Annotated in this window: 89 protein-coding genes; 48 read left to right on the forward strand and 41 right to left on the reverse strand. The window is 62.1% G+C overall.

The genetic code is table 11. The features are described 5' to 3' along the window. The first annotated feature begins 206 nt into the window (after window positions 1-206). Together ACX80Q_RS08840 and ACX80Q_RS08845 are read left to right on the forward strand one after the other, a co-directional pair. Entirely contained in the window at window positions 207-1,358 is a 1,152-nt protein-coding gene (locus ACX80Q_RS08840; protein WP_459330162.1) for a DEAD/DEAH box helicase, read from the forward strand. Between the two features lie 845 nt (window positions 1,359-2,203). Continuing rightward, window positions 2,204-3,301: a pyridoxal-phosphate-dependent aminotransferase family protein gene (locus ACX80Q_RS08845; RefSeq protein ID WP_459330163.1), complete on the forward strand. Its 1,098-nt coding sequence runs from the start codon at window positions 2,204-2,206 to the stop codon at window positions 3,299-3,301. 406 nt (window positions 3,302-3,707) lie between these two features. Here the strand turns inward: ACX80Q_RS08845 and ACX80Q_RS08850 are convergent, their stop codons facing one another. The 14 genes from ACX80Q_RS08850 to ACX80Q_RS08915 form a co-directional block, all read right to left on the reverse strand. Next, window positions 3,708-4,535 carry an amino acid ABC transporter ATP-binding protein gene (locus ACX80Q_RS08850; RefSeq protein WP_459330245.1) on the reverse strand — a complete coding sequence of 276 codons (828 nt, stop codon included), beginning with the start codon at window positions 4,533-4,535 and terminating at the stop codon, window positions 3,708-3,710. 5 nt (window positions 4,536-4,540) lie between these two features. Beyond that, on the reverse strand, window positions 4,541-5,389 hold the full coding sequence (locus ACX80Q_RS08855) for an amino acid ABC transporter permease (RefSeq protein WP_459330164.1): 849 nt from the start codon (window positions 5,387-5,389) through the stop codon (window positions 4,541-4,543). 90 nt (window positions 5,390-5,479) lie between these two features. Further along, window positions 5,480-6,301, reverse strand: coding sequence for an ABC transporter substrate-binding protein (locus ACX80Q_RS08860; protein WP_459330165.1), 822 nt, complete (start codon window positions 6,299-6,301; stop codon window positions 5,480-5,482). Window positions 6,302-6,396: 95 nt separating this feature from the next. Continuing rightward, window positions 6,397-7,527, reverse strand: a complete 1,131-nt coding sequence (locus tag ACX80Q_RS08865; RefSeq protein WP_459330166.1) for a cystathionine gamma-synthase — start codon at window positions 7,525-7,527, stop codon at window positions 6,397-6,399. Window positions 7,528-7,609: 82 nt separating this feature from the next. Continuing rightward, on the reverse strand, window positions 7,610-8,089 hold the full coding sequence (locus ACX80Q_RS08870) for a RidA family protein (protein WP_459330167.1): 480 nt from the start codon (window positions 8,087-8,089) through the stop codon (window positions 7,610-7,612). A gap of 81 nt (window positions 8,090-8,170) precedes the next feature. Continuing rightward, window positions 8,171-9,304, reverse strand: coding sequence for a PLP-dependent cysteine synthase family protein (locus ACX80Q_RS08875; protein WP_459330168.1), 1,134 nt, complete (start codon window positions 9,302-9,304; stop codon window positions 8,171-8,173). Next, entirely contained in the window at window positions 9,301-10,005 is a 705-nt protein-coding gene (locus ACX80Q_RS08880; RefSeq protein ID WP_459330169.1) for a helix-turn-helix transcriptional regulator, read from the reverse strand. The genes ACX80Q_RS08875 and ACX80Q_RS08880 overlap by 4 nt, the downstream gene beginning before the upstream one ends. 486 nt (window positions 10,006-10,491) lie before the next feature. Further along, on the reverse strand, window positions 10,492-11,574 hold the full coding sequence (locus tag ACX80Q_RS08885; protein WP_459330170.1) for a sulfate/molybdate ABC transporter ATP-binding protein: 1,083 nt from the start codon (window positions 11,572-11,574) through the stop codon (window positions 10,492-10,494). Beyond that, complete coding sequence (locus tag ACX80Q_RS08890) at window positions 11,571-12,428, reverse strand: ABC transporter permease (protein WP_459330171.1); 858 nt, start codon at window positions 12,426-12,428, stop codon at window positions 11,571-11,573. The genes ACX80Q_RS08885 and ACX80Q_RS08890 overlap by 4 nt, the downstream gene beginning before the upstream one ends. Further along, a complete protein-coding gene (gene modA, locus ACX80Q_RS08895) occupies window positions 12,406-13,260 on the reverse strand; it encodes a molybdate ABC transporter substrate-binding protein (protein WP_459330172.1) in 855 nt (284 codons plus the stop codon). Before modA ends, ACX80Q_RS08890 begins: the two co-directional genes overlap by 23 nt. Beyond that, entirely contained in the window at window positions 13,257-13,667 is a 411-nt protein-coding gene (locus ACX80Q_RS08900) for a TOBE domain-containing protein (RefSeq protein ID WP_459330173.1), read from the reverse strand. Before ACX80Q_RS08900 ends, modA begins: the two co-directional genes overlap by 4 nt. 149 nt (window positions 13,668-13,816) lie before the next feature. Beyond that, a complete protein-coding gene (locus ACX80Q_RS08905) occupies window positions 13,817-14,692 on the reverse strand; it encodes a helix-turn-helix transcriptional regulator (protein WP_459330174.1) in 876 nt (291 codons plus the stop codon). A 193-nt stretch (window positions 14,693-14,885) separates the two neighbouring features. Beyond that, a complete protein-coding gene (locus tag ACX80Q_RS08910; protein ID WP_459330175.1) occupies window positions 14,886-15,662 on the reverse strand; it encodes a PspA/IM30 family protein in 777 nt (258 codons plus the stop codon). A 215-nt stretch (window positions 15,663-15,877) separates the two neighbouring features. After that, window positions 15,878-17,890, reverse strand: a complete 2,013-nt coding sequence (locus ACX80Q_RS08915) for a TPM domain-containing protein (RefSeq protein WP_459330176.1) — start codon at window positions 17,888-17,890, stop codon at window positions 15,878-15,880. 257 nt (window positions 17,891-18,147) lie between these two features. Here ACX80Q_RS08915 and ACX80Q_RS08920 point away from each other — a divergent pair, with 257 nt between their 5' ends. The 3 genes from ACX80Q_RS08920 (at window position 18,148) to ACX80Q_RS08930 (ending at window position 22,004) form a co-directional block, all read left to right on the forward strand. Beyond that, a complete protein-coding gene (locus tag ACX80Q_RS08920) occupies window positions 18,148-19,920 on the forward strand; it encodes a S1C family serine protease (protein WP_459330177.1) in 1,773 nt (590 codons plus the stop codon). 280 nt (window positions 19,921-20,200) lie between these two features. Beyond that, on the forward strand, window positions 20,201-21,025 hold the full coding sequence (locus ACX80Q_RS08925; protein WP_459330178.1) for an electron transfer flavoprotein subunit beta/FixA family protein: 825 nt from the start codon (window positions 20,201-20,203) through the stop codon (window positions 21,023-21,025). Between the two features lie 10 nt (window positions 21,026-21,035). Then, complete coding sequence (locus ACX80Q_RS08930) at window positions 21,036-22,004, forward strand: electron transfer flavoprotein subunit alpha/FixB family protein (protein ID WP_459330179.1); 969 nt, start codon at window positions 21,036-21,038, stop codon at window positions 22,002-22,004. Between the two features lie 117 nt (window positions 22,005-22,121). Here the strand turns inward: ACX80Q_RS08930 and ACX80Q_RS08935 are convergent, their stop codons facing one another. From ACX80Q_RS08935 to ACX80Q_RS08945, 3 genes are all read right to left on the reverse strand, one after another. After that, window positions 22,122-22,925, reverse strand: a complete 804-nt coding sequence (locus tag ACX80Q_RS08935; RefSeq protein WP_459330180.1) for a class I SAM-dependent methyltransferase — start codon at window positions 22,923-22,925, stop codon at window positions 22,122-22,124. A gap of 50 nt (window positions 22,926-22,975) precedes the next feature. After that, window positions 22,976-23,449, reverse strand: coding sequence for a tRNA (cytidine(34)-2'-O)-methyltransferase (locus ACX80Q_RS08940; protein ID WP_459330181.1), 474 nt, complete (start codon window positions 23,447-23,449; stop codon window positions 22,976-22,978). 161 nt (window positions 23,450-23,610) lie between these two features. Then, a complete protein-coding gene (locus tag ACX80Q_RS08945) occupies window positions 23,611-24,582 on the reverse strand; it encodes a J domain-containing protein (RefSeq protein WP_459330182.1) in 972 nt (323 codons plus the stop codon). Window positions 24,583-24,686: 104 nt separating this feature from the next. Between ACX80Q_RS08945 and ACX80Q_RS08950 the strand changes: the two genes are divergently transcribed. Both ACX80Q_RS08950 and ACX80Q_RS08955 read left to right on the forward strand, forming a co-directional pair. After that, the gene (locus ACX80Q_RS08950; protein ID WP_459330183.1) at window positions 24,687-25,637 is read left to right on the forward strand and encodes a diacylglycerol kinase family protein; all 951 of its coding nucleotides are present in this window, start codon (window positions 24,687-24,689) and stop codon (window positions 25,635-25,637) included. A gap of 57 nt (window positions 25,638-25,694) precedes the next feature. Beyond that, complete coding sequence (locus tag ACX80Q_RS08955) at window positions 25,695-26,393, forward strand: hypothetical protein (protein ID WP_459330184.1); 699 nt, start codon at window positions 25,695-25,697, stop codon at window positions 26,391-26,393. Here ACX80Q_RS08955 and ACX80Q_RS08960 read toward each other — a convergent pair. The 4 genes from ACX80Q_RS08960 to folE are packed head-to-tail and all read right to left on the reverse strand — an operon-like array spanning window position 26,390 to window position 30,032. Beyond that, window positions 26,390-27,142 carry a pyrimidine reductase family protein gene (locus ACX80Q_RS08960; protein ID WP_459330185.1) on the reverse strand — a complete coding sequence of 251 codons (753 nt, stop codon included), beginning with the start codon at window positions 27,140-27,142 and terminating at the stop codon, window positions 26,390-26,392. The genes ACX80Q_RS08955 and ACX80Q_RS08960 overlap by 4 nt on opposite strands. Before the next feature lie 27 nt (window positions 27,143-27,169). Further along, window positions 27,170-28,135: a dihydropteroate synthase gene (folP, locus tag ACX80Q_RS08965; RefSeq protein ID WP_459330186.1), complete on the reverse strand. Its 966-nt coding sequence runs from the start codon at window positions 28,133-28,135 to the stop codon at window positions 27,170-27,172. Window positions 28,136-28,137: 2 nt separating this feature from the next. Continuing rightward, window positions 28,138-29,391: an NAD(P)/FAD-dependent oxidoreductase gene (locus ACX80Q_RS08970; protein WP_459330187.1), complete on the reverse strand. Its 1,254-nt coding sequence runs from the start codon at window positions 29,389-29,391 to the stop codon at window positions 28,138-28,140. Between the two features lie 29 nt (window positions 29,392-29,420). Continuing rightward, window positions 29,421-30,032: a GTP cyclohydrolase I gene (gene folE / locus ACX80Q_RS08975; RefSeq protein WP_459330188.1), complete on the reverse strand. Its 612-nt coding sequence runs from the start codon at window positions 30,030-30,032 to the stop codon at window positions 29,421-29,423. A 110-nt stretch (window positions 30,033-30,142) separates the two neighbouring features. Between folE and ACX80Q_RS08980 the strand changes: the two genes are divergently transcribed. Both ACX80Q_RS08980 and ACX80Q_RS08985 read left to right on the forward strand, forming a co-directional pair. Beyond that, entirely contained in the window at window positions 30,143-30,838 is a 696-nt protein-coding gene (locus tag ACX80Q_RS08980) for a helix-turn-helix transcriptional regulator (RefSeq protein WP_459330189.1), read from the forward strand. 82 nt (window positions 30,839-30,920) lie between these two features. Continuing rightward, window positions 30,921-31,673: a hypothetical protein gene (locus tag ACX80Q_RS08985; RefSeq protein WP_459330190.1), complete on the forward strand. Its 753-nt coding sequence runs from the start codon at window positions 30,921-30,923 to the stop codon at window positions 31,671-31,673. Between the two features lie 63 nt (window positions 31,674-31,736). On the opposite strand, the gene ACX80Q_RS08990 is transcribed toward ACX80Q_RS08985, so the two are convergent. Further along, window positions 31,737-33,236, reverse strand: a complete 1,500-nt coding sequence (locus tag ACX80Q_RS08990) for a S8 family serine peptidase (protein ID WP_459330191.1) — start codon at window positions 33,234-33,236, stop codon at window positions 31,737-31,739. A gap of 230 nt (window positions 33,237-33,466) precedes the next feature. Between ACX80Q_RS08990 and ACX80Q_RS08995 the strand changes: the two genes are divergently transcribed. The 7 genes from ACX80Q_RS08995 (at window position 33,467) to ACX80Q_RS09025 (ending at window position 41,245) form a co-directional block, all read left to right on the forward strand. Continuing rightward, entirely contained in the window at window positions 33,467-34,687 is a 1,221-nt protein-coding gene (locus tag ACX80Q_RS08995; RefSeq protein WP_459330192.1) for a cysteine desulfurase family protein, read from the forward strand. Window positions 34,688-34,856: 169 nt separating this feature from the next. Then, window positions 34,857-35,996, forward strand: coding sequence for a tRNA 2-thiouridine(34) synthase MnmA (gene mnmA, locus ACX80Q_RS09000; protein WP_459330193.1), 1,140 nt, complete (start codon window positions 34,857-34,859; stop codon window positions 35,994-35,996). A gap of 169 nt (window positions 35,997-36,165) precedes the next feature. Next, the gene (locus ACX80Q_RS09005; protein ID WP_459330194.1) at window positions 36,166-36,783 is read left to right on the forward strand and encodes a TIGR03086 family metal-binding protein; all 618 of its coding nucleotides are present in this window, start codon (window positions 36,166-36,168) and stop codon (window positions 36,781-36,783) included. A gap of 48 nt (window positions 36,784-36,831) precedes the next feature. Beyond that, a complete protein-coding gene (locus tag ACX80Q_RS09010) occupies window positions 36,832-38,466 on the forward strand; it encodes an ABC transporter substrate-binding protein (RefSeq protein WP_459330195.1) in 1,635 nt (544 codons plus the stop codon). Window positions 38,467-38,655: 189 nt separating this feature from the next. Continuing rightward, on the forward strand, window positions 38,656-39,138 hold the full coding sequence (locus tag ACX80Q_RS09015) for a chorismate mutase (RefSeq protein ID WP_459330196.1): 483 nt from the start codon (window positions 38,656-38,658) through the stop codon (window positions 39,136-39,138). Next, window positions 39,135-40,268 carry a uroporphyrinogen decarboxylase/cobalamine-independent methonine synthase family protein gene (locus ACX80Q_RS09020; protein ID WP_459330197.1) on the forward strand — a complete coding sequence of 378 codons (1,134 nt, stop codon included), beginning with the start codon at window positions 39,135-39,137 and terminating at the stop codon, window positions 40,266-40,268. Before ACX80Q_RS09015 ends, ACX80Q_RS09020 begins: the two co-directional genes overlap by 4 nt. Window positions 40,269-40,327: 59 nt before the next feature. After that, window positions 40,328-41,245 (forward strand): SGNH/GDSL hydrolase family protein, encoded by a 918-nt coding sequence (locus ACX80Q_RS09025; protein WP_459330198.1) that lies wholly within the window; start codon window positions 40,328-40,330, stop codon window positions 41,243-41,245. A 22-nt stretch (window positions 41,246-41,267) separates the two neighbouring features. Here ACX80Q_RS09025 and ACX80Q_RS09030 read toward each other — a convergent pair whose 3' ends face one another. The 5 genes from ACX80Q_RS09030 to ACX80Q_RS09050 form a co-directional block, all read right to left on the reverse strand. Next, window positions 41,268-42,560 (reverse strand): DUF58 domain-containing protein, encoded by a 1,293-nt coding sequence (locus ACX80Q_RS09030; RefSeq protein ID WP_459330199.1) that lies wholly within the window; start codon window positions 42,558-42,560, stop codon window positions 41,268-41,270. Between the two features lie 15 nt (window positions 42,561-42,575). Further along, window positions 42,576-43,526, reverse strand: coding sequence for an AAA family ATPase (locus ACX80Q_RS09035; RefSeq protein WP_459330246.1), 951 nt, complete (start codon window positions 43,524-43,526; stop codon window positions 42,576-42,578). Between the two features lie 155 nt (window positions 43,527-43,681). Then, window positions 43,682-44,902 carry a DUF4350 domain-containing protein gene (locus ACX80Q_RS09040; protein ID WP_459330200.1) on the reverse strand — a complete coding sequence of 407 codons (1,221 nt, stop codon included), beginning with the start codon at window positions 44,900-44,902 and terminating at the stop codon, window positions 43,682-43,684. Further along, window positions 44,899-45,552, reverse strand: a complete 654-nt coding sequence (locus ACX80Q_RS09045) for a DUF4129 domain-containing protein (RefSeq protein ID WP_459330247.1) — start codon at window positions 45,550-45,552, stop codon at window positions 44,899-44,901. The genes ACX80Q_RS09040 and ACX80Q_RS09045 overlap by 4 nt, the downstream gene beginning before the upstream one ends. A 14-nt stretch (window positions 45,553-45,566) precedes the next feature. Then, complete coding sequence (locus ACX80Q_RS09050) at window positions 45,567-46,637, reverse strand: DUF7847 domain-containing protein (protein ID WP_459330201.1); 1,071 nt, start codon at window positions 46,635-46,637, stop codon at window positions 45,567-45,569. A 42-nt stretch (window positions 46,638-46,679) separates the two neighbouring features. On the opposite strand from ACX80Q_RS09050, the gene ACX80Q_RS09055 reads away from it, so the two are divergent. The 8 genes from ACX80Q_RS09055 (at window position 46,680) to secA (ending at window position 57,594) form a co-directional block, all read left to right on the forward strand. Beyond that, on the forward strand, window positions 46,680-47,039 hold the full coding sequence (locus ACX80Q_RS09055) for a hypothetical protein (RefSeq protein ID WP_459330202.1): 360 nt from the start codon (window positions 46,680-46,682) through the stop codon (window positions 47,037-47,039). Between the two features lie 193 nt (window positions 47,040-47,232). After that, complete coding sequence (mtrA, locus tag ACX80Q_RS09060; protein WP_103464681.1) at window positions 47,233-47,907, forward strand: MtrAB system response regulator MtrA; 675 nt, start codon at window positions 47,233-47,235, stop codon at window positions 47,905-47,907. A 34-nt stretch (window positions 47,908-47,941) separates the two neighbouring features. Further along, the gene (gene mtrB / locus ACX80Q_RS09065) at window positions 47,942-49,852 is read left to right on the forward strand and encodes an MtrAB system histidine kinase MtrB (RefSeq protein WP_459330203.1); all 1,911 of its coding nucleotides are present in this window, start codon (window positions 47,942-47,944) and stop codon (window positions 49,850-49,852) included. Beyond that, on the forward strand, window positions 49,849-51,603 hold the full coding sequence (locus tag ACX80Q_RS09070) for an LpqB family beta-propeller domain-containing protein (protein ID WP_459330204.1): 1,755 nt from the start codon (window positions 49,849-49,851) through the stop codon (window positions 51,601-51,603). Before mtrB ends, ACX80Q_RS09070 begins: the two co-directional genes overlap by 4 nt. 134 nt (window positions 51,604-51,737) lie before the next feature. Next, complete coding sequence (locus ACX80Q_RS09075; RefSeq protein WP_459330205.1) at window positions 51,738-52,604, forward strand: ComF family protein; 867 nt, start codon at window positions 51,738-51,740, stop codon at window positions 52,602-52,604. Between the two features lie 154 nt (window positions 52,605-52,758). Beyond that, window positions 52,759-53,454, forward strand: a complete 696-nt coding sequence (gene hpf / locus ACX80Q_RS09080; protein WP_459330206.1) for a ribosome hibernation-promoting factor, HPF/YfiA family — start codon at window positions 52,759-52,761, stop codon at window positions 53,452-53,454. Window positions 53,455-53,517: 63 nt separating this feature from the next. Further along, window positions 53,518-54,744: a winged helix-turn-helix domain-containing protein gene (locus ACX80Q_RS09085; RefSeq protein ID WP_459330207.1), complete on the forward strand. Its 1,227-nt coding sequence runs from the start codon at window positions 53,518-53,520 to the stop codon at window positions 54,742-54,744. A 75-nt stretch (window positions 54,745-54,819) separates the two neighbouring features. Beyond that, window positions 54,820-57,594, forward strand: coding sequence for a preprotein translocase subunit SecA (gene secA, locus ACX80Q_RS09090; RefSeq protein WP_459330208.1), 2,775 nt, complete (start codon window positions 54,820-54,822; stop codon window positions 57,592-57,594). Between the two features lie 90 nt (window positions 57,595-57,684). On the opposite strand, the gene ACX80Q_RS09095 is transcribed toward secA, so the two are convergent. Together ACX80Q_RS09095 and ACX80Q_RS09100 are read right to left on the reverse strand one after the other, a co-directional pair. Beyond that, window positions 57,685-58,260, reverse strand: a complete 576-nt coding sequence (locus tag ACX80Q_RS09095; protein WP_459330209.1) for an Rv3235 family protein — start codon at window positions 58,258-58,260, stop codon at window positions 57,685-57,687. A 70-nt stretch (window positions 58,261-58,330) separates the two neighbouring features. Beyond that, the gene (locus ACX80Q_RS09100; protein ID WP_459330210.1) at window positions 58,331-59,110 is read right to left on the reverse strand and encodes a LysM peptidoglycan-binding domain-containing protein; all 780 of its coding nucleotides are present in this window, start codon (window positions 59,108-59,110) and stop codon (window positions 58,331-58,333) included. A 170-nt stretch (window positions 59,111-59,280) separates the two neighbouring features. Here ACX80Q_RS09100 and ACX80Q_RS09105 point away from each other — a divergent pair, with 170 nt between their 5' ends. Continuing rightward, on the forward strand, window positions 59,281-59,841 hold the full coding sequence (locus ACX80Q_RS09105) for a hypothetical protein (RefSeq protein WP_459330211.1): 561 nt from the start codon (window positions 59,281-59,283) through the stop codon (window positions 59,839-59,841). Between the two features lie 30 nt (window positions 59,842-59,871). Here ACX80Q_RS09105 and ACX80Q_RS09110 read toward each other — a convergent pair whose 3' ends face one another. Then, window positions 59,872-60,093 carry a helix-turn-helix domain-containing protein gene (locus ACX80Q_RS09110; protein ID WP_459330212.1) on the reverse strand — a complete coding sequence of 74 codons (222 nt, stop codon included), beginning with the start codon at window positions 60,091-60,093 and terminating at the stop codon, window positions 59,872-59,874. Window positions 60,094-60,357: 264 nt separating this feature from the next. On the opposite strand from ACX80Q_RS09110, the gene ACX80Q_RS09115 reads away from it, so the two are divergent. The 4 genes from ACX80Q_RS09115 (at window position 60,358) to ACX80Q_RS09130 (ending at window position 69,142) form a co-directional block, all read left to right on the forward strand. After that, on the forward strand, window positions 60,358-60,999 hold the full coding sequence (locus ACX80Q_RS09115; protein WP_459330213.1) for a CpaB family protein: 642 nt from the start codon (window positions 60,358-60,360) through the stop codon (window positions 60,997-60,999). After that, on the forward strand, window positions 60,996-62,654 hold the full coding sequence (locus ACX80Q_RS09120; RefSeq protein WP_459330214.1) for an AAA family ATPase: 1,659 nt from the start codon (window positions 60,996-60,998) through the stop codon (window positions 62,652-62,654). Before ACX80Q_RS09115 ends, ACX80Q_RS09120 begins: the two co-directional genes overlap by 4 nt. A gap of 57 nt (window positions 62,655-62,711) precedes the next feature. Next, window positions 62,712-67,586 carry an NAD-glutamate dehydrogenase gene (locus ACX80Q_RS09125; RefSeq protein WP_459330215.1) on the forward strand — a complete coding sequence of 1,625 codons (4,875 nt, stop codon included), beginning with the start codon at window positions 62,712-62,714 and terminating at the stop codon, window positions 67,584-67,586. A gap of 80 nt (window positions 67,587-67,666) precedes the next feature. Next, window positions 67,667-69,142 carry a sensor histidine kinase gene (locus ACX80Q_RS09130; RefSeq protein ID WP_459330216.1) on the forward strand — a complete coding sequence of 492 codons (1,476 nt, stop codon included), beginning with the start codon at window positions 67,667-67,669 and terminating at the stop codon, window positions 69,140-69,142. A gap of 84 nt (window positions 69,143-69,226) precedes the next feature. On the opposite strand, the gene ACX80Q_RS09135 is transcribed toward ACX80Q_RS09130, so the two are convergent. Next, window positions 69,227-69,475 carry a WhiB family transcriptional regulator gene (locus ACX80Q_RS09135; protein WP_103464761.1) on the reverse strand — a complete coding sequence of 83 codons (249 nt, stop codon included), beginning with the start codon at window positions 69,473-69,475 and terminating at the stop codon, window positions 69,227-69,229. Between the two features lie 231 nt (window positions 69,476-69,706). On the opposite strand from ACX80Q_RS09135, the gene ACX80Q_RS09140 reads away from it, so the two are divergent. Beyond that, window positions 69,707-70,186: a hypothetical protein gene (locus ACX80Q_RS09140; RefSeq protein WP_459330217.1), complete on the forward strand. Its 480-nt coding sequence runs from the start codon at window positions 69,707-69,709 to the stop codon at window positions 70,184-70,186. Window positions 70,187-70,217: 31 nt separating this feature from the next. Here the strand turns inward: ACX80Q_RS09140 and ACX80Q_RS09145 are convergent, their stop codons facing one another. Next, entirely contained in the window at window positions 70,218-74,465 is a 4,248-nt protein-coding gene (locus tag ACX80Q_RS09145; RefSeq protein WP_459330218.1) for an FtsK/SpoIIIE domain-containing protein, read from the reverse strand. Between the two features lie 268 nt (window positions 74,466-74,733). Between ACX80Q_RS09145 and glf the strand changes: the two genes are divergently transcribed. The 5 genes from glf to ACX80Q_RS09170 all read left to right on the forward strand — a co-directional run bounded on the left by glf (window position 74,734) and on the right by ACX80Q_RS09170 (window position 81,606). Beyond that, a complete protein-coding gene (gene glf, locus ACX80Q_RS09150) occupies window positions 74,734-75,918 on the forward strand; it encodes a UDP-galactopyranose mutase (protein WP_459330219.1) in 1,185 nt (394 codons plus the stop codon). Next, on the forward strand, window positions 75,915-77,906 hold the full coding sequence (locus ACX80Q_RS09155; RefSeq protein ID WP_459330220.1) for a glycosyltransferase: 1,992 nt from the start codon (window positions 75,915-75,917) through the stop codon (window positions 77,904-77,906). Before glf ends, ACX80Q_RS09155 begins: the two co-directional genes overlap by 4 nt. Further along, entirely contained in the window at window positions 77,907-78,776 is an 870-nt protein-coding gene (locus ACX80Q_RS09160) for an ABC transporter permease (RefSeq protein ID WP_459330221.1), read from the forward strand. 1 nt (window position 78,777) lies between these two features. Further along, the gene (locus tag ACX80Q_RS09165) at window positions 78,778-79,542 is read left to right on the forward strand and encodes an ABC transporter ATP-binding protein (RefSeq protein WP_459330222.1); all 765 of its coding nucleotides are present in this window, start codon (window positions 78,778-78,780) and stop codon (window positions 79,540-79,542) included. Window positions 79,543-79,683: 141 nt separating this feature from the next. Beyond that, the gene (locus ACX80Q_RS09170) at window positions 79,684-81,606 is read left to right on the forward strand and encodes a DUF6541 family protein (RefSeq protein WP_459330223.1); all 1,923 of its coding nucleotides are present in this window, start codon (window positions 79,684-79,686) and stop codon (window positions 81,604-81,606) included. Window positions 81,607-81,705: 99 nt separating this feature from the next. Here ACX80Q_RS09170 and rfbA read toward each other — a convergent pair whose 3' ends face one another. Beyond that, on the reverse strand, window positions 81,706-82,569 hold the full coding sequence (rfbA, locus tag ACX80Q_RS09175; protein WP_459330224.1) for a glucose-1-phosphate thymidylyltransferase RfbA: 864 nt from the start codon (window positions 82,567-82,569) through the stop codon (window positions 81,706-81,708). A 143-nt stretch (window positions 82,570-82,712) separates the two neighbouring features. On the opposite strand from rfbA, the gene ACX80Q_RS09180 reads away from it, so the two are divergent. Then, complete coding sequence (locus ACX80Q_RS09180; protein WP_459330225.1) at window positions 82,713-83,888, forward strand: acyltransferase family protein; 1,176 nt, start codon at window positions 82,713-82,715, stop codon at window positions 83,886-83,888. Between the two features lie 82 nt (window positions 83,889-83,970). Further along, window positions 83,971-85,866, forward strand: a complete 1,896-nt coding sequence (locus ACX80Q_RS09185; RefSeq protein WP_459330226.1) for a hypothetical protein — start codon at window positions 83,971-83,973, stop codon at window positions 85,864-85,866. 98 nt (window positions 85,867-85,964) lie between these two features. Here ACX80Q_RS09185 and ACX80Q_RS09190 read toward each other — a convergent pair whose 3' ends face one another. From ACX80Q_RS09190 to ACX80Q_RS09225, 8 genes are all read right to left on the reverse strand, one after another. Next, on the reverse strand, window positions 85,965-87,053 hold the full coding sequence (locus ACX80Q_RS09190; protein WP_459330227.1) for an NAD-dependent epimerase/dehydratase family protein: 1,089 nt from the start codon (window positions 87,051-87,053) through the stop codon (window positions 85,965-85,967). Between the two features lie 54 nt (window positions 87,054-87,107). Next, entirely contained in the window at window positions 87,108-87,995 is an 888-nt protein-coding gene (locus ACX80Q_RS09195; RefSeq protein ID WP_459330228.1) for a glycosyltransferase, read from the reverse strand. A 39-nt stretch (window positions 87,996-88,034) separates the two neighbouring features. Next, window positions 88,035-88,448 carry a DUF2304 family protein gene (locus ACX80Q_RS09200; RefSeq protein ID WP_459330229.1) on the reverse strand — a complete coding sequence of 138 codons (414 nt, stop codon included), beginning with the start codon at window positions 88,446-88,448 and terminating at the stop codon, window positions 88,035-88,037. An 8-nt stretch (window positions 88,449-88,456) separates the two neighbouring features. Next, the gene (locus ACX80Q_RS09205) at window positions 88,457-89,200 is read right to left on the reverse strand and encodes a glycosyltransferase family 2 protein (RefSeq protein ID WP_459330230.1); all 744 of its coding nucleotides are present in this window, start codon (window positions 89,198-89,200) and stop codon (window positions 88,457-88,459) included. Between the two features lie 67 nt (window positions 89,201-89,267). Then, a complete protein-coding gene (locus tag ACX80Q_RS09210) occupies window positions 89,268-90,263 on the reverse strand; it encodes a glycosyltransferase family 2 protein (protein ID WP_459330231.1) in 996 nt (331 codons plus the stop codon). After that, entirely contained in the window at window positions 90,253-91,347 is a 1,095-nt protein-coding gene (locus ACX80Q_RS09215) for a hypothetical protein (protein WP_459330232.1), read from the reverse strand. The genes ACX80Q_RS09210 and ACX80Q_RS09215 overlap by 11 nt, the downstream gene beginning before the upstream one ends. A gap of 185 nt (window positions 91,348-91,532) precedes the next feature. After that, window positions 91,533-92,024 (reverse strand): hypothetical protein, encoded by a 492-nt coding sequence (locus ACX80Q_RS09220; RefSeq protein ID WP_459330233.1) that lies wholly within the window; start codon window positions 92,022-92,024, stop codon window positions 91,533-91,535. Window positions 92,025-92,152: 128 nt separating this feature from the next. Then, window positions 92,153-93,919 carry a GH25 family lysozyme gene (locus tag ACX80Q_RS09225; RefSeq protein WP_459330234.1) on the reverse strand — a complete coding sequence of 589 codons (1,767 nt, stop codon included), beginning with the start codon at window positions 93,917-93,919 and terminating at the stop codon, window positions 92,153-92,155. A 211-nt stretch (window positions 93,920-94,130) separates the two neighbouring features. Here ACX80Q_RS09225 and rfbB point away from each other — a divergent pair, with 211 nt between their 5' ends. The 11 genes from rfbB to ACX80Q_RS09280 form a co-directional block, all read left to right on the forward strand. Continuing rightward, window positions 94,131-95,129, forward strand: a complete 999-nt coding sequence (gene rfbB / locus ACX80Q_RS09230) for a dTDP-glucose 4,6-dehydratase (RefSeq protein WP_459330235.1) — start codon at window positions 94,131-94,133, stop codon at window positions 95,127-95,129. 2 nt (window positions 95,130-95,131) lie between these two features. After that, a complete protein-coding gene (locus ACX80Q_RS09235; RefSeq protein WP_459330236.1) occupies window positions 95,132-96,541 on the forward strand; it encodes a sugar nucleotide-binding protein in 1,410 nt (469 codons plus the stop codon). A gap of 11 nt (window positions 96,542-96,552) precedes the next feature. Then, window positions 96,553-97,569 carry a UDP-glucose 4-epimerase GalE gene (gene galE / locus ACX80Q_RS09240; RefSeq protein ID WP_459330248.1) on the forward strand — a complete coding sequence of 339 codons (1,017 nt, stop codon included), beginning with the start codon at window positions 96,553-96,555 and terminating at the stop codon, window positions 97,567-97,569. Between the two features lie 96 nt (window positions 97,570-97,665). Further along, entirely contained in the window at window positions 97,666-98,955 is a 1,290-nt protein-coding gene (locus ACX80Q_RS09245; RefSeq protein ID WP_459330237.1) for a nucleotide sugar dehydrogenase, read from the forward strand. Between the two features lie 8 nt (window positions 98,956-98,963). After that, the gene (locus ACX80Q_RS09250) at window positions 98,964-100,067 is read left to right on the forward strand and encodes a glycosyltransferase (protein WP_459330238.1); all 1,104 of its coding nucleotides are present in this window, start codon (window positions 98,964-98,966) and stop codon (window positions 100,065-100,067) included. 63 nt (window positions 100,068-100,130) lie between these two features. After that, window positions 100,131-100,727 (forward strand): acyltransferase, encoded by a 597-nt coding sequence (locus ACX80Q_RS09255; protein WP_459330239.1) that lies wholly within the window; start codon window positions 100,131-100,133, stop codon window positions 100,725-100,727. After that, a complete protein-coding gene (locus tag ACX80Q_RS09260; protein ID WP_459330240.1) occupies window positions 100,724-101,815 on the forward strand; it encodes a DegT/DnrJ/EryC1/StrS family aminotransferase in 1,092 nt (363 codons plus the stop codon). Before ACX80Q_RS09255 ends, ACX80Q_RS09260 begins: the two co-directional genes overlap by 4 nt. A gap of 2 nt (window positions 101,816-101,817) precedes the next feature. Then, window positions 101,818-102,810, forward strand: a complete 993-nt coding sequence (locus tag ACX80Q_RS09265) for a Gfo/Idh/MocA family protein (protein ID WP_459330241.1) — start codon at window positions 101,818-101,820, stop codon at window positions 102,808-102,810. Further along, the gene (locus tag ACX80Q_RS09270) at window positions 102,810-103,979 is read left to right on the forward strand and encodes a glycosyltransferase family 4 protein (RefSeq protein ID WP_459330242.1); all 1,170 of its coding nucleotides are present in this window, start codon (window positions 102,810-102,812) and stop codon (window positions 103,977-103,979) included. The genes ACX80Q_RS09265 and ACX80Q_RS09270 overlap by 1 nt, the downstream gene beginning before the upstream one ends. Beyond that, window positions 103,976-105,280 carry a lipopolysaccharide biosynthesis protein gene (locus ACX80Q_RS09275; protein WP_459330243.1) on the forward strand — a complete coding sequence of 435 codons (1,305 nt, stop codon included), beginning with the start codon at window positions 103,976-103,978 and terminating at the stop codon, window positions 105,278-105,280. Before ACX80Q_RS09270 ends, ACX80Q_RS09275 begins: the two co-directional genes overlap by 4 nt. A gap of 68 nt (window positions 105,281-105,348) precedes the next feature. Then, window positions 105,349-105,935, forward strand: a 587-nt coding sequence (locus ACX80Q_RS09280; RefSeq protein WP_459330244.1) for a hypothetical protein, incomplete at its 3' end; no start/stop codon positions are given.

Below are 105,935 nucleotides of genomic sequence, written 5' to 3' on the forward strand. Positions count from 1 at the left end.
GATCTAGACAATCCGATTCTCTCCCAAGGCCCTCACCTTGTTTCGGACCAACTCAACGAACTTCAGCTCACCATGCCGCGGAGCCCACTACACCCTCAATCCGGAAGAGCCATGTAAGCGCCACGCCAGCTCGTGCAGATGGCCGCCTTATGTCCGGTGAGATTATATACAGTTATCCAATTTCAGAGGCCGTGAAGAACGGATTCGTGAAGCGTGTCAATGGCCACCGATTGAGTCCTCAGACGTTGAAGTATGTTCGATTCGAAGGCGACACGGAAGTGGAGGTTTCGCTTGACGAGGTTCGACGACTGGGCGAGACAGATGCGAAATTCCGGCGCAGCATCGTTAGCTCAGACGAGACGTTGACGACGATCGTTGACGCGTCCTTGCAGAAACTGTCCGAGATGCGCGAGGAAACTGGTGAAAAGCGACTCAAGATTATTGCTTCAGCCCTCAACATGGCCCACTGCAAGCAGATCGTTGCCAAATACAGGGAACGTAACTACCGTGCTGACTTTGTCCACAGCAAACAAGACAGCAATGCGAACCAAAAAGTGCACGCCAAACTCGAGAATGATGAGTTGGATGTAATTGTCCAAGTTCGGAAACTGGGCGAGGGGTTCGACCACCCATACCTGTCGGTTGCGGCCGTCTTTAGTATTTTCAGCAACCTTGGTCCATTCATGCAGTTCGTCGGGCGCATCATGCGAGTAATCCCGGGCGTTGATCCATTCGACAAGGTTAACGACGGAGTAGTCGTGTTCCACGTTGGCGGTAACATTACTGGCGTCTGGGACGACTTCACTGATTTTGCCGATGCGGATCAGGAATATTTTGCCAACCTTGTGGATGTAGATTTCGTTGAACCGATCCTTACAGGTGAGGGTGCCAGGCCGAGACAGGTCGATGAGACTCCTTTGCCGACCATTACTTCTCAGACGGGAGTACGCCTCGAAAATATTGAACTGCTTGGGAACGACAGAGTGATGCAGGCGATCAAAGTTCTCACGGAACTTGGTGTAACGACAGAACAGTTCGAAGAGCTTCAACGATTGACTCCAACGAAGCAGGCGAGCCGGCAGGCAAAACGGTCGCAGTTAGATGACCTAGTTAAGACTGCTGTCGGCCAGGTCCTAGCGTTTCGGAAACTTGCATACCCTGGGCACGATCTCGACAAGGCAAAGCGTGGCAGGACAAACTTTGAAGTTCTCAAGGGGGCGATCGACAAGAAGATCAAAGGAGCGGCTCCTAGCGGTGTAACAAAACGAGCAGAGCTTTCGGGCCAAGACCTAGATTCATTGATCGCTGGTTTGAGCGGCCTAGTGAAGCAAGTGGAGGCCGAGTTTTTCGATGACTAGGCAAAAATCACTCCTGAAGACTATGTCGGTGCGCGAGTCGGGAAAACAGCATCCCTGTAGGAGTAACAGGAAGCATCCGCTAGCTAAGGGCGAAGTCATGCTCGTGATAAAGGAAGGGCAAGACGAGCGCCACTATTGTCGTGAATGTGGTGCTAAATTCATGGCCACCGCCCACGAAAAGCTCCACGAATTAGCTCTCCTGCTTAAACTCTCAGGAGAGGATGACGCGCCCGTCAGCCCAGTCAACGCCTAGATTGCTTCTTTGCTCCGCCTTTGGTTCGCATGGTCACACCAGCCTGAATGAGTTGTCGTCGAATGCTTTCACGGGGGAGTGATAATTTGGTGGAGACATCAGCCAACGACAGTCCGCTGGAGTACAGGGCAGTTGCACGTTCAACCTCGGCCTGCGTCAGCGGCTCTCGCCCCACTCGGCCACCGGCGCGTCGCACCGCGCGGCTGACGGTCAGCCGATGGATTCCGAATTGTGCCGCTACATCTTTGGCGGTGCAACCATCCAGGTACGAGGATACGACCTGTGCTTCCTCATCTGGGCTCAGTAGATGCTGCCGGGGTGACACTGCAGCCCCATCTTCCGCTAGATCTAGGGGTAGATCGCCAGTCGCCATTTCACAGAGGTCAGCCGACAGGCGTTGCATAGTTTTTAAGTCAGCACTCAAAAGGGCAACCAGATGAGGAAAACCCTCGGCCCAACGGCCGGGGGTTTTTCGTTTTCCTGCCGCAAAGAATGTCTGTAAACAGCAGCACCCCGGACACGCGGAGCCCGCCCGCGGCCGCCACGGACGTACCCTTGGAGTGTGTGATCCGCCACCTCCCGAGGAGTTGCCATGTCCCGCCCGCTGACTTTCCGCTACCTGTTCGGCCCCGGCCCCAGCAATTGCTACCCGGAGGCCATTGAGGCCCTAGGGCACCCCGTGCTGGGGCACTTGGATCCTCTGTTCCTTGAGGTGTTGGACAACACCTGCGCCGGGCTGCGCCACGTGTGGGGCACGAGCAACGCCCGCACCCTGCCGCTGAGCGGGACAGGTTCGGCCGGCATGGAGGCTGCGTTCGTGAACACCGTGGGTGCCGGGGATGTGGCCGTGGTGGCTGTCAACGGACTCTTTGGCGAGCGCATGTGTGAGGTGGCGCGCCGCACCGGTGCCGAGGTGGTGCGTGTGGACCACGAATGGGGCCAGCCCATCGACCCCGAACGCGTGGCCGCCGCACACCCAAACCCCAAGGTCATTGCCGCCGTCCATGCCGAGACATCAACGGGCGTGCGCTCCGATATTGCCGCGCTGGGCCGGCTCAAGGGCAGCGCCCTACTCGTCACCGACGCCGTCACCTCCATTGGCGGTCTGGAACTGCTCGCCGACGACTGGGGCATCGACGTAGGCTACGCCGGCACGCAAAAGTGCCTGGGCGTGGCCCCGGGCCTGTCGCCGTTCACCATTTCCGACGCCGCGTTTGAGCGCCGCATCAAGGACCCCCAGTCCTGGTACCTAGACCTGGGCCTGCTTGGCGGCTACGTCGGTGCGGCCGGGGGCAGCAAGCGGACCTACCACCACACGGCCCCGGTGCCCATGATCGCCAGCCTTGAGGCCGGCCTGAACAGGGTGCTGGGGGAGGGTCTCAACGCCGTCCAGGCCCGCCACGCCGCCGCAGGCCTGGCTCTCCAGGACGGGCTTCAGGAGATGGGTCTGGAACTGTTCGCCGCGGAGGGCTTCCGGCTGCCGTCGCTGACCACTGTCCGCGTGCCCGAGGGCGTCGATTCAGCCGCCGTGCGCGCCTACCTCCTAGAGAACTTCAGCATGGAAATTGGTGCCGGCGTGGGCCAGTTCGCCTCCTCCGTGTGGCGCATCGGCATGATGGGCCCCAACGCCAACAACGCCTCAGTGGTGTTCGTCCTGGCGGCGCTCAAGGAGGCCATCGCGAAGGCGTAGGTGCTAGGCCGGGTACAACGCCAGCCCGGTGGTCTGATCAAAAGAAGGGCACCCCGCAAGAGCGTCAGTCACACTTATTGTGACGCAATTACCCCGCACACGACTCTGACAATGCAGCAGGGGGAAAAGAGGCCGTGCTTGTGCGTCCCTTGAGGCTCTCGTACCTCCGCTGTCCGGGGGCAACCAGATGAGGACAACCCTCGGCCTAGAACGGCGAGTGTTTCAGCGATTACTTATTAGTGATGCCGCAAGCTAGAACCATGGAACTGCCGTTGCTGATCTTGACAGTAGGTTCATCTTGACTGTGGGGGAATCAACGGAAAATGCATGGGGCCGTGGCCCCATGCATTTTCCGCAGGTGAAGTATGCCCTTACTCAGGCCGATGGCTTGTTGGCAGGGGAGGCATCACAATGACGCGGCACCAGTCTGGTCATCGGATACTTCAGCCGGGGTGATGACCATCGGATCGAGCACACGGTGCAAGAAAGATTTTGTCCGTTCCTCCTGAGGGTCACCGATGACATCGCGGGCAGGCCCTTGTTCAACAACGTAACCTCCGTCCATGAAAATGACGCGATTTGCCACTTCCCGGGCAAAGGCCATTTCGTGGGTGACGATTATCATCGTCATACCCTCGGCTGCGAGCGACTTCATGACGGCCAGAACTTCACCGACGAGCTCAGGGTCCAGCGCCGACGTCGGCTCATCGAACAGCATTAGTTGCGGGTCCATTGAGAGCGACCGCGCTATGGCCACCCGCTGCTGTTGTCCGCCGGAGAGTTGCGCCGGGTACGCGTGTTCCCGGTGGGACAGACCAACCCGGTGAAGGTTTTTGCGGGCAACTTCCTGGGCCTCCTTCTTGGGGCGTTTGAGGACACCCCGTTGCGCAATGGTGAGGTTTTCCAACACAGTCAAGTGTGGAAAGAGGTTGAAGGATTGGAACACCATGCCAATACGCTGGCGGATGCCATCCAAGTAGGCGTCTGGGTGGGTAATTTCCTCCGACCCGACACAGATGGTGCCTGAGGTGGGTACCTCCAGCAGGTTCACACAGCGCAGCAGCGTGGACTTTCCCGATCCCGAAGGGCCAATGATGCAAACCACCTCACCCGGTTCGACATCGAGGGAAATATCCTTCAACACTTCGATGGGTCCGAAGCTTTTTTTCAAGTTGCGGATTGAGATCGCGTGAGAGGCAGGGGCGCTCTGTGTCGCCATCGTTGGTGTGGTCATCGTCATCAGCGGGCTTTCGCGTAGCGGCGTTCGAGCTTGCGCACGAGCATGGACAGGGGGAGAGTGATCGCGAGGTAGCACAGTGCGCAGACGATCAGTGGGGTGGCGTTCACGGAACGATTGAGGAAGTCCTGGGCGAACTTCGTGAGTTCATACTGTCCTGCGGTGACGCCCACAACATAGACCAGTGAGGAGTCCTTGACGAGCAGAATCAGTTCGTTTGTCAGTGGCGGAATCACGATGCGGAATGCTTGTGGAATGACAACCGTTGCCAGGGTGCGGGTGTGGCTCATGCCCAAGCTGCGGGCGGCCTCAATTTGCCCCTTGGGTACGGCTTGAATGCCGGCGCGGAAGGTTTCTGCCATGTAGGCGGCAGCTGTGACACCCAGACCCACCATAATCATGCCGTATTTGTCCCCTGGAAATTGGAATCCGGGAAACGCGTTGGGTATTCCGTAGGCCACCATGAAGAGCACCACCAATGATGGAACGCCACGGAAAAACTCGATGTAACATGTGGCAAACCAGCGGTAGGGACCCACAGAGCTCAATCTCATCATGGCCAACAAGAGCCCTACCACGAAGGCAAAGATGAAGGCCAGCAGAGTGTAGATCGCGGTGTTCACGAGTCCAACGGTGATGACCCGGGGAAGCATCCGCAGGAAGATGTCGGTTCTCAGGAAGGAGGCGCTGAAGGAGGGCCAATCGGTGTTGGCCACGATGATAGCGAGAATGACGATTCCGACTGTGTACTGAAGTCCTCGCCCTAGGCTGGCCTTCTGACGCCGGGAGAATCGTGGTTTGGACGGGGGAGCCGCGATGGCCGGCGGGGCCTGCTTAATTTGTGTGTTCATGATTGCCTCACTGGTGCCCTGCAGTTGCGTGGATGGTCACAGCGCGGTCGGTTGGGATCGCTCCCAACCGACCAACATGGTTCTAGTCGATCAACTCTTCGGGACCTCTCCAATCCACTTGGTGTAGATCTTGTCGTAGCTGCCGTCGCTCTTGGCTTTGGCCAGGACCTCATCTGTGACCTTCTTGAGCGCTGCGTTGTCCAACTTCATGGCGAAGCCGTACTGCTCACCAGTGTCGAACTGGGCTGAGATCGAGGCTTTGCCGGGGTTGTTCTTTGTCACTTCGGACCAGACCGGGAGGTCATTGATGGCCGCATCGACCTGTCCTGTCAGGAGCGCCTGAGTCTGTGAGGCCAAGTCCTGGAACTCGACAATGCTGCACGCACAATCAGCCTTGTTCTTGTTGGCGTAATCTAGGCCGGTGGTGGCCGTCTGGGCGCCAAGTTTCTTGCCGCTGAGCGCGGCAAGTGAGGTTGGTGCGCCGGACTGAACGAGGAGAGCCTGAGTTGCATCGAAGTATGGCTCGGAGAACAGGACGACCTTCTGCCGCGCCTCGGTGATCGTCATGCCGGCAGCTGCGATATCGCATTTTCCCGTGTTCATGTCTTCGCCGGACTTGATGCCTTCGAAGGGTGTGTCGACCACGGACACCACTGCGCCCAGACGCGTGGCAATCAAATCCATCATGTCGATGTCGAATCCAATGGCCTTGCCGGAATCGTCGTTGGATTCGAAAGGTGCGTACGGCAGGTGGGTGCACACAGTCAGTTTTCCGGGCGAGACAAGGGATACCCCGTCGGCGGTACCGGCGGAGGTGTTGACCGCGGCCTGGGACCCGGACCCGCAGGCAGCGAGGGCGAACAAGGACAGTGCCGCAATGGTGGCCGTTTGGAACTTTCTGAATGACTGCAAGGAAGGGCTCCTTCTAATGGGTGTGCCGGAGTGTAAGTAACACAGGGATACGGCTGGAAATGTGGTGGAAACGGTGGGTTGCCCGTGGGCAAGTTTCAGGCGAGCGCTTTGCCGAGGTCTTCGATGAGGTCTGCGGACGCTTCAATGCCGACGGACAAACGTATGAGGTTTGGCGGGACTTCCGAGGGGGTGCCGCGGAGGCCGTGATGCGTCATGCGCCCTGGCAGCTCGATCAGCGATTCAACGCCGCCGAGTGATTCCGCAAGAGTAAAGAGACGGGTGCTGTTGCAGACTTCCAGTGCCTTCTCTTCACCGCCTGCGACCTGGAAGGAGATCATGCCTCCGCCGCGGCGCATCTGGTGGAGCTCATTGCCGTCCAGGCCCGGGTAGTAGACCTTCTCCACGCCCGGGTGCTGTTGCAGGAACTGCACGATCTCTTCGGCATTGTCGCAGTGGCGCTGCATGCGCACATCAAGTGTTTTGATGCCTCGCACAGTCAGCCAGGCATCAAACGGGCCGGGGACGGCGCCCACGGCGAACTGATGGAACCGCATTTCCTCGGCGAGCTCGTCATTGTTGGTGATCAGCGCCCCGCCTATGACGTCGGAGTGTCCACCAATGTACTTCGTGGTTGAGTGCATCACAATATCCACGCCGAGCTCCAGGGGCTGCTGAAGCACCGGTGAAGCGAACGTGTTGTCCACGACGACGAGAGCGCCGGCTGCGTGACTGATTTCAACGAGTCTGGCAAGGTCCGTCACCTTCAGCATCGGGTTCGTTGGTGATTCGCACCAAACGAGACGGGTTGGAACCTGCAAGGCTTCGCGGAGTGCTTCGGTGTCGCTGAGATCCACAGCTTCGGTCTGGATGCCCCACCGGGACAGGACTTTGCTGAACAGGCGAATGGTTCCGCCGTAAGCGTCGGTGGGGACGATGATGCGGTCGCCCGGGGCGCAGACAGAGCGGATGACGCAGTCCTCCGCGGCCAGCCCGCTGGCAAAAGCGAGAGCTCGCTTACCCTTTTCCAGCGAGGCCAGGCACTCCTCCAACATGGTCCGGGTGGGGTTTCCGGCCCTGCTGTATTCGTAGCCGTTTCGCAGGTTTCCAACACCGTCCTGTTTGAAGGTTGACACCTGGTAGATGGGCGGAATGACGGCCCCGGTGGTGGGGTCTGGTTCTTGGCCGGCGTGGATGGCCCGGGTAGCGAATTCAAGCGAAAGATCCATGGTGTGTCCTTTATGGTGAGAAGGGTGAAAGTCTGTGGGCGGCCGATACCGGCCGCAGGGTATTGCGGCGTCCAATAGACCTCTACTTGCCGGTGGCGACCCGCACGATTAGTTCTACTTCCACGGATGCGTCGCGGGGGAGTGCGCTGACTCCGACGGCGCTGCGTGCGTGCTGGCCGATTTCCGCACCGAAAATTTCCAGCAGGACATTGCTGGCGCCGTCGATCACGGCAGGCTGGTCATGGAAAGAGGAGGAGGAAGCCACAAACCCGACAACCTTGACCACCTCGGTGACGTTGTCCAGGCCTCCTGCCAACTCGCTGATGGCAGCGACGGCGTTGATGGCACTTTGCCGGGCCGCACGCTGGGCCAAGTCCAGGTTGTCGGCGTTGACAGCTCCGGTGGACACGAGCACACCGTCCTCGAAGGGCAGTTGGCCGGCCGTGTAAATAAACTCACCGACCCTTCTAGCCGGAACGTAGGCGGCAAGCGGCGCGGGTACTCGGTGCAGACTGATGTCCAGGTTGATGATTCGTTCTGAGGCAGGCATGGTTGTTGTCATGGAAGGTCTCCTAGGTGGGGTGCCGGGTGTGCCGGGAAAGGTGCTAACAACGGGTTGCTTGAAAGGTCAGGGCTGGTTTTTCTAGGGCGTTTCGCCACTGAGGAAGTCACGCAACTGGCCCTTGTAGGGCTCAAGAACCAGGTTTTGGCGTGCAAGCCATTCGTCGTTGTAGTACTTGTCCGCATAGCGCTCGCCGCCGTCGCAGAGCAGGGCAACGATGCTTCCGGACTCTCCCCGCCGGATCATCTGGGCCGCGATCCTGCAGGCAGCCCACAAACCCGTCCCCGTGGATGCTCCGACTTTGCGGCCAATCAGCTCATCAAAGACGCGAATCGTGGCGATGGAGGCGGCGTCCGGTACGGACATCATCCGGTCTACGGCAGATCCGACGAAGCTTGGCTCCACACGCTGCCGCCCGATGCCCTCGATCCGTGAGCCGACGTCGGTTACCACCGAATCGTCTCCTCCGCTCCAGCCGGGCATGAATGCCGAATTCTCGGGGTCGGCGACGCAAATACCCGTTGACCGGCCAGTGAAGTGCACGTAACGGGCGATGGTGGCCGAGGTTCCGCCTGTTCCAGCTGTGGCAACGATCCAGGTGGGTTCGGGAAACCGTTCCGATTCCATCTGCCGAAAGATCGACTCCGCGATGTTGTTGTTGCTGCGCCAGTCGGTTGCGCGTTCGGCGTAGGTGAACTGGTCCATGTAGTGCCCGCCGGTTTCCGCAGCGAGCCTGGCTGCTTCCGCATACACCTCGTGGGGCTTGTCAACGAAGTGACAGACTCCGCCATGGGCTTGAATGAGTCTTACCTTTTCGGTGGACGTCGACTTGGCCATGACGGCGACAAACGGATTACCAATGAGCGCAGCAAAGTAAGCCTCCGACACGGCCGTTGACCCGCTGGATGCCTCGACTATGGGTTTGCCGGGACGAATCCAACCGTTGGCCAGGGAGTACAGGAACAAAGAGCGCGCAAGCCGGTGCTTGAGGGACCCCGTCAAATGGGTCGACTCATCCTTGAGATAGATGTCGATTCCCCGTTTCGCGAGGATGGGAAGTTGCAGCAAGTGGGTGTCAGCTGATCGGGTGCCCTCTGCTTTGACCACCCTGATCGCTTCGGCGAGCCACCGGCGGTAGCCGGCATCGTAGCGGTCAACGTCCAAGGTGTCGTGGTCACCCAGGATCTCTGCGGGATGAGTGTCAACGGTAGTCATTCTGATTCGGCCTCGATTTCGTTGAGGTAGTTATAAATGGTGAACCGCGACACATCGAGTTTTTCGGCAACGAACTCAACGGCATCCCTAATCTGGAATACGCCGCGGTCAGCCAGCTCTGAAACCACTGTGAGCTTGTGTGGCTTCTTCATGAGCGCCACTTCGATTCCCACCTTTTTGATGGCGTTTCGCACCGCATCATCGAGGAGTTCGTGGACGCTGCTCGGGAAGGTCTCCATGCGTTCAGCGCTGCCGGAATGGTCCGGGGTGGTTGGATACGAGTCAAGGATCCGCGTGATCGAATCACGTGCTGCCGCCAACTCGCTGATGTCGACGTTGAAGCATAGGGCGGCAACAGGGCTGCCATCTGAGGGATCGCGAACGATGATGGTGCTGGAGAGTGCGTCGCGATGTCCGGGCAACTCCGTCCGGTAGCTAATGACATGGGAAGGAGCGCCGGCCTTGACCAACCTGATCAGCAGGTTCGTGGCAGGGTCCCCTGGTGAGCGGCCAGTGAGGTTGCCGCTGATGGCCTTGACCGATGCATCGAGATTGGAAAGATCGTGGACTATGACTTCGGCGGGTCCCAGAGCTTGGGCCAGTGGCTCCACCAGCTGGGAAAGGATGTTGAAGATGAGCTCCCGGGTGTCGCTGTTCACCTCGGTCAGCGCTGGCATGGAAGCTGTCAGGTCATGCGACATATCTGCACCTCCTTCTAAACAATGTGTTGAAGATCACTACTTGCTGTCGAACATTACAACTCCTCTTTGAACTGGTCAACAGATATTGGCAAAGTTTGTTAAGAAATATTTCGACAGTGTTGCGACGCCGGTGAACTTCTGATCCCTTCACTGGCAGGCCGGTGCTGGGTACGTGTGGCCCGGAAGCAGCTGCATGCGCCGTGCTGCGGCGCCGGATTACGGTGCCCCGATGGCTGTGGATTTGTCGTTGTCCGCCCTCGACGCTGTTCTGAGCGCGGATTTTCCGCTCGTCCGACGCGCGAGGAGTGTGGCAATAGACCGGAACATGGCAGGGCTGTACGCGCATGGACGGATCAGGTGCAGCGGCCCGCTCAATCCACCATGCAAGATGGGGGCACACCACTAGATGAGCTGCACGGGTCGGTTCGGCTGGTACGAATCTTCACCCTGACAGGGTGCGCAGTTTCCGAACCTGCCTCGGCAACCCTAGGCCGGGTACAACGCCACTTCTGCGGCCTTGACCACAAAGAACACCTCGGCGCCCGGCCCCAGGCCCAGCTCGGCCGTGGCCGCTGGGGAGATGTCCGCCGCCAGGGCCCCGGCGCGGACCCGGATGTGGTCCCCGTGCGGCTCCAGCTCGGTCACCCGCACCTTGAAAACATTGCGCGGGCTGCCGTGCGGGGGTGTCAGGAATACAGACACGGACGACGGCGCGAACGCGGCCATGCCCTCTTGCCCGCCATTCGTCGGAGGTACTTGAGCCGACGGGGCGGCTTGGTCGGAAGCGGCGCCGTCGCGTCCGGCGACGAGTACGCCGTCGGCCATCACAAGGGAGGGTCCGCGCAGGGTTCCCCGCAGCACGTTCAGGCCGGCCAGGGATGCGGCAAAGGCGCTGCGGGGGTGGGTCAGGACCGTGGCGGTGGGGCCCGACTCAACCATCCGCCCGCCGTCCATAACCACAATCCGGTCGGCCAGCAGGAGGGCGTCCAGCACGCTGTGGGTGACGATGATGGCGCGGCGCCCGGCCAGCACACGCTTGAGCAGGCTGCGCAGGAATGGTGCATGGTTGACGTCCAGGGCAGCCATGGGCTCATCGAGCAGCAACAGCTCGGGGTCGGTGGCCAGTGCCCGGGCCAGGGCGACCCGCTGCGCCTGTCCTCCGGAGAGCTCGGCCGGCAGTCGGGAGGACAGCTCCGCGGCGTCCACGTCACAAAGCCAACGCCGGGCGGACTCGCGGCTTGCCGCCTTGCTGCGGCCCTGGCTGCGGGGGCCGAAGGCAACGTTTTCCAGCACACTTAGATGCGGAAACAGCAGCGGATCCTGGGCCAGGACGCCCAGCCCGCGTGCATGCGGCGGCAGCCAGGTGGTGCCGGGGGAGAGCTGGAACAGGGGCCGTCCGTCCAGCGTGGCGTGGCCGGAATCGGGCTTGAGCAGGCCGGCGAGCACCTGGACCACTGACGATTTGCCGGCGCCATTGGGGCCCATGACGGCAAGGGTTTCCGTGGGCCCCACTGTGAGGGCAACATCCACGGTGCGTGCGGCGATGACGGCCTTGAGCTCCAGCGTCATGACGCGGGCCCGGCCAGCACCGTGCGCAGCGGCGATCGTGGGGCACGGTAGCTCACGGCAACCACCACGGCGGCCACGGCAATGAGCAGGAAGGACAGCGCCACGGCAGCCTCGGGATCAGTCTCCCGTTGCAGGTAAATCTCCAGCGGAAGTGTGCGGGTGACGCCCTGCAAACTCCCCGCAAAGGTCAAGGTGGCGCCAAATTCACCCAGGCTTCGGGCAAACGCCAGCACGGCGCCGGAGACCAGACCGGGCAACACCAGAGGCAGCGTGATGCGGCGCAGCACGGTGCTGGGCCGTGCACCGAGCGTGGCAGCCACGGCCTCATACCTTTGACCCGCTGTGCGCAGTGTGCCTTCCAGGCTCAGCACTAGAAAGGGCAGAGCCACGAACGTCTGGGCCATGACAACGGCGGCGGTGGAGAACGCAATCTCGATGCCCAGAACCTGCAGTGATTGCCCCAGCAGCCCCTGCCGGCCAAAGGTGTACAGCAGTGCCAGTCCCCCCACCACGGGCGGCACCACTAGGGGAAGCAGGATCAAGGCCCGCAAAACACGCTGGCCAACAAACTGCGACCGCGCCAGCACCAGGGCCAGCGGGACTCCAAAAAGGATGCACAGGAGGGTGCTCGCGGCGGCGGTTTTCAGGCTCAGAAGCAGTGCCGCCACGGACGACTCCGAGCTGACCAGCGCCAGGAACTGGCCCCAATTGACCTGGGACACCATGCCTATGAGCGGCAGCAGGATCAATAGGGCGCCGGCTGCTGCCACCGCGTAGATCCAGCGTGGAACTGCCGTGTAGCCCCACAGGGGTTGCCGTTGCGGGGAAGTCCTAGGGGGTGCCAAAGCCGGCATCCTGAAGCGCCTTTTGCCCCTGGGTGCCGGTCACCAGGTTCATGAAACCCTGGGCCAGGAGCGGGACCTTGGAAGATCCGACGGCGGCAATGGGGTAGTGGTTGACGGTTGGCTTGGGCAGATCTAAGGGAATGCTGAGAACCTTTGCCCCGGCCGCCTTGGCATCGGTGACATAGACCAGCCCGGCGTCGGCTTCCCCGGAGGTGACCTTGCCCAGGACCCCCGTGACGGAAAGCTCCTCACTGACGGGCTTGAGTGCCAGGCCTGCGCTGGCGGCATCCGACTGGCTGGCTGCGCCGCAGGGAACCTTGGGTGCGCAAACCACCAGTTTCACCCCGGACTTGGCAACGTCGGCAAAGCTGGTGATGTTGGCCGGATTGTCCGGGGGCACCACAAGAGTCAGAACATTGCTGGCAAAGTCCACGGGGGAGCCCTTGGCCAGCCCGGTATCGCTGAGTTTGGTCATGCTTGCCGTATCCGCCGAGGCGAAGACATCGGCCGGTGCGCCCTGGATGATTTGGGTGACAAGGGTGGAGGAGCCGTCAAAGCTCAAGGAAACCACGACGAGTGGATGTTGCGCCTCGAACTGGGCAGCCAATTGAGTAAAGGTCGTCTTCAGTGATGCCGCAGCATAGACATTCAAGCTGCCGGAGAGTTCAGCTGCCGAGGAGTTGGGGGCGTTGCTGGCACCCGGGGTTCCATCTGCCCCGGTGGTGCCCGCGGGGGCGCAGCCAGCCACACTCAGGGCCAGCAGGGCAATAACAGTCGCACGCCGCAGACGGTACGCACCAAGGGACGTCAGGCCAGCGGATGAAGCTGGGAAAAGTTTCATGATTCGCTCCCCGCGTGAGGCACTTCGATGATGACATTGGTGGATTTCACTACCGCCGTAGCCACCGAACCAAGTTCAAGTTTCAAGTCCCTGACAGCCTCGCTGCTCATGAGCGAGACAACGCGGAAGGGGCCGCATTGGAGTTCCACCTGGGCCATGACCTTGTCCATCACAATGTTGGTCACCAGCCCCACAAAGCGGTTACGGGCCGAGCTGCCGATCCGCGTGGGGTCCGCCGGCAGCTGGGCCTGCTTCTTCGCCAGGGCGGCCAGCTCCACACCGGCCACCACCATGCGTCCCTGCTGGTCCTTGCTGCCGTGGAGGGTGCCGTTCTCCAGCCAGCGCCTAACGGTGTCATCACTGACGCCAAGGAACCGGGCCGCCTCGGAAACGCGAATAAGTGCCATAACCGCAGTCTACCTCCTCAAATGCGGATTGGAAGCGGGTATTGATCCGTAAACGATGAAATCTATGCGTGCCGTGCTGGTCCGTGGTCAGGGCATCGTCCAGGGTCCGCAGCCACCTGCAATGCGGACCAAAGGTCAGAACAGCATGCTCAGCTGATTCCTTCACTGGAGGTGGACAGCGGATGGCTCAAGGGCGCGGAACTCTCGCCCCACGAGGAGAGCAGTTTGAGTGCGTCGAGGGCGGGGGAACCGTTCTTGGCCGTGTAGATGCGCAGGCTCTGTTCGGGATCGTCGGGCAGCAGCAGGTGCTCAAAATCAACGTCCACGTCGCCCACCACGCCGTGATGCAGCGCCAGGGTGCCGGAGGATTTGCGGGTCACCGTGTGCCGCGCCCACCACTGGCGGAATTCCTCGCTGTTGACGGCAAGCTCGCCCACCAGCGCCGTGGCTGCCGGATCCCCCGGGTGCCGGCCAATGTCGGCCCGCAACGTGGCCACAGCATCCGAGGCTGCCGAGTGCCAGTCCCGGAACATCTGCCGCGCCCCCGGATCCAGCATGATCCAGCGCGTGTAGTTGCGTTGCTCCCGTGCCATGGCGGGGAAATCGGCAAAGAGCAGGCGGGCCATGCGGTTGCTCGCCAGCACGTCGGTCCGCCGCCCCAGTACGACGGCGGGCACCTCACCCACCGCGTCCAGCAGCTGGCGCATTGAGGCCCGCACTCTTTGGGCCGCCGGCGGGTTGGTGGCCTGCCCGCCGCAGTTTTCCAGGAGGTCGAACATGTGGGTGGATTCGGCGTCGTTCAATTGCAGGGCGCGCGCCACCGACAGCAGCACCGAGCGTGAGGGGTGGATGTTGCGGCCCTGCTCCAACCGCGTGTAGTAGTCGGTTGACACGTCCGCCAGCCGGGCCACCTCCTCGCGGCGCAACCCCGGCACGCGGCGGCTTGTCAGTTTGGCCCCCGGCTCTGGTTGCAGCCGGGACCGCATGGCTGAGAGGAACCTGCCGAATTCAATGCTTTGACCCATGCCTCCATTCTGCCTCGGCCAACGCCCGGCATGCCAGCATCAAGGGAGGACTGCCGGTCCTAGGATGGTTTCACAGGCCCGGCCGTGGCGGCATTCATGCAGTTGTAGGAACAACGTCGTCAGAACAGCAGAGGGAACCGCATCGCCAGGCGATGCGGTTCCCTCTGTTAGAGCTGCCTGCTAGAGCTGCCTGTTAGAGCTTGTCGAACTCAGACTCATCCAGTTTGGTGGGCGCAGCAATGGCAGCGGCCGTCGGCGTGCCGCCTGCCTTCAGGGCCGCCAGGCGGGCTTCAACCTCAGTCTGCTCGCCCAAATCCTCCAGAGAGTTGAACTGGGCATCCAGGCTGGAGGCGGCAAGCTCATTCTGGCCGCGGACCTTGGCTTCCTCGCGACGGATCTTCTCTTCGAAGCGGCTGACCTCGCTGGTGGGATCCATGATGTCGATGCTCTTGAGCGCGTCATTGACCTGGGTTTGGGCGGCGGCCGTCTTGGAACGGGCAATGAGCTCGTTGCGCTTGTTGGCCAGCTCGTTGAGCTTGCCCTCCATCTGCGTCAGGCCCGTCTTGAGCTTGTCCACAACCTCGTTCTGGGCGGCGATGGTGGGCTCGGCGGAGCGGGCCTCGTTCTCGGCGGTGATTTGGCGCTGCAGGGCAACCTTTGCCAGGTTGTCGAACTTCTGTGCGTCAGCGGCATTGCCTGCGGCACGGAATTCGTCGGCCTTGCGGCTGGCTGCGAGTGCCTTGGAACCCCAGTCCTGGGAGGCCTTGACATCCTCGTTGTAGTCGTCCTCGAGCATGCGCAGGTTGCCAATGGTTTGGGCAACAGCGCCTTGTGCCTCGATGATGTTGGACTTGTAGTCGCGCACCATCTGATCGAGCATTTTCTGCGGATCCTCGGCCTGGTCCAACAACGCATTGATATTGGCCTTGGTCAACTGTGCGATCCGGCCAAAAATTGACTGCTTTGCCATTCTTATCCCCTTATTGTGCTGTTGTACATCCAATAAAAACGTGAACAGGTGTTGCCAGAGGTACCCGGTGAAGACACGAGTCCGTTGGGCCTTCCCCAATTCTTGCCACAAGTTGCTTTCCAGTGCAATGCCATGATGGCACGACGCCGGATTTCCCGGCCGCTGCCTGCCGTCATGTTGCGTTGTGGGCGGCTCATGCGACGGGCAGGTCCGGGCTAGAAGTTGCCGCCTCCTCCGCCGAAGCCGCCACCACCGCCACCACCTCCTCCGCCGAAGCCGCCGCCGTCACCTCCGCCGAAGCCGCCACCACCGAATCCTCCGCCGCCACCGCCGGAGAGCAATCCGCCAATGATGCCGCCCAGGATTGCCCCGCCCATGCCGCCGCCCATGGAACCGCCGCCACGGCCGCCGCCGCCAAAACTGTCAACGTCATTTTGGGCGTATTGGATGGCTTGTTTGGCCAGCTCCTGGGCCTGTTGAGCGTAGCTCAAGGCGTTGCTGGGGTCCGATTCGGCAATCGATAGCGCGTAGTCAAAGTTTCTTTCAGCCTCGGACAAACGTGTCCGGGCGGAGGATCCAACCCCTCCTCGCCGGGCCGCAATAAAGTCCTTGGCCGTGGCGATGGTGGCTTGCGCGCCAGCCAGGGTTTGTTGCAGGGCTGCCTGGGCGCGCAAGGCCTGCTGCTGCTGGTCGCGGATGCCTGTCAACAGCTCATCGAGCTGGCCGTGGGCCGCTTGCACGGCAGCCATCATGGCGAGCGGATCCGGCTTTCCCCCGGCCTTTTGCATGCGCACATCGTTGAGCACTCCCTCTGCCGCATGGACGGTGGGGGCGTAGCGGGCAAATTCCTGGGTGGACACCATGGCCTTGGCCTGCTCCAGGTCGCCCACGGCTGCCGGAAGCGCCGTTTCCAGCGTCTTGGCGGCGTCTCCGATGGCGGCCCCTGTTTTGGCGATTGCCTCGAGCAAAACACCTGACTGCAACAGGCTTTCCTCGGCAGCCTTCACGGAAACCGCTGCAGCAGCGGTTTGCCCGGCCGCAAGCTTTGCGTCGGCGTCGGCGGCCGCCGTGTCAACAAAGTCAAGGCGTTCCTTGGCCTGTGCCACATTGTCCCGCACGGGGGCCACGGCCGAATCGGAATACTGTGAGGTCAGGGCGGCCAGTTTTTGTTCAGCCTCCGCCACAACTGTTCGGGCCTGGCCGGCTTGGGTGCGGATGCTGCTCAGCACGGCAGGGGCGGTTCGCTCCAGCTCTCGCAGTTCGTCAAAGGCTGCTTTTTCGGCATTCAAGGCGGCATTGGCATCTTCGCTGCGCTTGATAATTTCACCCAGCCACTGGCGCTGCTGCTCTATTGTGTCGGGAATTTCATCATCGAGTTGCTGCTGCAGCTTGAAGGACTCGGTCAGGTGCGCCTTGGCACTGTCCAAAGCCGCTTGGAATGGCTTGACAGCCTCCTCCCCGTACGATGCTTGGGCAAAACCGATCTCGTGTTCGCTGGTGTTGATGGCGTCGTCGGCGGCAATCAAGAGTGAGCCCGCCTTTGACTTCAACTCTGCTATGGACATGCCGGCATTGGGATCCAGCGGTTTTCCGTCGGGCCCGAAGCCTTTGGCTGTGGCCTCGGCAGCCGCCTTCCTGCGTTTGTTGCGAATGTACAGGGCCGTGCCGGCGCCGCCAACCACCACAGCACCGCCAATGCCCAAGGCCACCAAGCCGCCAGTGGGGTCGGGGACATCGCCCTTGCCGCCACCGGCCGCGTCGCCCAAGGCCCCGGCAGCATCAATGGCGGCCTGCGCCCAGTTGCTAGCGGCCAGTTGGGGCTTGATGGCGTTGGCTTGAATGTACTGGTTCTTCTCGTCGGGGATCACTGAGGTGTCCGCCAGGAGCGCATATTTCCTGTCCTTGACGGCAACCACCAGGAGGGCGTCGTTGGCACCCAGCTGCTTGGTGGTGGCCACCTCGGTGCCCCAAACCTCGCCGCTGAGGCCATCAAAGGAATCCACGTACACAACAAAGAACGTCAGCCCGTGGTCCTGGGCCAGCTTGTCAATGGCGGACTGAACCTTTGTTTTGTCATTGCCCAGCACCTTGGCGTTGTCAACCACGAACGTGCCCGGGGGAATGGTGACAGGGGGTTCAGCCTGGGCAATCCCGGCAGGAACCAGCAGGAAAGCCGCCAAAGCCAATGCTGTTAGAAATGGAGAAAATACCTTCAACCGTGAAAACATCGCTCACCTTTTGACGTAGGGCCATGACGTGGTTCGGCCTTAATACTTCACACGATACTATGGGGCCGTTTCGCCGCGCGTCCATGGACTTTCGCTCAACGGAAAACTCAGCGGGTGCCGGTGCTGGGCCATAATGGAAGCAGACGAACCTTCACAGCTACCTTCCAGCGAACGTTCGTCAAGGCACCAGCCACGGGCGGCATGATGAAACTCAAGCAAGGAATTAGTCACATGAGATGTCAACGAAGGGACAGCTGATGAACGAGAACAACGGCGAGAACAGCAGCCACAATCACGGCCAGCACGAGGACTCGCCCCTGGATTCACAGCAGTTTCCAGCCCCGGCCGGGCCGCAGGAAGCCACCAGCGGGCAGAGCGAAACACCTCAGCCCGATTCCGTAGCAGGTCAGGCCCCGTCCGCTGACAATCAGGACACGCCGCCGGTGCAGGCGGCCACTGCCGCCGACGGCCACGCCACCTACAGTGCGCCCTCAACGGGAGCACACGCTGCAACGCCGCCAACATTCCCCACAGCGCCGGCCCCCTATGGTGCGCCGTCCGCGGACGTCCGGGGCAGCGCTCAGGGTTCGGAAAATCCCACGGAGCGCATTCCTGCACCCTTGGGCAGTCCGAGCGTGCCCAGCCCCAGCACACCCAACGCCACCGAACCCATCCCCACGAACTTTGCCGCAGCCGGAACCGGCACCCCCGATCAGGGTTACACCGGCTACGGTGCGGGGCACGCGGGACCGGGGTACCCGGCGTCGAACGCGTACCCCCACACCCTGGCGCCGGCAGTCACCGCGCCCCCCAAGGAGCGCAAGAAGGTGGGCATGGGGCTGTTTGCCTCCAGCGTCCTGGCCGCAGCATTGGTGGGCGGCCTGGTGGCGGGGGGCACCATGTTCCTGGTGGACCAGAGCGGGAACAGCACGGTTGCCGGATCCAACCAGCAGAGCGCCCCGCTGGTCATCAACAACCCCAACTCGGTTAACGAGGTCAGCGCCGCAGCAGCCAAGGCCATGCCGTCGGTGGTCACCATTTCCGCCACGAGCGGTACGTCCGGCGGAACGGGTTCGGGCATCATTTTGAACTCGGACGGGTACATTCTCACGAACACCCACGTGGTGACCCTTGACGGTGCCGCAGCCCATGCCGCCATTGAGGTTCAGACCAGCGACAACAAGGTTTACAAGGGCACCATTGTGGGCACCGACCCGCTCTCCGATCTGGCTGTCATCAAAATCGACGCCCCCAACCTGGTCCCGGCCGCCTTGGGCGATTCCAGCAAGATCAATGTTGGCGACACCGTGATTGCCATTGGTTCCCCACTGGGCCTGAACGGCACTGTCACGGACGGCATCGTTTCCACCCTCAACAGGACCATCCAGGTGGCCTCCTCCGCGGTTCCGGAAACGCCCAGTGACTCCTCCGAAGACCCGTCCGACGGCGGCAACGGCTTCCGTTTCTCCCCTCCGGGCGGCGAACAGAACAACACCGCGGCGCAGGGCACCGTGAACCTGAACGTCATCCAGACCGATGCCGCCATCAACCCTGGCAACTCCGGCGGCGCCCTGGTCAACTCGTCGGGCCAGGTCATTGGCGTCAACGTGGCCATCGCCTCAACGGGTAGTTCCTCCAGCGCCAGCAGCCAGAGCGGGAACATCGGGGTGGGCTTCTCCATCCCGATCGACCACGCCAAGCGGGTGGCCGAGGAGATCATCAAGACAGGTAAGGCCTCGCACGGCCAGCTGGGCGTCTCCGTGGCAGGTACCTCCTCGACGGGCAGCAACAGCTCCTTCTCCACAGGTGCCACGGTGGCGTCGGTGACGGCCGGCAGTGCAGCAGCCAAGGCAGGAATCCAAAAGGGCGATGTCATCACCAAACTGGGGGAGCGCACCATCAGCGACCCCGCGGACCTGACGGCCGCAGTGCGTGAGCAGGCAGGCGGCGCCACGGTGAAGGTTGACTTCACCCGTGGCGGCAAGGCCCAGTCGGTGGATGTCACCCTGGACACCATGACAGCCAGCTAAGCTGCACTTGCTATGCCAAAGTCCCCCTCGTGGGCGGCCCAGAACCACGGCCGCCTAGGAGGGGGACTTTTTCCTTTCCTGCTCTGAACTTGTGTGTTGAACTCACGGTGAGTCCAGCGCATAGTTGACGTTTTTGCGGTGCAGTGTTCGCCACGAGTAAAGAACCGACCCAAGAAATTCCGGCTCCGGGCTGGCACGAACTATGCTGTGGGAGTAGGCCAAGGGCGAACCGGCGGCACTCGCCCCAGCAGGGGCAAGGGTGGCGCCCAACCATCCGTCCATGACACAAAGGACAGCAGTGGAAAACTCAGCACTGAACATTGTGGTACTGGTGAAATATGTGCCAGACGCGCAATTTGACCGCCATCTCACCGGCGACACCCACACCATTAACCGCAACGAGAGCATCCTCTCCGAACTGGACGAGTACGCCCTGGAAGCTGCTCTGGCATTGACTGATGCCCGCGGCGGTGCCAAAGGCGGCAACGTTGTCACGGCGCTGACGCTGGGCCCGGCCTCGGCCGCGGCGGCCGTGAAAAAGTCGCTGCAAATCGGCGCCACCCAGGGCCTGCACGTCAGTGACGAGGCGCTGTCAGGTTCCGACGCCTCAGCAACCTCCCTGGCGTTGGCGGCAGCCATCAACAGTCTTGGCCCGGTGGATTTGGTCATCACGGGCATGGCCTCCACCGACGGTGAAACCTCCATTGTTCCGGCCCAGCTTGCAGCCCGCCTGGGCCTTGCACAGCTGACCTTCGCCTCGGCACTGGAGGTTGACGGCAACACCGTCACCGCCCGCCGGGACGGCGATGACTTCTCCGAGGAAATCCAGGCTACGCTGCCGGCCCTGGTGTCCGTTACGGACCAGGCCAACGAGCCCCGCTACCCGAACTTCAAGGGCATCATTGCTGCGAAGAAGAAGAAGGTGACAACGGTGTCCCTGGCGGATCTGGGTTTGGCTCCCTCCGCCGTGGGGCATGCCGGTTCGCTGACGCAGGTGACTGCTGCAGCCGAGCGCCCCGCGCGCACAGCCGGCACCATCATCACCGATTCGGGCGATGCCGGCATCCAATTAGTTGACTTCCTGGCCGCGCAGAAACTGATCTAAGGACCTTTTCATGACTGCAATTGTTGTTTATATTGATCAGCTCGACGCCCCCGGCAAACTCTCCAACACCGTGCACCAGCTGCTCACCTTGGCCCGTGGCGCAGGCGAGCCCGTGGCCGTTGTTGCTGGCCCGGTGAGCGCTGAGGTCCTGGCCGAACTGGGTGCCTATGGTGTGAGCCGTGTGCTGCACTCCGAGCAGGCCGAGCTGGGTGCCTACCTGGTGGCGCCCCAGGCCGATCTTGTGGCCCAGGCGGCGGCGGCCGTTTCGGCCAGCGCCGTGCTGGTGGACAACAGTGCCGCCGGCAAGGAAATCGCTGCCCGTGCCGGTGTGGCCCTGAATGCCGGTGTCATCACCGATGCCGTAACCGTGACGTACGACGGCGGCGCCCTCGTCGCGCACAAATCGGTCCTTGCGGGGTCCTACACTGTTGAGGCACGGGCCACCTCGGCCGTTGCCGTCATCAGCGTCAAGGCCCACAGCGTGGAGGCCTCCCTGGCAGCGGCGCCCAGCGTCCCCGCCGTCGAGCCTGTAGACGTGGCCTTTGCACCCGCAAGCCTGGCAGCCCGCGTTGTTTCACGTACTCCGCGTGCAGCATCCGGCCGGCCGGACCTGGAGGACGCACGCATCGTGGTTGCTGGCGGCCGCGGCGTTGACGGCGACTTCACACCCGTTGAGGAGCTTGCCGACGTTCTGGGCGCAGCCGTTGGCGCATCGCGTGCGGCAACCGATGCCGGTTGGATCTCGCACGCGTCGCAGGTGGGTCAGACGGGCAAGAAGGTTTCCCCGCAGCTGTACATCTCGGTGGGCATATCAGGTGCCATCCAGCAGAAGGCCGGCATGCAGACCTCAAAGCTCATTGTGGCTGTGAACAAGGATGCGGAGTCGCCCATCTTTGAGATTGCCGACTTTGGCATTGTGGGAGACCTGTTCAAGGTGCTGCCGCAGGCCGTGGAAGAGATCAAGAAGCGCCGGGGCTAGTCCCCGCCATCCCCTGCAATTCAAAAATGCCGCCGTTCCCGCATTCTGCCGCCGTTACAACGGCGGCAGAATGCGGGAACGGCGGCATTTTTACCTGGAGAGGCTCGGATCCATCGGTTAGCGCGGGACGGAGGCCGTGGCGATCAGCGCGTCGGAGTTCATCTCAATGCGCGGGCCCACCGACTGGATGAAGTCGCGGCGAACCCTGGCAATGGCCTCGGGGTCACGGGGGAGCAGGGTGCGCCAGCCGCTGCCCATGACCAAATTCCAGGCCATGGCGTCATCAACCGTCAGCGTCAGCGGATGCGTGGTGACGGAGACATCTTCCAGGCCGCGTTCGCCCAACCACGCAGCCAGTGATTTCACCGAGGCCACCCGAGCCATATTCACGTTGGCTTCGGGAACCACCCCCGCCAGGCGGGGCCGCTCCTTGATGGCCGCCTCAAGGATGCGTCCGGCGAAGGGCTCCAGGGCGCCCTCAACCCAGGTGCTGGTCACGAGCCTGCCGCCGGGGCGGAGCATGGAGGCAAGATGCTCAATGCCGGCTTCCATGTCGGCAAAGAAGAACATGCTGTAGGAACACAGGACCGCGTCAAAGGTGCGGTGCCCGCGCCAGGCGGTTACGTCGGCCTCCGTCAGCGTGGTGTTGAGGATGCCGCGCTCGGCCAGATTTGCTGCAGCCATGCGCAAAAGTCCTGTGGAAAGATCCACACCATCAACGGTCCCGTTGGGTCCCACGGCTAAGGCAGCCGGGATGGTGGCGGCACCGGTGCCGCAGCACGCATCCAATACTTTTTCCCCTGGTTTCAACACGGCGGCTGCCACCACGTCGCGGCCCATAGGGTCCCAGAGCTTGTCCGACCACGCCTCGAATTGCAGCGCTCCGTCAGTAAACGCCAAGCCAGGATCGCGAGCGGACATGCATACCTCCAGTTGATGAAATGAGTCAGCCAAGAATCTGGCGGTGAGACTTAGGCCTGGATTTGTGCCCCGGCGAAATCATTCTGGCGCCACGCCTCGAAGATGGCAATCGAGGCGGCGTTGGCCAGGTTCAAGGACCGAAGCGACGGCATCATGGGCAAGCGCACCCGCGAGGTCACGTGGGTATCGTGTTTGACGTCCTCGGGCAGTCCGTCGGATTCGCGGCCGAACAGCAGCACGTCCCCGGGCTGGTAGGCGACGTCCGTGTAGTTCACTTCGCCATCTGAGGTGAAAGCGTAGACCCGCTCCGGGGCCAGGACCTGCCACGCAGCATCCAAGGTTTTGTGGACCGTCACCACTGCCAGGTCATGGTAATCCAGACCGGCCCGACGCAACTTCGCGTCGGAGAAGTCGAAACCCAGGGGTTCAACAAGGTGCAGTTCGGCGCCGGTTATGGCGGCCAATCGGATGGCATTGCCAGTATTGCCGGGGATTTCTGGCGTCAGGAAGAGGATGCGAAACACGCTTTTCATCCTACAGCTTGTTGGGTTGCCCAGACGCGCCTGCGGCTGTGCCTGGGCAGGGCCGGGCCCACGCGCCCGAGGGCCCCGCTGTCTGGGCCCACAGCTCCGAGGGGCCCCAAGTGCAGACGCGCCAGCGGCTGTGCTTGGGGAGGAGCTGGGGATTAGTACATGCCGCCCAGCAGCCGGGCCAAGACTTGCAGGTCAACCACATTGGGGTTCGGCCCGGAGGCCAGGAACTGCTTCACTTCACGGACAAAGCGTGCCGCGTTGGCCACGTTGAGGATGTTTGAGCCGTCGGGTTCGGTGCTGCGGGCGTAGTCAATGACCGGTTCAAACAGGTTGCCCGTGCTGCTGTGCACACACACCCAGGCGGTGACGTTGCATTCCGGGAAGAGTTCCTGAAATTGGCGGGTTGCAGGAATCAGCTGCGGCGGTGCCGCCACCTTGTTCCCATGGACCAGTGCCCCGCCGTCCCAACGGAAAGCGCCGTCGGGCACCAGCATGGAACCCACAATGGCAATCCTGTAGCCGGAGATCAGCACATGGTCCAGGTAGCCGTTGCTGAACGGCGCATTGAGACCGTTGATGAGGCGCGCTGCGGGAATGCTTGGCATGACCTGCTGCATGATCAGTTGCGCCGTGCGTGCCTCGCGGGCCAGCCGTGAAGCAGCGCCAAAAACGCCGCGCTTTCGGGGCGCACCGTGAACGGGCTGCGCCGCCGTGCTGCGGGGCAGCACGGGCTTTTCACCGTCGCTGAGGCTTTCAAAGCCGGGCACATACATGGCCGGGTCGCTGGCCGTCCGGCGTTCGGCCGGTTTGCGCCGCGTGTGGAAGCCCGGAGTTCCGCCGTCGGACGTGGAGGGGCGGGCAGAGGATCCGCCGGGGTAGGAGGCTCCGGTGCCCCTGCGCCCGGGGGTGCCCTGGCTTGCATAGGATTTGTCGTATGTTTGGCGCCGCGCCGGATCCACCAGGACCTCGTAGGCTTCGGTGACTTGGCGGAACAACGCCGGATCTCCGCCCCTGTCCGGGTGGGAGATCCTGGCAGCCTTGCGGTAGGCGATCTTGACGTCGCGTTCGGTGGCCGTGGGCGCAAGTCCCAGGACTTGATAGTGGGTGAGGAATTTCGCGCTCACTTCTGGCCTTTCCCTTGCCTGGCTGTGCCGAAAGATCAGTCTATCCGCCAGCGAAGGAGACAATTCAGTGCAGGGGCGCGTGCACTGTCATAATGGCTCTTGCCATGAAGACTTCCTCCACGCCCGCGCAGTCGAGCGCCCCCGCAGCCCTGGCCATCGCCGTGGCCATCAATCCGCGCGCTGCCTTTGGTGGCAGGGGCCCGAACACCTCAGGCAAGGCGGGGGACATGGTGGTGGCGCGCCTGCGCCGCGCCGGCCATCAGGTGGCGGTGTTGCGCCGCCGCGACTACCAAGCGTTGCAGGAAGCCGTCGACGCCGAGTTTGCCGCAGGTGCCCAGGCCCTGGTGGTGGTGGGTGGCGACGGCATGGTCCACCTCGGCGTGAACGCGCTGGCCGGCACGGAAATACCCTTGGGCATTGTCCCGGCGGGGACCGGCAACGACGCCGCCCGCGCCTTGGGGTTGGACCCCAAGGATCCGGGAGCCGCCGTCGACCGTTTCCTGAAAGCCTGCCAGGGCGCTCCCCGCACGGTGGACCTGGGCCGGATCGAGCGCGCCGGGCAGGGGCCGGTCTGGTTCATGTGCGCCCTCTCGGCGGGCTTTGACGCCCTGGTCAACGAGCGCGCCAATGGCTGGCGGTGGCCGCGCGGGCCCATGCGCTACAACCTGGCGATCCTGCGCGAGCTGGCCACCTTGCAGCCGCTGCAGTACTCATTGGTGGTGGACGGTGTGGCCCGCGAACAAAAGGCCGTGCTGATCTCCGTGTCCAACGGCATCTCCATTGGCGGGGGCATGAAGATCACCCCTGATGCCAAGTACGACGACGGCCTGCTGGATTTGTTTGTGGTGGCACCTGTGTCGCGGCTGACGTTCCTGCGCATTTATCCTCTAGTTTTCTCCGGCCGGCACACCTCCCACCCCATGGTGAGCATTGAGCGGGTCAAAGAGGTCAGCATGGAATCTGCCGGACTCGTGGCCTATGCCGACGGCGAGCGAATGGGGCCGCTGCCGGCAACCATCAAGGTGGACGCCGGTGCCCTGCGGGTGTGGGTGTAGCCCGGTCCCGGCCGGCTCATCGGTACAGTTGAAGGTGTGAATCGAAGGAGCAGCAAGGTGAAACAGGTGACGACTGCCGTGGGGGTGGCTGCTATGGCTGTCGCGGTGTTGACCGGCTGCACCATCACAGTGCCCTCGCCAACTCCTCCCACGGTCGCCCAAAGCACCGCCCCGCCCAGCTTTGCCCCGCCCACCGTTGTTGCCGGACACGACGCCGCAGCCGTGGCGGCGGCGCCCATGACCTTTGCGGCCGGCAACTCACTCCGGGAGAACATCCCCGTTGACTTCAGCGACATCCTGGGCCAGCCGCAGGACGATGTGGAAATGCCGGGCCCGCCGCACTGGAAGCTGCTGAAGAAGAACATGGCGGGGCAGACGCAGTACAGCAACGCCGCCGGGTGCCAGACAGCTTATTGGGTGGCTCGCAATCAGGGGCCGCTCATCACCATGGGCGATGACAAAAGCTCCACGCTTGAGCTGATGCAGTACTTGATTCCCTCGGTGCTGCCCACGGCTCTGACGGAAACCACGCTCCCGTGGGTTGCCGAAGCAGGCAGCAAGGGACCCGGCATCACGTTCCTGCGCCACAACACCAAGGCAGCCAAGGGCGTCATGGCCAGCACCGTGTGGGCGCGCATGCTGGGCACGGCCGACACTGCCCTCACAGTGACATTGGCCTGCCCCAGCGATGCGCTGCTGGCGTCCACCACACCGGAACTTATGGCGAAGTTGTCGGTGGCTCCGCCGCTGAACTAGCGGCCGCGGGTGTAGCGCAGGAACAGCATGGAATCTGCCTTCAGGATGCTGTCCAGGGTCATTGTGCGCGGAAGATGACCGCCGATTCCGTGGGCAATGCGCCCCGCGGGGCCACCCACCAGCAGCGGCGACACCGTTACGCGCAGCTCATCCACCATGTCCGCGGCGGCAAAGGTGCCCAGCAGCGTTGGCCCGCCCTCGGAGTGGATCCGGTGGAGGCCGCGCGCACCCAGCTCAGCTCTCAAGAGCTCAACATCCAAGGAATCCTTGCCCACGCTGACCACCTCTGCCACGCGGGCAAGCGCCCGGCGCGGAGCTGCGGGGGCGGACTCCAAGGTTAGGACCAATGGCCTGACGGGGGCATCGGTAAAGACCTCCATGCCCGGATCCAGGTTCAGGGTGCCGGAGACGATGGCCAGCGGCGGGTGCGCCGGGAGTCCGTGGCTGCTGCGCCATTGCTGGGCCGCGGGGCTGAGCAATTCCCCGCCGTAGCCCTCAGCCCGGATGGTTTGGGCACCCACCAGGATCACGTGCGCGTTTTGGCGCAGCTGTGTGAAAATGCGCTGGTCCATGGCGTTGCCCAGCTGCCCCGAGAGCCCGTCCACCGTGGCTGCCCCGTCAATGCTGGAGACGAAATTAAAGCTAACCCACGGCGTGGCAGCGGAGACGCCGTTGGCCGGCGCAAGCAGCTCGGCCTCCAGTTCGGCGTCGGAGAGCACTGCAGCATTCGGGAAGATCCGCTCAATCATGGTGTTCTCCTCGTGGGACAAGACTGCTCAGGCGCTTGCGGGCTGGCCGGGGTGGGCCGGCACATTGACCTCGCCCATGTTATGCAAGAGGTAGGCAGGTTTCCGCCACCCCAGCACTGCCTCGGTCATGCGGATGGCCGAGTTGGCGGCGGCCACATTGTGCATGCGCAGGATCCGGGCGCCACCAAGAATGCAGATGACCCCCGTGGCCAGGGAACCTTCCAGCCGTTCGTTCTTGCTTTGGTCAAGGGTCTCACCAATGAAATCCTTGTTGGACACCGCAGCCAGTGCCGGGAAGCCCAAGGCAGCGATTTCGTTGAAGCGCCTAGTGATTTCGAGGGTGTGCAGGGTGTTCTTGTTGAGGTCGTGCCCGGGGTCGATGATGATCTTCTCGGCCGGGACACCCAGGGAGATGGCCAGCTCCACCTTCTCCGCCAGGAACGCGGCAACCTCGGCCACCACGTCGTCATAGTGCGGGCGGGGGTAAATGGTGCGCGGTTTAGCCAGTGAATGCGTGATCACCAGGTGGGCCCCGGACTCGGCCACCACGGAAGCGATCTCCGGGTTGGCCAGGCCAGTGGTGTCGTTGATGACAGTGGCCCCTGCCTCAATGCTGCGCGCGGCCACCTCGGGCAGGAACGTGTCCACGGAGATGATGACGTCGCCGGTGGCGGCAACCGCTGCAATCACCGGCACCACGCGGTCGCCTTCCTCCTGCGCACTCAGCGGCGGGCCCGGCGCAAAAGGCACGCCGCCAATGTCCACCCAGTCGGCACCCTGCGCCACGGCTGCCAATGAAGCGGCCACCGCAGCATCCAGGGCAAAGGTGGCTCCGCCGTCGTAAAACGAATCAGGGGTGCGGTTGATGATGGCCATGAGCGCCACCTGCCGGCTGAAATCCAGCGTGCGCGTGCCAAAGTGGTGAACCGGGTGCAGGAGCTGAGGCGTGTAAAACGGGGCAGCTGTGGTCCGGTCCGAAGTCATCATACTCATCATCAAATATCCTCCAGCGGGGTTTGCGTGTCAGCCAAGGCCCGCGTGTCGACAATGCGACGTGAGGCTATCAACGCCTTGATGGTGTCCTGGACATCCCACACGTTGACGTTCATGCCCGCCACCACACGCCCGTCGAGGATCCAAAAGGCAATGAACTCGCGCTTTTCCAGGCTTCCACGGACCACCAGTTCGGCATCCTTGGTGAGTGCGCCGAAGCCGGAGTACTCCATGCCCAGATCAAATTGGTCGGTGTAAAAGTACGGGATGTCATCCAGCACGGCCTGCTGACCCAGCATGGACTTCGCCGCCACCTTCCCGCTGGCAATGGCATTGGCCCAGTGCTCGGAGCGGGCGTAGGCGCCAGTGAACGGGTGCAGGGAATTGGCCACATCCCCGGCCGCGAAAACGTCGGGATGGGAGGTCTGAAGGGAAGCGGAGACCTCGATGCCGTTGTTGATGGTGAGCCCGGCGGCTTGGGCCAGCGCAAGGGTGGGCACCACGCCCACGGCAACAATCACCACATCCGCCGGCAGGGTGACACCCGTGGTGGTCAGGACCGAGCTGACATGGCCGTCGGTGCCCCGAATCTCCGCGGCGCTGGCGGGCAGCACAAACTGCACGCCGGCTTCCTTGTGCCGGTTGGTGAAGACTGCCCCGAGCTCCGCGCCAATGGCCACCGTCAGCGGTACGTCCTCCAGACCCAGCAAGGCCACCCGATTGCCCAGCTCTGTGGCCGTCGCGGCAATCTCCATGCCGATCCAACCTGAGCCGATCATGACCACATTCTTGCCGCCGCCCGTGAACAAGTCCTTCATGGCCAGGCTGTCAGCCTTGGTACGGAAGGTGTGCACGCCCTGAAGGTCGACGCCGGGAAAGGGGATATGGCGCGGATCGGCACCTGTGGCGATGAGCGCCTTGGCATACGCCAGTGTGGTGCCATCACTGAGGGTCACCGTGTGGGCCTGGGGGTCCAGCGCCGTTGCGGTGGTGCCGGTGAGCAGCGTGACGTGGTTGTCCGGGTACCAGCTGGCGGGCAGGGGGAGCAAGGCGTCTTCGCCCTCCTTGCCGGCCAAAAATCCCTTGGATAGCGGGGGCCGCTGATAGGGAACCTCCGGCTCCGCCGCCACGATGGTGATGGCGCCGGCGTAGCCTTCCTTGCGCAGGGTTTCCGCTGCCGTGGCCCCGGCCAAACCGCCGCCGATGATGACCATTCCGGGGGTGCCTTCAGATGCTGTGCTGTTTGACTCACTCATGATCGAAACTCTTTCCAAGGGAAATCAATTCAATGGTTCGGGAACTGCTCCCGCAGTGGTCCGGCGTCGGCCAACAGGCCAGTGAAAACGGAGGTGCGGGTCATGGTTCCGGCTGTATGCACGCCGCGCAACGACATGCACAGGTGCTCTGCCTCCATGACAACACCAACACCCCGCGGTGCCAGTGTGTCCTCAAGCCAGTTGGCCACCTGCTGGGTGAGCCGCTCCTGAACCTGGAGGTCGCGCGAGAAAAGCTCCACGCCGCGAGCCAACTTGGACAGCCCAAAGAGCTGGTCCCCGGGCAGGTAGCCCACATGGGCCACACCGCGGAAGGGCAGCAGGTGGTGCTGGCACAGTGAATGGAACGGAATGTCCTTGACCAGCACCAGGCCCTGATAGCCGTCGTCGTTGGGGAAGGTGGTCCACGACGTCTCGCGAGGGGTCAGCATTTCAGCATAGGCGGCAGCCACCCGCCGCGGAGTGTCCAGCAAATGCGGGTCAGTTTCATCGCGGCCCAGCGCTTGCAGGAACTCGGCAATGGCTGCCTGCGCCCGTGGCAGGTCCAGGGCGGACCCGGGTGCCTGAGGTTCGGGATCCTCAAAGGTGAGGATGTCGGGAAGAGATGCGCTGGAGATGGACATTTCCAACCCTTTCTAAAGCTTGTATTATCGACTTTAGAAGCGCAGACTCGAGGCGTCAAGTAGTTTCGAAACAATCCATAACCTGCCAACTTGTGGGAAGTCAGCCAGCGATGAATCAACCCGTGCGGAACCAGCCAACGCCGCTGGACCTCAATGCCGATCAGAGCCTGCGAGCCGTTGCCGCGCTCGGGGACCCCGTGCGGAAGCGGTTGTTTGAGCTGGTGCGCGATTCCGCCCAGGCCCTCAGCCGCGATGATTGCGCAGCCCGTCTTGAACTTCCCAAGAGCACCGTCAGGGCCCACCTGGACCGGCTGGTTGCGGAAAAGCTGCTCGTGGTGCAGTTCCGGAAGGTGGGCGTAAGGACCGGCCCCGGCTCCGGCCGCCCCACCAAGTTGTACATGGCAGCCTGCCGTGAGGTCAGCGCATCAGTCCCGCCGCGGCACTACGACCTCGCCGCTGGCCTCCTGGCGTCAGCGGTGCAGCGTTCCATTGACGGTGCGGTGGGCATCCAACAGGCCCTGGCCGAGGTTGCCCATGACGAAGGCAGGCGTCTGGGGGAGCAGGCCGGGACCATCCACGAGATGCTGTCCAGAACAGGCTATGACCCCCAGCCCGACGGCGAGGGTGGCACCGTCATGGCCAACTGTCCCTTCCATCGGCTGTCATTGGAGCATACGGGCGTGGTGTGTTCACTCAACGGAGCGCTGCTGGGTGGCGCCTTGGCCGGCTGCGGGGACACCGCCCACGCCCTGGAGCCAGACTCCGATGTGTCCCACTGCTGCGCCCGCCTGGTTCGCAAACAGTAGTCTGTTCTGAAGCGCGACGGCGTGTTCCCGGCCGCCACTGCCAGCCCGCCCCGGCCACCGCCCGTGCGCTAGGCTGCGGTTCATGGAACATGCCAGTGGAATCGAAGGCCAGTGGATAGCAGATGCGCTGGAGCGCAATCTCACCAAGGAGCGTTGGAAGCAGTGCTTCGGCACTGTGGCCGCAACGGTCCCTGACACTTTTGCGGCGTATGCGCGCATCTTCCACCGAATGGACGGTGGCAACGAGCCGGAACGGCGCTGGATGGATGTAGCCAAGGCCAAGGGCACACGCCTGCACCCGGAAGCCCAGTTTCACCGGCTGGCAAAAACGGAGCTCTACCAGAACGCCCTCATTGACGGAGCAAACGGCGTGGAATACTGGCGCCCCAATACGGGAGAAATGGACCAAAAGCAGTTGGTGGCGCTCGCGGACGTGCTGGGCGCGCACACAGCCGCGCAGCAAGACATCTTTCAGGCCGTCTGGGTGGGGTGGGGCGGTTTCGAGCCCGGGACCAACGGCATTCCCGCAGGGCCCGGCACCCAACTGACGGTGGCCAACGGCCTGCGCGCCTACTGGGTCTTCTGCGGCGCCATCGAAGAACTGTCCCGCCCTCCCTGGTTCGACGAGAACTTCGGCCGCACCATGCAAAGTCCCAACTTGGCGTGGCCCCGGGACAGGTCATGGTGCCTGGCCACCGAGATCGACTTTGATTCCACTGTGGTGGGTGGAAGCGTGGAACTCATTGCCGCCGTCGTCCAGGCCCTGGAGCTGGAAGCCGTTGAGGTGACCCCTTCCACCAATCTGAGCTCGGAAGGGGACACCGTCAACGTGTAGTTCTGCCACGTCCGGCGGCCACCGGGTAAGGGGGGCCGCCGGCAAGGCAGGAGGTGGGAGGGGTTAGAGGACTGCCTGGAGGGCGTCCACAATCCCTTCGCCGTAGTAGCTGTTGTTGCGCACCATGCCGGTGCACGTGGCGCCGGTTGGCGTGGCGGATGGCATGCACACGTGGTCCTCGGCCTGCTTGCGCAATTCGGAAATCAACTGCTTGGGCTGCCACCCGGGATGCGCGGACTTCATCAGGGCCAGCACGCCGGCAACCTGTGGGGATGCCATGGAGGTACCGCTGAGCAGGCCGTACTTGTTGTTCGGAAGGGTGGACAGGATGCGGGATCCCGGTGCTGCAACGTCAATGACGTTCAGTCCCCGGTTGGAGAAGGAAGACAACTTGCCAGCCTGATCGGTGGAGGACACTGTCACCACACCCTCCAGTTCCGTGGGGATGTCCTTGCAACCGTTGTTGATCTTGCGGTCAATGACTGTTCCGTCGTTCGGGCTGTCGGCGTCGGTCGTCTTGTTCGCCAAGTCGTAGGAAGCATTGCCCGCGGCTGCCGCGTGCACCACGCCCTTCTTGGTAGACCACGTCACTGCGCGCTCAACGGCCGTGCGGACAGCCAACTGGTCGGGCTGGTCGGCGCACCAGAATTCCACCGGATCAATGAAGTAGCTGTTGTTGGTGACGTCCATGCCCTTCATGCCGGCCCACATGAATCCGCAAATGGCGTATTCGGGGTAGATGAACCCGTCGTCACTGACCACCTTGACGGACGCCATGCGAACGTTGGGTGCCACGCCCACAATGCCGACACCGTTGCGGGCAGCGCCGATGATGCCCGCCACATGCGTGCCATGGGATGACGTGGTGGCGAACCAGCCGGTGGGCGAGGTGTCCGGGCGACCGGCATTGGCACAGTTCACGGAGTTGGCCACATCAATGTTTGCTGCCAGGTCGGGGTGGTTCGGATCAATGCCGCTGTCCAGGACACCCACCAGCACCTTGCGCGAACCGTCGGTGATCTGGTGCGCCTGATCCGACTTGATCTGGACGTGGCTCCACTGCTCGGCTTCGCGTGGATCGGCCGCGACGCCCTCGAATGTGGCGTCACCGTACAGCAAATCAGTGGTGGCCAGTTGCTTGCTGCGCTGCTGGGGTGCAGCCTTCCAGGGGGTCGCAATGCCGTCCGGAGTGCCCTCAGCCACCGTGGCGGTGCGCGTTGCACCAACCGATTCAACGGAGGACTTGCCTTGCTTGAGGACGTTGGCGCGGAAGCCGGCACTCTTGGACTGTGCAATAACCACGCCAATTTCCGGCCATTCCTGAACGGCCACGCCCCCGGAGGCAGTGATGGCCTTCACCACGTCCTTGGTCTTGTTGGCATTGGTGGACTTGGCGTTGACCACATAGCTCATGAGTTGGCCGTCTGCTGCAGGAAAGTCAACGGGTGTTGACTGCTGCGCGGGCGGTGCAGCCGTGGCGCTGCCACCAAGGAAAGTGGTTGCAGCCATGGCGACTGCGCATAGGGCGGCCGCCGTTGTGCGGCGGAAGAGTGCTTTCTGCATGGATTTAATCCCCCCGGGATCATTGTGTGATGTGGGACACGCCGATCCTGCCACCTGTTCCGTGGCCTTGACAAGGTTCGACACGGTCAGCGCCGCAGGCTTGGCCAAAAGGCCAATGCTCCGCCCGGTGCGGCTGGGCTGGACCCGGATATGGAAGGTGGCAGTGGTCCTGAGGGTGATGTTCTCAACAGCCCGCGGCGGTGAACCCTCCCATGCCTTAGAATTGTTTGGTGCCCGTGTACCTAGATCACGCGGCGACCACGCCTATATCGGCCCCGGCCCTCGCCGCACTCACCTCCGTTATTACCCGTAGCGGCAATCCGTCCTCACTCCACGGATCGGGCCGCCGTGCCCGCGCCACCGTTGAGGCGGCCCGCGAAACCGTTGCCACCGCTGCCGGTGCCCACCCCACCGAAGTCATTTTCACTTCCGGCGGCACCGAGGCAGACAATCTCGCCGTCAAGGGCCTGTTTTGGGCCCGCCACGACGCCGAACCGGCCCGCACCCGCATCCTGGTTTCCAGTGTCGAGCATGCTGCGGTGCAGGACACCGTCGAGTGGTTGGAAAAGCACGAGGGCGCCGAAGCTGTCTGGCTGCCCGTTGATGAGCATGGCACGGTGAGCCTTGTTGCGCTGGCCCAGGAACTGGCCGACGGCGGAGCCGACTCTGTTGCGCTGGTCACCTGCATGTGGGCGAACAATGAGGTGGGTACCGTGCAGCCCATCGCCGAGATCGTGGCCCTAGCCGCCCAGCACGGGATTCCCGTGCACTCGGACGCCGTTCAGGCCTTTGGTTCCATTCCCGTGAACTTCAAGGAATCCGGGCTTGCGGCCATGTCCATCAGTGCCCACAAGATTGGCGGCAGCGTGGGTGTTGGTGCGCTCCTGCTGGGCCGAGCCGTGAAACTGACACCCGTGCAGCACGGTGGCGGCCAGGAACGCACAGTCCGCTCCGGAACCCTTGACACCGCCGGACTGGCAGCCTTTGCCGCAGCCGCGCAGGACGTCACCCAAAATCTTGCCGCCGAAAGTGCCCGGATCGCAGCCCTGCGCGATGCGATCATTGCCGCCGTCCGCCACGCCGTCCCCGAGGCTGTTTTGCGCGGCGTGGATCCCGCGGGCAACCCGGCCAAACGGCTGCCCGGCAACGCCCATTTCACCTTCCCCGGCTGCGAGGGCGATTCCCTCCTGTTCCTGCTGGACATGGCAGGGGTTGAATCCTCCACAGGTTCTGCCTGCACCGCCGGCGTGCCCCGCCCCTCCCACGTGCTGCTGGCCATGGGCCTGGATGAGGACACGGCACGTGGTGCACAACGCTTTAGTTTGGGGCATACTTCCACCCCTGCGGACGTTGAAGCCTTTGTGGCCGCGTTGCCGCAAGCACACGCACGCGCAAAAACAGCTGGCATGTCGTCGCATGTTTCAAGCATTCAAACCGCCAGCACACAGTAGTTTCGGTCCGGGACAGCTCAAAGCCTGCGCTTTGTAGGTGCCCCGCCCGCTTCGCGGGCGCCCGAAGCCGCTCCCGGGCACCTACAAAGCTTCGGCTTTGAACCGGCCGGCGTCGTCTGTCGCGGTTGGCCGGACGAATTGATTTTTTGTTTCAACTGAAAGGTACGTAATGCGAGTATTGGCCGCCATGAGTGGTGGAGTTGACTCCGCCGTCGCAGCAGCACGCGCAGTGGATGCCGGGCACGACGTCGTCGGCGTCCACCTGGCGCTTTCCCGCATGCCCGGAACCTTGCGCACGGGCAGCCGCGGTTGCTGCACGGTGGAGGATTCCAACGATGCGTGGCGGGCCTGCGACAAGCTGGGCATTCCGTACTACGTCTGGGACTTCTCCGAACGGTTCAAGGAGGACGTGGTCCAGGACTTCATCGATGAATACGCCGCCGGCCGCACCCCCAACCCGTGCATGCGCTGCAACGAGCGCATCAAGTTCGCGGCATTGCTGGAGAAGGCCATCGCCCTGGGCTTTGACGCCGTCTGCACGGGCCACTACGCCAAGGTCATCACCGACGCCGACGGCAACCCGGAGCTGCACCGCGCCGCCGACTGGGCCAAGGACCAAAGCTACGTGCTGGGCGTGCTGACCCACGAGCAGCTCAAGCACTCCATGTTCCCCCTCGCCGACACCCCGTCCAAGGCCGAGGTGCGCGCCGAGGCGGAGGCTCGCGGCCTGTCAGTGGCGAAGAAGCCGGACAGCCATGACATCTGCTTCATCTCTGACGGCGACACCGCCGGCTGGTTGGCCGAGAAAATTGAAATGACCGACGGCGACATCGTCGATGAGACCGGCAGCAAGGTGGGCGGTCACACCGGCGCCAATCAGTTCACCGTTGGCCAGCGCCGCGGCCTGAAGCTTGGCACGCCGGCCGCGGACGGCAAGCCGCGCTTTGTGCTGGAAATCCGGCCCAAGGAGAACAAGGTCGTGGTTGGCCCGCACGCACTGCTGGCCATCGACGAGCTCAAGGGCATCAAGGTTTCCTGGGCCGGGCTGCCCATCGCCGAGGTTGCCACGGGCGCCGAATTCGATTGTTACGCCCAGGTCCGTGCCCACGGCGACCCCGTTCCGGCCCGTGCCTTTGTCACTGAAGTTATGGACGACGGCGTCGCCCGCCAAAGCCTGAATGTCACCTTGGAGGAGCCGCTGCGCGGTGTGGCGCCAGGCCAGACAGTGGTCTTGTACCAGGGTTCACGGGTGTTGGGCCAGGCAACCATTGATTCGGCACGGTCCCTGGCGCGGCCCGAAATTCCCTAGCGGCTCCAAAAAAATGCCGCCGTTCGCGCAAAATGCCACAGCTAGACCTGCGGCATTTTGCGCGAACGGCGGCATTTTTGTGCCGTAGCATCGGTGCTGCCAGGTGCCCCCTTGTGGTGCTGGCGTAAACTTCCACTAAAGGTGACTTGGCTCACGGAAGGTTTACATCATGCCCCCGCACACAATTCCCAACCCGCTCCAACATTTGGAGGGCGCACTGAACCAGTGCGCGGAAGTCATTGGCGCCATTTCGGCGAATCAGGCGGAATGGCCAACGCCGTGTGGGGAGTGGACCGTGCAGGACCTGCTGCACCACCTGGTGGTGCATGACCTGCATAAATACACTGTCATGGCCCGTGGCAATAATGTTGACCCGCTGGGCTCCCATGCGACAGTCGGTGCAGACTGGTCCACACGGTTTACGGACGGGGCGGCATTGCTGATGCGAACCTGGCACGCCGCCGACCTGAATGCCCAGGTCGCCCTGCCCGGCGGCGGCGAGGCGCCCCTGCGCAGCCGGATTGGCCTGCAGATCACCGAATTCACTGTCCATGCCTGGGACCTCGTCAAGGCCACGGGCGTGCCCATCATCCTGGACCCGGTCCTAGCGGAGCAATCCCTGGCCTGGGCGCAGCGGATGCTCAAGCCCGAGCACCGCGGGGTTGAACGCGGCATTGGACCCGAGGTGCGAGTTTCCCTGACCGCCGATTCCTACACAAGGCTGGCCGGCTGGTTTGGGCGCAGTGCCCACTTCGCGGCCGGCCCCCGGGTGGATGCACTTCCCTAACCAGCTGTCGCCGCCTTTTTGCCGTGCGGCACTAGAGAGAGGCTGCTGATGGCTGGGAGAATAGGGTGGTTGCGTTCGTTCATCGCGGCGATTGGCGTATCTGTGCTGGCCCTGACCGCGTGCACAGGCACTGGAGGGGCGGGAATAGCCACCCAGTCAGCTCCCTCCGGTAGTCCCGTGTCACTGGGCACCACGGACAAGGTCTCCTTCCTTGACCCCGCGTTTTCTTATGACAGTGGATCGTTTTTGGTCATGAACCAGATATACCCGTTCCTGCTGAACGCGGAGCCCGGCAGTGCGGACCCAAAGCCTGACATTGCCGAATCGGCGTCGTTCACTGCACCCACTGAGTTCACGGTCAAACTCAAGCCGGGGTTGACGTGGGCCAATGGCACCGACCTTGATTCGAAAGATGTGAAATTCACCTTTGACCGCCAGCTGACGATCAACGATGCCAACGGCCCGGCAACCCTGCTGGAGAATCTAGACAGCGTCAGCGCACCCGATGACACCACAGTGGTGTTCAAACTCAAATCGGCCAATGACCAGACGTTCGCCCAGGTGCTGACAAGCCCTGTGGCACCCATCGTCGACGATTCGGTGTTCAGCCCGGACAAGCTCACCCAGGATGCCGGGATCATTGCTGGCAAGTCATTCGCCGGTCAGTTCACCATCGAGTTATACAAACAGAACGAGCTCATTGCGCTCAAGAGGAACCCTGGCTATGAGGGGCTGCTGGGTCCGGCAAAGTCTGCCTCGGTGACAGTGAAGTACTACACCGATTCCAACAGCCTCAAGCTGGACGTGCAGCAGGGCAACGTGGACGTAGCGTGGCGCAGCATGACCCCCACCGACATCGACAGCCTGAAAAGGGATAACAAGGTCCAGGTGGATATGGGCCCCCGTGGAGAATTGCGGTACATAGCATTCAACGTCAACACCATGCCTTTCGGTGCCACATCACCGGCCCCGGATGCCGCCAAGTCCCTGGCTGTCCGGCAGGCTGCCGCTGACCTGATCGACAGGGAAGCCATCGCCACCCAGGTGTACAAGGGCACATACCTGCCCGCGTACTCATGGGTGCCGCAGGGAGTCACCGGAGCCATTGAACCCCTCAAAGTAGCCTACGGTGACGGCAGCGGTGGACCCGACACGGCAAAGGCGAAGAAGACCCTGGTCGAGGCCGGGGTCACCACCCCAGTGACGCTTGATCTGGTGTACAGCCCCGACCACTATGGGCCGTCATCCGCGAATGAATACGCACTTGTTGCGTCGCAGCTGGAAAAAGGTGGCCTGTTCACGGTCAACCTCCAGACCACCGAATGGGTGAGCTACCAGAAGGATCGCCGCCAGAACGCCCACCCGCTGTACCAGTTCGGCCGGTTCCCGGACTACGCCGACGCCAGCAGTTACCTGTCACCGTTTTTTGGCGCCACCAACATCCTGCGGAGCCACTACGAGAACAAGGATATCCAGGCCATGCTCGAGGAGCAGCGCAGCACCACAGGCGCTGCGGCCCGGACCAAGCTGATCGAGGACATCCAAACGGCACTCGCCGAGGATGTGCCAACACTGCCGCTGCTCCAGGGCGCCCAGCTTGCTGTCTCCGGCAAGGACGTCAGGGGCGTCAAGGACACACTCGATGCTTCCTTCAAGTTTCGTCTGGGAATGCTGTCCAAGTAGCACCTACAAGGCTGCTCAAGGCACCAGCAGCCGTCCAAGCCAGGTGTGGCGGGCACGTCCCGTTTCCGCACGTTCCCCCACCGGCAAGCTGCTCGCCACGGACATGCTGGCCACGCGGTGGCGGTGGCAGGTGGATGTGCTGCGTGGACACCGGTTTTGTCCCCCCTGCACACCACCTAAACTGTGTTTATGACCGAACCGATTCACGCCTCTGCGAACCAGTCCGTTGAAGCATTTGATCCCGGCGCCAGTTCCCTGACGGGCGCCGTTGACCCGGCCGTCATGGCCGAGCTGCTGTCCATCCGCTCCAGCATTGACAACTTCGATGCCACCTTGGTGTACCTGCTGGCCGAGCGGTTCAAGGCCACCCAGCGTGTTGGCGTGCTCAAGGCCAAGCACCAGCTTCCCGCGGGGGATCCCAACCGCGAGCTTGCCCAGATTCAGCGGCTGCGCGCCCTAGCCGAGTCGGCCCATTTGGACCCCGCCTTTGCCGAAAAGTTCCTGAACTTCATCATCAGCGAGGTCATTCACCACCACCAGGCCATCTCCGAGAGCCACTCAGCCGTGGCCGCCACGGGAGTGGTCCCCGTGGTCAGCGTTGACGGCCAGAGCTTTGTGGCTGCTCCCGACGATGCTGATGACGTGCCCGACGGCGGCGCCCAGAGCCGGTGAGCCCCTCAGCTGAGCGTTCCGCACCCCCGGCAGCAGAGGTGCGCCATAAACTGCCCGCAGCGGTTACGGCCACGGCCCTGGGCCCCTGGCCTGGAACCGACCCGGTGGAGGCTGCCAAGGTTTCCCTGGGCTTGTTCACCAACCCCCATTTGCCGGTGCTGGTTGATCTTCCCGCCCGGGGTGTTGGCTCGGATCCGGTGGGGAGAACGGCAGCCTTGCTCGTGGAGCTTCCGGTTGACGTCCAGCCCTATGGCTGGCGGTTCGTTGACAGGCCAGGCCAAGACCTGCGCCGGGCCACCTCGGCCCTATCCACGGACATCAACGTTTTGGCCGATGTTGCCGGTGCCGGGGAGATTCAGCCCGAAGACCTGAAAATCCATGTGATGGGCCCGGTGTCCCTCGCCGCCTCCATCCACCTGCACTACGGGGAGAGGGCCCTGCGGGACTACGGTGCCCGGCGTGACGTTGCCCAGTCATTGGCTGCAGGGCTGGCCCCGCATGCGGCGAAACTCAAATCCGCGGCGCCCGGTGCCGCACTGACACTGCAACTCGATGAGCCGGAGATTGCCGCAGCCCTGGCCGGCACCATCCCCACGGCTTCCGGCTACAGGACCCTGCGGTCCATCCCCGCCTCCGAGCTGCGCACCACATGGACTGCCTTTGTGGCGGCTGCGCGCCAGGCAGGTTTTGCGCAGGTGGCCATTAACCTTGCCCCCGCGGTGGCGTCAGGTGCCGGTAACGGTGTCCCGGATTCCCTCGCTGCCGAAGCGGCGTCCTGGCGCAAGGCGCTGGATATTGCGTTGGAATGCGGTGTTGACGCTGTGGCCCTGCCCTTGACGGACTTGGACACGGGCCACTGGGAACAACTGGCCGGGGCCATTGAATCGGGCATGCGGGTGTGGGCCGGGACTGTCCCCGCCAGCGCCGGCCAGCTGCCGCCGCAGTACTCGGCTCTGGTGGAGCGGATCACCAGGCCGTGGCAGGGCCTGGGCTTGTCGGCCAGCTCCCTGAACCAGTTGCGGATCACCCCTGTTGGCGGCTTGGCCCAGCTCACCCCGGTTGAGGCCCGGGCCGTGCTGAACCGGACCTTGGAAGTGGCCGACGCGCTGAGCGGGATCCGCAACAGTTAGCCGCCGGCTTCATTGGCTAAGCTGGCCTTGTTATTTGCGTAGTTTCGGGGGAACGGTACATGGTTCAAAGGTTCATTGTGCGGTGTGCGGTGGCTGTCCTGCTCGCCTGCATGGCGCTGACGGGTATTGGGCTGAGCTCCGCCACAGTAACGTCCATGACAGGCTCCGCGCAGGCGAGCGGAACCGGAGGCGGCGGGACCGCGCCTCCCCGCACATCAAACCCCGCCCCAGCGACCATTCCCGGGTTGAACCCGCTCCCCGAGGGCGGCCGGGCCAAGGGGCGCAGCCCTGGGGAGGAAGTCGCAACCCCATGGGACCTGCCGGCTGGTTCACGGGTTTTTAATCCTGTCTCGGGCCGGGAGGAAGTCACTGATCCCGCCATTGCCCGATCAGTGGTCCTGATTGGTGATTCGCAATCCAGTGGAGCCGCCGGCGTTGCCGGCACAGACACCTGGGTTCAATTGGGGCTCGCTGCCCGGGGCTACAAGGTGCGTTTCCTTGGCGGTGCAGGGGTTGGCTTTGCCGCCAAGACGGCCAAGATTCCCAGCTATCCTGACGCCGTGGAGAGCGGCCGAGTGCTGCTTCCCTTCGGCAATCCCGCCCTGGTGGTGGTTCAAGGTGGCGGCAACGATGCCTCGCAACAGGTGCCGGACGCCAAAATTCTGGCCAACGCGGGCAGGCTGCTCAAGGACCTCAAAACCAGTTACCCGGACTCCGAGTTCCTGTTCATCGGCACCCTTGCCAAGGGGCAGCTCAACGGCGGCGGCCGGCGCACCCAGGTCGATGCGTTGCTGGCAGGTTTCGCCAAACGCAACGGGGTACGGTTCATCAGCGCAGGGGACTGGTTGACCCGCTATGGTGTCACGGGCAAGATGGCCGACGGCGTGCACCTGACGGCGGGCGGGCACGGGGAGCTGTCCAAGGCACTCGCCGGCAGCCTCAAGGCCATGGGCATCCAAGGACCGGGCACCAAATAGCCCGCCAGCGGACAGCCCAGTCTCAGAGCCGCCCCGCGGCCTTGAGCCTGATGTACATATCCGCCAGTTGCGGTGGCAGCTCCTGCGGCGGCGCATCCACCACGGAAGCCCCGGCCTGTTTCAGGACAGCAGTGATAGCTGCACGGCGGTTCAACGCGTGTTCGGCTGCTGCTGCACGGTAAGTCAAAGTGGTGGTACGCCGTTCGTGGCGGGCCGCATCGACGGCCGGGTCCCGCACCGAGGCCACCACCACCACGTGCTTTTGCGACAGCGATGCCACGAGCGGGATGAGCCCTTCCTCGGCCGCCCCGGCGTCCAGGGACGTCACCAGCACCACCAGGGATCGGTGGGCCGTGACGGCGCGTACCTCTCCGGGGATGGCCTGGTTGTTCAGTTCGATCAGCTCCGGTTCAAGGGGAGCCAGGCCCTGCACCATGGCGTTGAGCATGTTGCCCTTACCTGTGGAGGAAACCCTCGTGCGGACACGGCGGTCGTACGCTATCAGGCTGACCCTGTCCCCACCACGTTCGGCCAGAACAGCAAGCAGCAGGGATGCCTCAATCCCGGTGTCCAGGGCGGTCTCGTCCTCAATGCGCGCCGCCGAGGTGCGCGAGGTGTCCAAAACTATCACCACACGGCGGTCCCGTTCGGGCCGCCACGTGCGGACCACCACATCGCGGCGCCGGGCCGTGGCGCGCCAGTCGATGGAGCGGACATCGTCGCCGCGGACATAGTCGCGCAGGGAATCAAACTCTGTGCCGGCGCCACGGATCTGGACCGCTGCCTTGCCGTCCAGTTCGCGCAATTTGCGCAACTTGGACGGCAGGTGGCGCTTGGCATGGAAGGCCGGCAAAACCCGCAAGGTGCCTGGTGCCTCGATGGTGCTTTGCCGGGCAGCCATGCCCAGGGGTCCAAAGGAACGAATGGTCACATGGTGGGTGAGCAGGTCACCGCGGCGGGCCGGCAACAGGGTGATGCTCAGGGCGGCCCGTTCGCCGGGGCGGATCCGCACGATTTGCAGGGCGTTGCTTGCCCCCGCCGACGGCTGCCAGCCGTCCTTGACAACAGCATTTAGCGGCCTGGCGGATTCGTTGGCAAGGCGCAGCACTGCGGTGGTGTGCTCGCCCAGGCGCACCCCTGAGGGGATCGTGCGGCGCAGCACCACCTGGCGCGGGGATGCGGCAAGGGCCACATCAAGGATCACAATGAGCAGCAGAACGCCCAAGGCCAGGAGCCAAGTTACGGGGCCGGGCATGGCGATGATCGGCACCACGGCTGCCAATGCCACAAGGAAGAACCTGCCCGAAATCGCCATAGTCGCCCGCCCCGATCAGCGGGGAACGGGCACAGTGGCCAGAATGGAGAGCAGGATGTCATCCACGGCAACGCCGTCCATCTCGGCCTCCGGGCGCAGGGCCACACGGTGCCGCAGGGTGGGCAGTGCCAGGGCCTTGACATCGTCGGGGGTCACAAAGGCGCGGCCCGACAACCACGCGTAGGCGCGTGCTGACTTCAGCACGGCCGTTGCCCCGCGCGGCGAGACACCCAGCTGGAACGACGGCGCGGTACGGGTTGCGCGGACCAGGTCCACCACGTATGCCAAGACTTCCGCTGCCACGCCCACCTGGGACACTTCTTCGCGGGCCCGGCTCAGCTCGGCCGCTCCCGCCACGGCACGCACACCGGCGGCGTGCAGATCCTGCGGGTCAAAGCCCAGGCTGTGCCGGCGGATGACCTCTATCTCATCATCCCTGCTGGGCAGATCCATGGTGAGTTTGAGCAGGAACCTGTCCAGCTGTGCTTCGGGCAGGGGATAGGTCCCCTCATACTCCACCGGGTTCTGGGTGGCGGCCACCATAAACGGTGCCGGCAGTTTGCGGGACACCCCATCCACGGAGACCTGGTGTTCCTCCATGGCTTCCAGAAGTGAGGCCTGGGTCTTCGGTGGCGTCCTGTTGATCTCATCAGCCAGGAGAATATTGGTGAAGACGGGGCCTTCGCGGAAGGTGAAGGCGGAGGTGCTGGAATCGTAAATGAGTGAGCCCGTCACATCGCCAGGCATAAGGTCGGGGGTGAATTGGACCCGCTTCGTGTCCAAGCTCAGGGCAGCGGACAGGGCCCGCACCAGCAGCGTCTTGGCAACGCCCGGCACGCCTTCAAGCAACACATGTCCACCGGCCAGCAAGGCGATCAGCAGCCCCGTCACGGTGGACTCCTGGCCCACCACCGCCTTTGCCACCTCACCGCGCACAGCCAACAGTGCCGCAGCTGATGGGCTCATGGCAGGCTGCCCCGCCGCCCCCAGATGCGCCGCCCCCTGATACACGGCCGCGTGCTGGGGAGCCTGATACGGCGGCTGGTCTGGGTAACCTTGCTGTGGGTATCCCTGTTCGGGGTAGCTCTGCTCTGGGTAGTTTTGCTGTGGGTGGGGCATGCTCATCGCTGTGCCACTTCTTCCTCTAATGCCGCCAGTTCTGCGGCCATGGACAACATGACTTTTTCGGATGTGGGTGCCTGGCCAAGCAGCAAGGCGTGCACGTCCGCCTGCCTGCGGCCGGTGGCTGCCGCCACGGCATCTGCTACCGCGGCCGGGGGAGCGGCATGTCCCAACCGCAGGGTGTGTGCCAAACGGGACACAGCGGCATGCTGCAACGTCCGGGTGGCCGTTTCTACGGCCCGGGCGTCCTGGTACAGGCGGGCCCGTCCCGTCAGTGTCTCGGAGGATTTCACCACGACGGGGAGGGGCTCTGCAACCAGGGGCCCGTTGCGGCGCCCCTTCCACAACATGCCCAGGACCGCCACCAGCAAAAGCCAGGCCGACGCCGGAAAGATCCACTCGGGCGTGAACTCAGACAGGGTGGGTGGTTGCTCCGCCACGGGAATGTCCTGCACGGAAGCTGTGTACCAGATGAGGTTTGGTGTGCCGCCCAATATCCGCAACGTCAAGGCGGCATTGCCGCGGTTGGCCAGGTTCTGGTTGCTGATGATGCCGGCGTTGCCGAGCGCCACCACGCTGCCTGTGCCGTTCACGGCCAAATAGCCACCGGCCGCACCGGAGGGCATAAAGCACGTCTGTGCACCCTTGTACAGGTGCAGTGGGCGCCGGTCACCGTTCCCGGCACCACCGTCGATCACTCCCGCGGCCACAGCATCCGGCTGCGTGCATTGGGGCGCAACACTGGGGGTGCCCGCGGTGGTTCCAGCACTGGACATCTCGGCGCCAAGGCCCTTCAGTGCCAGCGGGGCCGGGGCAATGGCAACGAGTGCGGCACCGGTTTCCCTAGCCCGCAAAGACAGGGCGGCCACTTGGGCGGGCGACAGCAGATTCTTGGGATCGTAGAACAACACAGTGCTGGTGCCCGGACCGTTGGCGTCCAAGGCTGCAGTGGCGGCTGCCAGCGAATCTGCTGCGCTGACGTTGACCCCCTGCTGGCGCAGCACAGACGCCGCTGCCTGGGCACCTGCCGGGGCCGGGTTGGTGATGGAGAGGGCTCCGGCGGTCTTGTCGGGACCGCTGCCCAGAAAATATCCCAGCAGTGACAACGTGATGAACGCGCCAAGGCAGATCAGCCAAAACCGGTATTTCCCCCACCAACGCCGGGCATCTTGGGCGGGGCTTGGCGAATCGGCCCGGAAGGCCTGTTCAGTGCCGCTCATGGGGACACCGAATCCTGCGCATAGAGGGGTTTTGTGCCTGCAATACTGCGGCAGGTTCCAACAAGTTCCTCGTACATGGCAGCTGTGGGCGGAAAATGTCCGTAGCGCACGGCGTTGAACAGGTCAGCGGCTCGACTCAGCTCGGAAGCCTGCGCGGGGAAGGCACGTTGCAGCTCGGCTGCCACCTCCATCGCTGTTCGGCCGGGGGCCATGGCGCTGATGTCCCGTTCTTCACCGGAACGAACCAAAGCGCGGAATTGTTCACTGATGGCGGTGCCAAAATCCCCCGCCGCAGCGGCCGCAGAGGCCAGCGAGGCGTGCTGCTGGCTGGTGAGAATGAGTTCGTTCGTAAAGACGGCCACGGCAACAGCCTTCTTCCGGTTCAGTTGGGGCCGGACAATGAAAATAATGACCAGGATGGCGATGACGGCAAGCCCAATCACAATGCCCAGACCAACGCCTCCGTCGGCCACTTTCAAACCGTTGAGCAGATCGTCAAAGGCCTGCCTCAGGAACTCCACCACGCGTTCCGCCAAGCCTGGTTTGGCATCTTGGTACGCCTTGTGGGCAAGTTCTTCTTGTGCCCAACGGCGTGCCTCATCGGCATCCGGGACCACCGGGACGCTTCCTGCGAGCAGGGCCGCCTGCACCAGCGCCAATGCTCCTACTGTCCGAAGTTTCCCGGCGGCAGGTGCTGCCCGCCGCCAAGGGCGCTGGCCAGCGTCGCGCCGGGGATGCCGCCGTCGTCCTTCGCCGACTCGGATTCCTTGAGCAGTGTGATGTCGAAGCCGTCGCGGCGCATCCGCAGGTCAACATAGATCAAGGCCATGACGCCCGTTTGGAAGGCCAGCGTCACGGCACCCACCAGCGCCCCAATGAATCCCGAGATGGCCTGGGCGATCAGTGTCTGGGTCAGCAGTTGATCAGGGGTGGGATCCATGGTCATCAGGGGCATCACCATGGAGGTGATCAGGCTGACGGGAGTGGTGATGACCCCGCCGATCACGGCAGCTATGACACCTGCCAGCAGTGAGGTGCCAAAGGTCCGCCACCAATTCCCGTTGGTCAGCACCCACGAACGCTTGATGCCCTGCAAAAAGCCAACGCTTTCAACAACAATCGCGGCCGGGGCCAGCAGCATCTTGGTGCCGATCCATACACCGACCGCCACGAAGGGCAGGATCGCCAACACGGAAAAGCCCACTGCGGCGCCGGGGCTGTTGGCGCCGAACGCCATGACGAGTGCCACGGCAATGGCTGTGTACAACAAAATAGCCAGCAGCACAGCGGCGGCATACACCAACGCCAGCAGCACCAGGGAACCGATGCGAGGCTTGGCCAGGCGCCACATCTGCCCGAACGAGGTCTTGCGATTGAGCACTGCACGGATCACCGGGATCACCATGGCACCTTGCAGCACCATTTGAATCATGGTTGAGAGGAACGCCGTCAACAAGATGGAGATGGAGAAGGTGATCAGCGGACCCGCCATCGCTTCGAATTCCGGCGGATTCGTTTCATCGAAGGTGAAATTGCTATCCGTGAACAACGTCATGAACTGGCCCAGGGCCAGGAACATGACCGCCAGGGTCACCGCAACCGTCACCAACTGGAAGATCAGGGCAGAACCAAACATGGCCTTGCCATTGCGGCGGGCAGCCTGGAAGGCGCCGTCGAGAATTTCGCCAACCCCCAAAGGACGCAGCGGAATCACGCCAGGCTTGGGTGGGGCCATGTAGTTGTTGTATCCGCCCGGCTGCTGACCGGGCTGGCCGTAGTGACCCCACTGCGGCTGCTGGCCCGGGTACTGGGGCTGCTGCTGCGGGGCGGGCTGGCCATACTGTCCCCACTGGGGCTGGGCCGGATACTGGGGCTGCGCGGGCTGGCCATACTGTCCCCACTGGGGCTGGGCCGGATACTGGGGCTGCGCGGGCTGGCCATACTGTCCCCACTGGGGCTGGGCCGGGGGTGGAGTCTGCTGGCCGTACTGGGGCTGGGCGGGCTGCTGCCAAGGCTGGGCCGCGGGTTGTCCGGAAGGAGCAGGGGGAGCCGGATCGTGGCCGGACCCAGCGTTTTGCCCGTCACCCTGTGGCTCCACCGGCGGCTGCTGCGGTTCGTGCGTCATTGTGCTCCCTGAAAGTTTCCCCAGTAAAAATCATCCACAGCTCCGGTGGCTGTCTTCAAACCCTATCGGGAAGATCGCCATTTGCCGTGTGAATGGTGTGGGCACGGCGCAAATCTGGCGCAAAATGGGCCTAAAACCACAGCTGGTGCACATGCTGTGGAGCGTCGATGGGGACAATGTGGGGGTAATAGGCAAATATAGAACCATGAAGGCACGCATTTTAGTTGTTGACGATGACGAGGCACTGGCCGAGATGATTGGCATCGTGCTGCGCAATGACGGTTTTGACCCCGTTTTTTGTGCTGACGGCGCCAAGGCACTTGAGGTTTTCCAGTCCAACAAACCGGATTTGGTCCTCCTGGACTTGATGCTGCCTGGAATTGACGGAATCGAGATCTGCCGGCTGATCCGCGCCGAGTCGGATGTTCCCATTGTCATGCTCACGGCCAAGTCGGACACCTCGGATGTGGTCCGCGGGCTCGAATCCGGTGCCGACGACTACGTGGCCAAGCCGTTCAAGCCGGCCGAACTGGTGGCCCGGGTCCGGGCCCGGCTGCGCCCCGGCGATGTCAAGGCACCCGAGACGCTCTTTATTGGTGAGATCACCATCGATGTGGCCGGGCATGCGGTCCGGCGGGCCGGGGAGCGGATACTGCTCACCCCGCTGGAGTTTGATCTCCTGGTGGCGTTGGCCCGCAAGCCGTGGCAGGTGTTCTCCCGTGAACTCCTGCTGGAGCAGGTGTGGGGCTACCGCCACGCCGCTGACACCCGCCTGGTCAATGTGCATGTCCAACGTCTGCGTTCCAAGATCGAACGCGACCCCGAGGCCCCCGAGGTTGTCTTGACTGTCCGCGGCGTTGGCTACAAGGCCGGGCAGTAGGCGCTGAACAGCGGAGCACGCCGGTGAGAACGCAATGAGCCCCCACAACGCCGTCGGCGACAGTTCAGGCGGGAACGCCATGGACAACGGCAGTTCCATGCCCGACGACGGATCCCAGCCCGCCGCTGCCACCCCGCCGGACGCTGGCGTTGCGGCAGGGGCGGACCGTGCCGTGACCGCCGTCGTGCTGGAAAAAGTGGGGCAGGGCCTGCGCAGGGCCGGGACACGGATCATTCGTGGCGCCGGGAAGGTCCGGCGCTCCCTGGCCAGGCGCTGGCGCACCTCGTTGCAGTTCCGCACGGTGGTGACCACCCTGTTGATCGCATCCGTGGCGGTGGTGGGTGTGGGCGGCTACCTGGCCGGTCAGATTTCCAACGGCCTGTTCAAGGAACGCCTGATCCAGGCGCAACAAGAGTCGGCCAGGGGCGCCACCCAGATCCAGGAAGATTTCTCCAACGCCAGCCTGAGCGACCAGCCGCGGGTGTCCACCTATGTGCGGGACACCTTGAAATTGCTGGAAGTGGGCGGTGCGGACGACAACCGCAGGTACCTGATGGTCAAGATTCCGGGCCAAAGCAGCAAGCTTGCTGTCAGCTCCGCGGATTCCGGCGGAGTCACCACGGCCATCATCCCCAGTGAGCTGCGCAAAGCCGTGCAAGCGGATTCGGACGGCCAGTTTTGGCAGTCCATAGCCTTGCCCACAGGAAGTGCAGGCGTCCATCCGGCGGTGGTGATTGGCAGCCAGGTCCAGTTGCTGAACACCAACTACGAGCTGTACATGATCTACGACCTTAACAGTGCGCAAGTGACACTGAACTACATTCAATCGGTGCTGTGGCTTGCCGGCGGCATCCTGCTCCTGCTCATTGGTGCCATTGTCTGGTATGTCACCCGGACAGTGGTGAATCCCGTCAGTCAGGCGGCAGCCGTGTCCGAGAAATTGGCTGCCGGTGAGCTCGAGGAACGCATGCAGGTCACGGGCGAGGATGAGATGGCCAGGCTGGCCACCTCCTTCAACAAGATGGCCACCTCGCTCCAAGACCAGATCACTGCCCTGGCCACACTCTCGGACATGCAGCAGCGCTTCGTCTCGGATGTTTCCCACGAGCTTCGCACCCCGCTCACCACTGTGCGTATGGCCGCCGAGGTCCTCTACGACGCCCGCGACGACTTTGACCCCATCAACAAGCGGTCCTCGGAGCTGCTCTTCCATCAGGTGGAGCGCTTTGAGCTGCTTCTGGCGGACTTGCTGGAAATCTCCCGTTTTGATGCTGGGGTTGCCGATCTGGACGCGGAATCGCTGGACATTTTCTCCGTGATCCATTCCGTGATCGACGGCGCAACCCCCGTGGCGCAGGCCAACTCAACCGAGCTGTCCGTGGTGACCCGGCTGCGCAACCACAAATGTGTTGTGGAGATGGATTCGCGGCGGATCGACAGGATTTTGCGCAACCTGGTCCTGAACGCGGTGGAGCACAGCGAGGGAAACCCCGTGAAGATCTTTGTCTCAGCCGATGAAACCGCTGTGGCAGTGGCGGTGCGCGACTACGGCATTGGCATGTCGCCCTCGGCCCTGGGCCACGTCTTTGACAGGTTCTGGCGTGCCGACTCCGCCAGGGCCCGCACAACAGGCGGCAGCGGGCTGGGTCTGTCCATTGCCATGGAGGACGCCCGACTGCATGACGGCTGGCTCGAGGCGTGGGGGGTTCCCGGCGAAGGATCCTGCTTCCGGCTGACCCTGCCACGCAAACGCGGCGGGGTGCTGACGCATTCACCCGTTCCGCTTCCGCCCGACGGCGGCGGGCGGGCAGGGCGTTCACCCTCGCTTGCCACCGGCCCCATCATGACCCACACAGGATCCATCGGTGTTGTGGGCGCCCTGGGCAGCTTCAAGTCGGTCCCCGGGCAGGATTCCGGAAATTCATCGGAGAGGGCAGAACAGTGAGCAGCACAGCGGCGGGGGCAAGGCGTCACCTGACTCAGGCGCACCGGCAGCGGGCGATGGCCGCCTGGGCCATGGCCGTCGTCGTCCTGCTCCTTGCCGTGGCAGGGTGCGCCGCCATACCCACTCACGGCCCCGTGGGAAAGAGCGATCCCCTGGCGCCACGGGACAACTCGGTCAACATCGATTTTCAGCAGTTTGGGCCCGTTGACGGAGCGTCCCAGGAAAGCATCATTCGTGGCTTCATCGAATCCGGCACGGGCATTGCGGACGACTTCCAGGTGGCGCGGCAATACTTGACTCCCGGACTGGCACAGTCGTGGGCCCCTGACCAGCGAACAGTCATCTACACGGACACGTTCTCCGCCACGCCCGGAACGGAGAAGGACAGCTTCGTATTGACCTTTGATGTGGTGTCAACCGTGGATGCTGATGGTGTCCGCACCCCAGCACAAGAGGGTGCCACCACCAGCGTTGAGGTCAAAATGGTCCAGGTGGCCGGGCAATGGCGAATTTCCGAAACACCCGACGGGCTGTTGCTGACAGAAGCCACCTTCCAAACACTTTTCAGCCCCGTCTCGCTGTATTTCTACGACCCCACCTTCACCTATGGCGTCCCGGATGTGCGGTGGCTGGCGTCGCGCACATCGCGCACAGCAACAGCCATTGTAAGGACCATGCTCAACGGGCCAGCCCCCTATTTGCAAGGGGCTGTTGTCAGTGCCTTCCCCAGTGGCATTGCCCTGGAACGTGACTCCGTGCCCGTCAACAACGGTGTTGCCAAGGTGGGACTGACGGCGCAGCCACTTCTGGAAACCAGTGTTGCCCAGCGTCAGCAAATGCATGCCCAACTGCTCATGACCTTTCAAAAGAGCCTCAACACCATCACCGAGCTGCAGCTCTTGGCAGACGACCGTGAAGTGGACATGGGCGGGGCGGATACGGGTGTGCTGCCGATGATTATCGACAGACCCGTTTCAGCGACCCAGATTGCGCTGGCCAAGAACGAGCTGGTCACCTACGACGGCACCAAAATTGCTCCCATCGCGAATATGGCTTCCGTTGCCGCGCTGCTGCCCTCGGCACCTGCCATGTCCTATTCGGGAAACAATTTTGCCTTCCTCTCGGGTGCCGGCAACCAGATCTACACGGTCAGTCCCGGCAAGCAGCCAACGGTGGCGGTGGCCGGCAATTCCCTCACAGCACCGTCATTCGCGCCCAATGGGTGGATCTGGACTGCCGCCGGTGACGGCTCGGGTCAGGTGAGCGCCATCAACCCGGATGAGGGCGGCAAAATGGGCGACCCTGTTGTCCTCACCGTGCCGTGGTTGGTGGGGCAAACCGTCACAGCCGTGCGGATTTCCCGGGATGGGGCCCGGGCGTTGGTCATTTCCCAGGCCAACGGTGTGAGCACCGTGAACCTCACCGGCATCTTCAAAACCGGTGACGTGCCCAAGGAACTGACAGATCCCATCAGCATCGCCCACAGCGCAACGGCAACACTTGGCGTGTGGGCGGGGGAGTCAACCTTTGCCGTGGCGGCGCCTTCGGCAACGGATCCGGTCTCGGTGGAAATTTTGGACCTGGTGCGCAGCCCCATTCAATTGGATTCACTCAAGGGGGTCCAGTGGATCAGTGCCGGTTCCGGTGTTCGGAACGTGCACGCCCAAACGGCAACCGAGATTTACAGCAACGTTGGCAACCATTGGGAAGTCGCTGCCAAGGAGCTTCGCCAGGCATCCTTTGCCGGCTAGTTCGTGCCCCGATCTTCTGTGATGGGGCCTGCGGCGGCATGTAATTGATCCACAGCCACTGCCGAGGCAGCCTGTGTCCACAATGGACCCCCTGCCGGGGCGCGACGGCGCCGCAGGGGTCCATGCTGGGTTGCATGGAAAATATGGGTGGACCGGTCGGGCGGCCGGGCAGGCGCAGGGCACCAGCGGCCCGCCTGTGGCTGCGGTTGTGGCTCTGGGGCGAATCTGCCTGGCGGGACTTCCTGTACCTGATCCTGCCAGCGGAATGCGTGGTGTGCGGCCGGGAGGACCAAGTGCTGTGCTCGGCCTGTTCGGCCGGGCTGCGCCGGGACACCGCGGCACCCTTCCGGGCCGAGCATCAAGCAGATGCGCTCGTGGGGGTGCTGGGACATCCACTGTTGCCTGTCGTGGCTGCCGGCGTGTATCGGGATGCCTTGGCTGAGTCCCTCCTGGCCTTCAAGAACCATGGGCGCACCGAGCTGGCAGCGCCCCTGGGACGGGCCCTGGCCCGTGCCATGGGCGTGCTGGTTGATGAGCTTGATCCGCCAACAACCAGCATGCTCCTGATGGTACCCGTGCCCAGCACCGGGGGCGGCTGGCGGCGTCGCGGCTATGACCCGGTGGCGATGATTCTCCGGGCCCTGGACCGTGAGGGCAGGTTGCCGGCCCAAGCGGCAATAGTGCCCCTTTTGGGCGCCAAGGCAAAGCTGCCCTGGCGCAGGAACCACCAGAAGGGTTTGGGCCGTGCGGCCAGGCGGCGCAACATACGTAACACGATGAAAATTCGGCGCAGCAAGCTGCGCCGGGTTTGGCTCAGAGCGAACCTCTCGGATGCTTCGGTGGTGGTGGTTGACGACGTGCTGACAACGGGTTCAACGTTGCGAGAAGCCGTCAAAACACTGGAGATGGCGGGCTTGGGAGTGTGTGCCGGGGCGGTGCTGGCGGCGGCACGGGCGCCCCGGGGGAGCCACGAAATAGGCCCCCGAAACCGACTCGATTGAAAATTTTCTTGAACAAAAGATGAATAAAGCCATGCAGTGAACTAACGTGAGTGAACGGGTACCTCTTCCGAGAGGAAACCGCCCGTCGGCGGTCTGGAATGTAGCGCCAAATGCTAGCCGGCCGCCGTGTCACCGAAGATATTTGGAGGGCACCATGGAGTTCATGATCACCGGTCGCAACTTGAGCGTTTCGGACCGATTCCGCGAATACGCTGGCGAGAAGCTCACAAAGATCGAACAGCTGGCCAACAAGGTCCAGCGGGTCGACGTGAAGGTTTCCAAGGAGAGCAAGGCCCGCACAGCAGACACCCCTCTGACTGTTGAGTTGACGGTTCTGGGCCGAGGCCCCGTGATCCGCGCCGAAGCCGCCGCATCCGACAAGTTCGCAGCTTTTGATCTGGCTTACGGGAAGTTACTGGAACGACTCCGCCGTGCCAAGGACAAGAAGAAGGTCCACCACGGCCGGCACGCCCCTGTTGCTGTCAACGAGGCCACAGGTTCACTGACTCCCGTGAGCAGTTCCGAACCCATCTACGCCCAGAGCGTACCTGTTGCGGTTGAAGAAAAGCTGCCGTACGAGATCGAAAACGACATCCCCGCCGGCGATTCGCCCGTGCTGATCCGTCGCAAGGTTTTCCCCGCCACAGCATTGACCCTCGATGATGCCGTGGACAACATGGAAATGGTGGGGCACGACTTCTACCTTTTCATCGATTCCGCAACGGGCATCCCCTCGGTGGTCTACCGCCGCAAGGGGTGGACCTACGGTGTCATCTCCCTGGATGACAACGCAGACGTCGTGGAAGAGATTTCGGCCTACCGTTCACCGGATGAGCCAGCCCGCGTCTAGACATTTCCACAGGGCTCCCCGTGGGCCCATTGAGCGTTCGAACAAAGTCAAGGAGCAGATTTTATGGGTGCAACGCTGAGCCTGTCCCAGGCCCGGCGGATAGCACTCAAGGCTCAGGGACTTGCAACCGTCCGGCCCGCCCAACCCGTCACAGCACGGGAGGTGGGCCGGACTTTTGCGCAATTGCAGCTGGTCCAGATTGACTCCGTCAACGTGCTCTCCCGCAGCCATTACCTTCCCTTCTTTTCCCGGCTGGGGCCCTACGACACCACCTTGCTCAACATCTTGGCTGGCCGGTCCCCGCGGAAGCTGATGGAGTATTGGGCCCACGAGGCAAGCTTCATCCGCCCCGAGCATTTTCATGATTTGCGGCCATGGCAAAGCCGCAGCTGGGTGGGTTCCGACGGCATGGAGTCCGGGCTCCGGGAAACCCTTGAAACAAGCATTCTGCAGCTTCTGACGCACAGCAATCCCCTTACGGCGCGGGAGATCAAGGCCAGGATTGGCCATGAGGAAACGGTGAGCAAGGATCACTGGGGCTGGAACTGGAGTGCAGTAAAGCGGGCCTTGGAAGGACTCTTTGCGCGTGGGGTTGTGGGTGTTGCCTCGCGCAACGAACAATTCGAACGCCGGTATTCACTCATCGAGAAAATTCTGCCACCGGCCCGGCGTGGCCTGTGGTCTCCGGGAGAGGCCGTTGATCCCGGCACCAAGGAGGAGTCCCTCACGCGCCTCATCTCCGCAGCAGCCAGGGCCCATGGCATCGGCACCACCCGGTGCTTTGCCGACTACTTCCGGCTGCCGGTCAAGGCAGCCGAACACGCTGTGAAGAAACTTGTGGCTGCGGGGGAGCTGGCATCCGTTGCCGTTGACGGTTGGTCCGAACCCACTTTCCTGCACGCAACGGCGGGAACGCCGCGCAAGGCAACAGGCCAGGCCCTCTTGAGCCCCTTTGATTCGCTGGTGTTTGAACGCCGGCGCCTGGAGCGGCTCTTCAACTTTCACTACCGGCTGGAAATCTATACGCCGGAGCCGAAGCGAAAATATGGATATTACGTGTTGCCGTTTCTGCTGGGCGAGAACATTGTGGCCCGGGTGGATCTCAAGGCGGATCGCCAGGCGGGGGTCCTCAAAGTTCGTGGTGCGTTCGCCGAACCCGGTGCGCCCACAGATACCGCCAATCGCTTGTCCGCCGAGCTGGAACTTATGGCCCAATGGCTGGGACTTGGCGCCGTCGTCGTGCTTGATCATGGGGACCTGGCTGCGACACTGAAGGCGGCCTTGCAATAACTGGCAGTGTGGTGTGCGTCTTCTCACGTAGACTGAACACGCCACTTTTAGGTGCAATAGATTGGGAGCAATTTCGTGCCATCACTTCTTGAACGGGTTCTTCGTACAGGCGATCGCAAAACGCTTAAACGACTCAATGTGCTTGCTGACGCCATTGATTCGCTGGAGGAGCCCTTCCAGACCTTCACCGACGCTGAGCTGCGCCAGGAAACAGACAAGCTCAAGCAACGCCACGAAGACGGTGAGACTCTCGATGACCTGCTGCCGGAGGCCTTCGCCGCCGTGCGCGAAGCATCCTCCCGCACCCTTGGCCTGCGTCACTTCCGTGTTCAGCTCATGGGTGGAGCGGCGCTGCACCTTGGCAACATTGCCGAGATGAAAACTGGTGAAGGTAAAACCCTGGTGGCAACGGCCCCGGCTTACCTGAACTCGCTCACGGGCCAGGGCGTCCACGTGGTCACTGTCAACGACTACCTGGCGCAGTACCAGTCCGATCTCATGGGCCGAGTGTTCAGGTTCCTGGGCCAGAGCAGCGGTTGCATCCTTTCCAACCAGGATCCCGCTGTCCGCCGTGCCCAGTACGCCGCGGACATCACCTACGGCACCAACAACGAATTTGGGTTTGACTACCTGCGCGACAACATGGCGTGGAGCAAGGATGAGCTGGTCCAGCGCGGCCACAACTTCGCCATTGTGGATGAAGTTGACTCCATCCTCATCGATGAGGCCCGCACACCCTTGATCATTTCCGGTCCGGCTTCCGGGGACGCCAACCGCTGGTACGGCGAGTTCGCCAAGGTGGTGCTGCGCCTGAACATCGACGAGGACTACGAAGTTGATGAGAAGAAGCGCACCGTGGGTGTCCTTGAGGAAGGCATCGAAAAGGTTGAGGACTACCTGGGCATTACCAACCTCTACGAATCCGCCAATACGCCGCTGATCGGCTTCCTGAACAACGCCATCAAGGCCAAGGAACTGTTCAAGCGCGACAAGGACTACGTCATCATGGATGGCGAAGTTCTCATTGTGGATGAGCACACCGGCCGTATTTTGGCCGGCCGCCGCTACAACGAAGGCATGCACCAGGCGATCGAAGCCAAGGAGGGTGTGGAGATCAAGGCTGAAAACCAGACCCTGGCCACGGTGACCTTGCAGAACTACTTCCGCCTGTATGACAAGCTCTCCGGCATGACAGGTACCGCCGAGACTGAGGCGTCCGAGTTCATGGGAACTTACTCCCTGGGTGTTGTTCCCATCCCCACCAACAAGCCCATGCAGCGTGTTGACCAGCCCGACCTTGTCTACAAGAACGAGGTTGTGAAGTTCGACGCCGTGGTGGCTGACATTGTGGAACGCCACGAAACCGGCCAGCCGGTTTTGGTGGGCACCACCAGCGTTGAGAAGAGCGAATACCTTTCCAAGAAGTTGGCAAAAGCCGGTGTCAAGCACGAGGTCCTGAACGCCAAGAACCACGCCCGAGAAGCCGCCATTGTGGCCCAGGCAGGCCGCCGCGGAGCCGTCACAGTGGCCACCAACATGGCTGGCCGCGGAACTGACATCATGCTCGGCGGCAACGCCGAGTTCAACGCCGTCGCCGAGCTGGCCGCGCGCGGACTTGATCCGGAAGAAACTCCGGAAGAGTACGAGGCAGCCTGGCACGACGCGTTCGAGGCAGCCAAGCTGGCCGTCAAGGACGAGCACGAGGCAGTGCTGGAAGCCGGCGGCCTGTACGTTTTGGGTACCGAGCGCCACGAATCCCGCCGCATCGACAACCAGCTCCGAGGCCGTTCCGGCCGTCAGGGTGACCCCGGCGAGTCCCGCTTCTATCTCTCCTTGACTGATGACTTGATGCGTTTGTTCAACTCCGGTGCCGCCGAGCGGCTCATGTCACGCTCCTCGATGCCCGACGATGTGGCGTTGGAGTCCAAGCTGGTGTCCAAGGCGATTGCCTCGGCGCAGGGCCAGGTTGAGGGCCGCAACGCCGAGCAGCGCAAGAATGTGCTCAAGTACGACGACGTCCTGAACCGCCAGCGCGAAGCCATTTACAGCGACCGCCGCCGGATCCTGGAAGGTGGCGACCTGCACGAGAAGGTCCAGCACTTCCTGGAAGACACCGTCAACGAGATCATTGACGCGTCCTTGGGGCAGGGCCAGGCTGGCGAAATGGACTTCCATGCCCTGTGGACCAACCTGCGCACCATCTACCCCGTCACGGTGAGCGTGGAGGAGATCGGCGAAGAGGTTGGCGGAATTGGCCGCATCACGGCCGAGACGCTCAAGACCGAGCTGCTCTCGGATGCTCGCGTGGCCTACCAGGAACGTGAAGCCGCCCTTGGTTCGGAGACCATGCGGGAGCTGGAACGCCGCGTTGTCCTCTCCGTGGTGGGACGCAAATGGCAGGAACACCTGTACGAGATGGACTACCTCAAGGAGGGCATTGGCCTGCGTGCCATGGCCCAGCGCGATCCCTTGGTGGAGTACCAGCGTGAAGGCTACGAAATGTTCCAGTCCATGATGGCTGCCATCCGTGAGGAAAGCGTCGGCTTCCTGTTCAACCTGGAAGTTCAGGTCGAGAACGCCCCGGCAACAGCTGTTGGTGTAGTTGCTGAACAGCCTTCGGCGCTCATGGACCGCGTGGCCGGCGCAGGATCCGAGGCTGGCGGTGACACTGCGGCCCCGCGCATCACCGCTCCCGGCCTCGAGGCACCCGCCAAGCCTGCCCAACTGCGATTCACCGCCCCGGACGAACAGGGCGGCGTGGAAACGCATGTGGAGCGCCGCAGCGCCGGCGGGCTGCCGCCGTCGGCCAAGCGTGCCGGCAACAAGAGCAAGGGCAAGAAGAAGCGCTAACAACATGTTTTAGCTGTTAGTTTTCAAGGCAACCCCAGCAATGGCGGCCCGCGCGCGGGCCGCCATTGCTGTCCCCGGAACTGGGGTTGGTCAGCCGATGCGAAGCGCGGTAACTTTCCACAGGCCGCGGCTGAATTCAAAACGCATGGCCATGGCCCGGAACCGCGTCCTGTCCGCAATCACCACTGCCGTTTCAAAGATCCCGGGTGAGATGGCGCTGCAGTGGACCGAGTGGACTACTGGTTGCGGGTGCAGCAGGTGGACGTTGTTGTCCTGGGCCTCATGGCTGCCACGCCGGGCCACGGCCTTGCAGGCTTCAGCATGGAGACGGGCCCGGGTTGTCAATGAACTCATGCAGCGTGCGTCAAGCCACCGGGACAGCTGGTGGACGCTCCTGACGCCGTTGAGCACTTCCACCGCAGACTGTGCGATCCGCCCGGACATGGCGGCCACCGTGGCACGCTCGGCAGCCTCCGGGGCAAGGGCATGAACCTTCGAGGCGGGCCGGGTGCCAACCGTGGAAGGCAGGGCCGCTCCCGCCCTGATGCGGCTGGGCATCTTCACAACTGTCCCGCCCTGCCCGCCCGGGGGCTCCAACAGCGGCGCCGGCCTGACCACCAACGGTGTAGACCCGGCCGCGGTGCGGGGGATGGCTGCTGTACTCATGGGGTGCTCCTTTGCTCGTGAACCCAAGGTGCCGTGCCCTGCGTGACTGGCAGGGTTTTGATGCCACGTGCTAGTAGCCGTTCGGTGCATGGAGCACCTGTCCGGGAAGAATGTAGTTGGGGTCCTCACCTATGGTGTCCCGGTTGGCGCTATACCAGCGAGGCCAGGCCTGGGCCACCTCCACATCGGTTGAGAAGGGACCCAGCGCAGCGGACGCTATGGTCCACAGACTGTCACCGCTCTTGACCACAACATCCAGGGCGTTGTCGCTGTGGGGCGAACGGGCCTGCGCCGCGGGGGTGTTGGGCAGTTCCATGGCAGGCCGGGTTGAGGGAGGGACCAGCAAATCCGGAGCTGTTTCCGGGGTGTGTGGGATCCATCGTGGTTCCACGGGAACGGCGGACTCCGGCGGGAAAATGCTGGGGCCGGGCGCTGCCGTACTGGTGCCAGCGCCCGTATTGGTGTGCCAGAGCGGGTCAACCACCGGTGCGTTTGCGGCCGCAAGTAAGGGAGTGGCCAGGAGATTCAGGCTCAGCACGGCCGTGGTAAGCCGACGCATGAACGCCGGTGAGCACCGTTCCGCCAGGACGGCCACTTTTTCAGCTCCCCGGGCATGGGCCACAGCTGACAGGCACGCGCACGCCATGGCGATGAGCCACCAGCACAGCAACGCGATGCCCACACCGGCTCCGGCTACGCCCAATAGCTCCGCCAGATCCAGGGCTTGTGCCCACCCGTGGGTGGTGCTGCCCCGAAGCCGCAGCAGTGAGCCGCCGCTGAACACCAGCGAGGCCCCGAGGACGAGAGTTGCCGCCGTCATGGCCAGGTCGGTCAGTGCTTGCCGTTTCACCGAAGTTCTCCTTTGAACTCTTTTGACACTCTTTGACTCGCTTTAATATCTTTGAATTCATTTTGAACCTCATAGCGGCGCGTGTCCAGAGGTGGCGGAAAATTGTGGACAACTGCCGTGGCCGTACAGGGTCCTTGACGCCATGGCCGCCCTGCGCCTAGCGTGGCGCCATGCGGTGGGAACTACTCTTTGGCGACTTGGAAGCCCAATGGCATGAGGCCGAACAGCTGGACCTGGAACGCCACGTCAATGAATTGGCGCGGGTCGAGGCGTCACAGCTGACCCTGGCCGAGGCGTTGAGGGGCTCCGTGGGGCAGCACGTTTCGCTCACCCTGTGCAATGGGAGCGCTTTTCACGGCAGGGTGCAAAGGGTTGAACCCCAATGGATGTTGCTGGGGGAGGAGAACCGCTCAGTGGTGCTGCCGTTGGCCAAGCTGTTGCTGGTTCATGGGCTGGGAACGCAGCGTGCGCGGGCCGCAAGCACGATTCAGTACCCGATCTCCGCAGCGCTGCGGGTGCTTGCAAGAAACCGCTCGAGTGTGGTTCTTGAACTGGACGCGGCACATCCTGCCAGCATTCGCGGGGTGCTTGACCAGGTGGGTGCCGATTACGTGCAACTCATGCAATTGGCCGACGGCGTCAGCCGGGACCGCGAGAATCGACAGGGCAGTGTTGTGGTTCCCTTGGGCAGTCTGGCGGCCATCGCCTCGGCTGCCGACAACGAGTTTTAGCCGAAGCCCGGCAACCACGTGGTCATGGGACTAGCCGGGGCTGGAGGCCGTGTTCTCAGCGGCCAGCATGGCCCGGGCTGCCGCATGGCGGTCGTCGATGAACTGTTCAAATTTTGCTTCGTCCACACGCCATTGCCCGCGGCCGCCAATTTGAAATGCCGGCAGCTCACCGCTGTGCACCAGTGCGTAGCATGCGGCGGCGGAAATCTGCAGCTGTTCGGCAACGTCCGCCAAAGTCAGGAATCGAGGCATGGACTCATTATCTCTCCTTTGGCCATGTTTGACGAGGTTTATAGGAGTTTTCCCCAGGGTGCCATGAGATGGTGGCAGCGTCCGGGGCCGTGTTGTCCACAGATTCGGGGCTTTTTCGCCTCAGGGGTTTCAACAAGCGCCCATCGGCTGTAGAAATAAGTACACAACGCTCCGCGCAGGACACAGGTTCGCTCATCGTATTCGCACATCGTCCGGGCTGTGCACCAACCACCACGGCGGAACGTTTCGTTACGGGGAGGAACCATGGCTTTGGAAGCGCAGGGGCAGGCCGCACGGTTGAGCAAACCTTCATGGAAAGATCCCCGGCTCCTGATAGGCATCCTTCTGGTCCTAGCTTCCGTGGCGGGTGTGGTGGCGCTGGTGGGCAACGCCGGCAAAACTGTGCCCGTGTACGCAGCCAAGGATGCCCTGGTGGTGGGGCAGAAGATCACGCCGGAATCCTTCAGTATTGTACAAGTTCAACTGGGGGATGTGGGCGGGAAGTACTTGAACCCGGCCATGGTTCTGGGTGAAAACAGCGTGGCTGTGCGGATGGTGCCCAAGGGGGAGCTTGTTGCCCTGTCCAGCATTGGGCGAACGGATGCGCTTGACCGCAAACCTGCGCCCGTGACCATCACAGAACCCCTGCCCAAGGAGGTGGTGGTGGGCTCCCACGTTGATGTTTGGGTTGCGCTGCCCGATGAGCGCAACGGCTTCCAGGCACCGGTCCTGATGTTACCCGGGGCCGAGGTCGCCGCGCTCAACGTTTCCGCCGGCTCCCTAGGTTCGGGTAAGTACATGCAGATCATGGTGTTGGTCAGCGATGCCCAAATGCCAAAGTTGCTCGGAGCCGTGGCCAACAAGGCCAAGGTTTCAGTGGTCTGGAATCCCGGGGCCTCGCAGTGAACGTTGTGAGTGTCGTGGCGGTGGGCGACACCGCAGCGGGCGTGATCGAGCAGCTTGCGGGGCGCCGGGGAAAACTCAGCATTGTCCGTCGGTGTCCGGAATTGGCGCAGTTGCTGGCGGCCTGCCAGAGCGGGCTTGCCCAGGTTGCCGTGGTGGCTCAAGGCGCAGATGAGCTGACCGCGACGCTGGTGGACAGGCTGACGGCAGTGGGAGTCAGCGTGGTGGCCGTTGCGGATACGCCGGAGGACGCCCGCAGGCTGCACAGCATGGGGGCCGCCGTTGTGTCCGGAAGCGTCACTGCGGAGGCATTGAGTGCGGCGGTGCTGGCAGCTGTCGAGGGCACCCGCCACCACTTCTCAACCGGTTTTGCCGTCCCTGCCAGCCACGACCAGCAGGGCGGGTCCCCGGATCTGCCGCCCACCGGCGGCGCCGCTGCCGTCGCCGGTCTGGACGGGGCCGGGGGCCAGACTGCCTCAACAGTTCCGGGGCCGGAAATGGAAGGGCTGACACCAAGCGGCGCGGCTGTGACAAGCCCGGAAAGTGAGCGGACCCCGGCGTCATCGGGAGTGTCTCCTCCTCCGGATGCGGATGGAGTTGATGCGCAGGGCGCTGATAATCAGGGTGCTGATCAGCACGGCACCCCCGCCGGAGTGTCCCGGCACATGCCAGCCGGACTGGGCGCCAAAGTCAGGGCAGTGCTGCACCGGGATCGGCGTCCGGGCCGCCTCAGCCGGAGCATCCAGAAAGCAGGCGCCCCGCCAACAGGCACAGGTACCGGGCCATCTCCTCCGGCGGGGGAGGGCACCCTCGTGGCGGTGTGGGGCCCGGTCGGATCGCCGGGACGCACCACTGTGGCAGTCAATCTGGCCGCCGAACAGGCGGCAGCTGGCCGCTCCGTCATGTTGATCGACGCCGACAGCTTTGGGGCCAGCGTTGCTGCGGCGCTGGGGTTGCTGGACGAGTCGGCTTCCTTTGCCCAGGCGTGCCGGGCGGCTGACCAGGGCCAGTTGGGCGGTGCGCAGCTGGCCAAGATTGCCACACAGGTGGTCTTTTCCGGAGGTTCCTTTTCGCTCCTGACGGGTCTTACTCGCCCCGACCGGTGGCCCGAATTGCGTGCAGCCGCTGTGCAGCGGGTGCTGTCTAGGGCCCAGGAAATGGTGGACCTTGTCATTGTGGATTGTGGTTTTTCGCTGGAAAGCGACGAAGAGCTGAGCTACGACACCGTGGCACCACGGCGCAACGCCGCAACCTTGATGGTCCTGGGCCAGGCGGACATCATCTACGCGCTGGGCAATGCCGACGCCGTGGGGATTCCTCGCCTCATTCGGGGCCTTGCCGAGCTGGCCCGCCAGTGCCCCGCGGCCGATGTTCGCGTGGTGGTCAACAAGGTGCGCCGCAGGGCTGTGGGTGGCGCGCCGGAGCGGGCCCTCGCTCAGGCCTGGGACCGGTTCGGGCCATCGCTGGCAATCTCGCATTTCCTGCCGTGGGAGCCTGAGCTCACAGACAAGGCCCTGTTGGAGGGGAGGCTTTTGCAAGAGATCGCCCCCGATGCGCCATTGCGCAAGGCCATTCGCGGCATCAGTTGTGCAGCTGTCCAGCAAAACCCGGAAAGTGCTGTAAGAAACGCCACAGCGAAGCGTGAAGTTCGGCGCTAGGCTCAGGTGTACGGTCGCAAAGAAGCGATCTTTTCCCTTTGACGGAGGCGTTATTTTATGTCATCGCACACATCCAACCCCGAGCCTGTTCAGGATTCATTCCGGGTTGGCGGCCAGTCGTTCTTCAATGACTACTTTGTGCAACTTTCTGCCGAGGACGCTGCCCTCTATGAGCCGGCTGTCCTGGAGGCGAGGGCGCTCGCGCACCAGGTCCTCGCGGCCAAGCGGACCCCCAGCCACGCCAATGTGGAAATTCTTGATGAGCACGATGCCAGCATGGTGTACATCGTCACCGATGACATGCCCTTCCTTGTGGACTCCGTCAGCGCCGAGCTCGTGCGGCAGAACCTGGCCATCCACCTCGTCACCCACCCCGTCTTCGTGGTGGCACGGGAGAAGGCTAATAACGCCCTGACCTCCGTAACAAAGGTCCCCACCCATACCGGCATTGCCAGCGGAGACACCTCCGCCATGCCGAACATCTCCCACCTGCTCGGCGATGGGGACAACGCCTCATTCCTTGAGTCCTGGATAGCCGTTGAAATCCCCAAGATCGACGACGCTGCCAAACAGGAATTACTGGCCGGCCTGAACAAGGTTCTCGCCAATGTGCGCTCCGCTGTTGAGGACTGGCCGGCCATGCGGGAGAAGGCGCTGAGCCGCGCCGAAATCCTGGCAACAGTGCTGGCCGGGGAGTCGCTCGTGGACCTCCGCGAAGCCGAAGATCTCCTCCACTGGATGGAGGCCGACAACTTCACCTTCCTGGGCTACCGCGAATACGATCTCTCCAAGCAGGACGGCGAGGACGTTCTGGTCAACCGTGAAGGCAGTGGACTGGGCTTGCTGCGCGAGGATGCCAATCACGTGTCCGTGCAGCACTTGACCACCACCGGCCAGCGCAAGGCCCGCGAGAAGCGTGTCCTGGTCATCACCAAGGCCAACTCCCGCTCAACCGTGCACCGCGGCGCCTACCTGGACTACATCGGCATCAAGTCCTTTGATTCCCAGGGAAACGTCAACGGTGAGCAACGCTTCATTGGCTTGTTTTCCTCCGCCGTTTACACCGGTTCCGTGCGCAACATTCCCGTGGTCCGGGAAAAAGTTGACGCCGTTCTGCGCCACTTCGGCTTCCCTCCCAATTCCCACTCCGGCAAGGACCTCTTTGCCGTGCTGGAAACCTACCCGCGTGATGAACTGTTCCAGATCGAGGTCCCTGAGCTGATCGAAATCGCCAACGGCATCCTGCGTCTGGCCGAACGCCGTCGAACACGGCTTTTCCTGCGCCCGGACATCTACGGCAGGTTCATGTCGGCGCTGGTGTACATCCCGCGTGATAGGTACACCACGGCTGTGCGCCACCGCATCGAGCACGAGCTCACGAGCACTTTTGGTGCCGTTGCCATTGACTTTGAGGCGCGGATGAGTGAATCGGCACTGGCCCGCTTGTTCTTCCGCATCCGCCTGCCCAAGGAATACCTGGTACCCGAGGACCTGCACGTTGCCGAATTGGAGCAGCGTCTGGTGCGCGCGGCACGGTCGTGGCCCGAAGGTGTGGCCCAGGTGCTGCGCGAAACGCAGCCGCTGGACGTTGCCGACCGTTTGGTGCCCAAATGGTCGGAGGCCTTCCCCGCCAGTTACCGCATTGATTTTGAGGTGGAGGATGCCCTCGCCGACATTGCCAGCTTCGAGAAATTTGACGCCAGCTACAAGGAAGTCATTGCCGCTGGCTTGAGCCCGGCCCAATGTGCCCCCGGCATGCAGGTGTACCTGCCTGTGGGGACCGCTGAAACCTTGGAGGAGGACGCCCGGGTTAAGCTCTTCATGGCTCATCCCCAAAGCCTGACCAAGATTCTGCCGTTCTTCCACAACCTTGGGCTGGAAGTTCTTGACGAGCGGCCCTTCGAGATCGAAACCGCCGACAAGCGTGACTTCTTCCTCTATGACCTTGGCCTGAAGTATCCGGCCGGTGTGGATCCGATGGCAACGGCTGAACTGCTCACAGCCGCTTTTGGTGCGGCCATCACGGGCCGAAGCGAATCCGATCCCTTCGACCGTTTGGTGCTCAGCGAAGGCATGCAGTGGCGCCAGATCGTAATTTTGCGCGCGTATGCCAAGTACATGCGCCAGATGGGCAACGCCAACTCCTACGGTTTCATTGCCGCCACCCTCCTGCAAAACGTTGCTGTGACCCGCGGGTTGGTTGAGTTGTTTGAGGCCCGATTCAACCCCTCCGTTGACGCGGCAGCCCGTCCGGAGCTGCTGGCCGAGATTCATGCCAGGCTCAATGCCGCGCTGGAGAATGTGCCCACCTTGGATGCTGACCGGGTCCTGCGCACCTTCACCAACCTCCTGGATTCCACCCTGCGCACCAATTACTACCGGAACCGCGATTTCCTGAGCATGAAGCTCAACCCGGCCACCATTGAGGGCCTGCCCGCACCGCGGCCCATGTTTGAAATCTGGGTTTACTCCCCACGGGTTGAAGGAACGCACCTGCGCTTCGGCAAGGTGGCCCGTGGCGGGCTGCGCTGGTCTGACCGCAGGGAGGACTTCCGCACGGAGGTGCTGGGTCTGGTCAAGGCACAGACAGTCAAGAACGCCGTGATCGTGCCCACGGGCGCCAAGGGCGGCTTCTTCGCCAAGGCGCTGCCCAACCCGGCAATCGATCGCGGCGCCTGGATGAGCGAAGGCCAGGAAAGCTACAAGACCTTCATTCGCGGCCTGCTGGATGTCACCGACAACCTGGTGACGTCCGACGCCGGGGAAGTGGTGGTTCCGCCGCTGAACGTTGTCCGCCATGACGGCGATGACACCTACCTGGTGGTGGCCGCTGACAAGGGCACCGCATCCTTCTCGGACACGGCCAACGCCATCTCCGCTGAGTACAACTTCTGGCTGGGCGATGCTTTCGCCTCGGGCGGCTCGGTCGGGTATGACCACAAGGCCATGGGCATCACCGCCCGCGGTGCCTGGGAGTCGGTCAAGCGGCACTTCAGCGAGTTCGGCGTCGACACCCAAACCCAGGAGTTCACGGCAGTTGGGGTGGGGGACATGTCAGGTGACGTGTTCGGTAACGGACTGCTGCGCACCCGCCACGTGCGGCTCGTGGCCGCCTTTGACCACAGGGACATTTTCCTTGACCCGAACCCTGAGGCGGGCACGTCCTTTGATGAGCGCCAGCGGCTCTACGATCTGCCCCGTTCGTCGTGGCAGGACTACAACCCGGATTTGATCAGCCAGGGCGGTGGGGTGTACTCACGCTCTTTGAAGTCCATCTCCGTCTCGGCGGAAGTCTGCCTGGCGCTTGGACTGCCAGAAGGCACGCTCAAGCTCAGCCCGCCGGAATTGCTGCGCGCCATCCTGCTGGCACCCACTGACCTGCTCTACAACGGCGGCATTGGCACCTACATCAAGGCCAGCACGGAAACCCATGCCGAAGTGGGTGACAAGGCCAACGATCCCATCCGTGTTGACGGTGCCGACCTGCGGGTCAAGGTCATTGGTGAGGGTGGCAACCTCGGCATGACCCAGCGCGGCCGAGTGGAGGCTGCCCTGCACGGGGTCATCCTGAACTCCGACGCCATTGACAACTCTGCAGGCGTTGATTGCTCCGACCATGAAGTCAACATCAAGATCTTTGTTGACCGCATGGTGGCGGCAGGGAAACTTGATCCGGCCGAGCGCACCGATTTCCTCATGTCCATGACAGATGAAATTGGGCATCTGGTGCTGGAAGACAACATTGAGCAGAACATTCTCCTGCTCAATGACCGTCAGCGTGTGGTGGAGTGGAGCCCCAGCTTTGAACGCTTCATGGACTGGCTTGACGAGCATGCAGAGCTGGACCGCGAACTGGAAGCCTTGCCCAGCAACGCCCAGTTGCGGGAACGCCTGGCAACAGGGCAGGGCCTGACGTCGCCGGAGCTGGCAGTTCTGCTCGCCTACGCAAAGATGGAATTGGCCAAGGCGCTGAGCAACAGCGATCTGGCCGATGACCCCTGGTTCAAGAAGACGCTGCGCAGTTACTTCCCGGCCCAGGTTGCGGCACGCTTTGATGCTGAGCTGGACACGCACCCGCTCCGCAAGGAGATCATTGCCACGGTGGTGGCCAATGACATGGTCAATTTGGGTGGCATCACGTTTGCCTTCCGTGCCATGGAGGAATCCTCAGCCTCGGAAGTGGTCGTCGCGAAGGCCTTCGTTGCCCTGCACGAGATCTTCGATTTCGCTGCCATGAGCAGTGCGCTGCGGGAGTTGCCGCCAAGCTTCTCCACGGAGCAGTGGTCAACCGTGCATCTGGACATGCGCCGCCTTCTTGACCGTGCCGTCCGTTGGCTGGTCAACGAGGGCATAACTTCCCACAACATCGAAGACGTGGTCAACCGCTTCAAGCCTGTGGTGGGCACCTTGGGCGGGCGCATGGAGGAGTTCTTCCAGGGCGTTGACGTGGAGCGCGTCCAGACGTGGCGCAACCGTGCCGAAGCGTTCGACATGCCGGCGGACCTGGGCCGGCGCTGGGCTGAACTCTTTGAGACGTTCCCGCTCCTGGATGTGGCAAAGGTGAGTGAGTTCCTGACGGAACCCGAAGATGCCGTGGCCAGCGTGTACTACGCGCTGTACAACAGGTACGCCGTGGATGCCCTGCTCGAACGCATCACGGCGCTGCCGCGCAATGACAGGTGGCAGGCCCTGGCCCGTGCCGCGTTGCGCGATGACCTGTACGCCACCACGGCGGACATGACCAGCAACGTCATGGCCAGCACCGCGAGCGGCACCCCGTACATGGAGCGGATCCAGGCGTGGGAAGCGCAAAACCAGGAACAACTGGCTCGTGCCGTGCGCATGTTTGAAGAGGTCAATGAGCTTGAACAAGACGATATGGCGTCATTGTCGGTAGCATTGAGGCTCCTGCGTTCGATTGTGCGGCGCTAAAAAGCTGCGCAGATCCAACTGTTAGTGCTGTGCCCGCCGCCTGGGTGGCGGGCACAGCCACCCATCCTTTAGGAGCCCACATGGCCATCTTTGCCGACATGATCAGGGAAAGTTCGAACTTGGGCCCGGGCGACGCCGAGTGGCTGCACCTGTTGGTGGGCGACTGGCAGATGATCGCCGATTTGTCCTTTGCCGACCTGGTCCTATGGTTCCCGTCCGAGGGCAACGAGTATGTGGCCCTTGCCCATGTACGCCCGTCCACGTCCCACACCATGTTCCATGCGGACTTTGTGGGCGATCCGATCCAGCCGGAGCTTGACCCCTTGGTGCGGGCAGCGTGGGCGAGCCAAAATATTGAGCGTTCCCATGAGACCAAAATTTGGAACTCGGACATGGCCATGCGTGTTGAAGCCATTCCCATGGTGCGCAACGGCCGGACACTTGCCGTCATCACCACGCACATGGACCTCTCCAGCTCGCGGATGCCGTCCCGGCTGGAGCTGACCTACCGCCAGTGCGCCTACGACCTGTTGAAGATGGGCACCTTGGGGCTGTGGCCTGACTTCGCCTCACCCACGGGGTCACGCCGTGGCGCCCCCCGTGTGGGCGATGGGCTGCTGCGCCTTGATGTGGACGGCATTGTCCAGTACGCCAGCCCCAACGGTGTTTCCGCCTTCCGCAGACTGGGCGACGGCGAGTCGCTGGAAGGTCGGTCCCTGGCCGAGGTCACCACGGGGCTGCTCAAGGACCGCCGGATGGTCGATGAGTCGTTGCCGCTGGTTGTCACGGGGCGCATGCCGTGGCGGACGGAGATTGAATCACGCGGGGTGAGTTTGTCCCTGCGTGCCATTCCCCTGCGCGACGGCACGGAGCGGTTTGGGGCTTTGGTGTTGTGCCGCGACGTTTCTGAACTGCGGCGCCGGGAGCAGGAGCTGGTCACCAAGGACGCCACCATTCGTGAGATCCACCACCGGGTGAAGAACAACCTCCAAACAGTGGCGGCACTATTGCGCATGCAGTCCCGGCGCATGCACAGCGAGGAAGGAAAGCAGGGCCTGGAGCAGGCCATGCGCCGCGTGGCAACCATTGCCCTGGTGCACGAAACCTTGTCCCAGGGCCTGGCCCAGAATGTTGACTTTGATGAACTGATCGACAGGCAGTTCAGGCTTTCCGCCGAGGTGGCCTCGCCGTCGCAAAGAGTCCGTACCGAACGTGAGGGCGCCTTTGGCGAGCTGCCCAGCGATTTCGCCACACCCCTGGCCCTGGTGATCAACGAGCTCGTCACCAACGCCGTTGAGCACGGATTGCAGGACCGCGAGGGAACTGTGTGGCTGACCGCGCACCGCTACAAGAATGATTCAGGTGACGATGCCCTGACAGTTGGCATTGCCGACGACGGCGTGGGGCTGCCACCGGGGCACATCGCCGAAGGGCTGGGGCTGCAGATTGTCCGGACCCTGGTGACCAGCGAACTCGGGGGCACCATCGAATGGTCTCCGCGTCCCGGCGGCGGCACAGTGGTGACGCTGCAAATGGCCCTCTTTAGCCGCCATTAAACAACTGACCCGCAGAAAACGCCGAAAATCACGGTAAAACCGTGAATTTTCGGCGTTTTCTGCGGGTCAGTTGGAAAAAATGGGCTAGCTGGCGCGACGGGCGCGGGCCGCTCGGCGCTTCATGGCGCGGCGCTCGTCCTCGCTCAAGCCACCCCAAACACCCGCGTCCTGTCCTGATTCAATGGCCCACTTCAAGCAAGTGTCGACCACTGGACAGCGACGACATACGCTTTTTGCTTCCTCGATTTGCAACAAGGCAGGGCCCGTGTTTCCGACCGGGAAAAATAATTCCGGATCCTTGTCGAGGCAGGCTGCGCGACTACGCCAGTCCATGCTGATCACTCACTCCTTTTAAACGGGAGGCAATTTGTGAAAGAATTCACGTCAGGCCACATAAGAAAGGGCCCGCTATGGGCCCTCTAGGTCATTGACTTAAGCGTGTCATGTTAACTCTTTGTAAACAAGGGGTAAGAGATGATTTATTAGCTCATATCCGTGAGCGATACGTCACAATGAATCATCGAAGCGGGCCCTACTCCCCGCAAACTCCGATAGGGTGCTCTTGTGCAAAACGATCCTGCGACTCCCGCTGACCAGCCCCACCCCGAGCCCTCCGTGCCCGATACCGGCGGGCCCCATGGCGACGGCAACGCCCGCCCGGCCGGAGTCGTGGTGGTTGCCGCCGTTGTTGCGCTGGAATCTTTGGTTCTGGGAGTCCTTGGGGTTTGGTCCATTGTCCTGGCGGCGACGGCGCCAACCCATTCGCTGGCCAGCGGGGTATTCCTGATCATCTTGCTGTTGGCGTTGTCCGCAGGTTTGGCTCTGGTGGCTGTGAATGTCTACAGGGGATTCAGGTGGACACGGTCCGCCGCTTTTGTGTGGCAGCTGTTGATGGTGGCCATAGCCGTCTCAACACTCCTGGAGGGAAACATTCTGCTGGGACTGGCGATGCTGCTTCCTCCCGTGGCAGCCGCATATTTCTTGTTTACCCCCAAAGTGGTGGCATTTTCACTGCGTTCAGCGGCGGATAGCAACGTCCTGTAAATCCCGGTGCCACCTTGCCTGCATGGATTCCTTAGCTGTCAGCCGCTGGCGCGGGCAGCTGCGGAAACGGGAATTGAAACCACAGGCATTGCCCGCCATCCACCAGCACACCGCGGCCCGGTGGCTCGGAGCCAGCAGTGTCCAAGCGGACACCCAGCAGTTCGGCATCGGAGGGACGTTGGGGCTTCAGGACGATCCCTTGTTCCACCGTGCGCAGGCCCCACTCTAGGGGGAGCCGGGACAATGCCGCGCTGGGGTGGGGGAGCGCTGCCACAATGGTTGCCCCTGCCGCGAGCAGGGAGGTGACCCGCTCCTGCTCCAGGGGTGTCAGGCCCGCGGCGTTGTCCACCAGGATAATCCCAGCCGGGTCATCCGGCGGCAACGGCTGGAACAGCTGCACATGGTTGAGACGGCCCAGCGCACGCAGGAAGGTGGTCTTGCCGCTCTTGCTACCGCCCAGCACGGGAATAAGAGCGCCTGGACTGGGTGTCATGGAGAGCAAGTCCCGGCCGTCACCGCCCAGGCCCAACAACAACTGCTGCCGCTGGCTGCCCTCGCGGGCCGTTGCCTCTCGGAACCGCGGGACGGCGGTCTGGAGTTCTTCAAGGGTGAGGGAGCCCGGCAGCTCCGTCACCGCCAGGGTCCTGGCCGCATGACTTGCGCGTAGACGTGGGTGCGATGGCCGTTCCTGCCCGTGCACAAAAGGTGCAGTGCCAAGCTGGGCGACGTGCATTGTCTCGGGTTCCGAGCGGGCAGCGGCGGCATTGATGGGACCGCAAATCCCGGCGCGAGCCGGCACAGCCGTGAAGCGGGGCAGCCGCGGCCACAGGATGATGGATTCGGCGTTGCTGCCGCAGGGCAGGAACATCCTATTCGGGATGGCGGTTAGAAAGTGAGATGTGAGCAGTTCACGGCCTCCGCCCACAACCACCACGAGGCCACCACTGTTGAAGCGGACCAGCTCGGCCATGGCGTCTTCGGCCCACGGCCAGGGGCTTGAACGAAACGCACTCACCCAGCGACCCCAGTCGGTGATGCACAGAACCAGTGTTTGGGTGCTTGTCCTGGCCACCTCCAGCAGCCGGCGCACCAGGTGTGCCGCCGCCCTGGGCTGGTCGGTGTCGAGGCAGCTTCCCACCCACGGACTGTCCGCATGGGCGGCAAGGGACCCGTCGCCGTCGAGCAGATACAGCAAACGTCCCCGGGCGGAGGCGCCGGAGGCCAACCCCGCGTTGGCAGCCAGGAGTTGGCCGGCTGCCAGCGAAACGGCTGAGGAAGTTTCCGCCGTGGTGCCAAAACACGCCAGATGGGAGTGGTGTTCGGGGTGCCACAGCAAGTGTTCCAGGCTCTGGCGGTGCGGCACGTCCGTCATCCCCAGCAGCACAGCGCCAGGGAGGCCAGCGATTTCGCCAGGGTTCCCGTAGGCGGTTCCGTCCAGCGAAATGGCCGCCGGCAATTCAGGGGCGATGACCGCAGGTGCGCTACGACGTGCCGGATCCGCAGCCTGCCAGTCGTGCCACGTATTTCTGAAGAGTTCAGTGATAGCTTCGCTGTCGCCCGACGGAGGGGAAGACGCGGGGTCGACGGCGGACCCGCCGCGGAGCCGCTCGGAAAAAACTTCCACGAGCGGCAATTCTCCGTGGCCCTGGTGCGGCATCCGCAACGTGGCGCTTTGAAATTCCTCGGCTGGCGCCCCAGCCCTGCTGATGAATCCCCGCCCTGGCGTTGACACGCTGATGCTGGCGGCAGCACCTGTCCCGATCACATCCGCCGAGTCAAAAGTTGACTGAACACGCAGGCAGATGGAGCTGGTCACATTGGCTCGAATGTCGGCATTCAACGCGCCCTGCGGCCGCTGGGTGGCCATGACCAGATGGATGCCCAGGGACCGGCCCACGGCGGCGATGCGCATCAGCTCGGCCATGGCATCCGGATATTGATCCACCAGGATGCGGAATTCATCAATGACCACCACAAGGTGGGCCAGGGCGTGGCTGCCGGATGCGGTCCTCCCCGCACGGTACTGGTCACTGTCCGATGCCCCGGCCGCAGCCAGCGCCGCCTCCCTGTGGTGGAGTTCGGCTCGCAGGGAAGCAAGCATCCGATCCACCCCATGTCCGCCCAGGTCTGTCAGGAGCGAGGCCGTGTGCGGAAGGTTTGTCAGGGATCCCAATCCGGCTCCGCCCTTGAAATCAATGAAGATGAACTGCAGGTCGGCAGGGGAGTGGGCGGCTGCAAGGCTGCCCACCAAGGCGCGGAGGAATTCGGACTTCCCTGAGCCGGTAGTGCCGGCCACCAGCAGGTGTGGGCCATCACGGCGGAAATCAAACATGGTGGGGCCTGCGTTGGATTGCCCCAGGGCCACGGCCCGTAGCGGTCCCCCTGCGCAGGCGCCCCATGAGCTCTGGAGCTCGTGGGGGCTGAGCTGACGGGGCGCAGGGCTGGCAGCCAGGGCTGCCAGCGGCCCGGGACCGGGCCCGGCGGCTGTGCCGGCCCGGGAACGCGCATAAGCGTCGAAGGTCCTCGGCGCAACGCCGTCCGGCACAAATTCTGCATCCGCAAAACTGCCAATGACCCGGTTGCCCACGGCCTTCAACTCTACGACGGCGCTCCCAGCCCCGCCTCGGCTGCCCGTCCCAGGACCTGTTGCGGCGCCCGCAGTTTCGGGGGAAGGCGGGTAACTGGACGGTTGGGGGCCGGTCGGCGGAACCGCGGCCCTACTGGGAGCCGTTGCGCTGACGTGCGTGTCCGCACAGCGATCGGACACGAAAAACAGCACACGCAGGCCGGGCGGCAACACCGGTGTGCGGATTGCCGCTCCCGCCACCACCACAAGGACCCCCGCTGGACCTTCCTCAGCATCCGCGGCTCCTGGACCCAGATGGCCCAGTGCCTGCTGCGCTGCCTCAGTCGTGCCCGCCAGCACCGTGCGTGGAAGAAACCTCGCAGCCAACGGCAGCTGCCCGGCCTCGCCCAGCAGAACAACTGGAACAGCTGCGGCGTCCAGCTGCACGAGGACAAAGTTCAGCAGCGAGGCCACCGCGTTGGGCGGGCCGTGCACAGTGAGCGGCGCCGGACCCCAGCGCACACAAAAAGGCTGGCGGGACAGCAGGGGTGCCGAAAACGCGGGATCCATGGGAACCAGTAGCAGCCGGGCGGCTTGGGTGGCAGTGCCCAGGCGCAGCGCCAAGCCGCTGGTGCGCGAACCGCCAGGCGGTGGCGCACCGCCCGCCTGTGCGGACAGCAGTAGCGCCCCGGCATCGGGGAACGCCCAAGAAACCCGCCCGGCACCAAGCTTCACGGCCTGTGCCACGGCGGCCAGAAAGCCTCGGCGCCGTTTCCCGCCGCCGAATGCAGGCACAAGAACCGCCACTGCACCCATGGCAGCGAAGGCCAGAAACATCCACGACCCGGTGGCCAGCGCCAAGGCAAGGCCCATGAGCACGGGGAGGCAGCCGGCAGCAATCATGGCCCATCGCCTCCGGGAGGAGCTGGGACTGTGCTGGAGAATCTGGGGTTCCAGCGTGGCGGCATCGAGCAGGGGTGGCGTGGCAAGGTTAGGCGCAGGAGTCCGGGATCCGGGGTGTTGGCTGTCCGCGGTGACGGTGCTCCGTGTCGCAGAGCCGTTTCCGTGCGGGACGGCAGGGTCAAGAAACCTGAGCTGGAAAGTACTGCTTCCGCAGCCAACGGTGTCGCCCACTTCCACGGCAACTGTGCCCGCGACGGAAATGGCTTTGCTGGTGGGGCTGCACCCGGCACGGCAAATGGTGAAGCCGCTTGAACGGCCGGTGGCAGTCAGGGCGATGCCACGGGTCCCCACAACAAGTGTCCCGTGGTGCCTAGACAGTGCGGGGTCGGCCACAACTATGTGGCATTGCCCGCGCCCCACGCCGAAGGTTCCCCGGCGCAGGGAAAAAAGGGCTCCGGCATCCGGCCCGGAGCACACGGCCAGGACTGCTGTCACACCCTCGACGCCGGAACGGCTGGCAGTCCCGACATTGGGTGGCGGCTCCACGCGGCCCGGCCAGGCCACCACCACCGCCCCATCGACCAAGGGCGGTTGGCCGGCATGCAAAACTGACAGCGGAAGGCCGCCCACGCTAAAACTGCAGCCCGCCCCACGGCGGGCCAGGGCTTGCGCCAGGGATTGCCCTGAACAGGAGCCGGGTGCGGCGCCAGACGGCCAGGTCACAGTGAGTTCTATGGGCGCAGATGGCGCGGGCTCAACGCCGCCAACAGCCGCGCCCACACCTGCCACCAGCGTGACTTGAAGCAACATGGCAACTCCTCACCCAACACGCCCGCTCGTCCCACTGATCCCGAGCCTAGGCGAGGTGAACCGCCCCGTGGCGTCCGGCGTCGAACATTGTGCCCAAGCACCAACCCGGCATGGCCTGTGGGGGAATCAATCGAGGAGGCCAGGCGAATGGGGCCTGTGAGTCGCACCACCTAGGGGGGCGGCCGCTCTGATCGGTCGGGTAACCTAGGTAGGTAGATCGTGGCACTGTTGTGCCCATATATCGCTACCAAGCTACACAGGAGAGTTTGTGAACGCTGACCTAGTCGTCGTCGGTTCGGGTTTCTTTGGCCTGACCATTGCAGAACGTGCCGCCACCGAGTTGGGGCTGAAGGTAGCCGTCATTGACCGCCGCCACCACATTGGCGGCAATGCTTACAGCGAGAACGAGGCACAGACAGGCATCGAGGTGCACCGTTATGGGGCGCACCTATTCCACACCTCCAACGAACGCGTATGGGAGTACGTGAACCGCTTCACCGCGTTCACCAACTACCAGCACAAGGTGTACACAGCCCACAAGGGTGAGGTGTACCAGATGCCCATCAACCTGGGCACTATCAATCAGTTCTTCCGTTCAGCCATGGGCCCGGGTGAGGCGCGTGCGCTGATCCAGGAGCAGGCTGGCGAGCTGGCCGGCACCGATCCGTCCAACCTGAATGACAAGGGCATCCAGCTCATTGGCCGCCCCCTCTACGAGGCTTTCATCAAGCACTACACGGGCAAGCAGTGGCAAACGGACCCCAAGGACCTGCCGGCGTCGATCATTTCCCGGCTGCCTGTGCGCTACAACTACGACAACCGCTACTTCAACGACACCCACGAGGGTCTGCCGGTTGACGGCTACACCGCGTGGATTGAGCGGATGGCCGATCACCCGAACATTGAAGTGGTGCTGAACACCGACTTCTTCGACGACGGCGAATACTCCCGCAAGGCCGTCATCGGCCAGGTCCCGGTCATCTACACCGGAGCCGTTGACCGCTACTTTGACTACGCCGAGGGTGATTTGTCCTGGCGCACCATCGATCTGGAGCAGGAAGTGCTGCCGATCGAGGACTACCAGGGCTGCGCCGTCATGAACTACCCGGATGAGGAGCAGAAGTTCACCCGGATCCACGAGTTCCGCCACTTCCACCCGGAACGCGAGTACACCAAGGACGCCACTGTCATCATGCGGGAGTTCAGCCGATTCGCCGAAAAGGGCGACGAGCCGTATTACCCGGTCAACACCAGCGATGACCGCAGCAAGCTGCTGGCCTACCGCGATCTGGCCCGCGGCGAGAACAACGTGCTGTTTGGTGGCCGTTTGGGCACCTACAAGTACTTGGACATGCACATGGCCATCGGTTCCGCCTTGAACATGTATGACAACAAGATCAAGCCGCATTTCACTGGCGGAGCGAAGCTGCAAAGCGGAGGAGTTGACGCGTGAGCGTAGTTGAAGCGCAAACAAAGTTGGCGGTCCTGCAACGGGTCATTCTGCCCACAGAGGCACAGGTGGATACTCTTCCGCTGTACGTGGACGCCGGCTCAGCCAGCGGCATTCGCTTGCGGGAAAACGATGAGCTGGCCCGGAGCCCGAAACTCCCCGAAGACAAGCTGCAACTCTTCAGCTCCGGGGGTGCCGGCGTGCACTTTGATGACATCAATTCGCGCCGCTCCATGAATGTTCGTGCCGGTGAGCAGGTTTCCTTCGGGACATACTTCAACGCTTTCCCTGCGAGTTACTGGCGGCGCTGGACTGATGTACGCACCGTCCGACTGGAGGTCACCACCACCGGCAGCGGTGCCATTGCCGTCAGCAAATCCAACGCCCGTGGTTCAATCCAGCACGTGGAAAGCATCAGCGTCAACGGCGCCGAGACCACCACATTTGACCTCACTTTGGTGCCCTTTGGCGACGGCGGCTGGTACTGGTTTGACTTGGCAGCAGGTCACGACGGGCTGACGTTGGTTGATGCTCAGTGGACGCTGCAGGAGGCTCCGCGAAGCTCCGGTCAGGTGACGTTGGAAATCACCACCATGAACAAGCCGGACTTTTGCCTCAATAATGCCCGCATTTTGGCCGCTAACCCGGATGCGTTGGAAAACGTCAAGGAAATCCTGATTGTCGACCAAGGTTCCAAGAAGGTGCGCGACGAAGAAGGCTTTGCCGAGGTCAGTGCCGCATTGGGCGGAAAACTTCGCATCATCGACCAGGGGAACCTGGGCGGTTCCGGCGGCTTTGCCCGCGGCATGTATGAAGCAGTGGAAAACGGCAGCGACTACGCGTTGTTGTTGGATGACGACGTGGTGGTGGAACCCGAAAGCATCTTGCGGATGCTGGCCTTTGCTGATCGTTGCAAGAAGCCCACCATTGTGGGCGGTCACATGTTTGACCTGCACAACCGCAGCGTCCTGCACACCTTTGGTGAGGTGGTGGATCCGCACCGCATAGTTCCAGCGGCCCCGCACGCGGACATGGAGATGCGCCACGACTTCAGTGTTGCCAACCTGCGCCAGACATCTTGGCTGCACCGGCGCGTAGACGTGGACTACAACGGATGGTGGATGTGCATGATCCCCACCGCCGTCATCCGCGAGATCGGCTTGTCCCTTCCCCTGTTCATCAAATGGGACGACGCCGAGTATGGCTTGCGTGCCCGTGCAGCCGGTTTTGCCACCGTCAGCCTGCCCGGCGCAGCCGTGTGGCACGTGTCCTGGCTGGACAAGGACGACATGGTGGGCTGGCAATCCTACTTCCACGAACGCAACCGCCTCATCACCACCTTGATCTACAGCCCCTATCCCAAGGGCGGCCGCGTCCTGCGCGAGTCCGTGCAGGCGGACGTGAAGCACCTGGTGTCCATGCAGTACTTCACCGAGCATGGCAGGCTGGAAGCCCTCAAGGATATTTTCAAGGGCCCGGAACAGCTGCATGCCACCTTGGCAACGAAGCTGCCGGGAATCAATGCCCTGCGGGCACAGTATGACGACGCCCAGCTGAAGGAAAATGTCGACGATTTCCCTGCACCTGTGCTCGGACGCGGCCCGATGGCTGGCACGCCTATGGGCCTGCCGCACAAGAAAGACCTGGTTTCCTGGGGGATCAAGACAGTGGCGCGCCAGCTCGTCAAGACGCCGGACCCGGATGCTGCGATCCGCCCCCAGGGCGTGCTGGCGCACCGGGACAGCCGCTGGTTCCGCCTTGCCCACTATGATTCCGTGGTGGTGACCAATGCCGAAGGCACGGGCATGTCCTGGTACCGCCGTGATCCCAAATTGCTGCGCTCCATGTTGGCAGAGTCGGCCCGGCTTCACCTTCGACTTGCCAAGGAGTGGGACGAATTGGCCGAACGCTACCGTGGTGCCGTGGCGGAAATAACGTCAATGGAGTCCTGGAAAAAGACCTTCGACGAGCATTCCGCGGATGGTCAGTAGATGCCAGCTGTCAATGGTGAGCTGACCACTCCGGGTGCAGGGCGTGGTCTGTTGGATGTGTATTCGAACAGGTTCCTGCTCAAGTTGTTGGTGCGCAAGGAAATCAAGGTTCGCTACAGGGGCTCCGTGCTGGGCCTGCTGTGGTCCTATGTGAAGCCGCTCATGCAGTTCATGATCTACTTCGTTGCACTCGGCATTTTCCTGAACCTGCAAAAGGCGACGCCGAACTACGCGATCTACCTGTTCTCGGGAATTGTCCTGGTCAACTTCTTCACCGAGACCCTTGGAAATGCCACCCGTTCTATCGTGGACAACAGGGACTTGATTCGCAAGATCTACCTGCCACGGGAGCTCTTTCCCGTGTCCACCGTTTGGGTTTCCGCCGCACACTTCCTGCCACAAGTGGTGATTCTGGTGGGTGCCAGCCTGCTCGTCGGGTGGCAGCCATCAATCTTCCAGTTGCTTGCCGCCGTTGCCGCCTTCATCATTGTGGCGATTCTTGGTATGGGTTTGGGGCTGCTTTTCGGGGCCGTCAACGTGTACTTCCGCGACTCGGAGAACATTGTGGACATGATCCTCATGGTGGTCACCTGGGCCTCGCCGGTGCTGTACCTGTGGACCATGGCCAGGGACGCCCTGGGCCCATGGTTCTTCCTCTACCAGGCCAACCCGATGACAGTGGCCGTGGAGATCTTCCACTGGGCTTTCTGGTACCCAACCTTGGGTGCGGATCAGATTGGAATGGTGGAGCTTCCGCCCAATCTGATTGCGCTCTGGTTGCCTGTGTCCTTGCTGCTCTCACTGGTTGTGCTGTTCGTTGGCCAACTCGTCTTCCGGCGCCTCGCCGTTCACTTTGCCCAGGAGCTCTAGCATGCCGGTTGCTGAAACTGTCGCTGACAATATCGCCATAACCTGCCGTAACTTGCGCAAGGTGTTTGTGCTGCGCAACACCCGGTCCATGAAAGAATCCATCGTGTGGCTCGCGAAGGGCCGCAAAGGTGATTTGTCCAAGCGCTTCGACGCCTTGAAGGACATCTCCTTGGATGTGGCCCAGGGTGAGACGGTTGCCTTGCTGGGCTTGAATGGGTCAGGCAAGTCGACCTTGCTGAAACTGATTTCAGGTGTTCTTCAGCCCGACGGCGGAACGGTCCGGACCCGCGGAAGGGTGGCCGGGCTCATCGAGGTTGGTGCCGGATTCCATCACGATCTCAGCGGACGTGACAACGTCTACCTCAACGGCGCTATTCTTGGCATGACCGAGAAGCAGATCGACACCATGTTCGATTCGATCGTGGAGTTCTCCGAAATTGGCGAGTTCATTGATACCGAAGTGAAGTTTTACTCTTCCGGCATGTACTTGAAGCTGGCGTTTTCCATCGCCGTCCACACGGATCCCGAAGTGTTTCTCATCGACGAAATCCTGGCTGTCGGGGACGAGCCGTTTCAGCGCAAATGCATCAAGAAGATCAAGGAGCTGGCTGCCGCCGGCAAGACGCTTTTTGTTGTCAGCCATGACCTGGATCTGGTGTCCACTGTTTGTGAACGTGGAGTCTTGTTGGAGCATGGCAAGGTTGTCATGGATGGCGAGGTTCATGCGGTGGTGAAGGAACTGCGCAGGCGGTCTGAGACCGACTAACCGCGCAGGCCAATTTGGATTGTTTTGTTGTTAGCTGCCGGGCATGTGGTCCGGCAGGTTTTGAGTTTGTTAGGAAGCGGTGCTGGAGTGACTTGGTGGGAAGCTGTACCTTTGGTTTTGATAGCGGGGGCAGTCTTTGTTGTGCCTGGTCTTGTTTTTTCGCTGGCCGTTCGCGTTCGGGGCCTGGCCGGCTTATTGTTGGCCCCCGTATTTAGCGTGGCCATGGCCAGCGTCCTTTCGCTGGTTCTACCGCTGGTCAAGGTGGGCTGGACGCCGGTCTCCTATGGTGTCGGCGTACTGGTGGTCTCGGCGGTCGCGTTCGGCATCAAGACTGCCTTGGCCCGGAAATGGCCGGATCCTGTTTGGGAACCTCAGCGAAGGCCAGTCATCCTTGCCTCGGTGGCAGGCCTGGTGGGGGCCGGCGCCCTCATTGCGCTGCAGTTGGGAACAGCGTTCCAGTCGCCCGAGAACATCTCACAAACGTACGACAATGTCTTCCACCTCAACGCTGTTCGCTGGGCCATTGAGTCGGGAAATGCTTCACCGCTGAATCTTGGTGCTTTTACTGGCATCAGTGCCTACCCCTCAGCCTGGCATGCGATGACCAGCTTGGTCGCGATGTCCACTGGTGCGAGCATCCCCGTTGCTGTCAATGTGACCAGCATCGCCATCGGCGCTTTTGTGTGGCCCCTTGGTTGCCTGTACTTGGTTCAGCGTTTGGTGGGACAGCGTGTTGTTGCCACCGTCATGGCCATGATCTTCGTCTCGGCCTTCACCGGCTTCCCCTTGCTGATGGTTGATTGGGGCGTCTTGTATCCAAACCTGCTGTCCATTTCACTGCTGCCCGCAGCCATGGGGCTTGCCTTTAGCGCCCTGGGAGTCGCCAAGGGTTACCGTCCGAGCACTCCCGTAGCCTGGCTCTTGGTCCTGGTGTCCGTACCGGCAGTGGCTGTTTCGCACCCGAGCACGTTGATGGCCTTGCTTGCTTTTGTTCTGCCCGCGGTTGTGTTCTTGGTTTACGGCCGGGTAGTCCAACTGCTGCCGGCCAACACGCCGGAGCGTCGCCGCAGCCTGTGGGGCATCGCCGTGATCGTTGTTGGGTTTTTGGCAGTGCTTGCGATCGTGTGGCGTAAATTCCGCCCACCGTCTGGTGCAGCTTCCTGGGGTGCTGTGGAGAGCCCGCCTCAAGCCATCGGCGAAATCCTTCTCGGTGGGGCCATGGGGCGTCCGGCGGCAGCCATCATCGCGATTTGCATGTTGGTTGGAATCTTCCGGATTATGGTCACTCGCAAGCAATTGTGGGTTCTTGGCACATTCGTCGTTGCCGCAGTGCTCTTCTTTTACGCTGCGGGGTTGAATTTCAGTCCTCGGTGGTACCTCACCGGCGTCTGGTACTACGACAGCTACCGTTTGGCTGCCCTATTGCCCGTCGCCATGCTGGGGCCGGCAGTGATTGGGGCTACGTATCTTTGGGACGAGGCCCACCGCCGATTGGCTGCCTTGCGGGGCCAGTCCTCAAAGGGCGAATCGTCTGTTCCGGCGATGAAGCCCCAGCGACGGGCAGCAGCCTTCACGGCTGGAATTCTCGTCCTCGTTTTCATGACCCAATTTGGCGTTATGACCTGGGCCGTTGAACGCACCCACTGGTCCTACAAGTCCACAGAGGCGGCGGGACTGCTCACACCCGATGAGACAGCGCTGCTTAACCGGATTGGGGACCATGTGGAACCTGGGGCGGTTATTGCCGGCCTTCCCAGTAGCGGGACCGCGTTGGCTTATGCTTTTTCCGGACGAGAGGTCATGCAGCCGCATATCTTGACCACCCATGGTGACGACGTCGACATCGTCAATGCGGGACTCAAGAGTGCTGCAGACTTTCCATGGATTTGCGATTCGGTTCGTGCACTAAACATCAAGTACGTGCTCGATTTTGGCACCAGGACGGTAACCGGAACCATGCCCGGCTATGGTGGCATCTTGGACCTGTCCGAGTCGCCTGCGCTGGAACTTGTTGACCAACAGGGTGAAGACGCCAAACTATTTAGGGTCAAGGCCTGCTGGTAGGCCGTGGCGCAGGCGGGGAATGCGCCGTCATGGCCTGGTAACAAAGAAACGCCCCGGTCCTGGGACCGGGGCGTTTTGGTTGTTCAGACAATGTGCCGACTATGCCTCGAGCAGTGAGAGCAGGTATGCTCCGTAGCCGCTCTTCAGGAGTGGCTCCGCCCGTAGCCGCAGCTCGTCGTCGTTCAGGAAGCCCTGCCGCCAGGCGATCTCCTCGGGTGCGCCAATCTTCAGGCCCTGCCGGCTCTCAACAGTGCGGATGAAATTAGAGGCATTGTTGAGGTCGTCGAAAGTTCCAGTGTCCAGCCAAGCGGTGCCACGCGGGAGAATCTCCACCTGCAGTTTCCCCTTGTCAAGGTAGTGCCGGTTGACGTCAGTGATTTCCAGTTCGCCACGAGGTGAGGGTTTCAGGCCCTTGGAGATCTCGACAACGTCGTTGTCGTAGAAATACAGCCCAGGAACCGCGTAGTGGCTCTTGGGCACCAGCGGCTTCTCCTCGAGGGAGATGGCTTTGCCTTCGTCGTCGAATTCAACAACGCCATAGGATTTGGCATCCTTGACCCAGTAGCCGAACACGGCGCCACCATCGATATTGGCGTGGCGGCGCAACTGCGTGCCCATGCCGGGGCCGTAGAAAATATTGTCACCGAGAACCAAGGCCACAGTGTCGTTGCCAATATGGTTTTCGCCCAGGATAAATGCCTGGGCCAGGCCGTCCGGTGACTCTTGCTTCACATAGCTGATGGATACGCCGAATTGCGAGCCATCGCCAAGCAGTCTCTTGAACTGCTCCGAATCGTGAGGTGTTGTCACCACCAAAATATCCCGGATTCCGGCAAGAATCAGGGTTGAGAGTGGGTAGTAGATCATGGGTTTGTCATAGACGGGCACCAGCTGCTTGCTGATACCATGGGTAATTGGATGCAGTCTCGAGCCAGTTCCGCCCGCAAGGATAATTCCGCGCATGAAGTAATCATCGCCGCATGTCTTGGCAGAACGCAAACGGGGGACCGTCCTGGTGAGCCCAAGCGTGAAAGTCTCCAGTTCGCTGGAGAGGATCGCGGCCCAAGCCCATGCCCGAGGTCATACGTTGGAAGATTAGGTACTCTTTGAGCAGCAAACGATTGGTGAATGACGCAACCACAGGGACTTGGTTCGGCACGTTGCTCGATCCCAGGAACAACAGCCTGAACCTCATCCGGCTCATTTTGGCCTTGGCTGTCCTCGTTCACCATAGCTGGCCACTGGCGGGAGTGCCTGGGGAGCCCGAGTTCGCCGGGGATAGCCTTGGTGGCTGGGCGATTGCTGGTTTCTTTGGACTTAGCGGGTACTTGATTACTTCCAGTCGCTGGTCAAACCGACTCGGGACCTACCTGGTTCATCGCATTGCCAGAATCATGCCAGCGTTCTGGGTTTGCCTGTTGACCATGGTGTTTGTGTTTGCGCCGATTGGTTACGTGGCCGCCAACGGAAATCTGCAGGGGTACCTCACGGCGCCCCATTCGCCACTGAACTTCCTGATCTCAAACGCCATGCTGGAGGTTCGGTTTTACGACATTGCTGGGACACCGTTGAATGTCCCGTATGCAGGTGCATGGAACGGATCTTTGTGGAGTCTGTACTACGAGTTCTTGTGCTACCTCATTATTGCGGCACTTGGCACCGTGGCATTCGTGCGGAAATCACGCTGGCCCGTAACAGCTGCTTTTCTCCTCTCGGTGCTGGCTCAAGCAAACATAGACTCCATCAGCCGCTTGACCAATGACAACTTCGACGTTGTCCTGCTGCTGCGTTTGCTGCCCTTCTTCCTTGGTGGCGCCACTGTCTTTGTCTGGAAGGACAAGATTGGATTCCACTGGATCCCCGGAGTGCTGTCGCTCTTAGCTGCATTTGTTATTTCCTCGACAGTCCCTGAATGGGGAGGCCAGGCATCTGCAGTATTTGTAACTTATGGCGTCATTTGGATTTCGACAGTCCTCAGACAGCCTCAACTGATTGCCAAAAATGACATTTCATATGGTGTCTATATTTACGCGTTTGCGGTGCAGCAGCTGCTTGCCGTGTTTGGGGCTCACACCTGGGGCATCCTGTGGTTCAGCCTGGCCGCTGCGGCGATAACCGTCCCGCTGGCAATAGGAAGTTGGCTTCTGGTCGAACAGCCAATCATGCGCCGGGTGCGTGGCCGCAAGGCTGGCAAGCCAGCTGTGCCGCAAGCTTCCCCGGCCCCAGAACCGGTGGCCGACGCCGGGTCCGTGAATCTTGTGAACGGCAACGATGCACGCTGAACCGCTCACTGTTGCCAGTGGGGCGGACCGCCGCGTTAGCCTGCCCGCGAACCCTTCGTCGCCGGCAAAATTGCTTGGTGCCGTGACCATTGCGTTCGTCGCGTTCGCACTTACTTTTTCCTTGCGCTCCGCGGGGCTCCTGTACGGCTCCTGGGTCCTTCTGCTCTTTGGTGTTCTGCTCGTACTGATTCCGGTGTCCAGACACTTGTCGGGCCGGATCCTGTGGACCCTGCCGGTCATTTTTGGGCTTGTGCCGCTCCTGTGGTGGATTCCGCTTGACTGGCCCCCGAATGTGCGTTCCACGATGCTGTTGTCGACGGCTGTCGCCGTCGTCGTTTTTTGTGGCCTCTGGTTTCCAACCTTCAGGGGAGAGGGACGCCGCCTGCTTCCACAGGTCAGCGGCATTGACGCAGTGCCGCTGCTTGCTGCCGCGGGCGCTGTCTTTGTGACCTTTCAGGACTTGACTGTCCGCCGTGTAGATGACGCCATGGCACTGCTCCTGATGGCTTGGGACAATGCATCGCATTTTGATATTTTCCACATGCAGCGGATACACGGAACGGTCTTGCCGTTGGCTGGGCCTACTGGGGACGGGAGCCGGTGGGCTTTCTCCGACTACCCCCAGGGCTTCCACAGTACTTTGGTGTTGTTGAGCGAGCTGGCGCGGAAGAATGATCCCGGTGTTTGGGAGACCGAGCTCATTACTTTTGCGAACTTTTCGGCTGTCCTGAACATAGCGATCGTGGTTCTCATCGTGGCTGCGGTCTGTTCCCTGCCCGCACTGAGGCGAGCACCGGCCATCGGTGTTCCGATCGCTGTTTTAGTGGGCAGTGGCTGGTTGTTTGGGCCTGGCGCGTTGGCTTCCATGCACGGTTTTTCGAATTTCTTTTTCACCACTGCCCTCGTCGGAGCAGCCATCGTCTTGTTCCACTCCATGGAGCGGGTATTTGATCCGCTGCCGTTGATCGCTGCCAGTGCCTGCCTTTCTGCAGTCATGCAGAACTGGGTTTTGCTCGGCGTGTTCCTGTTGCCGTGTGTTGTGGCATTGCTTTTTGTGACCCCGAAAGGTCGATGGAAGGCATCACGGGGGGAACTGCTGACAGTGATCTTGCTGGCATCCGTCGTTGCCCTCTCTGCAGCAACGGCAGCCAGCCAATTGCTGACGGTCAAGGCTGAGGGGATACTGTACGCCATAGGCGGTGTGCCGTTGCCAGATTTTGGCCTCCTCATTGCTTCGTTGCTGTTCCTGGCCGGCGCGGCCTTCTTGCTCGGGGGACGCGGTAGGCCAGGTGCTCCGTCGGCGGTTCGCACCAGATGGAGCCTAGGTTCGATTTGGGTTGCCCTGGCCCTTGCCGTAGCCATGGCTGCAGCGCAATTGGCCAAGACTGGTGCGCTGAGCTACTACATGCAGAAGTTCTCCATCGCTTTGGCTTTGCTTGCACTGCTCGGTTTGGCCCTGGCCGCCAATGGCCTGCTCGAACCGGGCAGGCCGTTGGTCCACCAAAGGGCACGCCAACGCCCAGGACGGCTGCTCGCGGCCAGCATGGTTGTTTCCATCGGATTCACCCAGGTCTTTGGGTTTACCTTGCCCTTGAAGGAGATCGGCATGCCGCCAACGGCGGAGTCGGGGCTGCAGGCCGCAAAACAGCGGGCTGCCGTCAGCACGGGCTCTGTTGCCGGGGGCCGGCTCCTGGACGCCGTCAGGCGGAGCGAGGGTTTGGCAGGTCCTGTCATGTACTTGACCACGAACCCCAACGATGTGGACGTAATTCTGGCCCAGCAGTGGTTTGACGGACTTCGCGGCAACTATACCGAACATGGCTGGACACTTTCGCTGAATATGTTCCCGCTCAGTGGTGGACCCGAGAACTTGCGCAAGGTCATCGTTGACATCAAATCGGAAGACCCTGCGGCCGTGATAGTTGTTGACCCGGAGAACCAGGCAGCCCTCGATCAGATCATGGCAAGCCTGAACTAGGATCATTGCCACCAGCCGCCATTGCTGGTCCGGGAGAGCCGGAAATGGGTGAGGGTCCAGACACCCAGTGTCTGGACCCTCACCCATTGGTGGTGATGCTAGGCAGGCTTGACGTCTGGCTGGCCGTCAATCCAGTCTGCCAGCCGTTCAATGCCCTGCTGAAGGTTGAATCGAGGCGTCCAGCCCAGGACATCGCTGGCTGCAGCAATGTCGGCCCAGGCGTGGCGCACATCGCCCTGGCGGTACTGGCCGGTTACATGCGGCGTCGGCGCACCATACCGTGCGGCGATGGTCTCCGCGGCGGTTCCAATGGTCTGGAATTCACCGGAGCCAATATCCAAAGGCAGGTGGTGGGTGCGTTCTGATGTTGCCCCAGCCACCACCGCCGATGCCACGTCGTCAATCAGGATGAAGTCGCGGCGAACCTGGCCGTCCTCGTAGAGGGGAATGGAACGCCCCCCCATTGCCATGCGGCAGAACAGGCTCATGATGCCCGTGTACGGGTTGATCAGGGATTGGCCGGGACCGTACACGTTTTGGAGGCGAAGAATGGCTGTCTCCACGCCGTAGGACTTCGCCCAGGCCTGCAGAATGTTCTCCTGGGCCAGCTTGGTGGCACCGTAGACACTGACCGGCGCCGGGAAAGTTTCCGTCGCATTCATGGCGGTGGGCTCTGAACCGGGGAAGTCCCACTCGGAGTTGTCCAAGGTCTCACTGGTGCGCTGCCCCGGGTAGAAGAGACTGCCATCTTTCCCGCGCCAGGCACCCTCACCGTAAACAGCGCGGCTGGAGGTGAGCACAATGCGCCGGGGAAGAGCTTTGTGGCGATTGAGGCCGTCCAGGAGCTGGGATGTCCCCACAACGTTGACGTGAGTGTGTCGAGTGGACTCCTCCAGCGACTGACCTGTCCCCGTCTCGGCAGCCAGGTGGATGACCACGTCAGGCTTGATGGAGGGAAGAATCTGGTCCCAGGTGGACGCCTCGGTGATGTCTGCGACGATCAACTCAACACCCTCAGCGAGTGTTTCCGGACGTTCACCAGTTTCGTGAATCTGTGGATGCAGATTGTCCACCACCACAACCCGGCCAAAGGACTGAAGGAGTGAGGCGGAAATGGCGCATCCAATGAATCCTGCACCACCGGTGACGAGGACGGTTTCCGACCGTTGTGCGGGGGAACTGTGCATGGTGATTTACTTTCTTGGTTAAATTGGGATTGCAGGTAAGTTCAGGGGAAGGAGCTAGGAACCGAAGACGTGACGGCTCAGAACCTTCGCTGCCTTGGTGTCTCGCGACAGCAAGGCCTTGGGCACCAGCGCCAGTGCGTGTGCCCGCGAGGTCAGCCTGAGTTTTGCGGCGCGTGCTGCTTTGCTCCAGCCGAGTTCCGTGGCCTGTGCTGCAGATACTGCAAAGTAATCTCGCTCGCCGATGAATCGTGACCCGTCGGACAACTTGGATGAGGACGCGCTGTGTGAATGGCGGCGGTAGGAGAAGCAGACCGTCGGGTCAATGAGCAGCTGGTCTCCGGCGTAGATCATGTCCATGATCAGGGCCAAATCCTGAATGATCGGGAATCCGTCACGGAAATCGACGGCCCTGATCCTGTCGGTGCGGAACGCCAGTGACGGCCAATAGAGCCAGTCGCCATGCATGAGATTGGCGGCGATGGACTCACCGGAGACAAGCTGGGGACCATTTCCGTGGGGCCGGACCACCTTTTGCTTGATCATGTCGACCAAGGTGCTCACGACGACGCTGTTCTCATCGATGACCTGCACGCCGGGCTGGATAATGCCGGCGTTGGGGAAGCGCGCATGTGCTGTGGTGATGGCGTCAACGTAGTTGGGGAGCAGGACATCGTCGCAGCCAAGGATGACCATCATGTCCTCGGTGGCCAGGGATACACACGTGCGGTAGTTTGCCGTGATGCCTTCGTTTTGCGGCTTCCGGATGTACTTGACACGTTCGTGGTTCAGGGACGTCACGTACTCCTGAATTTCCAGATCAGGATAGGCGTCGTCAACCACAGTCAGCAGCCAATCGTCACTGGTTTGAGCCAGAACACTTTTGACTGTTTCTTTCATGTAGCCGGGGTCTCCCCAGTAGGGGATGAAGATATCCAAAGGCATGGTGGGTACATCTCTTTCTCCCCGAAGTTGGGGTGGCGCTTAGCTTGCTTGTTCGCCGCTGTTCGGTGAGTCATCTGTGCGTGACGGGTGCGATTCGCCGGTTAAAGCGTCAATTTTTGATTCGAGCCGTTCCAGCTGCACGCGCAGAATCGCGGCCTCTTCCGCCAACACGCGAGTCTCATCCTCCACAATGGAAATCTCCCACGACAGGTGCAGGCAAACTCCAAGTGCCAGGACAATGCTGAGGGCAAAGAGGAGATTCGAGGGCACCTGGACGCTCAGAAGCTGTGCAACTATTTCAAGCAGACGGGGGAAAGCGGCCAAGACAAGTGTTGCGAATCCAACAATCAGCCAGAGCGTGGCGTATTTTTCCCGGATTTTCTTCCGGCGAAGCATGTCAAAAACAATGAAAAGAATAACTAATGAAAGTACTAGTGCAGCAATAACCGGCATGGCCAGATTCACCCTACTTCAGCTTCGGTTTGGACGATGGAGGAGGGTTTTCTGGTCAAGGCAAACAGCAAGGCAAAAATGCTCCGCCCCAAGTAGATTGCAGCCTTTAATGGATTATGGCTGGGTGTTCCGGCCTGGCGGGGCCGCATTTCAACAGGTACTTGGGTGACCCTGCACCCCGATCGAATGGCTACCACCAAGGAGTCGATGGTGTCACCGAGGTATTCCGCAGGGTAATGGTCCAAATACTGTGCAATGCCACGAGTGTTGGCCGCCCGGAATCCGGAGGTGACATCGGTTAGTCGGGTTCCCGCCAGTTTGGAAATGGTCCTGGCAAGAAAAACCATGGCCCACTTTCGCGGGCCGCGCACCTCATAGTTGCCCTTGTCTGCGAAACGGGCACCGATGGAGATGTCGGCAACAGCGAGCCCCTGCAGTACTACGGCAATATCCTTCGGGTCATGCTGACCGTCGGCATCGACCTGGATGACGGCCTGATATCCGTTTCTGCTCGCATACTTGAAGCCGGCACGCATGGCTCCGCCAACACCTAAGTTGAAGGGCAGGTCAAGCACGGTTGCCCCGGCGGCAGCGGCCACCTCGGAGGTATTGTCTGTGGAGCCGTCATTGACGACAAGGATGTCGTACTTCTCTGGGCGGGCCAGCACCTCGCGTACGGTGTTGCCGACAGCCAGACCCTCGTTCCAAGCCGGCATGATGACAAGGATACGTGAAAGAGGTGGTTGGGTCATGGTCTCTAATCTATACCAATCGGGTTCTAGGGAATGGGTTGACGGGATGCGCCAGAGGGGGTGTGGTCTAGTCCTGACCGTAGTTTTTCGCTGAATGGCGGAGATATATCTTGGCGAATGTGTTGGGAACCACTTTTAGCATTAGTGCGGCGACGGCAAACTTGGGCTTGACGATGGCTGCCGCGAAAATCCAGGAAATTCTTAGGTTGCCCCGGCAGTCATCAATGGTGGCCTGGGCCGCTGGCTGGTGGTTGAGCTTCATGATGGCGCTTTGTGCCACGATCAAGGTGACCAGCAATCGCATGGTTGCGTACGGTTTTGCGTACTTGCCAGTCCATAAATCCTCGGGGAGGTGTTGATGTAGATCGTTCAGTGCCAACTCCGCATCCGCCCGGGTCGGTATGCGTCCCCACGTCAACGAATCGGAGGAAATGTAGTAGCGGTGCAGCGGAGTTGAAGAGCTGGAAACCTTGCGTGCTCGGGGGAACAGGATGATGTTGATCATCATGTCCTCGAAACGCGTTGCACCCTCGGGAAAGCTAATCCCCTTGAACAGTGATCGTCGGTACACCCGGTCCCAGGCGAAGGGAAGAATCTCATCCACCATGGCTGCGCGCATGGCTTCCACACCCGTGCATTGGCCGATGAATTGGCTGTGGCGGGATGCTTGGCTTCCATTGGGGCGAACCACGAAGTGTCCTGCGATCGAAATGTCCACTTCTTCAGTCAGGGCTGCCATATGGTGTTCCAGGAATAGTGGAAGAAATTCATCGTCGGAATCCAGGAACGCGAGGAATGCGCCCGATGATTCCCGCAATGCCTTGTTGCGAACACCCGAAGGGCCCACGTTCGCATCCAAGTCGACTAGTCTCAGCCGGGAATCTTGGGTGCTGGAAATGATGGCATTGACAACCTCAACGGTATTGTCTGTCGATGCATCATTGACAATGAGCAGTTCAAAATCCGTGAAAGTCTGCGCGAGGACGCTCATGATGGCGCGTTCTACGGTTGCCGCCGCGTTGTAGCACGGCATGACGATGGAGACCTGGGGTTCAACGCTCATGGATGATGTCCTCTGGATTTGGCAGGGCTTGAGTCGGTTTCCGGCTGTAGTGCAGCACACCGACAGTGTGGACGACGGCCCCGAGGATGGGACCTATGAGGAGACTGACGACAACTGTTCCGGCCAGTGGGGTGGGCAGGAACAGCAGCGCCACTGAAACCGCGGTTGCCACCACCCAGCCGGCCAGGTAGAGCCGGTGCTTGCCGAGGGCCATTGCCGCCGTGCCGGTCAGTGTGAGGATGGCCAGAAACGCAGCGTCAAGTGTCAGGGCCCCCAGCAGCAGGCCATCAACGGAATAGTCCGGGCCGAAAATGAGCATGATGTAGGGGCCCACCAGGGCAGCGAGACAGGCTCCCACGACTCCCAAAATGACAATCACGGCAAATGGCTTGGCCAGAACCTGACGAGCGGGGCGTTGCGAATGGATCAGGGAGGTCATGACCACGCCCTGGAACGCCTGAAGCGGGATCATGATGGGCGCCCTGGTCAGGGACACCGCCAGCAACAAGGGGGCTGCGCTTGCGAACTCGCCGGGGTCGGCGGCGATCTTGATCACCGCGGGAAAACCCGTTATCAGGACAGCGGAAGCAGCGGCCGTTGCGAGGGCGAACCCGCAGCGCATGATGTAGGGCAGCAAGCCCACATCAGCCCGTGCACCAAAGGCTTGTCGCCCGCCCGGGGTCAGTGCCGCGAAGTAGAGCCAAACGATTGTGCCGCTCAGCGCCCCGAACTCAAGGCTAACAACACTTCCACCGAGCAAGGCAGCGGCCAAGATAACAAGCAACCGCAGGAGTGCTTCGGTGGCCGCGAGTGCGGAATAGGTTCCCCAGCGCTCCAACCCAGCTGACGCACCTGCCAAACCTATGTGGCCCGAGTACAACAAAACTGCAAGCGCGACTCCAAGCCAAAGAAGCGTGGGCGCACCGGGGAGCAACACTGGAACCCACAAGGGGCTGAATGTTGCAACGATGAGTGCCGCCACGGCGCCGATCAGGATGGACACCGCAAGAACTGGCGCGCCCCGTCCTTGGTGGTGTGCCGTGGACATTGAGCGGGACTTGACCGCACGGGTGGCCTCGGTCATCAGCCCGGTCAGCACACCAAACAAACCCAGAAGCACACCCCAGAACGCGAGGAAGTTCGCGTTCTCACCGGGGGTAAGGTGGCGCGATGCGACAACGAGGACTAGATATCCACTAGCCGCGGCGACAAGGGAAGATAGGCCAACTGAGGAGAGGCCCTTGCGCTTGCCAGTTGCCGACGGTGACACTACGATCCGAGTCCAATGAGTGGCGTTAGGCTGTCCCAAACTTTGGCATTGCACAGGTTGTTACGCATAAATGACACACGCACGCGTTGGCCCATTGACTCGCCAATAACGTCTGCAACCACCTGATTTCCGGTGCCCCGGCACTTCTCATCGTCAGTGTCTTGTGGTTTTGACGCCAACAAGCCTGAGGATTTCTTCACCACGGCGCAGGCAGCATCCGCATCGGGAAAATTGCTGGCGCTGACGGCCTTGGAACCGGAACAAAACAATTGACGGGTGCTTACATCCATTGCGTTGCCGGTCAATATTGTAATCGTCAGCCTTGTGTCCACGGGGCCGGTGGGTTCCGGATAAGTTGTGGGAACCGGTTCGGAAGGAGCGGCGGTGGCAACCTCGGTAGGCGTCGGAACAGTCTCATCAACGATTGTGCATCCCGAAGCCACGGTTGCTACGGCTACTGCCAGGGCGATATTCGCCCAGAATTTCTTCAAAATGCTCCTCCATATGTTGCATAATCAGCCTACCCCATGCGGTGTGCCGACAATTCCCCGCCCCGCCCGCCACTGCCACGCGTCTGGGCTTGGTGTGGCTTCGCCGCACCAAGCCCAGACGCCGTTGCCTAGAAGCGTGCAGAGTCCACCTTGAGTGCTTTCAGGTCGTTGGTCAAATGCCAGTTTCCATTGCGGAAGATTCCCACTGTAGTTTTGCCGTCCCCGTTCCAGTCACCTATTGCAGGGGCGTCTGTTGGGATCCCGAAGCCGAAAACGTAGTTGACGGGCGGACTGGAGGCGCTGTCCGACAACCAGTAAGTGCCAGCCCGCCACACACCCACGGAGTCCTTGTTGTCCCCGTTCCAGTCGCCCACAACTGGCGTGTCGGTGCCGATGCCGAAGTTGGTGTAAATGTTGACAGGGGCCCAGGTTGACTGGGAATTGCTGAGCTGCCAGCTTCCGTTGCGGACCAGGCCGATGGTTGTTTTCCCGTCACCGTCCCAATCACCGGTGACAGGAGTGTCGGTGCCGACGCCAAAGTATTGAACCAAACTGACGGACAACTTCACCAGACTGTTGCTGAGCTGCCATGTACCGTTTCTGACAATGCCGATGGTGTCAGTTCCATCACCATCCCAATCGCCGACTACGGGTTTGTCGCCGCGCACCCCAAAGTCGAAGCAGCGCCGGGTACGTTCAGGCATCTCCAGGCACCAGTAGGCGTCTTTGACCCAACCGACGTAGGCTTTGCCGTCGCCGGCCCATTTTCCGCTGATGAGAGTTGCGCCAGGGACAGCGCCGATCCAAGCTTTTTGGACACCGCCGGCCAACTCGCGCAACTGGTCCATTGAACCGTTGAAGACGTTCTGGTCACCCGGAAAGGTGGCGGGTATGGTCTGTTCAGCGTTTGCGAAATTGTTTGCATACTGCCAGAACGTGTATTGCGGCCATTGTCCCGGCATCCATGGACTAGACGCGTAGTACGCCGCGATCCACAGCGGATTGGTGCCGGCGAAAGCGTTGCTGCTGCCAAAGCATTCCTGCCAAAAGTAGTAGCTGGTGTAGACCACAGCGTCCTTGCCCGTGGATGCCTTGATGGTGTTGGTGAAATCCTTGGACCAGGCAACCAGCTGGGACGGGGTCATCCCATAGCATTTGTTGGTTCCGTCGGAACTGACATAGGGGTTGTCCTCGATGTCCAAGGCTGGCGGCAAAGTTTTGCCGTCAGCAGTCCATCCGCCCCCGGATGCCAGCATCACTTTTGCCTGTGAGGCGCCGCTGGACAGATTGGGCCGGGCAAAATGGTAGCCACCACGCAGCAACCCGACATTTGCGGCCCCGTTGTATTGCTGGGAGAAATAGTCGTTGAGAGTCCAGGGGCCCTCAGAGGTTTTTACATAGGCAAACCGGGCGCCGGAGTTCTTGACGGCTGTCCAATTGACGTTTTGCTGCCAGCCGCTGACATCAAGGCCCAGAGGCTTGCCGTCGGTGCCCGGCGGTTGTTCGCCAACGCTTGGTTCGCCGGCCCGTGAAAGCGGCGCAGCCAATGGTCCGGCCAATGTGGGTATTTGCTTGCCAGCTTGACCCATGACGGCTCCGCCATCGGTGGGGCGTTCCAACCCCGTGCCAGCCAGCCCCGACAGCGGGCTTGGCTGAGAACCGGGGGCAGCTGCAGTGGATTGTTGTGCACTGGGTGTCTGGTCAGGGGCAATTGTTGCGGCGGAACCGGAACCGCTGGGAACGACGGGACCGGCTGATGCTGCGGGGGACTCGGTGGCCTGCGGAGTTTCGTTGGCCGTTGGCTCCGCAAGAGCGGGAGCATTGCCGAATCCTGCAAGTATGATCAGTGCGATGGACATGGTTGCAAGCCGCGTGGATACAGGTCTGGTTTTCATGTATTCCTTGTAGGTATTGATGATGCCGGCGTAACTCTTGGAAGCGGTGCACAGGGTTCATCGAAGCTTAGTTTCGGCGATGGGGCAGAGGGCTTGATTGTTCGCCCATGGTACCGTGAGGCAACTGAATTGTCGGCAGGGAACCCTTGTTGGAGGGGGTGCGGCGTGCCAGATTCCGGTGAAGGCGACCCTGTTCCCGTATGCTGGAATTATGCGAAAAATCCTTGTCACAGGCGGTGCCGGCTTCATCGGTTCCAACTTTGTCCACTACGTCCTTGAAAACACTGACATGTTCGTGACTGTTCTGGACAAGCTCACGTATGCCGGGAACATTGCTTCCCTGGACGGGCTGCCGGTGGACCGCTTCACCTTTGTACAGGGCGATATTTGCGATGCCGAACTTGTTGATGGACTGGTATCATCCGTCGACGCGGTGGTTCACTATGCGGCTGAATCCCACAATGACAACTCATTGCACGATCCCCGCCCGTTTTTGGACACCAACATCATCGGCACTTACACGCTGATTGAGGCTGCCCGCAAGCACAACAAGCGTTTCCACCACATCTCCACCGATGAGGTGTACGGCGATCTTGAGTTGGATGACCCCCAGCGGTTCACCGAGTCCACACCGTACGCCCCGTCCAGCCCTTACTCGTCCACCAAGGCAGGCTCGGACCTTTTGGTGCGTGCCTGGGTGCGTTCCTTCGGCTTGCAGGCCACCATCAGCAATTGCTCCAACAACTACGGCCCGTACCAGCACGTCGAGAAATTCATTCCCCGCCAGATCACCAATGTGATCGACGGGATCCGCCCCAAGCTCTACGGCAAGGGCGAGAATGTGCGTGACTGGATCCACGCAAACGATCACTCCTCCGCTGTCCTGGCAATTCTGGAAAAGGGACGCATCGGGGAAACCTACCTGATCGGGGCTGACGGTGAGAAGAACAACAAGGAAGTTGTTGAGCTGATCCTCACCCACATGGGCCTGGCTGCGGATGCCTACGATCATGTTATTGACCGCCCAGGTCATGACCTGCGGTACGCGATCGAATCAGAGAAGCTCCGCACCGAGCTGGGATGGACGCCGTCGTTCGCCAACTTTGATGCCGGCATCGAGGACACCATCAAGTGGTACCGGGACAACGAGTCCTGGTGGCGCCCCCAGAAGGCCGCCACTGAAGCCAAGTACAAGGAACAGGGCCAGTAAGAATGACTTTTGATTTCTCCAAGACGCTGACCGCCACCGCCACCACCATTCCCGGGGTTGTCCTCTACGACCTGCCCGTCCATGGGGACAACAGGGGCTGGTTCAAGGAAAACTGGCAGCGCGAGAAAATGATGGCCCTGGGCCTGCCCGACTTTTCCCCGGTCCAGAACAACATTTCCTTCAATGAGAAAGCTGGCACCACCCGCGGGATCCATGCGGAACCGTGGGACAAGTTCATCTCCGTGGCCACCGGCAAAATCTTCGGTGCCTGGGTTGACCTGCGTGAAGGGGAGTCATTCGGTGCGGTGTTCACCACGGAGCTGGACCCCTCACAAGCCATCTTCATTCCACGCGGCGTGGGCAATGCCTTCCAAACGCTGGAGGACAACACGGCCTATACCTACCTGGTCAATGACCACTGGTCGGCCGATGCCCAGGGCCAGTACACCTTTTTGAACCTGGCTGATGAGACTGCCGCCATTGAATGGCCCATTCCTCTGGACCAGGCCGAGCTCTCCGACAAGGACAAGGCCCACCCCCGCTTGGCCGATGTGGCGCCGATGCCGCCGAAGAAGACACTTGTTGTGGGTGCCGACGGACAACTCGGCAAGGCGTTGCGTGTTGCCTTCGACGGTGACAACAGTGTTGAGTTTGCCGCCCGTGCTGACTTTGACCTCACCTCCGAGGCGTCCTACAGCGCCCGGAACTGGAAGAATTACTCCACCATCATCAACGCCGCCGCCTACACGGCCGTGGACACTGCCGAAACACCCGAGGGACGCCAAGCGGCCTGGGCCATCAACGTCACCGCGGTGGCGAACCTGGCCAAGGTTGCCACCAGTCACGGCATCACCTTGGTGCATGTTTCCAGTGACTATGTCTTTGATGGCACCGCCCACACACACGTCGAAGACGAAGCTCTCTCACCGTTGGGCGTCTATGGCCAAAGCAAGGCCGCCGGCGACGCCGTCGTTTCGGTTGTCCCCAGGCACTACATTGTGCGCACCAGCTGGGTCATTGGTGAAGGGAATAACTTCGTCCGAACCATGGCGTCCCTCGCAGCCCGTGGAATCGAGCCCGGCGTCGTCAACGATCAGGTGGGCCGGCTGAGCTTTACCGAAGACATTGCCGCGGGCATCTTGCACCTGCTGGAAACAGGTGCCGACTACGGTGTCTACAACCTCAGCAACGACGGCGAACCCCAGTCCTGGGCTGACATTGCCGCCGATGTGTACGAAATCACCGGTAACAGCCGAGAATCGGTCACGGGCGTCAGTACCGAGGACTACTTCAAGGGCAAGCCGGCCGCACCCCGGCCCCTGAACAGCACCCTGGATCTGGTCCGGATCAAGGCCGCTGGATTCGTTCCGGCCACAGCTAAGCAACGCCTCGCCGAGTATTTGGACAAGTAGAAATGGAAACCATGAAAGTTTTGGTCACAGGTGGTGCCGGCTACATCGGTTCACACATGGTTCTCTGCCTGCTGGAAGCCGGCCATGACGTGGTTGTCCTGGACAATCTGGCGAATTCATCGGCTGAGTCGCTGCGCAGGGTGGAAGAGCTGACAGGCAAGCACCCGGAATTCATTGAGCTGGACTTGCTCGACGCGCTCGGGGTGGACAATTTGTTTGCCTCAGGCGCCTTTGATTCAGTCATACACTTTGCCGGGTATAAAGCTGTGGGGGAATCTGTTGCCCAGCCGCTGAAGTACTACCACAACAATATTGTGGGAACCCTGAACCTGTTGGCTTCCATGGACAAGCACGGCGTACGCTCACTGGTTTTCAGCTCCTCCGCCACGGTTTACGGCGCCAGCGAAGAAGTCCCCCTCATCGAAAAGATGCCGTTGGATGCCACCAATCCCTATGGGCGCACGAAGGAACAGATCGAGGATATTCTCAGCGATTTGGGTGCCTCAGATCCCACCTGGCGGGTAGCGCTGCTGCGCTACTTCAACCCTGTGGGCGCGCACGAGTCCGGGCGGATTGGTGAAGATCCCTCGGGCATTCCCAACAACCTCCTGCCGTTTGTTGCACAGGTTGCCGTGGGCCGCCGCGAAAAAGTCATGGTTTTCGGCAATGACTACCCCACGCCGGACGGCACAGGTGTGCGCGACTACATCCACGTCATGGACCTTGCTGCCGGCCACCTGGCCGCCCTTGGCTACTTGGGCACCCACACAGGAGTTTTCACCTGGAACTTGGGTACGGGGAACGGGTCCTCGGTGCTGGAAGTTATCCAGGCATTCGGTGATGCCGCAGGCAAACCGATCCCGTTTGAATTCGCTCCTCGCCGTCCCGGTGATGCCGCTGTCAGCTACGCGGATCCGTCGGCGGCACTGGCAGATCTGGGCTGGTCGGCACACCGCAGCCTGGCCCAGATGTGCGCAGACCACTGGCGCTGGCAAGAAAGCAATCCAAACGGGTACGCCGCTTCCTAGCCGAGGCGGCGATCGAAAGTGGACCGGGACCGCAATGGACGAGTGGCCCCGGTTCGCCGGCTATCTTGCAAATTCAAAAGAAAAGGCTACAACAACGTGAAGATTGCTGTCATCGCACTGGGCAAGATTGGCCTGCCCCTGGCTGTTCAGTTCGCCTCCAAGGGACACGATGTGGTGGGCGTTGACGTCAACCAGACCGTAGTGGACCTGGTGAACGCCGGGACGGAGCCGTTCCCGGGCGAAGCACACTTGCAGGAAATGCTCTCCGAGCTTGTCCCTGCAGGAAAGCTCCGTGCGACGACGAACTACGCCGACGCCGTTCCCGGGGCTGACGCTGTGGTTTTGGTGGTCCCACTGTTTGTTGACAAGGATGCCAACCCAGACTTTGGCTGGATGGACACGGCAACCGCTGAACTGGCCTCCCACCTGACCCCCAACACCCTGGTCGCGTACGAGACCACCCTGCCCGTGGGCACCACCCGCTCCCGCTGGAAGCCGGCCCTGGAAGCAGGATCCGGCCTGGTTGAAGGCGAAGACTTCCACCTGGTGTTCTCACCCGAGCGTGTACTGACCGGCCGCGTCTTTGAAGACCTGCGCAAGTACCCCAAACTGGTGGGTGGTCTCTCCGAGGCTGGCGCCGCCAAAGCGGTGGAGTTCTACGAGGCAGTGCTGGACTTTGACGAGCGCCCGGATCTGGAACGCGGCAACGGCGTGTGGGATCTTGGCTCGGCCGAGGCGTCCGAGCTGGCCAAGCTCGCGGAAACAACCTACCGGGACGTCAACATTGGCTTGGCTAACCAGTTTGCCCGCTTCGCAGCCACAACGGGCATTGACATTTACCAGGTCATCGCCGCATCCAACTCCCAGCCGTTCAGCCACATCCACCAGCCAGGCATTGCAGTGGGCGGCCACTGCATACCCGTTTACCCCCGCCTATATCTGTGGAATGACCCGGAAGCCACAGTCGTCCGCGCTGCTCGAGCGGCCAACGCTGACATGCCCGATTACACCATTGGCCTGTTGGAAGGTGCCTATGGCGACCTGACCGGGGCACGCGTCGTCGTTCTCGGTGCTGCCTACCGTGGCGGTGTGAAGGAGACAGCGTTCTCCGGCGTGTTCGACGCCGTGGAAGCCATCACCCGCCGTGGCGGCACGGCATTGGTGCACGATCCCCTATACACGGACGCGGAACTGGAAAAGCTCGGGTTCCTGCCCTACCATTTGGGCGAAGCCGTGGATGCGGCTGTGGTCCAGGCTGACCACAGCGAGTACCGGGAACTGACTCCGGCAGATCTGCCCGGGGTGAAGGCGTTCATCGATGGCCGGCGCATTAGCACCGCGGAGAAATGGGACGGCGTTACTTACCGTGTCATTGGCAGGGCGTAGCTAAAAACGTGCGTGTTCTTATCTTCACTACCTGGTTTCCGGACTCCGAGAACCAGGCCACGGCGCCCTTCAATCTCAAACACGTTCAAGCCATTGCGGCCCAGCACGATGTGCGGGTCATTCACGTCCGCCTGGGCGGTACAGGCGATGTGATTTCGGAGAACTGCGGCGCAGTGCCCGTTACCCGGATTCCGCTGTCCCCGCGCAGGCCGCTGGGGTATCTGGCGGTGGTGCGGCAGTTGTGGGCTGCGCTGAGGCAGACCGACGTGCTGCACACCATGGCTTTCAGCTCCGCCGTGCTTGCGGCCCCTGTTCAGGCGTTCAAGCGGACCCGCTGGGTGCACACCGAACACTGGAGTGGCATGGCCAATCCAGCCAGCGTCTCCAAGCTGTGGGTGGTTTTATCGCCGCTGAGGTATGTCTTGAAACTGCCCGATGCGGTGACTGCCGTGAGCGCCGCCCAGGCCGATCAACTGAGCCGATTTGCACGCGGCGGGAGGGTGGAAGTTGTCCCCAATGTGGTCCAGGGCCCGGATGAGCTGGCCACCCGCCAAGGAATGGTCGACGGTGCCCCTCGCCTCGTCGGAGTCGGTGGGCTCATCGCGCGCAAACGCCCCATGCTGGCGTTGGAAGCGCTGCGCCTTGTGCGAGCAGGCGGATTGGACGCCACACTGACCTTGGTGGGTGATGGGCCGTTGCGAGCGGAACTTGAGTCAGCTGCGGCAGCTGCCAATCTGGGCGGAAAATTCACCATTACAGGTCTCGTGGCACCGGACCAGGTCAGTGAGGCGCTGCGGGCCGCGGATCTATTCATTTTGCCCAGCAGGCACGAAACGTTCTGCGTCTCGGCTGCCGAGGCCGTCGCTGCCGGATTGCCCGCAATAGTCACGGATCTGCCAGCCGTGCGTGATTTTCTCACTGTGCGCAACAGCGTCCTGGTCGCAGGGGATTCGGCGAAAGACTTTGCTGAAGGCGTCCACGACGCACTGGCAAGGTTCTCGCAGGTTTCTTCGGCGACCATCTCGGACACCCTTGCGAGCCGATTTGCGCCACGGGTGATCGCGGACAAGTTCTCTGCCGTGTATGCCCGTGTCCGGGGTGCGGGCGGTTAGCTGGGATAATGGCACACAAGCCACTTCAGAGGGATCTAGTGCGCAGCGAGAGGAAACAACGGCATGACATACGTAGCAGCTAGCGCCGACGTGGCGGAACAGGCCAGCCTGGGTGACGGAACCAAGGTTTGGCATCTGGCCCAGGTCCGTGAGGGCGCCGTGCTGGGGGCGAACTGCATTGTTGGCAGGGGTGCGTATGTGGGACCCGGCGTGCACATAGGCGAAAATTCCAAGATCCAAAATTATGCCTTGGTCTATGAGCCAGCAGTTTTGGGCAAGGGCGTTTTCATTGGCCCCGCGGTAGTCCTCACCAACGACAGCTACCCGCGGGCCGTCAGCCCCGAGGGAACGCCCAAGAGCGCCCACGATTGGACACCCGTTGGGGTCTCCATTGAGGACGGTGCATCCATCGGTGCCCGCGCAGTCTGTATTGCCCCGTTAACCATTGGACGTTGGGCCACCATCGCAGCCGGTTCCGTGGTGACTCGTGACGTCCCGGCATTTGCCTTGATGGCTGGCGTTCCGGCACGGCGGCTGGGCTGGGTGGGCAAGGCCGGCTTCCCGCTGAAGGCCGAAGGCGGTTTCTGGGTGTGCCCGGAAACCGGAGCCAAGTATGTTGAAGATTCAAACTCCCTGAAAGAGGCTGAGGACAGCGCATGAGCCAGGACTTTATTCCGGCAGCAAAACCCATTATTGGTGACCAGGAGCGGGCAGCGGTTGATGCTGTCATGGCCTCAGGCATGTTGGCTCAGGGCCAGCAGGTGGCCAGCTTTGAGAGTGAATTCTCCGAGGTCCTGCTCGACGGGCGTGCAAGCGTCGCCGTCAACTCGGGCACGTCCGGTCTCCATCTTGGGCTGCTCGCCTGCGGGGTTGGTCCCGGGGACGAGGTCATTGTCCCGTCGTTCACCTTTGCTGCGACAGGCAATTCGGTTGCACTCACGGGGGCCACCCCGGTGTTTGCCGACATTGAGCTGGACTACTACGCCCTGGACGTGGCCCATGTGGAATCGCTGATAACGGACAAGACCAAGGGCATCATGCCCGTGCACCTGTACGGACACCCTTTCGCTGCCGAGGCTTTCGCCGCCTTGGCCCACAAACACGGCATTGACCTTTATGAGGATGCCGCCCAAGCCCACGGTGCCGCCGTCAACGGCAAGAGGGTGGGCACCTTCGGCAAGTTCGGCATGTTCAGCTTGTACCCCACCAAGAACATGACCTCCGGCGAGGGTGGCATGGTTTCGACGTCGGACGCCGTCGTGGAGCGAAACCTGCGCCTGCTGCGCAACCAGGGCATGGAAACGCAGTACGAAAACGAGCTGGTTGGTTTCAACAACCGCATGACTGACCTGCACGCCGCCATTGGCCGTGTCCAGCTGACCAAGGTCATGGGCTGGACCAAGCAACGCCAGGACAATGCCGCGTTCCTGAGCACAAACCTTGAGGGTGTGGGAACGCCCAGGGTTGCCCAGGGCGCCGAGCATGTCTACCACCAGTACACCATTCGCGTGGCTGACGGCCGGGATGAGATGCACGCCCGCCTGCGCTCGGAGTTCAATATTGGTTCCGGCGTGTATTACCCGGTACCCAACCACCGGCTGCCTTCGTTCAACCGCACCGAGGACCTGCCCAACACGGAGATCGCCGCCAAGGAAGTGCTTTCCTTGCCAGTTCATCCCTCCCTGACCCGCAATGACCTTGAACGCATCGTCACAGCAGTGAACACCATCACCAAGGCGGGTGCCTGAGCATGGCCAATCTTCGGGTGGGACTCATCGGCCTAGGCATGATGGGCCGCCACCATGGGCGCGTCATTCGGGAAGTGGAGGGCTTGGACTTGGTCGCCGTGGCCGACGCCTATGGTGATCCGCACGGTGTGGCCAGGGACCTGCCCGTCTTGGGCAGCGTCGAGGAGCTCATCGCAGCCGGTATAGACATGGCTGTTGCTGCCGTTCCCACGGGCATGCATGAGGAAGTTGGCCTGGCCTTGGCCGCAGCCGGCATCCATACTCTGGTTGAGAAGCCCATCGCTGCCAGTGCACCGGCCGGCCAGCGCCTCGTTGAAGCGTTTGCCGCCAAGGGACTCGTAGGTGCGGTGGGACATATTGAACGGTTCAACCCCGCCTTGCAGTCGTTGCGCCAGCGAATTGCCGACGGCGATCTCGGGGAGGTCTACCAGATCGCCACCCGCAGGCAGGGCCCCTTCCCTGCCCGGATTGCCGACGTCGGAGTGGTCAAGGACCTTGGCACACACGACATCGACCTGACGGCCTGGCTGGCCCAAAGCCGCTATGAATCAGTATTTGCCCAGACCACTGCCCGGAGCGGCCGGCCGGATGAGGACATGGTGTCCGTAACGGGCAAGTTGGCCAATGGTGTCATCACCAACCACCTGGTCAACTGGCTGTCCCCGATGAAGGAACGCTTGACAATAGTCACCGGTGAAAAGGGCGCGTTCGTGGCCAACACACTCACGGCGGACCTCACGTTTTATGAGAACGGCACCGTAGCCACCGAATGGGACTCCATTGGGGCGTTCCGGGGTGTTTCGGAAGGCAATGTCACCAGGTTGGCCATCGCCAAGCCCGAACCCCTGCGCACCGAACATGAGGCCTTCCGTGATGCGGTCCTGGGGTTGCGCCATGACATCGTAACCATGGCGCAGGGGCAGGACACACTGATCGTGGCCGAGGCTGTGCTGAGGTCTGCCCTCACAGCCCAAGCCGAAAGGATCCACAACTAGTGGCACGAGCAAAACCGTTTCGAGTTGTTGTCACCACAAGGCTCTTTGTGCCCGAAGTGGGGGCGGCGGCGTTCCGGTTGAAGTCCCTCGTTGACGGCCTCGTGGAGCAAGGTGCCGAGGTCACAGTGCTGACCACCAGGCTTCCGGCCGGGGGCCCCGTCTTCAAACCCTCCTACAAGCTCAGCCGATGGCCTGTGCTGCGTGATCCGGGCGGGTATGTGCGTGGCTACGTGCAGTATCTGAGCTTCGACATCCCCGTTTTTTTCCGCTTGCTCATGACCCGCGCCGATGTGGTTGTCTCCGAGCCGCCTCCTACCACCGGGGTGGCTGTAGCGGTGGCCGCAGCGTTGCGCCGTCGACCGTTCGTCTACTATGCAGCAGACGTCTGGAGCGAGGCGATGTCCGCCATGGACGTGCCAAACGCCGTCAAGAAGGCCATGGGCATGGTGGAAGGGGCAGTGCTCCGAAGGGCAGCCGCCGTCCTGGCCGTCTCAGACCCAGTGGCTGTGCAGGTGGCCAAGTTTAAGGTGCCCGCGCAGCGCATCCAGGTGGTGGGCAACGGCGTGGACACCTCCGTCTTTGGCCCGCAGGGCCGCCGGGCTACGGCGGCCAATCCTTACTTTGTCTACACAGGAACCATGAGCGAGTGGCAGGGGGCAGGCATTTTCATCGAGGCTCTCCGCGAAGTTCGCAGCACACACCCGAATGCTCAGATCCGCTTCTTTGGGCAGGGCACCGACGAAGATAACCTCAAGGGGCTGGCCGAGCGGTTGGTCCCGGGGGCCGTCCATTTTGGTGGCGTGGTGCCACCGACGGAAGCCGCTGCGTGGATTCGCGGGGCTGCGGGCGCGCTGGTCAGCATCAAACCCGACCAGGGCTATGACTTTGCCAAGCCCACCAAAATCTACGCGGCTGCCGGGTGTGGCACCCCGGTGATCTTTGCAGGCCAGGGAGACGGGGCCGCGCTGGTGGCGGAGCAGCGGCTTGGCGTTGCCGCGCCCTACACGGTCGCAGACGTTGCCGAGGCCATGAATGCACTCCTGCAGACCCCGGATGCCGATAGCGGGCATCGCAGCAACTGGGTCCTGGACAACGCATCATTGCAGGCATCCGGACGACTGGCAGCCACCGAAGTGTTGCGCGTTGCTGCGGTGTCGACGTCCACGTGAGCGGCATTGATGGGGGCAGGGTTGCTCGATGGCGCAGAAGCGAATTTCTGCGCCACATACTCACGCTCCTCAGCGGAACAGCCGCAGCGCAGCTTCTGATGCTGGCCCTGACACCGGTGTTGTCAAGGCTCTACTCGCCGGAGGCTTACGGGCTGTTCTCCTTGTATTCGTCACTGGTGGCCACCGTCACTGTTGTTGCGGCCCTCCGCTACGACATGGCCATCATGCTGCCCAAGCACGACGCCGATGCCAAGGTCCTCAAGAGGGGAGTCACCCGGCTGATCGTTGCCGTCAGCATTGGGGCAACCCTGGTGTGTGGAATTGCGTCACCCGGTATTGCCGCGGCCATGGGCAAACCAGAGCTGGCACCGTGGTTGTGGCTGGTGGGATTGAGTATTTTTACCCTCGCCGAGATATCGGCATTGACGTACTGGCTCAACCGCCGCAGCGACTACAAGGCCATAGGAATCAACAGGGTCCTGCAAAGCGGCGGGACCGCCTTGGCTCAGCTAGCGTTGGCCTTGGGCAAGTTCGGGGGAGTCGGCGGTCTCATCGGCGGCACCTTGGTGGGTCAGGGCGCTGCCCTGTTGACGCTGCGCCATAAGGGCCGAGACGTTCGCAGCGGACTGGACGAATCCCAGGAGAGCGTTGGTTCACTCTTCAGCCGCTACCGCAAGATGCCCCTGCTCAACGGCCCCAATGCCTTGGTGGATGCCCTTCGAACCAACGGCATCAACCTGATCATAGGCGTCGTGTATTCACAGTCCCTCTTGGGACAGTTTTACATGGCCTGGAAACTTCTGGAAGTGCCGCTGGGACTGATCAACGGGGCACTTGCCCAGGTGTTCTTTCAACGGCTGGCAGTCATGGAACGCGGATCAATGTTTGCGTTCGCCAAATCCTCCGTGTTCCGTTCTGCCATCCTGGGAGTAGTTCCGTTCGCACTGATTTACTGGCTGTCGCCCTGGGCGTTCCCCGTGGTGCTGGGGGAACAGTGGACTGATGCGGGACTCATTGCCCGGGCGCTGGTGCCATGGCTTTTCATGAGCCTGATTACCTCCCCGATCTCCACAATATTTGTTGTTACCGAAACGCAGCACCTGATGCTTGCTCATGCCGTGGTCTATACGGCCGTGCCGTTGTCGCTGCTGTTTTTCCTCAAGGGAGACATCGTCACAAATCTTTCGATAGTTTCACTGTCAATGGCCGCAATTTTGGTGGTCTTCACGGCAATGGCCCTTTGGGTGGGGCACCGCTTTGACCACCAAGCCGATTCGAAGCAAACAGCCGTGGGTGGCTGACCCTGCAAGTCCCCGGCTCTCACACCGTGGTGGTGTTCCAACACCATCAGTTTCAGAAAGTTCAATCCATGGCCAGCATGATCTATCACGTACCGTACCCTTTGAATCCTCACGCCAAGACAGGAAGCGGGCTGCGCCCTATGCGCATGCTTGAGGCGTTCACAGCCCTTGGCTACGATGTGGAGCTGGTCTCCGGGGAATCGAGGGAAAGGCGTGCACTGATCAGGGCACTGAAGCGGCGCATCGCCGCTGGGGAGCGTTTTGACTTCCTGTATTCGGAGAGCCACACCATGCCCACAGCGTTGACGGATGCCGACCATTTGCCACGCCGCCCGCTCATGGATGTTGCGTTCTTGAGGTTCGCCCGCAAGAACGGCATCAAGGTTGGTTTATTTTACCGGGATGTTTACTGGCGCTTCCCCGAGTACAAGGAACGGCTTAACCCACTGGTGCACACCGCCACGCGCGCCCTCTACAATCTTGACTTGCTGGCCTATAGGTTCGCCGTTGACAAGCTTTATCTGCCGTCGCTGGACATGGGCAAATTTGTTCCGCACGTCCCGGGGGGGGGGGACGCCAACCCGCCGCCAAACAGGGAGGGGGGTGTCGTGTTATTGATGCCCACAAAGGGCATGCCCCCTCTTTCTCTGGGAGG

It is taken from the genome of Arthrobacter sp. HLT1-20 (assembly GCF_054510895.1).

Coding starts and splice junctions, on each gene's coding strand:
- ACX80Q_RS08845 (WP_459330163.1), top strand. CDS start 2,204: ATGTCCCGCCCGCTGACTTTCCGCTACCTGTTCGGCCCCGGCCCCAGC.
- ACX80Q_RS08850 (WP_459330245.1), bottom strand. CDS start 4,535: ATGACCACACCAACGATGGCGACACAGAGCGCCCCTGCCTCTCACGCG.
- ACX80Q_RS08855 (WP_459330164.1), bottom strand. CDS start 5,389: ATGAACACACAAATTAAGCAGGCCCCGCCGGCCATCGCGGCTCCCCCG.
- ACX80Q_RS08865 (WP_459330166.1), bottom strand. CDS start 7,527: ATGGATCTTTCGCTTGAATTCGCTACCCGGGCCATCCACGCCGGCCAA.
- ACX80Q_RS08870 (WP_459330167.1), bottom strand. CDS start 8,089: ATGACAACAACCATGCCTGCCTCAGAACGAATCATCAACCTGGACATC.
- ACX80Q_RS08875 (WP_459330168.1), bottom strand. CDS start 9,304: ATGACTACCGTTGACACTCATCCCGCAGAGATCCTGGGTGACCACGAC.
- ACX80Q_RS08880 (WP_459330169.1), bottom strand. CDS start 10,005: ATGTCGCATGACCTGACAGCTTCCATGCCAGCGCTGACCGAGGTGAAC.
- ACX80Q_RS08885 (WP_459330170.1), bottom strand. CDS start 11,574: ATGACGCTGGAGCTCAAGGCCGTCATCGCCGCACGCACCGTGGATGTT.
- ACX80Q_RS08890 (WP_459330171.1), bottom strand. CDS start 12,428: ATGCCGGCTTTGGCACCCCCTAGGACTTCCCCGCAACGGCAACCCCTG.
- modA (WP_459330172.1), bottom strand. CDS start 13,260: ATGAAACTTTTCCCAGCTTCATCCGCTGGCCTGACGTCCCTTGGTGCG.
- ACX80Q_RS08900 (WP_459330173.1), bottom strand. CDS start 13,667: ATGGCACTTATTCGCGTTTCCGAGGCGGCCCGGTTCCTTGGCGTCAGT.
- ACX80Q_RS08905 (WP_459330174.1), bottom strand. CDS start 14,692: ATGGGTCAAAGCATTGAATTCGGCAGGTTCCTCTCAGCCATGCGGTCC.
- ACX80Q_RS08910 (WP_459330175.1), bottom strand. CDS start 15,662: ATGGCAAAGCAGTCAATTTTTGGCCGGATCGCACAGTTGACCAAGGCC.
- ACX80Q_RS08915 (WP_459330176.1), bottom strand. CDS start 17,890: ATGTTTTCACGGTTGAAGGTATTTTCTCCATTTCTAACAGCATTGGCT.
- ACX80Q_RS08920 (WP_459330177.1), top strand. CDS start 18,148: ATGAACGAGAACAACGGCGAGAACAGCAGCCACAATCACGGCCAGCAC.
- ACX80Q_RS08925 (WP_459330178.1), top strand. CDS start 20,201: ATGACACAAAGGACAGCAGTGGAAAACTCAGCACTGAACATTGTGGTA.
- ACX80Q_RS08930 (WP_459330179.1), top strand. CDS start 21,036: ATGACTGCAATTGTTGTTTATATTGATCAGCTCGACGCCCCCGGCAAA.
- ACX80Q_RS08935 (WP_459330180.1), bottom strand. CDS start 22,925: ATGTCCGCTCGCGATCCTGGCTTGGCGTTTACTGACGGAGCGCTGCAA.
- ACX80Q_RS08950 (WP_459330183.1), top strand. CDS start 24,687: ATGAAGACTTCCTCCACGCCCGCGCAGTCGAGCGCCCCCGCAGCCCTG.
- ACX80Q_RS08960 (WP_459330185.1), bottom strand. CDS start 27,142: ATGATTGAGCGGATCTTCCCGAATGCTGCAGTGCTCTCCGACGCCGAA.
- folP (WP_459330186.1), bottom strand. CDS start 28,135: ATGAGTATGATGACTTCGGACCGGACCACAGCTGCCCCGTTTTACACG.
- ACX80Q_RS08970 (WP_459330187.1), bottom strand. CDS start 29,391: ATGAGTGAGTCAAACAGCACAGCATCTGAAGGCACCCCCGGAATGGTC.
- folE (WP_459330188.1), bottom strand. CDS start 30,032: ATGTCCATCTCCAGCGCATCTCTTCCCGACATCCTCACCTTTGAGGAT.
- ACX80Q_RS08980 (WP_459330189.1), top strand. CDS start 30,143: ATGAATCAACCCGTGCGGAACCAGCCAACGCCGCTGGACCTCAATGCC.
- ACX80Q_RS08985 (WP_459330190.1), top strand. CDS start 30,921: ATGGAACATGCCAGTGGAATCGAAGGCCAGTGGATAGCAGATGCGCTG.
- ACX80Q_RS08990 (WP_459330191.1), bottom strand. CDS start 33,236: ATGCAGAAAGCACTCTTCCGCCGCACAACGGCGGCCGCCCTATGCGCA.
- mnmA (WP_459330193.1), top strand. CDS start 34,857: ATGCGAGTATTGGCCGCCATGAGTGGTGGAGTTGACTCCGCCGTCGCA.
- ACX80Q_RS09005 (WP_459330194.1), top strand. CDS start 36,166: ATGCCCCCGCACACAATTCCCAACCCGCTCCAACATTTGGAGGGCGCA.
- ACX80Q_RS09010 (WP_459330195.1), top strand. CDS start 36,832: ATGGCTGGGAGAATAGGGTGGTTGCGTTCGTTCATCGCGGCGATTGGC.
- ACX80Q_RS09015 (WP_459330196.1), top strand. CDS start 38,656: ATGACCGAACCGATTCACGCCTCTGCGAACCAGTCCGTTGAAGCATTT.
- ACX80Q_RS09025 (WP_459330198.1), top strand. CDS start 40,328: ATGGTTCAAAGGTTCATTGTGCGGTGTGCGGTGGCTGTCCTGCTCGCC.
- ACX80Q_RS09030 (WP_459330199.1), bottom strand. CDS start 42,560: ATGGCGATTTCGGGCAGGTTCTTCCTTGTGGCATTGGCAGCCGTGGTG.
- ACX80Q_RS09035 (WP_459330246.1), bottom strand. CDS start 43,526: ATGAGCCCATCAGCTGCGGCACTGTTGGCTGTGCGCGGTGAGGTGGCA.
- ACX80Q_RS09040 (WP_459330200.1), bottom strand. CDS start 44,902: ATGAGCGGCACTGAACAGGCCTTCCGGGCCGATTCGCCAAGCCCCGCC.
- ACX80Q_RS09050 (WP_459330201.1), bottom strand. CDS start 46,637: ATGGCCCCACCCAAGCCTGGCGTGATTCCGCTGCGTCCTTTGGGGGTT.
- mtrA (WP_103464681.1), top strand. CDS start 47,233: ATGAAGGCACGCATTTTAGTTGTTGACGATGACGAGGCACTGGCCGAG.
- mtrB (WP_459330203.1), top strand. CDS start 47,942: ATGAGCCCCCACAACGCCGTCGGCGACAGTTCAGGCGGGAACGCCATG.
- ACX80Q_RS09075 (WP_459330205.1), top strand. CDS start 51,738: ATGGAAAATATGGGTGGACCGGTCGGGCGGCCGGGCAGGCGCAGGGCA.
- hpf (WP_459330206.1), top strand. CDS start 52,759: ATGGAGTTCATGATCACCGGTCGCAACTTGAGCGTTTCGGACCGATTC.
- ACX80Q_RS09085 (WP_459330207.1), top strand. CDS start 53,518: ATGGGTGCAACGCTGAGCCTGTCCCAGGCCCGGCGGATAGCACTCAAG.
- ACX80Q_RS09095 (WP_459330209.1), bottom strand. CDS start 58,260: ATGAGTACAGCAGCCATCCCCCGCACCGCGGCCGGGTCTACACCGTTG.
- ACX80Q_RS09105 (WP_459330211.1), top strand. CDS start 59,281: ATGCGGTGGGAACTACTCTTTGGCGACTTGGAAGCCCAATGGCATGAG.
- ACX80Q_RS09110 (WP_459330212.1), bottom strand. CDS start 60,093: ATGCCTCGATTCCTGACTTTGGCGGACGTTGCCGAACAGCTGCAGATT.
- ACX80Q_RS09115 (WP_459330213.1), top strand. CDS start 60,358: ATGGCTTTGGAAGCGCAGGGGCAGGCCGCACGGTTGAGCAAACCTTCA.
- ACX80Q_RS09125 (WP_459330215.1), top strand. CDS start 62,712: ATGTCATCGCACACATCCAACCCCGAGCCTGTTCAGGATTCATTCCGG.
- ACX80Q_RS09130 (WP_459330216.1), top strand. CDS start 67,667: ATGGCCATCTTTGCCGACATGATCAGGGAAAGTTCGAACTTGGGCCCG.
- ACX80Q_RS09135 (WP_103464761.1), bottom strand. CDS start 69,475: ATGGACTGGCGTAGTCGCGCAGCCTGCCTCGACAAGGATCCGGAATTA.
- ACX80Q_RS09145 (WP_459330218.1), bottom strand. CDS start 74,465: ATGTTGCTTCAAGTCACGCTGGTGGCAGGTGTGGGCGCGGCTGTTGGC.
- ACX80Q_RS09160 (WP_459330221.1), top strand. CDS start 77,907: ATGCCAGCTGTCAATGGTGAGCTGACCACTCCGGGTGCAGGGCGTGGT.
- ACX80Q_RS09165 (WP_459330222.1), top strand. CDS start 78,778: ATGCCGGTTGCTGAAACTGTCGCTGACAATATCGCCATAACCTGCCGT.
- rfbA (WP_459330224.1), bottom strand. CDS start 82,569: ATGCGCGGAATTATCCTTGCGGGCGGAACTGGCTCGAGACTGCATCCA.
- ACX80Q_RS09190 (WP_459330227.1), bottom strand. CDS start 87,053: ATGCACAGTTCCCCCGCACAACGGTCGGAAACCGTCCTCGTCACCGGT.
- ACX80Q_RS09195 (WP_459330228.1), bottom strand. CDS start 87,995: ATGCCTTTGGATATCTTCATCCCCTACTGGGGAGACCCCGGCTACATG.
- ACX80Q_RS09200 (WP_459330229.1), bottom strand. CDS start 88,448: ATGCCGGTTATTGCTGCACTAGTACTTTCATTAGTTATTCTTTTCATT.
- ACX80Q_RS09205 (WP_459330230.1), bottom strand. CDS start 89,200: ATGACCCAACCACCTCTTTCACGTATCCTTGTCATCATGCCGGCTTGG.
- ACX80Q_RS09210 (WP_459330231.1), bottom strand. CDS start 90,263: ATGAGCGTTGAACCCCAGGTCTCCATCGTCATGCCGTGCTACAACGCG.
- ACX80Q_RS09215 (WP_459330232.1), bottom strand. CDS start 91,347: ATGACCGAGGCCACCCGTGCGGTCAAGTCCCGCTCAATGTCCACGGCA.
- ACX80Q_RS09225 (WP_459330234.1), bottom strand. CDS start 93,919: ATGAAAACCAGACCTGTATCCACGCGGCTTGCAACCATGTCCATCGCA.
- rfbB (WP_459330235.1), top strand. CDS start 94,131: ATGCGAAAAATCCTTGTCACAGGCGGTGCCGGCTTCATCGGTTCCAAC.
- ACX80Q_RS09235 (WP_459330236.1), top strand. CDS start 95,132: ATGACTTTTGATTTCTCCAAGACGCTGACCGCCACCGCCACCACCATT.
- galE (WP_459330248.1), top strand. CDS start 96,553: ATGAAAGTTTTGGTCACAGGTGGTGCCGGCTACATCGGTTCACACATG.
- ACX80Q_RS09255 (WP_459330239.1), top strand. CDS start 100,131: ATGACATACGTAGCAGCTAGCGCCGACGTGGCGGAACAGGCCAGCCTG.
- ACX80Q_RS09260 (WP_459330240.1), top strand. CDS start 100,724: ATGAGCCAGGACTTTATTCCGGCAGCAAAACCCATTATTGGTGACCAG.
- ACX80Q_RS09265 (WP_459330241.1), top strand. CDS start 101,818: ATGGCCAATCTTCGGGTGGGACTCATCGGCCTAGGCATGATGGGCCGC.